The sequence below is a fragment of the Aliivibrio wodanis genome, assembly GCF_052920805.1.
The window spans coordinates 2,133,839-2,249,181 of record NZ_JBREXA010000002.1; the positions used below are offsets into that span (position 1 = coordinate 2,133,839).

Sequence of the window (115,343 nt, forward strand, 5' to 3'; positions counted from 1 at the left end):
ACCGTAAGTATGGTGATAAGCACGAACTAGGTGATCAGATGCCGCTTTAGAAGCTGAATACGGTGAGTTAGGTGCGTAGGCAGTCTCTTCAGTAAAAGCAGGATCAGTCGCTGATAAGGTTCCGTACACTTCATCGGTAGATACATGATGGAAACGATGTTCTAAAGGCGCTTTACCTTCTGCTTTTGGTTCATCAATCCATACTTTCTTAGACGCTTTTAGTAAGCTATATGTACCTAAGATATTGGTTTCAATAAAAGCGTCAGGGCCTGTGATTGAACGGTCAACGTGAGATTCAGCAGCAAAATGAACAATGGTATCTAACTTATGTTCTTTTAGCAGTTTCTCGATTAATGCGGTATCACAAATATCGCCATGCACGAAAGTAAAGTTAGGGTTCTGAGCCACAGAGTCTAAGTTTGCTTTGTTGCCTGCGTAGGTTAATGCGTCTAGCACTACTACGTTATCTTGTGGATTTGCTTCTAGCCAATAAAGTACGTAGTTTGCACCGATGAAGCCTGCGCCTCCGGTTACTAGGATGTTACGTTGAGTCATGTAATTGCCTTAAATATTAGTTTTTAATTTGGGGTTCAAGGTTCAAGATAAAAGATAAAAGATAAAAGATAAAAAGTGAAAGCTAGGAGCTAAAGCTTTTTCTTGCTGTCATTAAGCCTGAGATCATCTTTGAAATATGTTCGGCTTCAATAATCCAAAGCATACCTTTTTCTTTATCAATGTAGTCAATTTCAATACCAATATAGATTTGAGTTCTTAACTCACCGCAAGAACCTTTTGCGTAAGAAAGAAAGTTAATAAATTCTTTATTACTCTTTCGTTCAAAGCCCTCTGCTATATTTGAAGGGACAGATAAAGATGAACGAGTTATTTGATCTTTAAAACCAAAATCTTTAGACAATTTGAAATATTTATACACCTCTGCAGATAATCTAGCTGACCGCTTCCAAACTTCTAAATCTTCAAATCTCATATAGTATATCCTTTACTCATTCAAATTTTATCTTATCCCTGCTTTAACCTTTGCTCTTAAACCTGCTCTTATCTTTTACCTTTTACCTTTTACCTTTTACCTTTAGCCTTTTACCTTAAACCTACTCTTATCTTTAGCCTTTCAGCTCGTCTAGCATGTTTGATAGTTGTTTACGCCAATGCGTTGTCTCAACACCGCTTGCTTGCTCTGCTGTGGTTTTGTCTATTACGCTGAAGCTTGGGCGTGCTGCTGGTGTTGGGTAAGCGCTTGCAGGAATTGGACGTACAGGAATGGCTTTGTCTAGCATGCCTTTTTCTACTGCTAATTCTTGAATGGCTACAGCAAAATCATACCAAGAGGCTACGCCTGCGTCTGTCCAGTGTAGTAGCTTAGCTGAAGAAGAGCTTAGATTCCGGATATCTCGTTCCTCGATTCCGGAATGACGGTAAGTGACCTCACCTAAAGTAGCAAGTTCATCGTCACTTTTAACTTTTAACTTTTCTCTTTCTACTAAGCTCCATATCATTTCTGCTAGGCCTTTTGCCCATGTAGGGGTGCCTACTTGATCGTACACTATGCCAAGTTGTTCTTTCTCTGCCATTAGGCGTAGCATGGTTTTTACGAAGTTATTTCCGTTAGCAGAATAGACCCAAGCGGTACGAATGATGGTTGCTTGGTTACCTAAAATGTCGCTTACTTTGATATCACCTTGTAGCTTTGAGTCACCGTATACATTAATTGGGTTTGGTGTATCGTCAGTTTGGTATGGTGTTGTTTTGGTGCCATCGAAAACGAAATCGGTTGATACGTGAATTAACTTAGCATTAATTTCTTTGCAGATTAATGCTAAATACTCACTGCCTTTTTCATTGACGGCATAGGCGGTTTCTTTGTCTGTTTCTGCTTTGTCGACTGCAGTGTAAGCGGCGGCGTTAATGATGATGTCTGGTGAATGGCTAATAACGACTTCATTTACTTGCGCTTGATTGGTAATGTCTAGATCATTGGCACTTAAGCTAATTATTTCATAGCTAGTAGGAACGGTTTGCTCTAGTTCCCAGGCCAATTGGCCGCCTTTGCCTGTTACTAATATTTTCATGGTTTTCTCTTTTAATTTATTAGATTCAAATGACAAGAAGAGGCTTCTTTATCTTTAACCTTTTAACTTTAACCCTTTATCTTTCTTTTTCTTCATAAGCAACAAGCTCAACACTAGGGCTATTTTCCCTGCACGATTACTTCGAGTTATTAGCCCTTGCTTGTATGCAATAAGGCGCTCTAGGCGAGTCATTGTTGGTAAATTCGATAGAGCAGATATAGTGTCGTTTGACATTAACCTATGCTGTTTTTCAAATTGTTGAAAAGCTTGGGCTTGCATAATAACTTGGTTAAGTGAGCGTTGAAATGCTTTCAGTTGAGACGGAAATTGAAGTACTAGATCCATCTTGCTTCTTTGTTTAGCCCCAATGGTATTGTTTTGATGTTGGCGATATTGAATAAGTGGTTTATCTATCAAGCTAATCACACCACAACGAGAGGCGATTAGTGCTAACCACCAATCATGCATATAAGCATTGCTTGGTATTGGCATTGCTCGTTCAAGTAGGGCGCGGTTAAACAGCATGGTGCAACCCGATGCGACATTTTGCTGAATAAGCTGTTCAAAGCGCTTATGCCACTGTTTGCTTATCTGTTTCAGTACAAAATAGCTGTCACAAATCAGGTTAAGTTGCTCATCGACAATCTGTTTATCACTAAACACTAAAATCGGTATCGTTGTATTACTGTGCTTTTCTGCCTGTTTTGCTTTATGTAATGAGCTTTCTAATTTTTCTGGCAACCAAACATCATCTTGATCGCATAACATTATATAGGGAGCTGAAGTAAGAGTTAATCCAAACTGAAAGTTCTGACTCGCCCCTTTATTTACAACTACATTGGGATCTAAGCTTGGAGCATGTAATTCTATTTTCGAATCTTGTTCTGCTAGGTGCTGTAGGATTGCTATTGTGTTATCTGTTGAACCATCATCAACAACAATAATCTTTCGTACCAGTGTTTGATAACCAGAACACGCTTGAATCGATTCAATTTGTTCAATAATGAACTTATCACCATTATAGCTAGCTAAAACAATATCAATGTCGTTCACATCCACCACCTAAGTTATACTTTCGCTCTTATCTTTAGCTCTTACCTTTAACCTTTTATCTTTAACCCTTATCTTCAACCTTCAAGCATGACTTCATTTTTCGCCAACCTTTGGCTGATAAAATATAAAGAAACACACTCTGTACATGCCAGAAAAAGTACTTAGTTAAAAAGCGCTTGCTGTCTCGACGGCGGAAATGAACGGCTTTTAGGTTAGGTAGATATTGAGGTAACACACCTACTTTTGCTGCTCTATAACAAAAATCAATATCTTCACAATACATATGGTAGCGCTCATCAAAACCATTGAGCTCTTGATATAGGCTACTTTTAATGCATAAAAAAGATCCACTCCCCCAATATTCCGCTTTCTCTGGCAATGCTTGATTACGTTTAATAACAGTAGAGCGGTCATTAAATAAGTAGTTCTTAAAGAAATTACTTAATTTAGGGTAGTAGCGTAGATTATCGTCTTGTGCTATTTCTTGTCGGTCTAAAAATAAATTAGCAACACACAGTTCCGCACTGCAATTGAACACTTCGTGCATAAATGTAGGTATATTGTGTTGAGTGATTAAGATGTCTGGATTCATTAAAATAAAATAATCCGTTGGTTTCATGCCTAACTCTTCAACACAATATAGGTAGTTAAGATTATTATTTTCTGAAAAACCTCTCTCTTGTTCATTAGGTAGATAATGGATCTTATGCTCTAAACAAAAAGTATTTAGCTTAGATACCGGTAAGTTATCTCGAACAACGACTTCAATCTGACCAATCTTAGCAATACGATTTAACGAATTAAGATTAATAATGACATCATGATGATGGTGAGAAATTACAGAAATAAAAATCTTCAAAAAATACTACTTAAATTTTACTGCGTCTTTAAAACAAATACCGGCTTCATCTTTTTCTGAAAGTAAAGGCGCAGCACCATTAACTAAAGGCCACTCAACATTAACGCTAGGGTCATTCCATTTTAGTGATGCTTCTGCAGCAGGGTTGTAGTAATCAGTACACTTATATACGAACTCTGCTTCTTCTGACATAACATAAAAACCGTGAGCAAAACCTTCTGGCACCCAAAGTTGACGTTTGTTGTCTTCAGATAAAACGACACCAACCCATTGACCAAAAGTCTCAGAGCTTTCTCGCATATCAACAGCAACGTCAAACACCTCCCCCTTGGTCACTCTTACTAATTTGCCTTGTGTATTTTCAGTTTGGTAATGCAAACCTCGTAAAATACCATGACCTGATTTACTGTGGTTTTCTTGAACAAACTCACGCTCACCACAATGTTCGTTAAATAAAGTAGTTCGAAAGGTTTCCATAAAGAAGCCACGTTCGTCGCCAAATACTTGTGGTTCGATAATTTTTACATCTGGGATGTTGGTTTCAATAAATTTCATACAATGCTCGAAGGAGAAGAGAAAGGTTAAAGGTTAAAGGTTAAAGGTTAAAGGTTAAAGGCTAAAGGCTAAAGGCTAAAGGCTAAAGGCTAAAGGCTAAAGGCTAAAGGCTAAAGGCTAAAGGCTAAAGGCTAAAGGCTAAAGGCTAAAGGCTAAAGGCTAAAGGCTAAAGGCTAAAGGCTAAAGGCTAAAGGCTAAAGGCTAAAGGCTAAAGGCTAAAGGCTAAAGGCTAAAGGCTAAAGGCTAAAGGCTAAAGGCTAAAGGCTAAAGGCTAAAAGTAAGAACAGAAGTAAGAGCAAAGTCAAGAGGAGCTTCTGCTTTAGCCTTTACTCTGCTACTTTTTACTTTTTACTTTTTACTTTTAGACTATTTGTTCAAAATACTTTGTTATTTAATAAACCTAATAAATATTTACCATAGCCAGATTTAACCAATGGTTCTGCTAGTGTTTTTAGTTGCTCGGCATCAATGTAACCCATGCGATAAGCGATCTCTTCTGGGCAACTGATCTTTAAGGCTTGACGCTTTTCTATTGCACGAATAAAGATAGCTGCATCTAATAAATCATCTAATGTGCCAGTGTCTAACCATGCTGTACCGCGACCCATGATCTCTACTTTAAGCGTTTGAGTTGCTAAGTACTGCTCAATTACATCGGTAATTTCTAACTCACCACGAGGCGAAGGTTGCACGTTTTTAGCAAATTCAACCACTTTATTATCAAAGAAGTACAAACCCGGTACCGCATAATTTGATTTTGGTTGCTCTGGTTTCTCTTCAATAGAGATAGCAGTGCCACTCTCATCAAACTCTACTACGCCATAAGATTGTGGGTTTGATACATGGTAACCAAATACCGTGGCGCCAGTTTCTTGTCGGTTAGCATTTTTTAGTGATGCTGCAAAATCATGACCGTAGAATAAATTATCACCCAAAACTAATGCTGCAGGTGAGCCTGCTAAAAACTCTTCAGCTAAAATAAAGGCTTGTGCTAGACCATCTGGTGAAGGCTGAACTACGTATTCAAAGTTTACACCCCATGATGAACCATCACCTAAAAGGCGCTCAAAACGGTGGATCTCTTCAGGGGTAGAAATGATCAGAATCTCCGTGATTCCTGCCATCATTAAGTTAGATATAGGATAAAAGATCATTGGTTTATCATAAACGGGCATTAGTTGTTTGCTCACCACTTTAGTTAGCGGGTGTAAACGAGAGCCTGTACCACCAGCCAAGATGATCCCTTTTCTATTTAATGGGTTACTATTCATAACTTAAATCCTGATTTATTTTAATTCTTTAATAGTCACAACAATGATCTTGCCTATGCCATAAGTGATGCAAAGTAATAGCAAGAACAAACTAATATTATAAAATGCTGTTGGGTATTTGTTATCTTCAGGCAAGGTTGCCGACTCAACCACAATCAAGTATTTGATTTGGCGATAGGCTTCTATCCGTGATTTCTCTAGTGAGACTTGTGAAGAGGTATATGATTTTAGTGCCAATTCCATTCTAATTTGGTAATCAGTAAATCGAGATAAGAGCTCACTAACAGGAAGCTCTTCATCACTGTTCTGTGCTAGTTTATTTCGCTCTGTTTTTAACTGAGATATCAGCGCAGTTAATTCATGTTCTAATTGTTTTACTTGAGGGGCTTTATTGCTCATTACGGACTTTAATATTTTGAATTCCGTTTGCTTTGCTGCTATTTGCCCTTCTAATGAGTAAGCAATTTGCTGCATCGCTAAACCTTCAGCTTGAGGATCAAGTAAGTTATATTTCTGCTGAAACCTAAGCAACTTAGTTTGTGCGTCTTGTAGCTTATCTTCAACGAGTTGGTGTTCGCCTTTGATAAAGGTTAACTGCGCTTCTGCAAGTTGATGTCCTATCGAGTTAATGTACCACTCTGCTCGATTAACAATATTTTTAGTCAGTAAATGTGCAAAGTCTGCATCAAACGCTTGGCTAAATACCGTTATAACGCCAGATTTTTCATTAATATTAACTTTAATATGCTTCTTATAAAACTCAAGATAGCTTTCTTTACTGTCATCAGAATGAACTCGGCTAAAATAGTCAATATCATCACTGCCATAATGAGCTCGTAGATCTAGCTCTTCATTTAGGTACATCAGCATATCGTTAGAATATATGTACGCTTTTACTAACTCAGTATCCGAACTCCCAGTCGATACGCCCATTCCCGAAAGTAGAGCCATACTTGGATCCATAGTAGACAAACTATCAGGTTGCTGAATAATAATTTGAGCTTGGCTCTCATATCGTTCACTCGCCCATAAGCATTGATAAAAGGCAAACAACAACGTTGGTATTAATACGCAAAATACAAACGGTGATTTTACAAACCATGCTTTCGCGTTATTTAAGATTGAGCTCGGTGTTTTATCGCTTTCTTTTAAAGGGGTTTTAATTTCATTCTTTTCAACCGATGTATTTAAGGCTTGTTCTTTAGCTACTTTAGATTGATTCTCAAGTTGATTTACTCGCACAAGAATACGATTTGATAATCCCTTTTCTTTCTTCTCTAGCTCTTTAGCCTTTGCCTTAAGAAATCGAACATCACTAAATTGCTGCGGTGTGATGGACTCTTTAAACTTCTGAAATTTTTTTTCGATCATGTGAATAAGCTACTTAATGTTATAAAAAGAGGAGGTCTATCGGCTAATAGCTTGTTTCCAGCTGATGTGATAGCAAGCCAGTGAAAAAAATACACACCCTAATGTCACCATATCTAAAAAGAAATAGCTCACCCCTGCGTCACCATAAGTTGGGTAGGCGGCAAAGCGAGTTAGCTCGACAGCATGAAGCAGTGGGTTCCACGTAAGATATCGCCAATACTCTTGAGGGATATCTTGTAAACTAAAGAAAATCCCCGAAATAAAGAATATTGGACGCATAATTAAGCTCTCTATTTTTTTTATTTCAGGTACATAACAGGTTGCTAATCCAAACATAAGCCCTACGCTGCTAGCGATTAGCCATACTCGTCCAAAATTAAAAATAACTTCTATTGGATCATCTATTTCAATGTCCATTCTTAAAAAAAGACAAATAATAGCCAATGAAAGTACGATGCCAATTTTAACCAGTAACTCAAAACCTGTAACGGCAATCACAGAGCTGATAGGTTGTACCTGACGGAATGCGTATAAGGGTTTGTTTTTCCTTATTGCTCCACTTGCCGCACTTAATGTCCCCATGAAGAACTGAACTAATAAAATGCCATATACCATAAAGAAAAAAGTAGGCATACCATGAGTTTCCCCTCCATCGAAACGCCCTCTCATTAATGACATCATCATAATGAAGCTAAGAGGAGAAATTACCGACCAAGCGATACCAAATTTATCATCAAATTTACTTTTTATTTCACGCAAAAAGATCGCGAAGATAACATCTCCCCATATCTTAAGTGTTGAGCGTTGTTTTACTACAGCCATAGCACGCCCCCTACTTTAAAATTCGAGGGCATTTTTTTAGCTTTACTTAACAATAACATTAGCGGCAACTGCAATCTGATAGACAATTTGAGTGATATCTTTGACCGCTTGCATGGTTTTAGTATCAACTTTTGGTAACACAAGTACCTGGTCACCTGGCTGAATGGCACGACTGCCTTCAAACTCGACTAAACCATTTGCTCTGACTATTGCAATACGCTCATCTTCTGCTCTGTCTGTAAAACCACCAGCCCAAGCAACATAATCATCTAGGCTCGCATTTTGGTTATAAACCACCGCCTGAGGCATTAATACTTCACCACCGATATGAATTAGATCTGTATATTGAGGAATAACGATTGTATCGCCTTGCTCTAATAATACGTTGGCCACTTTGCCATTATCAGAGACAATCACTTTACCTAGTGGCTGTACTTGTCGTGCTTTTTCAGCAAACTTCATTACCATTTCGGCTTCTTTTGCACGAATAGCAGCCTCACCATCAGAAGAGGCAGGGGCTGTAAATACACTACGCTCTAACCGATTAAGCGACTCGTTTATCATCTTTTTCTGATTTTCTGCAACACTTTTTCTAAGTAAATAAATTGCATTGATGTTACTTAACTCTTTATCTACTTCGATATAATTTAATAAGTCGTGCAAACGTGTTTGTTTGTTAACTGCATAATATGATGGGCCTAAATAACTGCCTGATATTTTAACGTCATACACTTGAGCATGAAGATCATCATTAAAGAAGACTTTATCTCCATCCGTTAAGATATAATCGCGAAATCTCTCATAAGGCAAGTAAATCGAAAACGGTCCATCAATTCGATTACCAACGATCCCAACATGGCTAATTTTAGCTAATGGTAATGCGTATTTTGATAACTCACTCCCTGAGGTTTCTTCAGTTTCAAACTCAAATCGAAATGGGTTTTTTACGCCACCAGAAACGGTAATAGTAGGCCCTTGCTGCTTAACTAAAATAACATCTTTGTCTTTAAAATTAATGCTTGGCATTATGCCTGTCTGCATAAAGTCATAAAGATCAATATCTGCTATTTCTTCTCCATCTCTAAGTACTTTAATATGGCGATAACTTCCTCGAACTGAATCTATACCACCCGCTCTTTTCAGATAATATAATACTGAGTCTGCGGCCATGCCGGCATATTGACCCGGACGGATCACTGACCCACTGATATAAATACTGACAGGTGTTGCTGTGAGTAGGTTAACGTAAACACTCACGTTGTTATTATAGATCCGTCTAATTTTAGAGGTCACCAGTTGATTAATTCCACTTGCTGGTGTGTCTACAACGCTCACCGGCCCAATGTTTGGAATGAAAATATTACCTTGGTTATCTACGGTAACAACTTCAGCATGGCTGACTGCTCCCCATAACCAAATAGATATTTTATCTCCTGGAGCAATAAGGTAATTATCATTTAAACCATCGGCACGTTCTGTTTCATAACCTCCAGCAAAAAGGTTTGCTCCATATGGTGGCGGAGCCCCAGCTTCAGCCTGAGGTAATAATTGACGTACATCGACCTCACCGGGAAGTAACACACCTTGTCTGCTCGACGTATTATACGTTCCCATACTTAATGCTTGATTTGGTAAACTCTGCTGTGAACTGCTTTCTTTCAGCTTGTTCAGTCATGTTTGAGATATCAAACGAATTAGCATTAACACATAATGGGGCGAATAACGCAGCTAAGGCTAAAACTCTAGATTTATGTGCTCTCATTGACTAAACACCTCTGTTTCATCTTTATCTATTATTGCGGGAGTTAAATACCAAGATGCTTGTTCTTTATCATAACAAGCGACTCTATTTTGCTCTGTTTTTGTCGCAACTTCTTTGATATGAAGAAGACGACATGAGTTGCCTAAGCCAGAAATAAAAGAACGACCTAAACGAACGGTAGCATTATTATGCTCTATCTCTTTTTCTTCTTTGCTAGCCAACACTGACCAATACTTTTGAGGGATCACTTGAAAATCAGACGGGAGTACGTTTTCTACTAATGGTCGAGAAGCTATCACCTGTTTTGGTTGACTTGCACAGCCGGACAACAACAAAGTACAGAGAGAAATAAGAAGGTATTTTTGCATTATTTAAACCAATTCCATGAATTTTTGATACGCTACCGCCCATTGGTATGCCACATTCCCAGTCAGCGATTCTACAGTGAGGTTTGAATTTTTTTTTGCTATAGTGGTCAATACTATCATATTGGAAATAGAGATGAAAACTTCTCTTTATTTACTCTGCAAAACTATTCTATTAATCACACAAATAAAGGATCTTCTGTGAAAAAATTTGCCTTGTCAGCTTTGGCTGCTGTTCTGCTTTCTGGTTGCGCTTCTACTGCTGAGCAGACTCAAATCAAAGAATTAACGCAACGTATTACCGATTTAGAAACAACACAGCGCTTATTAGCAAGTAATGTACAAATGCCTCATCTTGTAACCATGCCTACTAACATTGCCTTTTCAGATGGCGTAAGTTTAGGTGACCCTAAAGCACCACTCGCTCTTGTGGAGTTTACTGATTTACAATGTCCTTACTGTGCTAAGTTCCAATCAGACACTTTCCCAAGCTTTAAAGAGAAATACATTGATACTGGAATCGTGTATTACGTTGCTCGTGAATTGCCTTTAGTTTCAATGCACCCACAAGCAGCTCCTGCAGCGGTTGCACTACGTTGTGCAGCAGAGCAAGGAATGAATAATTATGAGCCAATGAAAAGCGCTCTATTTGAGATGGGTTCTAAATTAACATCAGAGTCATACACTCAAGAAGCGGAAAAACTAAACCTTGATGCTGATATGTTTAGTACTTGCATGACAAATGGTAAATACGCTAAATCAGTAAACCAATCTTATAAATATGCGTCAAGCCTTGGTCTTTCAAGCACGCCATCATTTATTATGGGCAGAAACACAGGATTAGAAGTGACTGATTTTCAAGTACTGAAAGGCGCTGTAAGTATTGAAACTTTAGACAAAGCGGTTGCAGACTTTTCAGAAAAATAAGTCTGACAAGTAACGCCAACAAAAAAATAGCGACCACACCGGTCGCTATTTTTATTTAGTTTGAAGGTTATTTAAAATAACAATTAATGAGATTGTTCTTGCTGCTCTTTTTCTTGTTCACTTATCGCTTCTTCTTTTAGCGTTTCTGCTTCTTTATCTTGAGCTTGTTTTAACTCATGCTCTTCAATACTTAATCCTACAGGTAAGCTAAATAACCCTTGAACCGAAGTAGTAAAGTCATCTAGATCTGTTGAGTTTTTCAAGATTTTAGGCGTGATCATAATAACTAATTCAGAGCGGCTAAACGTATCTGCCTTACTCTTAAATAAACTTCCAATTAATGGTAAATCACCAAAAAATGGAACGCTATTACCACGATTACCTTCGTTATTCTGAATTAGTCCACCCAAAATAGCCGTTTGACCATTACCAACTAATACTGCGGTGTTTAAACTACGATCAGTAATGATTGGATTTAAATTCCCACCTGGCCCTGGCTCTGAGTTACTTACAGACTGAGAAATCGTTAGCGAGACTAAACCATCCGCGTTAATTGTTGGGGTGACATTTAAGCTAACACCTGTACTTCTATATTGGATAATCGTTGTCGTGTTACCACCATCCGTCGTTTCCGATCCTGTTTGAATCGGTATTTGTGAGCCCGCAGTAATAGAAGCACTCTCTCCATCTTGCACCACTAAGTATGGACGAGACAATACGCGTGATTTAGATTTTTCAGCAATAAGACTTAACTCTATTTCACCAACACCTGAGATACCTGAAAAAATAAAACCACCACCAAATGGGTCAAATGAGATTTTCCCTTGTTCATTTTTATTTTGGGTACTATCAATTAATAGCTTAGAAATACCTGCGGTAAAATTATCACTAATATCAAACTCAGCAATGGTTACGTCTAACGCTACTTGCGGTGGTAGCTGGTCAAGTTGGCTTAATAATGTTAATAGCTCATGATACTGTTGAGGAGTTCCCTGAATAAGCAATGAGTTTTGAACTTTATCAACTGCAATTTTAAAATCATCATTTTGAACGATAGAGTTTTCTGACTTCTTATTGGCTCCTGTCGTTCCTGTTAGCCCTAGTGAACCCTCTGAGCTTACCCCGCCAGAGATAAATTGTGATAATGCTTCATGAATATCCTCTGCTTTAGAGTACTTTGGACGATATATGTAAAAACGAGACTTCGCCCCTTCTTCTGGTTTATCTAGCTTTCTAGCCCACATAGAGACTCTAGCACCCGCTTTAGAGCTTGATGAATAAACAATCATCGAGTTCTGGCGTGTAATAGGCACAATCGCTACATCACCATTTGAGCCAACATCTATTCCTTCATTTTTTAATACATCGGTAATCAACTCGATCATTTCATCTGGTGATGTATAAACCATGGTTAGATAACGAATATCACGGCCTTTCGCTGAAGGAACATCAAGCATATTTACTATTTGTAAAGCTCTAATTACCTCTTCTCTCGTACCTTCAATTAATAACAATTTCTGCTCTGGAATATCAGAAACATTCACATTAGAAAGTTGTCCAACGATTCGACGAATCGTTGAGCTTGAGTTATACACATAAGGTACTAATTGAACCAATGTCCCTGGGCTATTTGGTATATCTGATATATTTCGTCCTATACCTACCGCTTTATTTGATTTATCTTTTCGATTTTCTTTTTGAAAATATAAAATATTATCCTTACTAACGATAGTTACTTGATTTTCCTTCAATAAAGTACCTGATAATTGATACAGTTCTAGTGAAGAAACCGTATTTTTTAAACGTAAAACAACTTTTTCACGCATCTGCTCTACTTGTGGAGCAATGGCGTAATCTAAATCTAATAAGTCACCATATATATGATGAATAAATTCTGAAATAGCCATTTCATCTACCGATACGCTTATTTGCTTGGCATTGTCAGCAAAACTTGGGGCAGATTGCAGTAACTCAACACCCTGTCCTGAAATTTGAGGCAAACTAGGCCACTTCTGCTCTGTAAACTCTAACGTTTGTGGGATTACATCCTCAGAGGTTTCTGCTTTTTGAGCATGAGGTGTCTCATTTTTACTGACTTTTAATGATGACGGAGCAAGATTAAAATGATCATAATCCTCTGCGTTGACATCTTCAGTACCGGTTGTAACACAACCAGATAGCGCCAAGGTTAAGACGGTATATGCTATACCTTTAGTTAACTGAATCATTTTATTTCTGTTTCCCTTCATCATTTTTCTTTGTTTTAAAAATTGTAAAATTAAGTACTTCGTCATCACGTTCAAAAGTCAGTACACCATTAGTAACGTTACTTAATTGATAACCAAATAATTCATCATTCATTGCTACTTTATCTTTACGCTCTTCTCCATCTTGCTGATAAAGAACATATACAATCGATATATCGCCTTTTTTAGAAATTGCGCGAATAGTAACCGGAACATCATTTAACAAAATTTGAGGTTTATTATTACCTTCTGCTTCTAATGCAACTTTATCCACTTGAATGAATTTTGAATAATCCATGCCAAAGAGATCACTTAATGATTCTCCCGTAAATGTTCGAGTATAAAGCAGCTCCCCTTCCTCTTTATTAGAGTAAGCGCCTTTACCTGCATCATGTTGTTTTGAGGTATATACCATTGAGAAAAAATGTATCGCAGAAATGCTAAACATTAAGGCAATAACAATCAAATACGGTTTAAATTTGCTCACTTTGCCTCCTGAATTGCAACATACATAGTTAAATTAGCAGTTAATATATTTGGTTTTCTCGTCATGCTCGTAATATTAGCTTCAGCCATGACCATAATATATGGGCCTGTTTCTAATTCTTTAATAAATAGAGCCAGCGAAACAGGGTTACCTTCAACAAACATCTCCAACGGTATATAGGCTAATGTTCCATTCTGAATTTCCCCCAACCGCTGATGCACGACTTTGATATCACTACGCTCACCAAGCATTTTGATATAATCTAACGTTATTGTCGTACTCTTCGCTCTTGAAGCGGGTAACTTTCTGCTATCAAACGGAGCTAATTCAACTTGTAGCCTTTCGATTTCTTTTAAAGCAAACTCTTGTTTTTGATCCAATGCACTTAATTTTAAATACGATTTTTCTTTTTGGCTCACTTCTGAGCTTGTTAGCTCCACCCATTCAAACCAAGGTTGAACCAAAAATTTTAATCCGACTAATATCAAAATCAACGCAATACTCAGCTTATTATTCACTTAGTGCTCCTCTTTTGAACTCAAAACTGATCACAAAGATTTCTTTACTGGTTAATTTATCTTTTCTTATAGAGCTATCAAAGTCTACATTCGTTATCAATGGATTTGCATCTAACTCAGAAAACACTTTTGTTGCTGAGTCTGCATTTCCTCGTATCACTGCACTATAACCATTGAGCTGTATTTGTTGCAGTTGAGCGCCTTGTTCTCGAATAGGAACAATCAATGCGATTAAGTTAGAAATACTTGGATACTGATTCCCTAAAAGCTGATAAGCCTCTTGTTTTTCAACTAATTGACGTAATTCAGTTTCGGTCTTTAAAAGAAGAGACATGTCTTTACGTTTTTCGCCTAATTGCGCATCTAATGTCGCTTCTTTACTTTGCAAATAAGAAGTCACACTTGCGGTATAGATCAATAACACGGCTCCACCAATAATTAATGGCTTTTTCCATATCTCAGCATTAAAGCTTGCTGCTTTTTTAGTGGATGAAATCCATAACCCTACCAAAAGATAAGGTGGAATTTTGCTAAATTGCTCAGCTAGATGTTGTTGATAATCACTATCTGATACCGTAATCACGCTATTATTTTGATCTGAAGAATCCAGTAAAGAACAAAAACGATCGACAGAATTAATCAGTGAATCTTTTATCATACATACAAAAGTATTGTCTTTTTTATGTAGAAATAATCCTCGTTTTTTACCGATATCATAAACACCGTTATCACTAAAAGATCGTGCTAATAAGTACGACTCTGGAAGTAACACTTTAAATTGCTTACGTAAAATATCAACCACATGTTTCTGGATTGACCAATAAGTCACTTGCCACTGGCCAGGCTTAAATTGAGTAATTGCCCAAAATGTTTCAGATTCAAAAGGGGCTATATTCTGTTTTTCTGCTTGAATGATTTTAAGCAAGTGATAAAAATTAGTAATCGGATACGTTCTTTGTTCTTCAACATAGTGCTCTCGAGCGACAATACAGGCGGCCGACTTCCAATTTTTGATGTCAAAACAAGTAAGATCACTCACTTCCCAATCGCTATTTTTTAGCTGATATAGACCATTGGTATACATGTATACATTTAGCGGCCATTTAATTGATATTGATTTAATTCCCATACGTTCCAACGATATTATCCGTGATGATATAAGGTTCTGTGTCACCAATCCCTTTTGCGATAACAAATGATTCCTGATAGACCTGCTCTCCATAAGTAATCGCTACGTTTATAAATAAGCGATTTCCCGGGTACCTTGCCTCGTCACCATATAGAGAAGATAAGGGATCTTCCCCTGACTCTCTCAATTTCTTCCTTGTTTCTATTATTTTTTTTGTATCAAAATTCGAATGAGTTAATGGTAATAATTCATCAGATGTAAATCGAGCACTTAGGCTTCCATAACCAAATAAGATCAGATGTGGTCTTAGAGCTTGCCATAATTCATCGGTCATTCCTCTCACCATAAGTAGCTCATCAAAAGACTGAATCACTCCGTTTCGAGGTAAACTTCTATCACCATAAAAGCGCCATTCAGCACCATTAAGTCGAGAAAAATTATCAGGATCAATCCAATCTTTAAGGGAGTCAATAAGGATCGACTGCTCTTTGAGATCAACTCCTAAATTAATCAGTAAAGCAGTAAATCCTTTTTCATCAAAAGGCTCTAGTGAAACTAATCCATTGGAAGCTTGAATGGTTATTTCTGATTCCAAATAATCAAAAGGATAACCATGAAAGTTAAATTGAGATGGTAATTCGTATTTTTTAGTTAATTCACTATTTGCACCCATTAAGAATAAAGGTGTTGTCATTATTTGATAGATCAACTCAGCTTTAACTGTTTTAAGCTTAATACGTGCATTGCTATAGTTTTGCTGTAGCTCCGCTTCCTTTAATAACAAACGGTTTTTATAAACAGTAGAAGTGACTACTACCGTCATAATGGCCACAATCATTAAGACCATAATTAACGCCGCACCATTTTGCTGTCGTCTTTGTCGAAAAATCATACTTCATTTCGCCCATTCAACAAACGATAGCGTAATGGATCTTGATATTTGATTAAAAACATCCATCTGTCTTTCGAGCTATCACTATAAGTAATATCTAGGGCTATCCATTCTGGTAATAATTCAGCCTCTATGCTGTCATAACGTTTAAACCACGTTTTTTTAGCGCTAAAATTATTGAAATATTTAGCATTCATTCCTTCCATTTTTTGAAAGGCATCTTTCCAGCCAAAATAGCTAAATTGAACACTTTCAAGGTTGGATAAAATTGATAATGAATAATCGCACAAGCCTTCTGGTTCTTTACCTATTTGTGGTAACCAGGAATCTATCACTTTTTCGCAATAAATAAGCTCACCTTCATTTTGATACAATTTAAAAACAGCGGCTTTATTCGGGTTTTGTAGGCTTATTTTGGTTACAGATAAAAGGCTATTTTTATACCCTTGCCAATAAATAGATTGTGTTGAGTTACCAAATAAATCTCTTTTATTTGCTATGTATAAAATCGTTTGATCTAGCCTTTCAAATACCAGCTCTCGTTTTTGAGTGTCAGCTAATACTGAACGGTATTTCGTAGAAAAACGCTCAGAGTTAACAATGAATTGCTTATAAGCTTGAGTCGCAATAACAATTACGCTGCTTAAAATAACCATCGATACTAACATTTCAACTAGGGTAAAACCGTTATGCTTTGTTATTTTGACCATAATGATTCTTTATACTCTACCGTCCAATCAGGCCAGTTGTCTGAGGTCAATGTAATTAAATATACGGTGACTTTACCGCGTCCGCTGTAAGAGAGATCCGTATCTGAATTATAATTCTCTACAAATGAGCTACTTTTTTCATTTTTAGTTTGCCAGTTTACTGTTATGCCTTGGCTCTCTTCCTGACCAGAAAAATTGCCTTGATCTAATTGAAAAAAAATACGACGCGTCATTATTTGTTGGAATTGCGCTTGCTCTAGCTTATCTAATACTTTTCGTTGTAATAATAAATTTTGTTGAAATACGCTTGCGGCTAATCCAATCGCCATAAATAAAATAACCGATGCGATGAGAACCTCAATCAGCGTCAATCCCTTCTGCTTCAAGTATTTGTGGTACTTTAACCTCATATTTCTTTTCATTTACTGTCACATCAATTTGATTAATTTTGGTATTACCGTCTCGATTAAATTCGATGCTAGACGGTTCAAAGAAAAGCCCCTCATAACTCCACTTTTTTATTATCTTTGTCGAAGACTGATAACGCACAGAGGAAGACTTCCCATCTAAAATTAATACGATAGGAGTACGAGAATAAAAGGCTTGCTGCCCAATAAAACGCAACTGCTGCTTAAAACCAACCAGTTCTTGCTGCTGTTGCATCTTGGTGTATTGCTGAAACAAGGAAGGCCCAACCAAGGCTGAGCTTATTCCTAATATCACCATCACAATTAAGAGTTCAATTAAGGTAAATCCCTTATGATTCGCTTTATTATGATGGCGATGCGGTGACAGCCTGCGATTAAAAACTGACATCATTAACCGAGACAATACTAAGCAGCATTACGACAACCACAGACCCAACAATGCCACCCATGATCACAATCATTAATGGCTCTAACATGGCGGTTAATTTCATCATCCAAGATTCAAAGTGGCTACGTGAACGGCGGTTAATTTCGCCAAATACCAAGTCGACTTGTCCGGTTTCTTCACCGACTTTCAGTAGCGATAACGAAATATTATCAAACATAGGTAAGCCTGTAAGAGAATCTACTAAAGCATGACCTTGACTCACTTCTTGCTGCGCTTGTGTAAGTTGGCTTTTTAACGCTGGTGTATTCACAGTAGACGCTGCCATTGACATTGCTTTGGCTAAATCAACACCACTAGAGAGCATTAACTCCATAGAGGCACTATAACGAACGCGCTCAACCACTAAGGTGGCACCTTTAGTTAACCAAAATGAAGCTAAAAAGCGATCGATGGCCATTTTAACTTTAGGGTTAGACTTAGATTGTGAGATAACAGCCACACCAACAACAACCAGAAATACGACATAAAATTGATAGTTTTGAACCCATTTACTGGTGTCTATCAAGAATTGTGTATAACTTGGGATCTCAGCCAAAGACTCAAAGAGACCAGACATGCTCGGCACAACAAAGTTAAAAATAGCGGCAAGAGAGACCAAACACACCAACATGATAAATATTGGGTATACCATAGCCTGAGTGATCTTCTTATTTAGCTCTCGCTGAAACTTCAAGCTTTCTGCTAATTTATCAAACACTTGAGGAAGTCGACCGCTGTTTTCACCAATGCGTACCATTTCAATATAGAGCGTATCAAAAACATCAGTATGCTCTGATAAGGCACGCCATAGCTCTCGACCTTGTTTTACCTCTTGGCACACTGCGGACATGACAACTTGCAACTTGGCATTGGCAGCGTTATCTGCCAATACCTGCAATGCTTTGTCTATTTTTAGCCCACTTTTTAATAGTAACGCGAGTTGAGACGTGACTTCTTCAATATGTGCTGAGCCGAGTCTACCACTGCCTTTTTTAATGTTGACTTTGCTCACACTAACAGGCGTCAGTTGCTGCTTACGAAGCTTTTCAATGATGACTTGCTCGTTAAGCCCTCGCTCCATCCCTTGAACTAGATTTCCTTTACTGTCATATGCTTTGTATTGATAGGACTCTACAGCAGCTTCTGTATTCATTAGCCTGCAACCCTTAATACTTCATCTAACGAGGTATGTCCTTTTAACACTTTTAATAATCCATCTTGTTTTAAGTTTCTAAAATTACGTTGGAACATTAATTTACGTGCGTTATTCAAGAAATGGGCGTCTTTAGCAATTAACTGTATGTCTTCATCACACGGTAGATACTCAAGAATAGACATTCGCCCTGCATAACCTGATTGATTGCATTTATCACAACCTGTGGCTTTTTTCGGTGTAGCAGTGACAGGCAGCCATTTCTCAACAACTTCTTGAATATCTGTTCGAGCTAATATCTGTTCACTCTCTTCTTTTGACATCTCTGTCGCACAGTGTGGGCATAATGTTCTCACTAAACGCTGAGCCATTATAGAAACTAGTGAAGCATTCAATAAGTAATCTTCAATACCAAGATCAAGCAAACGAGTATAGCTACTTGGTGCGTCATTGGTGTGCACGGTACTAAATACTAAGTGGCCTGTTAATGCTGATTGCATTGCGATACGAGCTGTTTCTTGATCTCGAATTTCACCCACCATGATGATATCTGGATCTTGACGAACGATGCTTCGTAAACCCGCACTAAAATCAAAACCAATATCCGTTCTTACTTGAACTTGGTTTACCCCTTCAAGTTGATATTCGATAGGATCTTCTAGGGTGATAATTTTCACATCAGGTTGATTCAATTGGTTTAAGAATGAATACAAGCTTGTGGTTTTACCTGAACCTGTTGGACCTGTCATTAAAATAACACCTGACGTTCGCTTCAGATCTTGCTCAATCGCTTCAATTAGATCCGGTTCATAGCCAAGATGCTCTAAGTCAAATTTGGTTGCCCCTTTCAATAAGAAACGCATAACCATGCTTTCACCACTGCCTAATGGGAGTGATGAACAACGAATATCCAGCTCTTTACCTGCAACTCGGGTTTCTATTTTTCCATCTTGAGGGCGACGTTTTTCAGCAATATCCATCCCTGATAAGATCTTAATTCGAGACAATACCGCTTGTTGCAGTTGAGGTGGAATCGACTCCGCTTCATGCAAAATACCATCAACACGAAAGCGAGCACGTTGGCGATTACCGTTTGGTTCGATATGTAGATCCGAAGCCCCTAATTTAATGCCTTTTACAATTAAATTATTCACTAAGTTAACGGTTGGCGCACCAAAAGCGAGTTCTCTTAATCGTGCAAGCTCGTCACCGCCTTGTTCAAACAGTTGAGATTGTTGTTCGGCTTCAATTTGCGCTTTTAAATCTTCTAAACTACGTGGCGAAGTAATGTATAAAGCTATCGCTTGAGTATGTGTCTGCCAATATTGCAGCATTTTCATCGACATTGGATCGGAACAGGCTACCGATAGTTGACCATCAATATTTTGAAAAGGTAAGCAGCCTAACTCAAACAATTTATCAATATTGAAGCCTTGTACTTGCTCTAGGCTTAATGAGTAATCGTGCTGTAGCGGATCATACACAGGCATTGATAAATACTGCTGATAAAACTCGACCAACTGTTCTTGCTCTAGTACTCCCATGTTTACCATGATCTTTTCTAATCGATCAGGTAAATCTTGTTGGTAGTTAAGCGCTTGCTCTAATTGATAGTCAGAAACCCCAAGGTTAAGTAATGGCGTCGCTATTTTTGGATCTATTTGGTTAAAAATAGCTGACATCAGCTGCTTCTCCCTCACCACCGACACTGCCATCTAAGCCGTAACTCATTAGGTCATATTCATTTTCAGAACTTGGGTATTTATAGATGTATGGGTTACCCCATGGGTCCATAGGAACGTCTTTTGGTAAATATGGGCCATCCCAACGTGGTTTATCTGAACGACGTAACTCTTCTAGTGAACTTGGGTACATACCAATATCTAAGCGATAAGCATCTAATGATGTCGCTAACATCTGCATTTGAGTTTCTGCCGTCTTAATTTTTGATGAGGCAACTTTGCTGAACATGGATGGGGCAACTAAAGAGGCTAATAACCCTAAAATAACCATAACAATTAGGAGCTCGATCAGTGTAAAGCCTTTATTTATATTTTTTTTCATTTTTTACTCACAAAATACCAATATTGTTGCCTTCGACTCGTATAAATCGAAAAAGTGCCGTATTTTCCCTCAAACTGAGTTGTAATGTCAAAAAAATAGACAGTTATTGCACAACGCTCAAAAAAATCATAAACATCACTAAAAAATGTGATTTAAATCACGCTATCATGACATAAAGACATGTACAACATAGAATAAAAAGTATATTTTACTGATAAAATGGTCATTTATTGTGTTAAATCACTTTTTTTGTGGCACAGACCCCTTTTTTTTAAATAAAAGCCCCTAAGTTTAATTGACTTTCATCTGACAATAGTATGAAATTCACACTGCTATCACTACTTGAATAACATTGTTCTGACATAGCGTTTATGGCATGAAATGTTGGACGGTGGTTAAGTTTGTTTTGTTATATGTTAAGGTTTCTTACATAGACAGACTACGTGAAGTTGGCTACAAGTCGATTTGTATAAAAGATTTTATAAATATATATATTTGGAGATAAAAATAATGAGTAAGCAAATGAAGTTTGGACTTCTTCCAGCAGCGATCGCTGGTGCATTACTGAGCGGCAACGCATTCGCTGGTACAGAAGCATGTATCGAAGTATTTAAGTCAGCGGCTAACGATTACCAAGAGCACAATGTACTATACACTGCTGCTTCTTGTACATTCAACGCTGAATCAGTTTCGAATCCTGACGGATCTCCTGAAACACCTGCTCAATATGCAGCTAGGTCTCTTCGTGCTAACGATTCTGCGGACATCGCATACGAATTAACAAAAAACCTAGATTTAGATTTTGAAGCTGTTGACCAAGATAATGCTGCTGAAACGCTAAACATCGTTTACGTTCCAACGAGTGACATTCCTGCTGCAAGTCGTCTAAAATTCCGTTTGAATGGCGCGACTTTTGCTAACAACAGCAACATCATTTACCTAGTTAAAGCAGAAGCTAATTCAGCGACTGGTATCACAACTAAATACTCTGCAGTTGCTTCTACAGATGGCGCGGTTGACGGTGAAAACGAAATTACATTTATCGTAACTGACTTAATCGGTGCTGGTACTCGTCTAGTTCTTAGCCTAGAAAACCAACCAACACTTGATCTTACTGGTGCTGTAGAGAATCGTGTAACGTTCGAATCTCCTGCAATCAACATCGCTAACCCTGAAGTATGTACTCCTAATGATAAAGTTACATTAGAAGTTATCGAAGCGAAATCAGATTTCGGTCAAGACATCAAAGGTGCGGTTACAAACCCTGCTGCAAACAAGCTAGCTGACCTTGTTGACATCCAGAAGCAGTTCACTCTACTTCATGATGCGCAACTAACAACTGAAGCTTTAGTTGATGCTGAATCTCCATCTTACCGTGGTCAATTCGTATTCTCTAAAACAGATACTGGTCTTTGGGTAAACCAAACAACAGAGCAAGGTTTATTCTGGGAATCAACTATTCAGAACAAGATCTCTTCTCTAGACCAATACGTTGAAATTGATGCAGAAGACCGTTTACGTGTTCGTTTGAACCCTGAAGGTTCTCTAGGCGGCGTAATGAACTTCGCTATGCTTTACAACGATACTACACGTGCAAATACACCTCTTGATGCAAGTGAAGATTCTCATATCTCTACTGAAGCTCAATACATGTACAACTACAACACAACGGGTAACCGTTGGACTAATGTTAAAGATACTGCTCAAGAGTACTCTTACAACATCTATGACGTAGTTAATGGTGAAGACTCAGCTCGAATTGCAATGCAATTAGAAGGTAACGGTCAACCGATGTCATTTAACTACCTACTAAATGCATCTCTTGGTCTAGAGTTTAAAGATGTTAAACTTCAAGATGACACGTACTGTCAAACTAAAACACCATTTGAAGTTGGTGTAAACGGTGCAACTCTTAAAGTACCTCACACAACTAATAACCCAGCTAACTTCGTTCGTATTACTAATGAACATGTAACTGGTGCTGAAGTTTCTGTAACAGTATTCGATGAAAACTCAACAACAGCTGCTAACGAAATCACTTTCGTTCTTAATGCTGAAAACGGTTTCTCTGAAGAGCTAGGTCCTAAAGATTCTATCGTTTATAAATCTGATAAAATCATCAAGAAATATGCTGAGCTTCTAAAAGCTAAAACAGGTCTTGACGCACTGAAAACTTCTGACCGTGTATCTATGACTTTCGTTGTAACTGCACCTAAAGATACAGTTCACGCAACTTCTGTTATCAAAGGTCCTGGTAACACAGACCGCGTAATGGCTGTTCTTGACAACAACAAATGGTCTCAATAATAACTAACGATTTTCGTTAATTTATTAATTTGACTTAAAACCCCTCCTTGCGAGGGGTTTTTTTATGCCTCATCTAAAATATCTTCTTTTATACCAATGGTTATTAATACCAATTCCACTAATTAGGCGCCTATTATGTATGATGAGCTCTATTTTTTACCGTGAGAGAAATGATTGGCTTTGATATACTTATATCAATTCGTATTTTAAAGAGATAAATAATGAAATTCTCATGGTGGAAACATAAAAATTATCATAATTTAGGTGATGAACTTGCCCAAATAATGATTAAAAAAATTACAGGGCAAACCGTTACTCACTCTCCATCATTATATGAAGCTGATGGCATTGGGGTTGGTTCTATTCTTGATGCCGCCTTAAATAGCCCAAAAAGACAGAAGCCTCTGCATGTTTTTGGTTGTGGATTAATGAAACCAATTTTCGTCAAACAAAGAGACGACATCATCATTCACTCTGTACGTGGGGAATTAACCCGCAGTATTTTAAAATGTGCCGGATATGATGTTGCTCGTATTGGTGATATCGGCTTAATCGTTGATCAATTCCTAACAAGTAAACCCGCTATTATTCCAAATAAAATCAGCTTTATTCCTCATCATCATTTCATTGATCGCTACCAAGATAAATTAACGACTCTGGGCTATAACGTAATTGATCTAAGAACAGATAATTTAGAGCTTGTTTTAAATGAAATAGCCTCATCTAGCTTGGTTATTAGTCAATCTCTTCATGGGTTAATCATGTCTGATTCACTAAATATCCCAAATACATGGCTTGACGCTGAATCTCTTCACCCTGGTGATGGGTTTAAGTTTTTAGATTATTTCTCTAGCGTTGCTCGCCCTTCTCATCTGAAAATAGCCGATATTTCAACAGATTTAGAAACTATAAAACGCAACGCTCACTCTTACTTTGACCATGTTAATCATGCAAAAAAAGAAGTTCTTACTTGGGTGCAAGAGTCCCCAGAATTAATAAAATTAGACAAGCAACCGCAATTAAAAATTGACAGTAAATGGCAAAGTGAATCACTACAAGCAATATGGGATGAAGCCCTCTTACAAGAGAATATAAATATTGATTTTGCTTTTCAATTAATGACGATTGCCCACAGTAAGCACCCAAATGGCCCGGCAATAAAAGCAAAATTAGCTAATTATGCAGTCTTACTTGGCAATAAATAAGTAAATAATCGCTTGCAACCATACTCCTGATTAATTTTTAAATTGTATAAATAAATATCACCATGGTATATTTGCGTATATGCCAAATTTATATGGCATATACATCGATGTGTAATATTTTACGTTAAGGAAATTTCCATGAAAAAGACTGCTATCGCACTTATGCTAGCTATGACTGCTGGTTCTGCATTTGCAGCTGCTGAAGTAACTACTGCTGCTTCTACTGCAGGTACAACTACAGCTTCTACTGCTGCTGTTGGCGCTGCTTCAACTACAGCTATCGCTGTAGGTGCTGTTGCTGCTGTTGCTGTTGTTGCTGTTGCTGACTCAGGTTCAGACACTGCAACTTCAAACTCTACATCTGTTACTACTAAATAAGTTGTAACTATATGTATATAAGGCCATCAACCTATGTTGATGGCTTTTTTTATACCCATAAAAAATATTAAAGGGTACTCATGAAAACCATTACGTTATATATACTCGCGCTCAGCAGCCTTTTATTAAGTGGTTGTTCGCAAAAAATTCAAGATGTCAGTGCAACATTTAATGAAACGGCCTTTGGCATTGACGATGTTGAATTAAGCGCTGAACACATTAACTCACTCCCCTACGCCAGTGCCTTTGTCAAAATAAATGATGGCGCGACTATTTTTATGGTATTAGCCTTAGCTGAGCCTAATCCAGTCACAGGTGTTATCCAACTAAAGTGGATGTCTTCAGATAATGCCATGATAGTGACTGAAAATGGACGCATCGTAAAAACATTGGCTTTACCTCATCACAATTTAGCTCAGTTACAAAACACCACTCAATTAACGCCATCAGTTCAACCTGATTTTGCAACCTTATTAGCGAAACAAGCTTCTTGGCAAGCGACCTATGATTGGATGCCAAATTATCATTATGGCTATCAGGCAACAGTTACCCCTCTTATTGGACAAAAAAGTGTATTAACCTCGCCTATTTGGGAAAAAGAAGTGACATCACTTAATGAATACATCTTTTTTCCTGCATTAGATGCTCAATTTACCAATCAATACTGGATTGATGACAAGGGTCGAGTTGCTAAAAGTATTCAATTTCTAGGCCCTGAAATGGGTACGATTGAAATGCTTATTCTTAAACCATTTCAATCTTAACTGGAGGCTCTGATGCGTATTTTTATTTTTCTCTGCTTTTCTCTTTTTTCATTAAGTTCTTTGGCAAATAGTTCTTTGGTTGTAAATAGTTCTTTAGAAAACAACAGTAATGAACTTTCTGTTACTCTTACTCAAGAAAAACTATTGTTAACCTTTGAGCAACCTGCTCGCTTGGAAGCGGTATTACAACAAACACAATTACACACAAAAATAGGACTGTACTCTGTAGGTTCTATTTTAAGTAGTGATGACCATCAAGATGACATAAATAAAGTTAAGCAAGCAACGTTAGAACAGCTTAATCAATTTTCATTGTCGTCTCCTCTGTTTTCTAAGCAAGAAACACCCTATAAAAAAGAGGCTGATACTCTTTCTCATCAATTAAATAGCTTTTCTTTTGTTTCAAGATTATTTATTCCTTTAGATTATGATTTGATCCGAATAAAAAAAGAAAGCAATCCAAAATTAACAGGTAATTACTCTCTTTTCATCGCCCAACGTCCAAAGACTATTACCGTGTTAGGTGCCATTGAGAGCTCATTGCCAGTAACTCTTGATTACCAACAACGTGCGAAAGTAGAGGATTATTTAACACAAATAAATACCACATCTAACGCTAATACCTCTCAGATTTATGTAATTCAACCTGATGGCGAAGTTAAGATCGCGACTAATAATTATTGGCAACATAACACAACGTCAATTGCACCAGGTGCTACGGTATTCATCGGATTTGCTGATCTTCCTACTCAATTTTCAACTCTAAACGATGATATTGTTGAATTACTTCGTAACAAGGTAAATTAATCATGCTTTCTTCTAAATTTACTTTATCACTTGTCGCTACCGCAATTGCCTCTAGCTTTTCTACGCCATTACTTGCTAGTGAAAGCTCTGTTTTTGAGAGTTCTACTTTTGGAAATGCGGTCTTCACCCCTTCTCAAACAGATTTTGGTGGCGTTGGCCTAATGCAAATGCCCTCTGGCCGTATGGCTGAGGAAGGTGCTTTTAGCTTAGGCGGTACACTTAATAATGAATACCACCACTACATGGTCTCTTTACAGGTGATGCCATGGCTAGAAACGACGATTCGATATACCTTGGTACAAGATCTTCTTTATAGTGATGATCCAAGTTTCAGTGGCTCAACCAAATACACAGATAAAGGCATTGATTTTAAATTACGCTTATTAGAAGAGAGTGATTGGTTACCAGAGACTTCTGTTGGTGTGCGTGACTTTGGTGGCACTGGCTTATTTGATGGAGAGTTTGTCGCAGCAACTAAACGCTTTGGTAATCTCGATGTGACGTTAGGGATGGGCTGGGGATACATTGGTCAAAGTGGCAACTCAACCAATCCATTCTGTAAAGTGTCTGACAAATTCTGTGACCGTCAAGGTGACTTCAAAGGCAAAGGAGGCAGCGTTGACTTTGAACGTTGGTTTAAAGGCCCTGCTTCTATCTATGGTGGTTTCGAGTACCAAACACCTTACCAACCACTTCGCCTAAAAGTAGAGTATGACGCGAACGATTATAGCCAAGATTTCCCTGTGACCGATGGTGACGTTGATATGACTCAACACTCTCCGTGGAATTTCGGAGTGTTATATGGCTTAGGTGATTGGGGTGATATTAGATTGAGCTATGAGCGAGGAGATACCTTAACACTTGGTTTCACCTTGATGACTAACTTCAATACTATGAAAGCGGTCTGGCGCGATACTCCAGAGACGCCTTATCAACCAACGTCAGTAGAAAACGTAGATAAGGTTAACTGGGATCAAGTAGAACAAGATCTCGCTAATAATGCAGGCTATTCTGACAGTAAGATTTATGCCACAGAGAGTGAAGTAACGGTTATTGGTTCTCAGAAAAAATATCGAGACCGTGATGTTGCCCATAAAGAAGCAGCAACAATTTTAGCCAACCATACGCCTGAATACATACAAACTTACCGTATTGTTGAAGAAAATAACTCACTCACTGCAACTGAAACTGTTATTGATGCAGAGCAGTTTAAAGAAGTGGTGCAATACAATTATGTTAACGCTCATATCAGTGATGCGGCAGTAACTCAAGAGGTCTCAAAACTAGACTCAATCAGCGATGAAAATCTTAAGAAAAATGGGTTTGAGCGATGGGATGTTAATATATCACCTTCGCTTAGCCAATCCATTGGTGGGGCTGAAGATTTCTATCTGTATGCTATTGGTGTCAATACCGGTGCATCATATTGGTTGACTGATAATCTAAAAGCGTCAGGTTCACTCTATTTTAATATTGCTGATAACTACGACAAGTTTAACTATATTGCTCCGCCAGATGGCACTTCTGTTCCTAGAGTTCGTACCATGTTCCGTGCTTATGTCGATGATAACCCTGTAAGGATGAATCGCTTACAACTGACTTGGTTTAATGAATACTCAGAGGGACTTTATGGCCAAGTTTACGGTGGTTATTTAGAGAGTATGTTTGGTGGTATTGGTAGTGAGATATTGTACCGACCAATGAATAGCCGCTGGGCTGTTGGTTTAGATTATAGCTTTATCAAGCAGCGCTCTCCTGAAGATTGGTTTGGTTTTTATGAAGATGAACTACAGTACAGCGCGGCTGATGACCGTTACTACAATGTACTACCAGAGGGAACGACTGGACACTTAACTGGTTATTATCAACCTGAATGGTCTTTCTTAAAAAATACCTTACTTAAAGCCAGCGTTGGTGAGTTTTTAGCTGGTGATAAGGGTTACCGTTTAGATTTTTCTAAGCAGTTTGATTCAGGTGTTGTTGTCGGGGCTTATGCGAGTTTCTCTGATTTATCAGCTGAAGAGTTTGGTGAAGGCAGCTATACCAAGGGATTTTATATCTCGATCCCTTACGACATCATGACGGTGAAACCAAGTACAAGCAGAGCTTTCTTTGGTTGGCAGCCACTAACTCGTGATGGTGGTCAAATGTTATCGAAGGAACATAGTTTGTTTGATTTAACTGATGCAAGACAGCCTTGGTATACGAAGAAAGGACTTTAAGACTATATGCTTCGCTAACTAGAAACTAGACCGCTTCGCTCCTATAAAACCAAAAGCAAGCGCAGTACCCGCTTTTGCTCTTATAGTCTCTAGTCAGCGCAGCGTATAGTTTCTAGTCTCGCAGCGAAGCGGTCTAGTCTCTTTGCGCTTGCCAAACCAAATCACCAATTCCATCTACAGGGGTAAACCCTGTAGGTGCATCAAGAAGTAACTGGCGAACAAGTTGATGATCTAATTGATGACAAGCATGATCTAGCTTACGTAGTAACTCACTGTAATCATCAAGCGATAAAAAATTCTCATTAGCTGTCATGATGCGCTCATGAGCAGTTTGCGTAACATTATCGCCAATCAATAGTTCTTCATACAGTTTCTCACCAGGTCGCAGGCCTATACATTGTATTTCTATATCACCTTCTGAGTTATCTACACTTTTCACTTCTAATCCAGATAAATGAATTAAATTACGTGCAAGATCGGCAATTTTTACTGACTCCCCCATATCTAATACAAATACATCTCCACCTTTACCCATAGCACCAGCCTGAATAACTAACTGAGCCGCTTCGGGAATAGTCATAAAATAACGAGTAATATCTTGATGGGTTAGAGTTATTGGACCGCCTTGAGCTATTTGTTTTTTAAACAGTGGGATCACTGAACCAGAAGAACCTAATACATTACCAAAACGTACCATGCAGAAACGAGTCCCGTTCGGTTTTTCATTTTCTTGCTCAGCTAAAGCTTGTAAACCTAATTCAGCCATTCGCTTAGTTGTGCCCATTACATTGGTTGGGCGCACCGCTTTATCGGTTGAAATCAAAACAAGAGATTCGACTTTCGCTTCAATGGCAGCACGAGCGGCATAGTTAGTGCCAAAGACATTATTTCTAATCCCTTCAATCACATTGTATTCAACTAAAGGTACATGCTTATAAGCTGCGGCATGATAAACCGTTTGAACCTTAAAGGTTGTCATGGCTGTAGCTAAGTTATGTAAACGCTGAACTGAACCTAGTAAAGGCACTAACTCTACTGTTAGGTTTTCTTCTTTTATCTGTTGAGTTAACTCTCGTTCTATTTGATACAGAGCAAATTCAGAGATCTCAAACAACACTAAGGTTTTGGGTTTATTTTGAACAATCTGACGACACAATTCTGATCCGATTGAGCCACCACTTCCTGTCACCATAACCACTTTATTTTTAATGTTGGCTTCCATTAAAGACGCTTGGGGTGCAACAGCATCTCGGCCAAGTAAGTCGTCGATTGAAACTTCTTTAAGTTGCCCAATAGATAATTTCCCATTCACTAAATTATCTAGATTAGGAATAGTTAACACTTCAATTTTATATGAAGCAAGACGTTCGATAATTTGTTTTTTTTGCTGTTGAGTCGCTGATGGTACGGCAAGTAATACTGTGTTTATGTTTTGTTTTTTTATTAGCGATTCAAGATGTTTTGAATGCGTAATTGTAATACCTTGCATGCTGCTTCTATGTTTAGTTTTATCATCATCAATAAAACCAACGGGATGATACTCTTTACCCTGACGTAGCATATTTGCCAGTTGCAACCCTGCTGAGCCTGCACCATAAATTAATACTTTTGCTTTTTGTACTCCTAAAACATCAGATAGAAGTACACGTATTATCAACCGAGATGCACCACAGAAAAATATCAAATAGGTCGCATAAATTATCGGCACTGAGCGAGGCATATATAGATAATTAAAGTAGGCGAAGAACACGATAAAAGATGAAGACGCAATCGCAGATAAACAAATACTTAAAACGGCATGTAAACTTAAATAACGAAGAATGGCACGATACAAGCCACTCCTCATAAAAACGAGTAAAGTACATGGGACTAAAAGTGCTATCAACTTCCAGTAGTTACTGTCATAAATAAACTCATCTACCTCACCTAAACGTGTAATGAGAGCAGCCCAAAAAGACAAAATAATAAATAACGCATCAATAAAAACACTAAAAAGGCGTTTCATTGGCCTTGGCATTGACCAAATAGGTTGTAAGAATTGCATGCGAGATCTCTTTGTTATTATTTTACTGCATCGCCAGAACCACTGCCTGTTGCTGTCATTAAGATATATTTAAAATAATCAGCAATAGTAAGGGTATCAATCATCTGCTTGTCTGTTTTTGCTAGCAGCTTTGGCGTAGACATATCTATATTTTGTACTTGCGCTAAACCAGTGACTCCCGGCAATACACTGTATACCCCGAGAGTATCGCGCTCTTTAATTAACTCTTCTTGATTAAATAAATTAGGGCGAGGGCCGACTAAACTCATCTCCCCTTTTAGCACATTAATTAGTTGTGGTAGCTCATCTATTTTCGTTTTACGTAAAAAAGCACCAAGCTTAGTGATAGAAGCGTTACTGACTAAATGACTCGCAACCGATTCTGTTTCAATCGACATGGTACGAAACTTTATCAACTTAAATGGTTTTTGATTACGCCCAACACGCTCTTGAATAAAGATGGGAGAACCTGTATCAAATATCCCAATAACAAAGACAATCAAGAAAAATGGGAATAAAAGTAATAACCCTAATAAAGCCACAGAAAAGTCTAAAAGGCGGATCATTGTTTATTCTCAGAAAGAGATCTCATAGCTTGCTCCATTGTGTATATTGGCTTCCATCCAAGTACCTCCTGAATATGAGAAGAATCAACTTCAAGATCACCAACTAATTGCTCTATCATTACTGATTTTCCACATATTCTAGCAACTAATCGCATTAAATTTACAGGAATAGGTAATTGAATAATGCTTGCTCCTGCCCCCTTAGCTATGGCATTAGTAAACGCCTTTATCGACACCGCCTCTCCATCTGAGACTAGAAAAGTATGTCCCGCAGCATCAGGATGTTTAGCACACTTTATCAATAAATCTGCTAAATTCTGCACCGCAATAACATCACGTTTATTATTAGACAGCCCAAATGGTAGGCATGGTGCATAACTCACCAAGCGAGTTAATAACCCAAAATTACCTGGTGCGTTCGGCCCATAAACTAATGGAGGACGTACAATAACTACTTCTAACCCTGTCTCTTGCGCTATTTTTTGTAACCCAGCCTCTGCACTATACTTAGATTCTGCATACCAGTTTTGTGGATTTGGCTCTGATCCAATAGAGAATGGGACACCAAGCGTTGAGCTTCCATTGACACCAATAGAACTAACAAATACAAATCGTTTTACTCCTGCTTTTACTGCCTCATGAGCAAGGTGCAGCGTACCTTCAAGGTTAACAGATTGGTACTCCTGCTCTGTAAATGAATGGGAATGAGCAAGGCCTGCAAGATGAATAACTGCATTAATATCGGTGAATGCCCCTTCCCAATTGGTGGTTGCATCTAAAGAATCAATACAAAAAGTGTTTTTCTTATTTCTATTACGAGAGACACTTTTTGAATTCGGACTGATTTGTAATAAATGATGACCTATAAAGCCTGTTGCCCCTGTAAACAAGATCACTCTTATTCTTCCTTATAAAGATCTAGCAATTTATAGTACATTTTCTCAAAGCTATATGTAGAATCAAAATGCAGTTTCGAATTAGCCCCATATTGCTCAATAATTTCAGGTGAATTGATGATTGCCGTAATACACATTGATAAGTAATGACTATCATCTCTGGGAATTAGAAAGCCATTCCATTCAGGGATTATGAGTTCATCAATACCACCGACATCTGATGCAATCAATAATTTAGAGCAAGACATCCCTTCTAATAGGGACATAGGTAAGCCTTCTGAGTGTGAAATAAGAACAACAGCATCTGCGTTTTGATAGTACTCATCAACGCTTTCTTTAAAGCCTAATAATCTCACTTTATTTGCTAATCCCAAGTGATTGATCTTCTGACGCACTTTAGCGATATCAGTACCATCACCTAATATATCTAACTCCCACGCCTTATCCTTGATTTGATATAAAGAATCCAACAAAGTATCGAAATCTTTTGGGACCTGAAATCGCACAATGGATACTAATTTAACCGTGCCTGGCGCTCGTTTTTTATTTTTTATTTCTTTGACGCCATTTTGTATCAAACATAAGCGATCTTTTTTTATCCCAATAACTTGTTCAGCAAAAGCCATATCATTTTTAGATACACAAATAACTTTGCGGCACAATTTACTTAAATATCGTTCTATTTGCAGATACAGCTTTCTTTTGTACCCTTTACTTTGACGAATATGCGACCATCCATGAGCGGTAAAATAGACAGTTGAGGGAGTTAAACTACAAGCGAGCCTGCCAAGTAAACCCGCTTTTATCGAATGTAGAGAAACAATATCAGGTCTTTTTTTAAGTAGGAATCCAAATAAAATCATCAAGGTTTTCAAATCATCAAAAAAAGAGAGCTCTCTCTTTAAGGAATCAATACCATAAAAATCAATACCTTCATTGCAGGCTTTTTCTTTAAAAACACCGTTGCTACCTGAAATTATTGTAATATTATGCGAGTCTTTTTTTAATTCTTTAGAGACGTCCAATACATATTTTTGAGCGCCCCCAATCGTATCTGATCGTGTAATGACTTGAACTATCTTCACAGGCTATATTATTTCCCTATACACTGACGTATTATTTTTTCAAATTGGCAATGTTCCAAAATAGCATCCCATGTCAATGCTCTCGCACTATTCAAGGAAATACGGTATTTAGGCTGAAAACTATTTTTTGGTAAAGAAATCGAGTTACTCTGGGGTAATTCTATGTAGCTATACCCTAACTGTTGTGAGTGCTGAGTTATCCAAGGATATGTATTTGATAATATCGGCAAACCTGCGACAAGGTACTCAATCACTTTAGTTGATGTTTGTTGAGTTAATGGGTATTCATTTGGCATATAGTTTAAACCAAATCGTGATTGAGAGAGGTAATAATAAACCTTTTCACGCTCGCACTCTCCAAGAAAAGTAATTCGTTCATTTTGTTGAAGGCGTAATTTGTCAGATCTGGTTGCAACGCCTCCAACAACAAGCGAGAAGCCTTGCTCAGCAAGAGATAAGAGAGTATCTACAAGCTTATTCCGTGTTGAGAGTGAACCAAAATAACAAATATCAAACTGTTTATCTTGCTGTAATTCGCGTTGTTTTAATAGCTGACTAGTCGCTCCCATATCTCGATAGAAGCGCGGAATATGACGACTAAAACTGTATTTACTTTCAACAAAAGGAGTGAGAAACGAGAGATAATCCGGTTTAACACACAATACTGATTTCATTAAGTTCTTCATCATACTAAAACGCCCAATACTGACAGTATGATACTCGTGGATCTCAGGTTTATTTTTCCTGATTTTCTTAGTTAAGAGCCCCCCGACTCTGTAATAGAGACTAGCATTTATTTTTTTAGCTTCTGCCTCACTTTCTACGATAACTGTAGAGAGCCCTTTGCGAGAAAGGTAATCACTATAAGCATATATTTCTGGTAGATACGCTTTTCCAGTCTTAATGAAGCACACGTCCATCGCTAACACTCATTAGGTTTAATAACATTTTTATCTCGTTGCAAACCACATTCTTTGCATGCCTTTTAATTATACCAATCACAAATTTCAACGCAGCTATCGAGTATTTTAACCCGCTAGGATGACCCGTTATTTACTACGATTGGTCTTACATTATCCACGTTTTAATTTTTGTTGTTTTCCACACATCAATTGCCATCAGAACCTTACTAACAATCATACCTAAAGAAACAGATATCGCTGCACCTAGGCTACCAAATTGGGGAATAAGTAAAAATAGGAATAGAACATTAATTGATAACGTTATAAGTAAAACTTTCAATGACTTGCTCTCATTCCCTGTCATATTAAGTACTAAATCTACCGAGCCCATGATGACATTAACAAGTTGACCGATACAAAGAACAATTAATATTGAATATGATTCTAAATACTCATCACCAAATAAAAATGAAATTAAATCATCACCAAAAAATATTAGTATTAATATAATAGGTAATGATATTAACGTACTCAATCGAACACTTTTTGTGAGTAACTCTTGTGTTTTATGTAAATTTCCAACTTTATAAAAACGAACAATGTTGGGCATAATAACAACATTTATCGACGATAAACCTAGTGAAATCAAGATAACACTATGCATCGCAATTCTAAAATATGCTACCGATTCTATACTGTCTAGCCAGCCTAGAAGGATAAACGCTAATTCTACATTCAACGTGCTAATAAATGTAATAAGAGAAAAAGGAATTAACGACCGAGTCCAGTATTTAACTTGATAAGTTGGTTTTGTTTTTTTTGACAATTTATTAATTACTTTATTTAATAAATACAAGCTTAATAAAAATGAAATAAATGATGAGAATACAGAGATAAAAGCCAACTGTGTAGCATTTATCGTTAAATTTAAAACAAAATAAAAACACAATACAATTAAAGTAATAACGGGTATTACTATTTTTTCTGGTAACTGAGAGGATATATAATATCTAAATCCATTTAATATAGATCCTTGGTGCATTAAAAGAGCTCGAAGTGGTATTAACCAAAAAAATATAATTAATAAGTTCGTTACATCAGATTGAAAAAAATCAGCGTCTAAAAAAAAACATAGACCTAATATGACTATAAATGAGGATATTAATATATACCAACGTGACCAACTAATCACACCGAGCAATGAACCCCACTTACTCCCGAGATGATACTTAGCCACTTCTCGCACTAATAAGTCAGGGAATCCAGCCATTACAGGTAGCGATACTAAGGCAATAATAGATAAGGTATAACTATAGACCCCATATTGCTCCGCACCTAAATATCGAGCAAATATAACCCCTGAAATAACAGCTAAGCCTTTACTTGTGAATTGTAGTCCTGCTGAGCCAATAAATTTTTTAAGCAATGAACTCACTAACTCGCCCTCCTACATTCGTATTACTTAGAATATGAAACATACAAAATTATAATGAAGCAAAAAAAAGGTGACATAACATTACGCTATATCACCCTTTTATTGTTGTTTATCTTAACGACTAATGTAAGTGTACTGATTGGTTGTTAAGGTTTCATTATGCTTAATGTCTAGTGCTGGCGGAAGGATCATCTCAACGTATTCTGCTGATGGCTGATAGTTCTTGGTATTATCTAATACATAAAACGCTTGAGTTAACTCTGTATTATTTTCACTTGCCAATAAAAATGAGGTTTCCAACGAAGTGCTTTGAGTTGGATAATCGACACCACTGATCTTAGGGATCGTGATGTCTGAACCAGAAGCAAATACCGTGTATCTTGCATTACCTTGGCTAAAGTTTACTTCCGATACAGAAACAGATTGTGCAGTAACATCTGACATATCTAATGAACAAATTGAACCAGAGCAATCAAGCGCTAGTGCTGTTGTGTTCATATCTAGTGTTGATAGATCAATGCTCGTATAGCCTTCAGAGATTGGTTGGTTGATAACAACATTCCAGCCATTAAATTCACCTTGATAAAAGGCAGAATAGCTATAAGCAGGCTCTAATGGTGCCCATGCATCAAATGAAGATGAATACTGTGACCATGTAAACCACTCAAAGATATTACCTTTATACGTAGAATTAATGCTTAGCTCGTCAAAGTCCGCAGATACGCTACCAACAAGATCAACATTTGCCTTATCAAAAATAGGTTCTACGCTTACTGTATTTGGCGTAACTGTTGCCATATTTGAAAGTTGGTTTTTATCGACATATGCAAATGCGTTAATGTCACCATCAGCATCATAACCTGATAATAAAACAGATTCAGTCGTACTTAAAACGGTTAGGTTCTCTTTAAGTGTACCGTTGTCTTTTGGAAGCTTTCCATCAAAGTAGGTTTCAACATTGGTTGTTGCTACACCCGAAAATGTCGCTATATTGATTTTTTTCTTATTTAGATCTGCTTTTAATGCATTACTGCTATAGCACTGTTGCTGACCTTGGTTATAGTTAACTTTGATCATACCATCAACAAGCGCTTCTTTTTGTACAACTAAAACATTATCAATACCATTTTCAGTATCTACAACAGTGATATAACCACCATCCGGGATGTCATTCTCGGTAAACTCTAATGTCCCTTCTGTTTGGTGAACATTATGCTTTGTTAGGCTACCTTCGGTGTAAAGAGTGCCGTTTGAGTTATAAACCAAAATATCACTGATCGTTGGTGCTTTAACTGCAAACGTATATAACCAGTTTGCACTATCTGCATCAGTCTCGTCGACACTAAATGTTGTTGCCGTTGAGTTACCACAAAACTGTGTCATTCCTGTTTTGGTCAATTCTTTCATCTGAACAAATTGCCATTTGTACTTTTGAAGGAGCCGGCGCTGAACCGCCACCACCGCTATCAGATCCACCACAGCCGGTTAGTAACATAGAGGTGATAACACCTAACGGGAGCAACTTGTTCATAGGATACCTTTAAGAGTCAAAAATGGTTTATAGGGTTTTACATGCAATATATGAGCCAGAGATGTGTAAAAAACACACAAGAACAGATGAAATAATAAAGGAAGAGGAGCTCAGAGTATCCCCCTGAACTCAGTAAGAAAACTTACCATCATTATGAATTCTATAACAATTTATTCTGATAATGCTCTTCTAACGCTAATATCTGCACTCGACCTTGTTCTGTTGCCATTGGTCTTACAACATTGAGCATCTGTAACATGCCTTGGTAGATAATATCTTCTGTAATTTCTTTATCTGATAGCAACGCGGTTTGATAATTTATCCAGCAAGAAGCGACTAAATGCAGTGTTTTAGTTAAGGCTTGTAGCTCATCATCTTCAAGCGCAATAATGCCTGTCTCTCGGAAGCTTTGCATAATAGATAATAAATTATCGTTCAATGACTTTTGTGCTTTGGTGTACTTCTGTTTTAACTTTGCATCTCGGTTTAAAATGTCTGGCAAGTTGGCGTAAAAAAAACGGTAGTTCCACATTAATACAAAGATGGAGTCCAGGTAAGTAAGCATAATCTGCACACCTGGTATACTTGACTGTTCTTCTTCTGCCATTGGTTGAAATCGTATTTTTAGCTCTTGAGCATAATTATCAAAAATACCATTGATGATCTCTTCTTTATTACGAAAATGGTAATAAAGGTTACCTGGGCTAATCTCAAGATGAGCGGCGATGTGGTTAGTGGTTATACTGCGTTCACCGTTTTGGTTGAAGAGTTCTAAGGCACCGAGGATTATTCTGTCTTTTGTTTTCATGCTCTTTCCGCGCCAATTAAATTCAAATATTGCTAAATTGTAACCGAAAAAAGTATGTGAAACTAGAAACTATACGCTGCGCTAACTAGAGACTATAAGATCAAAAGCCCACACTTCACTTTTTTCTCTTATCTTTTTCAATGATTGTTGCGATAACTTTTGCGATTTCTCGTGTTTCTTTAACTAAAAGGAGCGCAGATTCTTTTGGCACACTTGAGGTTTCAATTGCTATTAATAACTGCGTAAGTAATTCGCCACATGAACCTTTAGCATAATAGTAAAATCGAATTTTCTCCTTAATCGTTTCTCTTTCTTCACCTTCTGATATGTTTGAAGGCACAGATAATGATGAACGTAATATTTGATCTTTTAGTGCAAAGTTTCTATTCCCTTCAAATAACTCAATAACATCACAAGCCAAACGAGCAGAACGTTGCCATACTTTTAACTTTTCAAATAACACTTCTTATCCTTATTTTGTATAAATGATTAAATAACTCTCGCCGATAGACATACTCGCACTTATAGCCTCTAGTCAGCGCAGCGTATAGTCTCTAGTTGCTCTAAATATCACTTCTTTAATTTGATACTTGGGAAATATAGAACCCCCTCACCAATACACACCCGCACTTATAATCTCTAGTTAGCGCAGCGTATAGTTTCTAGTCTCCAGCACCCTCTCAAACTCCTCGCGCACGCAGTCCTCCCCATGCACCACAACCACTTCCTTTCTCCCCTCCTCAATCCCTTCAACAAACCTAATTAAATCAGCTTTATCCGCATGAGCTGAGTAGCCTGACATGGTATGAATTTGTGCTTTAACTTCTACTGACTGACTATCAATCCATACGGTTGATTTTTGGTTTTGCAGATCTCGCCCTAAAGTGCCATGAGCTTGATATCCTGCAAGAATAATGTCGGTGCGCTTGTCAGGAAGTAACGCTTCTAAATAATTCATCACTCGACCTCCGGCGCACATTCCACTCGCGGCAACGATGATGCAGGGCTCAGCGGTGGTTTTTAATCGGTTAACTAAGCTCATGTGCTCTTTGTGGCTTTCAATGGTGATGCATTGTTCAAAGTTAAGTGGGTGACGTTGATTGTTGAGCTTAGTTTTGGCTTCTTTGCTCCACAGTTTTTTAAATCGGCGGTATTGTTTGGTGACTTTGTTGGCTAATGGGGAATCTAAGATGATTGGGATTTTTGAATCAATTTTATGATGATGAATTAGGTGTTCTATATCAAACAGCAGCTCTTGGGTTCGACCTACTGAAAATGCGGGGATGATGATTGCACCGCCATCTTGCAATGAGCGTTCTATTATTTGTTGTAATCGCTTGGCTCTGGTTTCTACGCTGTCGTGAATTTTGTTGCCGTAGGTGCTTTCTATTACTAGTAAATCTGCACGTTTTGGTGGGATAGGATCGGGTAATAGTGGGGTATTTGATGGGCCGAGATCACCTGAGAATACGACGATTTCATTGTTTGGGAGTTTAATTTCGACATACGCAGAGCCGAGGATGTGGCCTGCGGGTTGGAATCTTAAGAGCAGGTTTAAGGGCTCAGGACGCTTCGCTTTCAAGGCAGAGCGAGAAGATTTAGAGCAAGAGCGGGAAGAAAGCTCGATTCGGTGCCATTGATTATATGGGATGGGTTTTATTTGTTTCTTTATTAACTCTAATACTCTTGCTCTTTGGCCTTTGTTTAATCCGAGTTGTAGCTTTAAGCCATCATCTAGCATTAATGGAACTAGCTCGGCGGTGGCGGGTGTGCAGTATATGGGTTGCTTAAAGCCTTTTGCTAATAACCAAGGTAAGCGGCCGATATGATCGATGTGGGTATGAGTAAGAATTAGAGCTTTGAGATGTGAAATAGGGAATTCGATGTCGAGTTTTTTATCATTGCCATTTTTGTCTTTGGCATCTTTTCCTTGAAATAAACCGCAGTCGATTAATATGCCGTGGTTGTTGCCGTTGTGGTTAATGCAGAGTTCATGGCAAGAGCCGGTGACGCCGAGTTTTCCACCGTGGTGTTTGAGGGTGATTTCGAGGTTGGTGGCTTGGGTTGAGTTTTTTTGGGGTGTTGGCATGGGTACTCCATTTTAAATAAACTATACGCTTCGCTAACTATGCTCACTACGTGACTAGAGACTATAAAAGCCAGTAATACTGATTAATCAAGCACATCACTAACTCGTACATTCCTTTCCTTAACTTTTATAGCTCAATTTGTATTCATTACGTATTCGATTCGTAATCAATCCGCATCATTCATCAACTTACAACTTGCTTTTCGGTTCATATCTCATGAATAACTCACAGCATATGATCTTATAGTTTCTAGTTAGCGTAGCGTATAGTCTCTAGTAAAACACGCCCTAAAGCTTTAGTTATTGTAGCTTCCGCGATCGCCTCTGAATTCTGCTCTTTCGCCCTTCCTGAAACCTGAGCCCTGAAACCTCGATTTTTGCCTTTCCTCGATTCTCGACCCTGCTTTTCAAGCGTAGCGCCTGCTTTTCTTCTCTGCTACAATCGAATCAATTATTTTAATAAATCGTGGTATCAAAATGATCATTGTAACTGGCGGCGCTGGCATGATTGGCAGCAACATTGTTAAGTCTTTAAACGACAACGGCTTTAACGATATCTTAGTGGTTGATAACCTAAAAGATGGTAAGAAATTCAAGAACCTAGTAGATCTTGATATCACTGATTACATGGATAAAGAAGACTTCATTACGCAAATTATGGCGGGTGATGACTTTGGTACGATTGATGCTATTTTCCACGAAGGCGCGTGCTCTGCAACGACCGAGTGGGATGGTAAATACATGATGATGAACAACTATGAATACTCTAAAGAAGTGCTTCATTTTTGTATCGAACGTGAAATTCCATTCTTATATGCATCGTCTGCTGCTACCTATGGCGATACTGATACCTTCATTGAAGAACGTGAATACGAAGGCGCATTAAACGTCTACGGCTATTCTAAACAGCAGTTTGATAACTACGTTCGTCGCCTATGGGCTGATGCTGAAGCTCACGGTGAAACGGTTTCTCAAATTACCGGTTTCCGTTACTTCAATGTATATGGCCCTCGTGAGCAACATAAAGGCTCTATGGCTTCGGTTGCGTTCCATTTAAACAACCAAATGAATGCGGGTGAAGATCCTAAGTTATTTGAAGGCAGTGATCAGTTTAAGCGTGATTTCGTTTACGTGGGTGATGTAGCTGCGGTTAATCTTTGGTTCTTAGAAAATGGCGTATCTGGTATCTATAACTGTGGTACTGGCCGTGCTGAACCGTTCCGCGCTGTTGCTGATGCAGTAATTAAGCACCACGGTAAAGGCGAAGTTCAAAGCATTCCGTTCCCTGAGCATTTGAAAGGCGCTTACCAAGAGTTTACGCAAGCGGATTTAACTAAGCTTCGTGCTGCGGGTTGTGATGTTGAGTTTAAGTCGGTAGCTGATGGTGTTGCTGAGTATATGGCGATTGTTAATAAGTAAAGCTCTAAGAAATAAAAGCTATACGCTTCGCTAACTAGAGACTAGACCGCTTTGCTTCTATAAGAGCAGAAGCACTGGTGTGAGAGACTTTGCTACCACATCAGTTATACACGCTCTTATAGTCTCTAGTCTCTAGTCTCTAGTCTCTAGTCTCTAGCAAGATCTTCGCTGATGGATATTATTGGTATTACATGAAAATTTTAATTATTGGCCCATCATGGGTTGGCGACATGGTGATGTCTCAATCACTGTATATCACGCTTAAACAACAACACCCTGATGCTATTATTGATGTGATGGCTCCTGCGTGGTGTAAACCTATTCTGGATCGTATGCCAGAGGTGAACCAAGCAATTGAAATGCCGCTTGGCCACGGTGATATTGACCTATTGGGTCGCCGCCGTTTAGGTAAGCAACTTAAAGCCAATAATTATACCCATGCTTATATCTGCCCGAACTCGTCTAAATCTGCTTTGATCCCTTGGTTTGCTGATATTCCAAAACGCATCGGTTGGAAAGGCGAAATGCGCTATGGCCTACTAAACGATTTACGTCCAAACAAAAAGTCTTTCCAGTATATGGTTGAGCGCTATGTCGCTTTAGCACATCCTAAATCTGAGATGATTGATTCAAGCTCGTTAGGTGGGTTAGATACCTTACCACGCCCAAAACTTGCTATCGATACTGAAGTTCAACAAGCAACGCTGACTAAGTTTTCGCTATCTACTGATAAATCGGTACTTGGCTTATGCCCTGGTGCGGAATTTGGCCCAGCAAAACAGTGGCCTGTTGAGCACTATGCAGCTGTTGCTAATGAGATGATTAATCAAGGCCACCAAGTCTGGTTATTTGGCTCAGCTAAAGATAAAGAAACCACTGAAACCATTAAGTCCTTGGTTGATTCTGATAATCAAAAATCCGTATTTAACCTTGCAGGCGATACCAGTTTAATTGAAGCTGTTGATTTATTAGCAGCTTGTAAAACGGTGGTAAGTAATGACTCTGGCTTAATGCACGTAGCTGCTGCTGTTGGTTGTCATGTAGTTGGTGTTTATGGCTCAACCTCACCAAAGTACACGCCACCATTGGCAGAGAAGGTCGATATTGTAAGTACTGATATTAAATGTCGCCCTTGCTTTAAGCGCGAGTGTGAATTTAAGCATTTGAAGTGTTTAACCGAACTTAACCCACAGTTAGTACTTGACAAAATTAGTCCTAAAAATATTTCGAATGAATCTGTAATTCAGGTTACTTCATGTTAATCCGACTAGTTTACACTCTACTGTTAACGCTTCTTTCCCCTGTTCTATTGTTTGGTTTATATAAAAAAAAACCAAACAAACCTCAGTTTGGTGAACGCTGGAAAGAGCATTTTGGCTTTACACCTGCATTAAAAAAAAATGAGCAGCCACTTTGGATCCATGCCGTTTCTGTTGGGGAAGCCATTGCTGCAACGCCATTAATCAAAGCATTAAAAAAGCAAAATCCAGAGCAACCGATCCTAGTAACCACCACCACAAGCACAGGTGCAGAGCAGATTGCTAAACTGGGTGATTTAGTTGAACACCGTTATATGCCAATTGATTTTTCATTTGCTGTAAACGGTTTCTTAAAAGCGGTTAAACCAACTAAGTTACTCATCATTGAAACAGAGTTATGGCCAAATACCTTACATTCTGTAGGTAAAACTAATATTCCTATTTATGTGGTTAACGCACGTTTATCTGAGAAATCTTGCCAAGGCTACGCCAAAATTCAGCCTGTTTTTACCGAGCTAAGTAAGCACTTAACAAAAGTACTGTGCCAAACCCAAGCGGATGCAGATCGCTTTGCACGTTTAGGTATCAATAAAGAAAGATTATGCGTTACTGGCTCTATCAAGTTTGATATTCAGATCTCTGATGAGATAAAACAGCAAGGCCAAGAGTTACGTCGGCTATTAGGCAATGACCGCCCTATTTGGATTGCAGCTAGTACCCATAAAGGCGAAGATGAACAAGTTCTTGATGCTCATAAAGAAGTATTGAAAGAGCACCCTAACGCCTTGTTAATTTTGGTACCTCGCCACCCTGAACGCTTTGATGATATGTTTGATTTAAGTAAAGAGTCAGGATTTGAGAGCGTAAGACGCACCTCCAATGAAAGTGTCACAGCTGAAACTCAAGTCTACCTTGGTGATACCATGGGTGAAATGCTTGTGCTGATGGGCGCTGCTGATGTCTGCTTTATGGGCGGAAGTCTATTAGGTGATAAGGTTGGTGGGCATAATGTGTTAGAGCCTGCTGCGCTTGGTGTACCTGTGATTACAGGGCCGAGCTATTTTAATTTTAAAGAGATTGTGGATACGTTACGAGCAGAAAAAGGGATTATTGTCTGTGAACCAGTACAGATTGGAAATAGCATCATTAAGTTGATTGAGAGTAACGCGGAATATAAATCACTTCAAAGTGCGGCTTCTAGTGTTGTTCAGAATAATCAAGGTGCTTTAAATCGTTCGGTCTCTATCTCAAGTATATAATTACTGTATTAATAATAATACCTAAATCAAATAAGGTTAATTTTCATGAACGTTTTTCTTGTGACATCTCCCTTTCAGTATATTTGTGCTAATGAAGCAAGACTTCACTATAAAACTAAAAACAATACTTTAGTCATTGTGGAGCAAGATGTGGAACGCGGTAAAAAAAACATGGAGTACATATTAGATAAAACTGTTTGGGATGAAATAATAAGCATTCCTCGTAGTCAAAGAACCCTTAGAATACCTAGAGTAATTAATAAAATAAAAAATAAGAATGAAAAAATAGAACGACTTATTCTTAGTGAATATCATGGATGGAGAAGCAACCTATTTATGGCAAATTTCCCATCAGCAAAATTGATATATATTGATGATGGCTCTGCAACTCTAATTGAGTACGAAGAACTAATTGTAACTAAGAAACCATACCAAAGAAAACGTCTACTTAATGACTTATTAATTAGATTTCAAAAGATAAAACCAGCTACTTATATTCCGTTTAATAAAAATTTAGAAATATTCACTATCTTCAATCTAAAAAAAAATCACTGTAGAATAACAAAAAACAATATGGAAGGACTAAGAAAAAACTTACTTACAGAAAACAGCTTTAATATTAAATCACCAATAGGGTTTATAGGTGAGGCCAATGTTGATGCTGGAAAAGATTGTATTAAACTAAGTGACTATTTGAAAGAAATAAATAAAATATTAGACAATACAACTAAAGATATAGTTTATTTCCCTCATAGAATGGAAACAAAAAAAATAAGAGATAAAATTGAATCCATAAATCGCATTAAATACCACAACTCAACAATGCCTTTAGAATTAGAGATTTCAAAATCTAATTTATCGCTTTCAAAATTAATTGGGTATTCATCAACTGCACTTTATACATTATCTATTATATATAATGAAATCCCTTTAGAGATAATAACATCAAACAATTTATCTCAATTCTCCACCCCAAATTTAACAAATAACCATATGGCTAAACAACTTAAATAATCGTAGCAGCTTGGAGTTGACTGCTACTTATCTCTTAAAGTTTTTTTATTACTTTTGCAGGGCAGCCAACTGCAACAGAATGATCCGGTATAGACCTGGTCACTATACTACCAGCACCAATCACCGAGTTTATTCCAATAGTAACCCCTGGAAGAATTATACTATTAGCACCAATCCAAGCTCCATTATTAATATGAATACTTTCTGATGGATAGTAGCCTTGCTCTATTAATGGAATGTCTCGTCTTTCAAATTTATGATTATTCACATAAAAATGAACTCCAGCCCCTACCATTACATTATTGTCAATTTTAACTTCAGCATCTTTATCTGCAAAAATCATCGTACCAGGCCGTATAACAACATTTTCACCTAAAGATATATTAGAGCACTGGACAGCATAAGCTCCAGCTCGAAAATCAGCCCCAGAAGAAAATAATTTAAATTTACTCTTACATAGTTTCTTCATCTCACTTTGAAAATATAATTTCCAATGAGAAAATGGCATATCTGGACCAATCCGATCTGCCACTTTACAAAACTGATATTTTTTATAAATATCATTTATCAACATCAATCCACCTTGCAAGATTTATAGATTGATTGATTAGATATTCTCTAGCCTTTGGCAAACCATTACCTATAAAATTAAATAGATTAGCAGTAGCTACGGCTGAAACATTATCCAATTCAATACCATCCTTTAAGTGATTTTCATTACCCGCTCCTCCCATTATAATAAGTGGAACATTAAGCAATGAAGAAATCTGAGATATAGTGTCAATATCATAACCAAAGCCGGTACCATCTTGATCTATTGAATTTAATATAATTTCACCTACACCACATAACTGAATTTTTTTCAAATATTCAGATATACTTAGGTCTAATTTTTTGGTTCCGTCATTAATAAATATAGTCGGTACTGTATCAATTAATTTATAGTCCACACAAGCTACTAAACTTTGTGAGCCATACTTTTTAATAATATCTTCAGCTAATTCAGGTAATTCATATAACGGTGAATTCAGTATTACTTTATCGGCACCATTTAAAAAAAGTAGATCTGCATCTGCTAGACTTCGAATACCACCACCAGCAGCAACAGGAATGAAAACATCATTAACTAATCGATTAACAACCTTAGAGAAATCAACTATATCTTTACTTTTTCTCGAAGCATTTAAAACAACAAGCTCATCTAATGAAAATGAAATTTTTTGAAATTTATAATTACGCTCTAACCAATTAATATCACCTACCCGTTGCAGCCTAAAATTTCGACTTTGCATAAATGCACCATCACTATAAATTAGGCTGAAAATCAATCTATCTCTTAACATCAAAAACGCTCTACAAAGTTTTGTAACAATTTCAAACCATTTGTTTGACTTAGCTCTGGGTGGAATTGCACTCCTGCAATGTTACCGACTTCGAAGCTCGCGATAAAGCTATTACCATAACAAGTCATAGATTCTCCAATATCTGATTCAGACATCATCTTAAAACTATGTGTAAAATAAAAATCAGGGCTATTTGATAATCCATCGTAAAGTCGACTACTTTGATTTGGAGACACTTGATTATAACCAACATGTGGAATTTTTAGATTACAACCTTCAAATTTATCAACACATCCGTCAACAAAACCTAACCCTTGATTGAGCCCACTTTCAGTACTTGATAAACCAAGGATTTGCATACCTAAACAAATACCTAGTATTGGTTTTTTTTCTACAACAACGAGTTTATGAAGTATTTCTTTTAAGTTTAGATTTACAACTTTTTTAGCTGCATTAGCATAGTTTCCAACTCCAGGAAGAATTAACTTATCTGCACCCGCTAATTCTTCTGGATTATTTGAAATAATTATATCGTCTACACCAATATATCGTAATGCACTGACTATAGAAGATATATTTCCCATCCCATAGTCAACAATAGCTATTCTCATATTTTGAAGTCTTCACTAACTGTAAATTTAGGTTCCCAGATACCATCAATCTTTTCAAATAAATCTTTATTTGCATATTTATCCAGCACTTCATCAAATTCACCTTTCGACATTTGATAGTATTCAAGATAAAGATCAATAAATTCATATGGGTACTGATTATCATATGCCATTACTAAATTTAAAGCCTGATCTCTAGTCATTGCACCACGTCGAATTTCGATACCGGCATCTTGAGTCGCTCTACCAAAACCAAACTTCAGATACATCAAATATGCATGTAACGAATATAATGCTTGATCATTTTGAGAGAAATTAGTGAATGTGCCTGCGGTACCTTCTTCTTTCTCTTTTAAGCCACAATGTTCTTTTGCAACAACGTAGTTACGGTATGAATCCCATGCTTCAAAATAAGACCAATGAGTAAAGGCAAGTTTAGATTCAGCAACTTGTTCATCTGTTGGGAAATTCCAAAATGCTAAATTACCTTCCTGAACATCTTCTTGTTTTAGAATTTCTTCAAAAACTTTATCGTATCCGCCCTCAAAGTAAACACGCTTCATATACTCTATATCATAAAGTGGATTATATTTACTCTCAGTTGAACCACCGTATTCAACTTCACCATCTTCACCATAAAAGATAAGAGGTATGCCAAAGTTCATAGCCGTCTGAATAACTGCAGTTTTGATTGCAATTAACCAACCATAGTATGGAAAACCTTTTTCAATAAAGCCTAACTTATTAAGCTTCTGCATGATTTTTGCGTCAGGTGAAATATGAATATGGTTATAACCGGAATCAATAAAGTTAGATAAATTTTCATCGCCCAACTCCAAACTTAAAGCAGGACGAATGGTTACTGCTAGTGGGTTCATACCATATTTATGCTTCAGAGTATAAGCTACATATGAGCCATCTTTACCACCGCTAACAGGAACAATACAATCGAACCCTTTACCATTAGATGAACGATATTTATCTAATAACTGACCCAATTCAACCTTTCTTGCATCCCAATCAAGGTTTTTTTTCTCATCTTTCCAATTACACGCGTTACAACTACCATTATCATCAAATGATATACGTGGTCTTGTTGACATGTTGAGGCAAGTTTTACACCAAAAGATCTTCTTCATAATTAACCTTATTAAATTTATAAACTAAAGCCATCATCAACAATAATATTCTGTCCCGTCACATAACGAGATTGTTCTGATAGTAAAAATAAAATTGAGCCTATAACTTCTTCTACATCAAGCATACCCGCACCATGAGTTTTAGTTTTGTATGCCTCTAGAAATGCATCTGGTTGATAGTCAAAAATACCCCCAGGACTCACACTGTTAATGCGGAAACGGCTATCATTAACATAAGCAACCGTATATTTATTAAGATGCTGAATTGCAGATTTTATCGCTGCATATTCTACAGGCATAGTCATTGCAGTATTATCATATATTTCAAATTTAGGTGCAACAACACCATAGATTGATGAAATATTAACTAAAGAAAGAGGATTCTCATGCTTTTTAAAGTAACTCGCACATTGCTGAGTAAATAAGAATGCACTTCCTAAATGCAACGATAAGTTTTCATTAAAACTCTCTAATGAAACATCAAAAAAATGCGCACCATAAGTTTTATTTCGAGGATAAGTTGAATTGACTGCACCATCAATGGTGCTATGGTTGCTAAATAACTGACTCACACTCTCTTCATTTGTCACATCTAACGTAGTCAACGTTAAATTGTCATTATCAATATCGACACCTAAAGATACTAAACGCTCTGTCATTACTTCTATATTAATATCAGCAGCAATCACCTGTCCACCTTGTGCAGTGATTGCAGGTACTAAACGTGTTCCTAATAGGCCACCCGCACCGGCAATTAAAATGGTTTTATTTTCTAATAGTTTTTCCATTACTTCGCATCCTGTAAAATAGCTTCTGCCATTCTAAAATCATAAATATCATCAATATCGACAGCTCGCACTTTAGGCACTTCAATACTGGTTACTTTACCGGTGAACAACCCATAATTATTTAATACAAAGTATGGAGTCGTTGCATATACAACGGTTGTGATATCAAATACTTCAGGGGCATCTTGACGACGAGTAACATCTGATTTTGGTTTATTTACTAACTCAACAAAACCATCTTGCGTCTCTTTTACCATATTAAAGAAAGGACTACGGCTTGCTGGTGTCACTGAAATACAAATATCGGCATCTACTTTGCTACGCTTTTCTATTGCAGCTTCTACGTCTTCAACTCCACGTAAAGGGCTTGTCGCAGGTAAACTTACAAAACCATCAAATTTACCGTAATGTACTTCAGCCCACTCAATAGCATGACGCCAAGAGAGCCATTCAGGGCTTGTATCTGTAGCGAGTTCAGCAGGTCTTTCAATTAAAATAGCGCCTGATTCAACCGCAACCTTTGCTATGTCACTGTCATCCGTTGAAACAAATACTTTATCAATTGATGGAGAGGCAATCGCTGTATCAACAGAATATTGTAATAACGGCTTGCCTGCTAGCGGCTTAATATTTTTCCCTGGTAGACCTTTTGATCCTCCGCGAGCAAAAATGAACGCAAAATTTTTCATTTAATTTCTCTACTATTAACAAGCTTTCTGTTTAATTTGACTAATCAAATCGACGATTAATGAAGCGTCATTCACTGTAATACAATTATGAGGTTGTTGCTGAATCATTTGAATGAAATCAGTCACCATTGCCAAATACATTTGGTTTTTATCCCACTCTGATTCACTATAAAGAACCTTTGTTTCTGCTGCTGTTGTAAGAGTTAGTTGATTCAAAATAAGATCCCAATCAATACGCCCTTCACTACCAACAAAGCTGCATTGGCGATGCGCTTTGCGCTGTAGAAAATCAAGATGAATGCTTGCTACGGCACCTGACTCTGTTAACGTTAAAATATCAGCCATATCTTCGACTTGAAGAGCTAATTCATCAGATGAGCGTAAAATAGCATGCTGGAGATCTAATGGACCTAGCAGCCATTGAGCATAATCAAGCTCATGACTAAGCTCGAATAAAGCACCACCGCCAAGCTTTTCATTTGCAGAAACACACTCTCGGTAGTCTTTACTTGGACGCCAATCAGGAAGGTATTGCCCTATCTCAATATGCGCATTATATAAAGTACCAATCGCCTTATTATCTAATAATATTTTCAGCTTTTGAGCCGAAGGAAGATAACGTAAACAATAACCAACAGCTACAGACGTCCCATGTTCATCTATCGCTTTTTTAATTGCATTCGCATCTTCACAAGTGGTTGTTACTGGCTTTTCAATTAAAGTAGGAATACCCGCCTCTATTAAGGGTATGGAATGCTGAGCATGAAAAGGCGCTGGTGATGCAACAATAACTAACTCAACATTAGCTTCAATTAAAGCCTCAATACTAGTTACAATACCATCGCTATCACTGATTTCTTCTGTCGGTATACGTCCACTTGCCGACATCACCAATAATTCAACATTCGGAAATAGGCTCTTCAAATTACGACGATGGCGAGTCGCTATATTTCCTAATCCAATAACGGCAACTTTACTCATGGTGTGATGCATAATAATTAATCCAACCCCAAAGTATGAATATCCGCTTGAGCACGATTAAAATCATCCATACGACCGATATCTAACCAGTACTCATGAATAGGGAACATAAGAATGTTATCGCGCTCATTCATATGCTGTTCTAGTAATGTTGGCATATCAATATGGTGGTTTTCAGGAACCGACTGGATCACGCGTGGCGATACAACATAAATACCTGCATTAACAAAGAAACGTTGAATTGGCTTCTCTACCATACTGGTGATCTTGTTCCCTTCTCCATTAATTACCCCATAAGGGATCTGGTAATCGTATTCGCGAACACACATGGTTGCATCAGCTTGGTTTTCTGTATGGAAATCTAATAGACGCTCAAAATCGACCTTGGTTAGTACATCACCATTCATCATTATTAACGGTAAATCTTGTGGTAAGTCATCAGGAAGTAGACCCAAAGCCCCACCTGTGCCTAAAGGAGAATCTTCATGAACATAGCTGATCTTTACACCTAAATCAGATCCATCACCAAAATGGTTCTGAATTTGTTCTGGCATGTAGTGTGTAGATATGTAGAAATTCACGAAACCAGCTTTAATAAAGCTACGAATAACGGTTTCTAAAATTGGCTTATTACCAATTTTAAGCATAGGTTTAGGACAAGTATCTGTTAGGGGGCGTAAGCGTGTACCAAAACCACCAGCCATGATGAATACAGGGTTGTGATAGGTTTTTTCTTCAAATAAATGATGAAGAGTTTCTAACCCTACAACTTTATTTCCTTCCATTAATGGGATAGCAAGAATTCCTTTGCTTTCCATTAATTTGACTAACTGCTCTTTTGCTGTATTCACTGAGGCCGTAATAGGTGAACCGCTCATGATATCTACTACAGGAGTATTTAAAGGTAAGTTATTTAAGATACCTCTACGAATATCACCATCTGCTACAACACCTAAAAGCTGTTGTTCATCATTCACAACTAACGCAATTCTTAATGCTTCGTTATCAATAACTCTTAGTGCATCAACAATGGTAGATTCTGGTTTAATTAATACTTTTTTCCAAGAATAACTCATGACTTACCTTATTACTTATTTCAATACCGAACGGCTTGGATAGCAGATTTGTTCAGAAGATATATTTTTAGTCACTATAGCACCCGCACCAACAATTGAACCTTGCTCAAGCGTAATATTTTGAATAACCGTCGCGCTAGCACCAATATAAACACCATTATGGGTTGTTACTTGACCACATAATGTTGCTTTAGGTGCGATATGGTTATATTTACCAATATGGCAATCATGCTCAATAATTACACCACTATTAATAATAGTGTGAGCACCAATTACAACACCGGCTTGAATGATAGTCCCTGAAAATATTTGAGCACCTTGCTCTATTTCAGCAAATGAGGATACTTGAGCGCTATCAGAAATCACGGTTTCAAATGAATATCCAAGAGAGAGAAAATATTCATTAATTTTTCGCTTTAACCCTGACTTTAGGAAGCATACCTACGCCATTAACTAAATGTACTTCGTTAGGTGCAAAACCAAGTACATCGTCATCATTTTTAAGATGTATTAGACCAGAAAAAACACGACGCTGACTAATATCCTCAGGGCTAACAATAGCAAGAACTTCACGCTGTTGTGAACGAAGGATATCGACTAATACACTTGCATGACCTCCTCCTCCAATCACAACCAGAGGCTTTAACTCTGTCTTACTCAACAATTAAATCTCCTGCTTTATAATCTTGATTTGCAGGTTGATTCAATAGCGCCCAGTAGTGGTATGGCGACATGCCCGACCCTGGACGTTTAATTGTGAGGTTATCTGCTGTAATAAGATCACCTTGTTGAATCGCTTTCGCTGCCACTAAACTTTTACGTGCAACGGCTTTGTTTTTTACTTCTGATACCGTTGGACTTTTTACTCCGACACCCAAAGCAACTTCAACTTGGCGTATTGCGCTTACCATAGCTGTTAATTCTTGAGGCTCTAAAGAGGCTTTATGATCTGGGCCTTCCATGTTTTTATCTAACGTAAAGTGCTTTTCAATTAAAACCGCACCACGAGCAACAGCAGCAATTGGAATGGTGATCCCTGCACTGTGATCTGAATAGCCTGCAGGTAACTCAAATGCACGACCTAATGTATCCATTGCTTTGAGATTGATTTCAGCCATTGGAGCCGGGTATTCTGTTGTGCAATGTAAGATCGTTACTTTTTGTTTTAGTTCTTTCTGACCTTGCTCTGAAGCATAAGCTTGCTGAAAAGCTAACTCACTTGGCTCTGCTACTTTATCTGCTACATAACCAAAAGCAATGACGCCTAATACAGCTTCAATTTCTGACAAGGTTGCCATGCCAGTAGAGACAATTAAATCACATCCAGTACGAGCGTGCTCCAGAACCAATGGCGCATTCGTGATTTCGCCAGATGGAATTTTTAAACGTGTTAATCCTAAATCATTCACTAAAAAATCTAAGCTTTCAGAGTCAAAAGCAGTAGATAGAAACTCAATACCTAACGATTCACAATGCTTAACTAGCTGATGGTGAACTTCATAAGAAAGCTCTAATCGACTTAACATTGCTAATTGTGATTCTTGTTTTTGAGTATTAGTAACTTGGTATTCAGCTTGAACTGCATCTTCTGTTACTAGATTCTTCGCTTTAAACGTTTGAAATTTAACAATGTCAGCACCTGCGTGATAAGCCGCATCAACAAGTTGAAAGGCAAGATTTTCATCCCCATTATGGTTAACGCCAGCTTCTGCAATAATTAATGTCATGACTCTCTCACTCTACATCGTTAAAAGTTATATCGTAAAACGTTTTACTTGGTGTGAATTGCAACGATTTAATCATTTCAATCACTTTACCGCTAGTATCACCTTGACCATATGGATTATGGATCTCCTCATCAACAAGTTTATAAGTTCGGTCTATAGCAACTTGTATAGCGTCTGAAATTGATTGCTGATCTGGTTCCACATTCAATACACTCTTAGCGGCTAAGCGCCCTTTTTGTCTTGAACCAATATTAACAGTTGGAACATCAAAAGCAGGAACTTCAATAATTCCGCTTGATGAATTACCAATAACAGCAGTAGCGTGCATAACTGAACTAAGGTAACGAACTTGCCCTAAAGAAGGGATTGCTAATACTCGCGTTGGGTTATTACGCGCGTACTCTTCAAGGATTGGGATTATACGTCGCCCACCATCATCAGCATTTGGATAGGTTAAAATAACTTGATGATCTGGATACTCATTTAACGTATTTAATAAAGCACGAAAACTCTCTTCAGGCGCTTCATTACCTAAGGTTACTGGATGATAAGTCACTAAAAAAAAAGGCTTATCTAGAGTGAAATCCAATGATTTAGATAACTCAGGTACGCTCATAAAGGTTGCACGTTTTAAATGATCTAACCCAATCGCCCCAACATTCTGTACTCGACTCGGATCTTCACCTAATTGTATAACACGTTGGCGATAATCTTCCGTTGATGTTCCGTGCAAGTAACTAAGTTTAGTGATCGCATGACGAATAGCATCATCATAAGCGCCTTCAGTGATCTCACCACCATGTAGATGGACAATAGGAATACGCATGATCATTGCGGTTTGTGCCGCAGCTAACGCTTCAAAACGGTCACCAAGGATAACTAGAACATCAGGTTGCAAGCGTGCAAGAGAATCTGCAAAACCTAATACACCAAGTCCCATACTTTTGGCTGTGCCAACTGCTGAATCAGATGAAAGAAGAATCTCTATCTTGTCATCAATCACAAACCCATCGGCTTCTATTTGCTGGTAGGTTTCTCCGAACTCTGGAGATAAGTGCATGCCAGAGACCAAAAGTTGTAATTGAAGCTCTGGATCATTTTGGATATCTTTTAAAAGCCAAAAGAGCAGACCATATTCTGCTCTTGTTCCTGTAAAAACCGCTACTTTCTTATTCATCATGACTTACTCATAATAATATTCTGTTTTAAATTAACCATTACAGAGCAATTGGTGTACTCGGTAAATTAATCAAGTGTGCTTCAATATATTCTGACTGAGTTAAATCACCACGAGGAGCCTCTTTAAACATTGGCAAACGATGCATTAATTGCCAGATTGGGCGAGTCATTACACCTGATTCATTGGTTTGTTTTAAAATATCATTACGAGCGTCTACTGACGGACAAATCACTGCATTTAACCAGTAATTAGATTGTGCATATTCAGGCTCAACCACAAATTGGAAATCACTTTCAGCAAAGAATGCTTGATAGCGTTCTGCCAATACTCTCTTCTGAGCTAAGTATGGTTCTAATACTTCCATCTGAGCACAACCTAACGCCGCGTTTAGATTTGGCATTCGATAATTAAAACCGGCTTCATCATGATAAAACTCATAAGGGTGTGGCACTTTTGCGGTAGTCGTCACATGCTTTGTTTTAGCACCAAGCTCTGCTGTTTTACATAGCACCATGCCGCCGCCGCCAGTCGTAATGATCTTATTGCCATTAAAACTAACCGCACCAAAATCGCCTAAAGTACCCGTGTGCTTACCTTTGTAGAAAGACCCTAAACTTTCAGCTGCATCTTCAACTAAAGTAATATTCCATTTATGACAAACGGCAATCAACTCATCTAACTCAACAGGATGACCAAAGGTATGCATTGGCACAACCGCACGAATTGGACGTTTGGTTTGCTTATGAATACAACCATTATCCGTTACTTGCGCGTGTTGAGTTAAATACTCATCCATCGCTTTAGGACAAAGCCCTAAACTCACAGGAGAGACATCGACAAAGATTGGTTCAGCACCCATATGATGCAAAGCATTACAGGTTGCTACAAAAGTAAGCGCTTGAGTAATGACAAAATCACCATGTTGAACGCCTGCCATATACAAGGCAGCATGAAGTGCGGCAGTTCCATTAACCGTCGCAACTGCTTTTGCTGTGCCTGTATACGCTTCTATTTTCTGTTCCAAATTCATCAACAAATTTACCGACACTAGATACGAAGGTGCTTTGAATAGTCTCTAGAACATATTTTTGCTCGTTGCCATCAAACGTTGGGGCATGCAATGGAATAAAGTCATTGGTTTGATAAATATCTCGCACAAACTCGACTAGTGGTGTTTTGTTCATTAGTTTGATCTCCACTTTCTTAATTACATTTTGCTATCGAGGTATTTGCCTGTTTCTTTGTGCCCAAAATCAGGGATCATTGTAAAGAATAATTGTACAATTTCTTCTTTAGTCCACTGACGATCAGACTTCATTTGACCTATTTTTTGTTCAAATAATTCAAGTAACTCTTGTTGATAAAGTGGGTCATTTTTAATGATGCCTAAATTATCAAATCGCGCCATATCCAGTGTTTCTTTATCAGTGAAAAACTCTTCAAAGTCTTTTTCACCAGTTGTATCACTCGAAGTAAATAAACATGGCCATTTACCTTGAGCGGGTAATGTTTTAGCTAATTCACGAGCTTCATCTTCGCTTTCACATAAATGAGGTTCATAACCAATTTGCTTCAGGTATTTTACTGCAATATCTGCGAACGAAATTAGATGCAGAGCTTCACTCAGCTTAGGGAAAAATATGTCTCGGTTTTCACCAAAAATACACGACATTAAACACAGCTCACCAGACTCTTGTGGAGTAACAAAATAACGTTTGATGTCATTTGGTGCCACGATCGGTTGATTCTTTTGAATTCGCTGATTAAAACCATGAAGCAAAGAGCCGTCAGAAAAAGCAACGTTAGCAAAACGAGCGGTAGAGATAGCTATTTCTTCACTCTTACGCATTAAGAACATTTCCATAATGCGCTTTGAAGCGCCCATCATATTGACAGGGTTTGCCGCTTTATCGGTAGATACGCAGAAGTATTTTTTAGCCCCTGCATCAATCGATTGTTGAATGGTTTTATCAGTATTAAACACGTTCACGTCGATCATACGCATCAAGGTGAATGGGTCTTTTTCACTGCGTACATGCTTAAGTGCTGATAGGTTCAATACATAATCATATTGGCCATCTGCTTTAATAAACGCATCATATTCAATAGAGCCAATGTCTAAGGCAAACGTTTGGAAGTCACCGTTGATGTAACCAAATGAGCTACGAATATCACGAACTAGCTCAACCATGTTGTTTTCACTGATATCAACAACATGCAGTTTTTGAGGGTTACGTTTGAAGATTTCTTTGGTAACCGCTTGGCCGATTGAGCCTGCACCGCCAAGAACTAGGAAGCGAGATTGAGAGACGATACGAGATAACTCAGCTTCATGGCTAATAATATCTTGTGTAAATAAGGCATCGGTACGACCGATCAGGGATAGAATTGGGTTCATTAAGCTAACAACTGAGTAAGTGAGCGATTAGTAGATTCTAAACTATACAGAATAACTGTTAAAGATAGTCTTAAAAAAAGCTTCTAAAAATCTACAATTTAACATATATTTTTATAATTAAATTATAGATTCTATTAGGTATATATAATATGCGCTTTATCTTCCATACTACATCACTAGCTTCATCTGGTGGAAGTCGAGTAATCACCAACCTTGCTGGTTATTTATGTAAACAGGGGCACTCAGTCACAATTATTTTAGATAAAAATAGAATAGCTTACCCAATGGATGAAAGAATCAAAGTACTGCTTTTAACATCATTTCAACTGAAAGATATCACTCCTATATCAAAAGGTGATACTGAAAATTTCAAAGAACATATTCATAAAAAATCAATAAAAAAACCAAAAACTAAGCTAAGGCATAAATATAAAAAAATTGATTCAATTAATGAATGGAAAAAATATCTTCTAAAATTATTTACTTTCCCAGGAAAATACTTGGTGATGAAGAAGTTTCTTTCCAAGAGCAAACCTGATCTAGCTGTAAGCCATAATATGTATTATTTTTTAGAGCACTTTTACTTTTATTCAAGTGAAAATTTAAGCATCGTACTACATAATTCACCGAAACAAGTATTTATAGATCGTACTGTCAAAAGTATAATCCCAATGCGAACACTATTTAGTAATAAAAAATGTATTGGAGTCTCTAGCGGTGTTTCTGAAGAAATGAAAGAGCTAATGCCATATATATCAGGAGAATCTCAAACTATATATAATCCTTTAGACTTTAAAGAAATAAAAGAATCGTCAAAACAGCTTATACCTCAGTTTTATTTAGAAAATAAATATATTATATCCGTGTCATCACTCGCCCCAGGGAAATGTATTCATAGAACTATAAAAGCTTTTCACAAACTCAATAACTCAGAACTATTCTTAGTTATCGTAGGAATGGGCGAAGAAGAAGAACACTTAAAAAAATTATGCCAAACTTTGGGTCTAGAAAATAAAGTCATATTCACTGGTTATATAGAAAATCCACTCCCTTATATGAAAAATGCAGAACTGCTTTCATTTACCTCTGATTTTGAAGGGCTAGGATTGGTTTTAGTTGAATCTTTAGCTTGTGGGACACCTGTGGTAAGTACTGATTGCCCACATGGCCCTAGTGAAATTTTAACTGAATCTCTTAAACCATACTTGGTTCCCATCAAGAATAGAGCCGAAGAAGACATCTGTGAAGACTTAGCTTCCTGTATGAAACAACTCCTTTTACACAAAATAAATATAGATGACTCGATGATTCATAAGTTTGACCGAGAATATATTGTAAATCAATGGGTAGACTTAGCTAATAATAACTAAATATACGGGGTAAGAATATGAGTTTTATTTTAGTCAAAAACATTCACGTTCTTACCCTCACATATTATCTATGGTGAATTAGTAAGTAATATTTCCACCTTGAATAGTACATTTCTTATTTTTCAAACTCCAATAATCAGTATAAAATGCCGACATTGTTTTATTTAAATTACTTTCAATAAATTTATCTTCACTAGAAGAATAAGCTAACGATATAATACCACAGTTCATTAGGTTAATTGCATTCTCATAAGAGCGACAATGATTATTTACTTCTCTAGCACTAAATGAAACTGCTTTAATATTATTCTTCAAGACCCAGTCAACTATTTTTCTTTTTCTAATATCAATATTAAAAACAACATTATTAATTCCGAGACTATATGATAGTTCATACGATTTTTTATCAAAAACTTCAACAATGACTCTTTCAAGATAATTAAAGCTATTTACTAATAATGATATTTCTCTAATTTTATCTGTTACTAAAATAAGATCTTTATTTTCTGAAAAAATCTCATTAATTTCATTAATACAAAGTGGTATCGCACCATTGCCCAAATCTATATTTTTCACTTCAGAATAAGTTAAAGGTTCTTCATTATGCAAAACTTGCCTATCTATACCATTATATCCAATTATTGCTTTAATCTCTGACCAGCTATGAACTGCAACAATATGGCCATCTGATGTTACAGCCAAATCTAATTCAATTAGTTTTTTACCATCTGATATCGAATCTAAAATAGCAGACTTAGAGTTAGTATAAAGGCTTGCTACTGTATTGGAATTTAATGTACCGCCACCACCATGAGCAATAACAGAATAAGCTTCACCATATTTTGACTCACCTATTTTATATAGAATATCACCAAGAGGAATATCAGTCATCACTCTATTAAATTCAATTATTTTATTCCATCTTTTTAATATTGAATTAAAAAATTTACTCATTTTTAATTACCTCGATTAATTACTTTCAAGCTATCATTAATTATATATTCTTCTTGCTTGTTTCGTTCTGAATTAAATAATGACATGCTATTATTAACTTCATCAGCATTAATATTTAGCCAATCTGAAAGAGTATGAACAAAATCTCTTAAATAGTAAGTTTCTTCAAGTATATCTCCAGGTTCTTCATGATCATTAATAAAAAATAATGGTACTTCAGCAGCTGAATATGAAAATAGCTTACCTACCCCATGTGTTAAATATGGAAAATTATTAATTTTTGCTAATCCATGATCTGAAAAATAAGTCATTTTGTAACTTATATCATTATTTTTTAATAAGGTTCGTATGTCCTCTAACAGCATATAAGTATTAAATATAGTATCATCATAACAATCAGATTCATTCTCTATATTATCTAATTTATAACGCCCTAATTCTGAACGTTCACGAAAATTCCAATGGGATCCCATTGTATGCAAAAATATCAATTTTGGTGATTCATTTTTATTTTTAACTATTTCTTCAACTTCATTAATTAAATCGAAATCACTACCCGCATGAGTATATTCTGATTGTAAAAATTTTGAATGCTTTGCTCTATTCGCAATAATAGTGACCGCTGTATCAGCAACACCTAACTCACCTTGATTTGAGATCCAATAGGTATCAAACCCAGCATCATTTGCTAAATCGACTATATTTAAATTGAAATCAACGCCATCTTCTAAATTATTTATTGAGAAAATTCTTGGTATCGATGTCATCGTCTGTGTTGATGGAGAAATTGCATCACTAATAACCTTATAACCTTTCATGTCTTCTATTTCTGGTGTGTTAATACCTTCATAACCATAGACATGAAATCTATCTCTACATGCTGACTCTCCAATAACAACAATATATACCTCTTTTTGAGGAAACGTAGATTCAACATTTGTCCAAGAAGATTCTATTTTTATTTTATTGGTTAAACGCTTATATTTATAATATTCAGATACATGAGAAAATATATTAAATATTGCATTATATTTTAATATTTTAACAGGTAATCCTGATTTGTTCTCATCATTATTATATATATATATAATTGAAAAAATTGAAGCTAAAAATAAAGTAAATGCTATAAAACCTATAAATTCCAAATGTACGCTACTATGACTCACTATCATAAAATGAGAGGATATATATAATATTGACATTATCATTGTTTTAATGATAACTTTATTTTCTATTAATGAAAAATATTCTTTAATTTCAGAAGAGTTACTCTCTACGATAGATGCAACACTGCCATAGCTCAATTCTCCATAAGTTTCAGAATAATAATACCCTATAATAAATAAAAAGGTTAATACTAATAAAGTTACTATTGGTAGTACATTAAAAAAAACAGTTAGCCCTACAGAGAAGATAGTACTTACTGTTGCTTTAACTAATACGCTAAATATTTTTGACCTATTAAAAATATTTGAGAGTAAAGTATAGTTAAGATAAAGAATAATCAACATTGCTACATACATATAAATTCCTATTTTTATGTCTTAAACTATTAAAGGTAATATTATAGGGCAACCGCATGAGTTAATTTTATGTTGACTAAATTTATATACTGTAGTCACTAGCCGAAATTACGCTATAACGGAAAACGAAATCTAGAAACAACGCTTAAAAATCAAACGATCGTATTCTGATTTTCGAACTGTACTTATTGGTAATTTGTTAGCTATAACAATTTTTTAACTCATGTGTTGCCCTGGGTAATATTAACGCTGAAGGACATTATGATACAGATAAACTTTCTATCCCATTTTCTGCCCAATACCTCTCATGTTTTATGGTATCTCTAAAGATATCCTTATTCTCAGAGACTCTATCTAACCAAGTGTGATAAAGATGGATCTGCACCGCAAGTCCATTTAAAGATTTATTTGTTACACCAATCAAGTTTAACCTGTAATCAACATCACTGTCTTCACCTACTGCAGGCGCTTCATATCTCATATCAAAGCCGTTTATTTTTAATAAATCTTCTTTAAATAATGAGAAATTACACCCTAAAATCGCTTTAGATGTCTTGCCTTTCAACAATAATTGTTGCCATGGCTTTGCAAATCTAAAGCCTTTTTCTATGTGGCGACCTTTTGTCTGTTTGTCACCGTTAGAGAAAATATAACGAATAGTAATCTCTAATTTATTCTCATTAAAAAATGTTCCTGGGGATGAACTATCTATCACTCTTTGAGTATATTGCTCTGGTAACTCCACTCGGCGACCACTTAAACTCCGACCTTTCTCAGCTTGACTCAAGTGATCCTCAATAAAGTGTTTTTCAGGAATACAGTCACCATCAATAATGATTAAATAATTACTACTGGATTTGATCACTGCATGATTAAGAATACGGTTTTTTCTAAAGCCTTTATCTTCATGCCACACATGTTTAACGGAAAAAGGTAAGGACTCTCTGTGGGTATAAATGAAATCAATAGCTTCTTGCTTTGAACCATCATCCGCGATAATCACTTCAAAATTGGATTCCGTTTGGATAGATAAGGCTTTAAATATTAACTCTAAACATACTGTATTGTTATAAAATGCAATAATTAAAGAGGCTTTTGGTTTTAGCATTCAATCTCCCTGATTAATAAACTCAATTACTAGGCTTATGCTGTCTTAAAAATAAAGATGGTGCTCATTGCTAAGTCTAATTTAAGCACCAATCTAAATAGTTTTATATTTTATATCTACTTACTAAATCGACTAATCTGCTCTAACGCTTCTTGAAGATGTTGAAAATTCAATTCTGCATCTTTCATTGGTCGGTTAGTCTTATCTAATAATTGATATTGACCTGTTGCACCGATTTCTAAAATTGATTCTTTATCAATAATTGCATAACCACTATAGTTTGAGGTCATGATCCAATTACGATCAACATGCTTGCCTAATAGATCTTCACCTACTGAGTAATCTTTAATGTTGTTTGTTACGCCTAAGTAATTTTTCATCAAGGTTGGCACGACATCTTGGTGACTGGTTAAATCATTCGTAGTCCAATCTAACGTTTTACCATTCACCTTTGGCCCAAACACGGCAAATGGAACCTTCACTTGAGCGTCAGTAAAGTTACTATTATGGCCCCAGAAATTCATGCGGTTATCATTCATTTCTTGACCGTGGTCACCAGTAATAATCACTAGAGTATTTTCTAAGTCACCGGTTTCTTTTAGTTTATCTAATACTTGTTTAGCGACACTATCAACAAAGTGTACACTCGTTTTATAGCGATTAAAGAAAGGGGTTGGGTCACTCTCATTATTCAATTCTAAATAATTGATATTATCTAGCATTGGCTCATAACGATGTGGGTAATCTTTCGGGAAATCATAACCATGTGGCGCATCATAAAATAAGAATGAAAACACAGGTTTAGAAGTATCACGCTTGCTGTACCACTCTAACCAATCTTTGGTTAAATCTTTATCTAACTCTGATGGCGAGCTACCTTCTGATTTAATGCGTAGGTTAGGGATATTTTTAAATACAGTCTGGTTAAATTCAGGTTTTTCTAGCTGTGCTGCTGTGAATATTCCCATGTCATAGCCAAGTTCTTGCAGACGATCAACTAAAACTGGAGATTTTTGATTAGCTAAGAAGCCATGCCAGTACGTGCCTGGAATACCATAAAATAAACCAAAGATACCAGTACGTGTCGCGTTACCTGTTGCGATGTGATTATTAAAGATCGCACCTGATTGAGCGTATTCCCACATGTTTGGCGTATTTTCTGCGTTAAAAGTATCTGCACGCCATGAATCAACAGCCAAAATCATAATGTTAATTGGCTTTTCAACCGCTTCTTTTTGTAATGGTGCAAGCGGATAATTTAAATCACTTTTACGATTTAGCTTCATCGCTTTCTGTTGAGCAATGGCTTCTTCATTTACCCAGCCATATTTTTTCATCATGCTTGTTGATGTTGCAGGGTAAAAAGCAGGTAAATAACGTTTTACTGTTGTCACGGGTTGGTAGGCGTTCGCTGCAGCCCAAATATGAATACCGTGGGTAGCCAATAACGCAAAGAAAGTGATTACGGCAAATTTACGACCTAATTTGTGCTGAGTTATTGCGGCTGGTTTTTCTAACCAAGAGATCAAAAGGTATTGACCAACAACCAGAGCGATCACTCCACCAATCACGGTTATCCAAGTAATTAATGGAAAACTAACCACTTGGCCAGATAGTACTAACTCTAATACAACGGCATTAATATGGAATCGATACTGAGCAAATACCAAGGTATCTATAAACAGAGTTGCAATACCCAATGACGCAATTAAGGCTTGCAGCCCATTACGTAATTTTGCAGGACGAAGCACTGTAGCAGGTAAAGCAACCAGACCAATTAATCCTGCCAGCAATACCATTTGGCTAAAGGTGCCTGAAGTAATAAAACTAAAGCCAAGTATGTCCGTTGGGATTTCTGGTAAAAAAGCAAAATAACGTGTTGCAATGGCCATAGCGATAAGGCTATTGATTAAAATAAACCAACCGTGGCTATGAAGTTTCTGTTTAAATGTCAATGTATTCAAAATCATGAATCCAGCTGTAATGGGTGAATAAAAATAACTTAAATGGTGTTGTAGCCTTCGAGTAAATAGTGCCACTCATCTTCTGACCAATGAATGTGCCTTTTATTTACTTCTTTATGAAAAGAGCGAGTTAAACGTGAAAGATTATTTTCTTTCCACTCGTCTCCTTTTTGTTGATAGCATTTATCAAAATCAATAATCCAAACATTCTCTATATCATCAATTAAAATATTATGAATGTTTAAATCAGTATGATTCACTTGTGCGGTATGCATCTTACCAATCTCAGCTCCTATTTTTTGATATATTTCTTTAGAGAGTGATTCTTCTTGTAAAATAGCCACTAAATCTCGTGCATGAGGGATCTTCTCACTTAGTAAATCGGCTTGGTAGCAAAAAGTACGTTTAACCGAACGAGCTGCAATGGGCTTTGGAACATTAACACCCGCCTCTATTAGAGTATTGAGCAATTGAAACTCTTGGTAACTACGTGTTTTTTCCCAACCTGTGAATATGTAATGATCTTTTACTAACTTTCCAAATAATCCACCACGACGATAATGACGCAGTGCAGCATCCATGGTGTCTAATGCCACAAACCATGTCGTTCCTCTACCTTGAGCTGAACCGATTACTTTATTTTTCTGTTGCCAATATTCAGGGTTACAGCACTGCTCTGGCGAGTCGATTAAGATTGAGTCGTCATACCAAATGGTTTGCTTTTTTGTTTGGATTTTTTGCATGTTACAGGTACTCCAATATTAAACATTAGAGACTATACGCTGCGCTAACTAGACCGCTTCGCTTCTAGAAACTATAAGTGCAAAAGCTAAATGCCTCTAAACTCTGCAAGCGCAGCGATCTAAATTCTGATCTTATAGTCTCTAGTTAGCGCAGCGTATAGTTTCTCGTTATGCCATTTTACATTTATGACCGTTAATAGCATAATTCTAACTCATTCTTTCTGGGTAAACATCTCTATGGCTTTATTCACTTCAGCCCCTGATTCTTTATGTATTCTGCGCTTATCTGCCATTGGTGATGTTTGTCATGCTGTTGCAGCAGTTCAAGCGATTCAAAAAGAGTGGCCAACGACCAAGATCACTTGGATTGTGGGAAAAATAGAAGCGCAATTAATTCATGATTTACCCAATATAACCGTAATCCCATTTGATAAAAAATTGGGGTTAAAAGGCATGAAAGCAATTTGGGCACAGCTGAGCAATCAACGTTTTGATGCACTGGTTCATATGCAATTAGCTTTACGTGCTAGCGTATTAACTGTTGGAATTAAAGCTAAATATAAAGTGGGTTTTAACCGTAAACGAGCGAAAGAAGGCCAATGGCTTTTTACTAATCGTAAAATTGAAGATACTGCCTCAGCACATGTTCTCGACAGCTTTTATTCTTTTATCGAGTATTTAGGTGTACCAAAAAATAAACCAACTTGGAATATTCCACTATCTGAAGCTGATTTATCTTTTGTTGATTCCAATATTTCAAACGATAAGCCCTATGTGGTTATTTCCCCAGCCGCAAGTAAAGATGAGCGTAATTGGCTCACCGAGCGATACGCTCAATTAGCAGATTGGTTAAATGAACATAATTACCAAGTGGTACTGTGTGGTTCGCCAAGTGAAAGAGAAAAAAAATTGGGCTCGAATATTGAATCACTTGCCCAATCTCCGCTTATCAACTTAATCGGAAAGACTTCATTAAAACAATTAACTGCAACATTAAACCAAGCACGGGTTGTGATTGCTCCTGATTCTGGGCCTGCACATATTGCTACAACACAAGGCACACCAGTTATTGGCTTATATGGCCACAGTAACCCAAAACGAACAGGGCCTTATAACAGCTTATCTTATGTCGTCAGTGTCTATGAACAGCATGTGACTCAACAACAAAACAAGTCCATTGATGAACTAAAATGGAGTACTCGTGTGAAAGGCGATCATATAATGCAGGATATTACGCTTGATATGGTTACCCACTCATTTCAGGAACTAGCAACCACTTTCAATAATACTGAAAAAGGGAATAAATAATGACAACATCATCTCCAACCTTAGCGGTTGCGCTTATTGTTAAGAATGAAGCAAAACATTTAAAAGCCTGTCTTGATACCGTTGCTGATTGGGTTGATGAAATTGTGATAATGGACTCTGGAAGCACTGATTCAACTGAAAAAATTGCACGTGAGTTTACTAATAAATTTATTGTAAATGAAGAATGGCCTGGTTTTGGCAAACAACGTCAATTAGCACAACAGCATATAACCTCTGATTATGTATTATGGCTTGATGCCGATGAGCGAGTAACACCAGAACTAAAATCTGAAATTCTATCTGCTGTCGAAGAAAATAAAACAAACACAGCATATAAAATAAACCGTTCAAGCTCTGCATTTGGAAAGTTGATTAAATACTCTGGTTGGTCTCCTGATTGGGTCGTTCGTTTATATAAAACTAGTGATACTCAATATAGTGACTCCCTCGTACACGAAAGCGTCGTTATTCCAAACCATATCCAAGTTAATGCATTAAATGGCCGTTTACTGCATTTCACATACGATGCATTGCAGCAGTATAATGCAAAAAATGTCATGTACATTAAATCTTGGGTCGATCAACGCGAAGGGAAAAAGAAAGGCTCACTCAGTAGCGCTTTTCTTCATGGCTTTTTCTGCTTTATTCGTATGTATATTTTAAAGCGCGGCTTTTTAGATGGTCGCCACGGATTACTACTTGCAACATTAAGTGCTAGTGTGACATTTAATCGTTATGCCGACCTATGGCTACGAGATTACAATAAATCAAACAAGGAATGAGTGATGAAAATTTATCATGTTAACCTTGCTCGTGGCTTTAGTGGCGGGGAACAACAAACTTTAGCATTAATTAAACAACATCAAAAAGAAAAGCAAGATTTTGCTGTTATTGCATTGGCCAATAGCCCTTTCAGTGATGCTGTTTCTAATTTAGGTTGTGAAGTCATTACTGTTCGCCATTATGTATTGGGTCATACTATCTCTTTACCTAAAAAAGCGGTTTTACACGTTCATGAAGGCCATGCTATCTATTGGGCAGCAATCCAACATAGAATAACTCAAACCCCTTATATCATTACTCGACGTTTAGATAATCCAATCAAAAATAAGTGGCTCACTATTTATGCTTATTCACAAGCTAAGACTGTTGTTGGGATCAGTACCCGGGTTTCAGAAGTCATTAAAGAGCGTCTTTCTACACAGCATATAGTAACAATACCGGATTCTCCTGTTACTTACCCTGTAGACCCAGATAGAGTGGCTACAATTAAAGAGCAATTTAACGATAAGTTTTTAGTAATTCAAGCCGGTAACATGATCCCACATAAGGGCTTTGATGTAACACTTAACGCAGCAAATAAATTGAAAGATTCTCGTATTCATATCTGCCTATTAGGAGATGGTAAGCTGCGAGCTGAATTAGAAGAAAAAGCAAAAGAGCTAACCAATATCTCTTTTATGGGCAGACAACATAATATGGGTGATTGGTTTGCTGCTGCGGATTTATTGGTCCATCCCTCTTATACTGAGGGATTAGGGTCTGTCATTTTAGAGGCAATAAACTCAGGCCTTCCTGCTATTGGCTCTCGCGCCGGTGGCATACCTGATATTATAGAACACGAAAAATCAGGGTTACTTATTGAACCAGGCAGTTCGACTGAGCTGGCATTAAGAATTGAACAAGTGGCTAATGATGACTCTTTGAGAAGCCAATTGATTGAAGGTGGGGGTAACAAATTATCTTCTTTTATGATTGAGCATACTGCAAGTCTTTATTTAAATGTCTATCAAAGAGCCTTACCTCATGACTAAACTAACGCTTTATCCTGGCACGTTTGATCCAATTACTAATGGACACTTGGACTTAATTAAACGTACTTCAACTATGTTTAATCACATCATTGTCGCTGTGGCTGCAAGTCCAAGTAAGAAAACATTGTTTACTCTTGAAGAGCGCGTTGAATTAGTTAAGCAATCAGTCTCCTCACTGGATAATGTCTCTGTCGAAGGTTTCTCTGGCTTGATGGTTGATTTTGCTAAACAAAAACAAGCGAATCTATTAGTTCGAGGATTAAGAACAACGATGGATTTTGAGTATGAATTTGGCTTAACTAGCATGTATCGAAAATTGATGCCTGAACTAGAAAGTGTTTTCCTTACCCCCTCAGAAGAGTACGCTTTTTTATCTTCAACAATAGTAAGAGAAGTTGCCCTACATGGTGGTAGTGTAAAAGAGTTTGTACCGACTGTTGTTCATGATGCATTAAAAAATAAATTACACGCTTAAGCTCTCATAAAAAAGGCCATTCTGATATGAATGGCCTTAGATAGTAAACAAAGTATTAATGTGTGCCTTGAACTTGGCCATTAATATACAGAGTCTGTAGCTTTTTATAGTCAGCCCCTAAGAGCTCCCCATCATTTTTAATTGGTTGATGATTAATCTCTAATTCTTCAGCCCATTCATATAGTTTTTCTGGCTTGGCATTTAGATAGATACCTTTTTCAGTCAGTGTCATTTCAGGGTTATAGCCAAATCTTGTTACCTGGTCGGTTCCCAATAAATTATGTCCACCTAAGCTGTAATAGTTAGCTTCTGAAAGACTAAACGCATACAAGGTTGGGAAGATATCTTTATGTGAGCCAACTCGACTCTTGTCATACTCATTTGGTACTTGCTGTTGAATTTTTGTCGGTACATATAAATAAAATGGCACGGCATGAATAATAGGAAGATCATTAGGATAAGCCATAGTAAATCCTCTTAATCGATGATCACCTGTTGCCGCTATTAAGGTTGAATCACCCAGTGAAGATTGCTTAATATCTGACACAAACTCACCTAACGCATTGTTGGCATATTGATAGGTTTCAGATAAGCGAGTTGCTTCTTCTTCACCTGCTCTCATTCTCTCTAACAAACGCGCACTTACCTTAATTGGTTTTACATCGTAATTTTTTGGCACTTCGTAAGGCGTATGGTTAGTGATAGTTAAGATGTAGATCATTAGGGGCTGAGTTGCTTCTTTTAGCTCTTTTTCTGCTAATTTAAAGGCGTATTCGTCCGATAGCCCCCACTCTCCACGAAACTCTTCAGCCTCTGGAAACGTTTTTAAAATCGAGTTTTCATCTAAGACTTCATCAAAACCTTGTGATGGCAAGTAATTCGCAACATTGCGCCACATCCCGTTGGTTGCAGTAATAAATATGGTTTTATAACCCGCTTCTTTATATGGACGCGCTGCTGCGGCTGCTACTTCAATTTTCTGAGCAGAAGAATGGCTAATAGTCGGAACATTACTTTGCCCTAACATATTTACCAGTGAGTTAATCGTTGCAGAGGTTTCAGCTAAGAATCGATTAAATACAAAATCCGACTCAAAAGCTGGGCGTAATGCACCTAGAAGATCATTTTCAGGGTAGTTATCTTCAACTAGAACATTGGTGCCCATACCTTCCATCAGTGCCATCACGACATGAGGTTTGTTCTCGGCTAAATAAGCATTGTAAGGGGTTTTGAACTCTCCAGTTGAATTACCCATAACCTTAGTAAACTGAGCTTCTAAATCCACTTTGCTTACTGAGTGAAATTTATTTTGCTTTTTGTAATCACTTTTTGCCCACTCAAGCGCGATAAGTCCATTAGGTGTGATGCTATTTAAAACTTTATAATCAGATACTTGAGCGTGATAACGTTTTAATGGGTGAGATCCTAGTGTACCTCGTGCAAAAAAAGCGACGATTACAATCATAACTACAGTTGATAACGTCGTAATCCCTTTATGCTGTGGCTTCCATTCCCATTGCTGCATTTTCTTTACTGCAACTCGTACAATCATGGCAGAGCAAAAAGCGACTATCACACTGCTAATAAACGATAAGAAAATAGGATAATCAGCCCAGGCATTAGCTAATACGGCTTTGGTGTCGTCGTCGGCTAAACCAAAGATAAAAACATCTATATGATTACCATAGGTTAGGTAGTAGTAGTAATTACCTATAGAGAAACCAGTAACAAGGAAGAAGATAAGCCCTGCATACCAAGGAATAACTTTTGAAAAGAGACGATAAGCTTTTGGGAAAACAGCAAGAACGAGACCAATGAGCAGTAATGGTGCAAAACCAATAACCACTATTTTTAAATCAAAGCGTAGGCCCGTAAATAGAGCACGCCATAAATCACTTCCTCGATGTGTAAGCTCTGCCATGTCGCCAATATTGGCAAGAAAAACTAATCGACCTACAGACATTATGACTGCGGCAATAAAAACAGATAACCAAATGGTTCTACTGAGTTGTTTATAATTTTGTTGAAAATTCATGTGGTTCTCTAATTCTATTGTAATGATAGTGACGATTATAAGTGTTTATTTATAGGGTTGGCAGGTTTCACACCAAAAGGTATTTCTTTGCCCTATTTTCTCTTCTTGGATCAGTGACTGACAAATTAAACACGCTTTTCCGGCTCGTCCGTAAACATGCAATTCTTGTGCAAAATAACCAGGCTTTCCATCTACTTGATTAAAATCTTTTAACGTCGTTCCACCTTGCTTAATTGCCGTTGCTAACACACTTTTTATTTCGCTCACTAATCGTAATATTTGTGGTTGCGTTAACTCGCCAACTGGAGTTTTAGGATGTATTTTAGCCATAAATAAAGATTCACTAGCATAGATATTCCCAACGCCTACCACTACAGCATTATTCATAACAAACTGCTTTACGACGGTTTTCTTATTTTTGGCTTTTTCTGAAAAATATTCGGCATTAAAAGTATCAGTTAGGGGTTCTGGTCCTAGCTTTGCTAATACATCATGATCAACACCGACTGCTGCATATAACCAAGATCCAAACTTACGAGGATCGTTATAACGTAAAACTTTACCATTATCTAAAATCAGATCGACGTGATCATGTTTAGCGACAGAAATACTTTCATCCAGTACTCGTAGGCTTCCCGACATACCAAGATGAATAATAGCGCTACCTGTTGGGGTATCAATCAGTAAATATTTAGCACGACGACGAATAGATTGGATTCTTTGTCCAACTAATAATTGCAGCTCTTGAGGGATGGGCCAGCGCAACTTCTCAACTCTTACAATAATGGCTTTGATAGTTTGTCCTTGTAGGTGCGGTGTTATTCCTAGGCGACTAGTTTCGACTTCTGGCAATTCTGGCATTTTTGATCCTTTTTAAAATAATTTCTAGAAACTATACGCTGCACTAACTAGACCGCTTCGCTCCTATAAAAGTAAAAGCGAAGGTTTCAGGTTTCAGGTTTCAGGTTTCAGGTTTCAGGTTTCAGGAGGATCAAAGTAAATACCCCTGAAATATAAAGCATTAATACACCAGTCATACATGCTCTTATAGTTTCTAGTTAGCGAAGCGTATAGCCTCTAGTTTTTAAACAAATAGCCTGCTTCCGCACTCACTGCTATCCATTCACCTTGCCAATTCTGCATCATCCAAAAGTTCGGCGCTCGATAAATAGTCACACGCTGCGGCTCTTCTTGGTTCTCTAACCATACTTCTACCGTGCTTGGTGCCGGTAACTTAGTTTTAAGGACTTTCACTGATCCTTCATTAAGTACTGTTCCCTCAAGAGTAAACCAACGATCAATAAGTTTGGTGTCTTGCTCTGATGTATTGGAAGTAACATCATGATCAACAAAGTGCATTTTTTGGATAAGGTTCGTGCCCTCAAAAAGAGATTGAACACCTGTTGCCATTTCTACTTGTTGTTTTGGTTCAAGTAAGTAGGTTTTGATCAGCTGCGGGGCTTGTAGTACGCCAATGAAGAGTAATACAAAGATGATCAGCATGTTGTTGTATTTGCGGCGTGATGGTTTTTTCATTTTAAATCCTTTAAAGCAGAGTTCAGAGGTGAACGTTGCGATTTCAGCATATGATATTTGAAACTAGAGACTATACGCTTCGCTAACTAGAAACTATAAGAGAAAAAGCAAGTGCCTCTCAACTCTGCAAGCGAAGCGGTCTAGTTAGCATCACGTATAGTTTCTAGTTTCTTTCACGTAAAAAAAAACCCAGCAACAAGGCTGGGTTTTAATATTATTAAGTTAGAACCAGTAATCGAATTACTTGATTTTAGCTTCTTTGTAAAGAACGTGCTGACGTACAACAGGATCAAACTTTTTGATCTCCATTTTACCAGGCATGTTACGTTTGTTCTTATCAGTTGTGTAGAAGTGACCAGTGTTAGCAGTTGATACTAACTTGATTTTCTCACGTGCGCCTTTAGCCATTTTCTAGATCCTCTTAAACGTTCTCGCCACGAGCACGCATATCAGAAAGAACGGCATCGATGCCTTTCTTATCAATGATACGCATACCTTTAGCGGTAAGACGAAGTTTAACGAAGCGTTTTTCGCTTTCTACCCAGAAACGATGAGTTTGTAGGTTCGGCAGAAAACGACGCTTGGTGGCATTTTTTGCGTGTGAGCGGTTGTTACCAACTGCAGGACGCTTACCAGTTACTTGGCATACTCGGGACATTGCTGTCTTCTCCAAATCGTTTCAGCTCGATATCACCTTGGTGGCAAAAAACCACTAGATATTTCTTAACGAAAAATCTAATTCAAGGCTATCAAAGGTCGCGCATTATACTAACTGAATGCGCATTGCTCAAGACCCAAAGGGATCCTTTTTGCTATTTTTTGTGTTTTTTTTATTCAATCGGTCAAAAAAACACTCAAATCCAACCCCTTTCGGCAAAAGAGACTATTTCTCCATCACCAATCACAAAGTGATCAAGGACTCGGATATCTACCAATTCCACTGCATCTGAGATACGTTTTGTTATCCTTCTGTCAGCTTGACTTGGTTCGGCAACGCCGGAAGGGTGATTATGCGCTAAAATGATGGCCGCTGCATTATAATCTATCGATCTTTTTACAACTTCTCTTGGATAGACTGCAGCAGCGTCGATAGTTCCTTCGAACAATACCTCCCCTTTTAACACTCTATGCTGGTTATCAAGAAAGAGAACATAGAAAGCTTCACGGTGACGATCTCTCAACATTCGAGTTAAATAACGTTTTGTATGTTCAGGGCTAGTCAGTGCATCTTCTTTTTCAATCTTTTCCAATAAATAACGCTCAGTCATCTCAACCACAGCTTGTAACTGAGCAAACTTTGCTGTTCCTAATCCTTTATGGCTGCAAAACTCATTCTCATTCGAACCCAATAAGCTTCTTAACGATCCGAACTCTTTTAATAACTTATCCGCTAACTCAATAGCATTCATTCCCTTAATACCTGTGCGAAGAAAAATAGCCAGTAACTCTGCATCAGTTAAGGATTTTGGCCCTAGGGCGAGTAATTTTTCTCTTGGACGTGATTCTTCCGGTAAATTCATTAAAGACATAAAACGCGCCATCTAGTGTTTATTATTTATACAGGCTACGATCAATTTTATTCTCACGCCTTTTTTATTCATTAGCCTTCGGCTAGGTTCAAAGCTTGATTGCAATTATGTTTTTGCTTATTTACTTACCCTAAGAGATTGAAGTACATCACTCTGAAAAAAAATTATGATATGGTTAGCGCACTTTACGATGAATCACTTAAAGGTAATTAGTGTCATGACATCTCTTGCAGGGAAACATATTCTTCTTGGCATCAGCGGCGGTATTGCTGCATATAAATGCGCTGAACTGACTCGTAGGCTTAGTGAACGAGGCGCTGAAGTTCGTGTTGTCATGACAACCGCAGCAAAAGAATTTATTACGCCATTAACTATGCAAGCCGTTTCAGGTCATCCTGTTGCTGACAGTTTATTAGATCCTGCAGCAGAAGCCTCAATGGGACATATTGAGCTCGCTAAATGGGCTGATATTGTTTTATTAGCTCCTGCAACGGCAGACTTAATTGCACGAATAGCAGCTGGCATGGGTAATGATTTACTAAGCACCCTAGTTCTTGCAACCGATTCTCCTATTGCAGTTTCTCCTGCGATGAATCAGCAAATGTATATGAATCAAGCTACTCAAGAGAATATTGCGACTCTTAAGCGTCGTGGCCTGCATATTTGGGGACCAGCAGCAGGTCAACAAGCTTGTGGCGATGTTGGTATGGGTAGAATGCTTGAGCCAATGGATCTCGTTCATTTATGTGAACGCTTTTTTCAAGCAGACCTTCATGAACAAAAACCGTTGGAAGGTACATCATTATTAATTACCGCAGGTCCAACGCGTGAAGCCATTGACCCAGTTCGTTATATCTCGAACCATAGCTCAGGAAAAATGGGATTTTCGATTGCAGAAGCAGCGGCACAACTAGGAGCAAAAGTAACCTTAGTCAGTGGCCCTGTTAATCTAGCTACTCCTGAAAATGTTGAGCGCATTAATGTAGAGAGCGCAGAACAAATGCATAGTGCAGTAATGAAGCATGCACCGTCTCACGCGATCTTCATTGCATGCGCAGCAGTCGCTGATTTTAAACCAAATCAAATATCAGAGCAGAAGTTGAAGAAAACCGCTGATGAAGATGGCATGACAATCCAAATGGTAAAAAATCCTGATATTGTTGCTTCTGTTGCTGCAATGACAGAGCAACGTCCATTCACTATTGGGTTTGCCGCTGAAACTCAAGAAGTTGAAAAATACGCTCGTGACAAATTAGAACGAAAGAACTTGGATATGATCTGTGCGAACGATGTCTCAGTTCAAGGACAAGGCTTTAATAGCGATAATAATGCCCTTCATTTATATTGGAAAAATGGAGATAAAGCATTACCGTTGGCCGCTAAATCTGAATTAGGTAAGGCGATTATGTTGGAAGTAGTTGCGAGACTAGAGACTATACGCTGCGCTGACTAGAGACTATAAAAGCAAGAGCAAGTACCCCTGAAAACTGAAACCTGCTTTGCTCTTATAGGAGCGAAGCGGTCTAGTTTCTAGTTTCTAGTTTCTAGTTTCTAGTTTCTAGTTTCTAGTTTCTAGTTTCTAGTTTCTAGTAAAAATAATCTAGAACCATTAAATAAAAAAGACAAAGGAACCACAATGACGACAACAAAAAAAACAAATCGTCGTGATGAGATACTACAAGCACTTGCCGAAATGCTGGAATCTAATGAAGGCGCTTCTCGTATAACCACTGCGAAATTAGCGAAACAAGTCGGAGTCTCTGAAGCCGCGTTATATCGCCACTTTCCAAGCAAAGCAAAAATGTTTGAAGGCTTAATTGAATTTATTGAAGAATCTCTCTTTTCTCGTATCAATCGTATTATTGAAGATGAAAAAGACACGTTAAAGCGAATAGAGCTACTCTTAAAACTATTGTTAGCTTTTGCTGAACGTAACCCAGGGCTAACTCGTATTATGACAGGCCATGCTTTGATGTTTGAAAATGAGCGTCTGCGTGGACGTATGAATCAATTATTTGAGCGTATAGAGCTGCAATTTAAACAGATACTACGTGAACGTATGCTGCGTGAAGGTAAAGCTTTCCCCGTTGATGAAGCGATTCTTGCTGCACAACTCATTGGTCAAATAGAAGGTAGCTTCTGCCGCTTTGTTCGTTCTGATTTTAAATATCAACCAACAGAAAATTTTAATGAGTATTGGGCGCTATTGAATGCCCAAATTCAATAATCGCTAAAAATAAAACAGGTTTATAATGTCAAATTATCAAGCACCTCAATTTTCGACTGCACTTCTTCATCCTAAATATTGGGGTGTATGGCTTGGCTTTGGTCTTATTTTTACTCTCGTAACGCTTTTACCTTATAAAGCCAGTTACAAATTAGGACGAAGCCTAGGTAAATTAGGCTTAAAGTTGGGCAGTTCACGCGCTCATGTTGCACGCCGTAATTTAGAATTAGCTTTTCCTGAAATGGACTCAGTAGAACGTGAAACTATCATTGTCGAAAACTTCAAGAACTCTGGATTAGCGGCTCTTGAAACGGCAATGGCATGGGTTTGGCCTAATTGGCGTATTGAAAAACATTTTAGCTTTGAGAACAAACAACAACTGTTGGATTTAGAAGCTCAAGGTCGTGGTGTATTAGTGGTGTGTGTTCATTCATTAAATCTTGAATTAACCGCTCGTGCGTTCTCTCTATTTGCTCCTGGTTATGGGGTTTATCGTCCACACACAAACCCTGCTTATGATTTTATTCAATATTGGGGACGAACTCGTTTCGGTCATCAAATGGTGGATAGAAAAGACGTAAAAGGCATGCTAAAAATACTGCGTAAAGGTGGTCGCTTATGGTATTTACCAGATCACGATTACAATCGTAAGCATTCTGTTTTTGTTCCTTTCTTTGCCGTAAAAGACGCCTGTACTACCGCAGGAACTGGGGTTTTAGTTGATGCGAGTAAATGTGCAGTAATTACGGCTTCAAGCTTTAGAACCTATAATAATTATCATCTTCAAATTGATAATGATATTAGTGCTGACTTCCCAAGAAAAGATGCTATCGGTGCTGCTACGGTGATGAATAAAGCGATTGAAAAAGTCATTTTACGAGGTCTTCCTCAATGGATGTGGCTACATAAACGTTTTAAAACCATGGAAGATCCAAATATCAGAAAAAGCAGTCGCTACGACTAGGTTTATCAGGGTAGATAATGAAAACCAATTTAATTACACGTGAGGGATTCAATAAATTACAAGATGAACTCACGTTTCTATGGAAGGAAGAGCGGCCCGAAGTCACCAAGAAAGTGACTTGGGCGGCAAGCTTAGGTGATCGTAGCGAAAATGCCGATTACCAATACAATAAGAAACGCCTACGTGAAATTGACCGCCGTGTACGCTATTTGCGTAAGCGTTTGGATCAAGTAAAAGTCGTTGATTACTCCCCTCAGCAAGATGGCAAAATCTTTTTCGGTGCGTTCGTTGAGATTGAAAACGAACAAGGTGATACCCTCTCTTTTCGCATTGTAGGCCCAGATGAAATTTTTGGCCGCCATGATTACATTTCTATTGATTCCCCTATGGCGCGAGCTCTCATCAAGAAAGAAATCGATGAAGAAGCGGTAGTGAAAACGCCTGAGGGGGATAAAGAATGGTTTGTAAATTCGATAAAATACTAAGAACTATACGCTGCGCTAACTAGAACGCTTCGCTCTAGAAACTATAAAAGAAAAAGCATGAACCGATTAAAACGGTACTTTCCAAATCAGTCATACATGCTCTTATAGTTTCTAGTTAGTGAAACGTATAGTCTCTAGTTAAAACAAATAGCCTAATCACACGCTTTTAATTAATTAAAAAAGAATCAAAATGATAATAAATATAATTGCCCAAGAACTTAACGTTCGCCCTCAACAAGTTGCCGCAGCTGTTCAATTAATTGACGAAGGCAGCACTATTCCATTTATTGCTCGTTACCGTAAAGAAGTAACAGAAGGTTTGGACGATACTCAACTTCGCACCCTTGATACGCGTTTAACTTACTTACGAGAATTGGATGACCGCCGTAAAACCATTCTAAAATCGATCAATGAACAAGAAAAACTGACGCCTGAATTAGAGCGTGAGATTTTAGGTGCCGACAGCAAAACTCGTCTTGAAGATTTGTATTTACCATTCAAACGTAAACGTCGCACTAAAGGCCAAATTGCAATTGAAGCAGGTATTGAACCACTGGCTGATTTACTGTGGACCCAACCTGAAAATAACCCTGAAGATGCCGCTCAATCGTATGTTGATGCCGATAAAGGGTTTGCTGATACCAAAGCCGTGCTTGATGGTGCTCGTGCAATTTTGATGGAGCGTATGGCTGAAGACGCTAACTTATTAGAGAAAGTGCGTAACTATTTAACTACGAATGCCGAACTAAGCTCTAAAATGGTCGATGGCCAAGAACACGCAGGCGAGAAATTTAAAGATTACTTTGAGCATAATGAAAAGCTAACACGTATCCCTTCTCACCGTGCTCTTGCGATGCTTCGTGGTCGCAATGAAGGTTTTTTACAGCTTTCTCTTAATGCCGATCCAAATCAAGAAGAAGGCGTTCGTGGCTCTTACTGTGAAATCATCATCGCTAATCATTACGGCATTACCTTAGGCTCTCAACCTGCTGATTTATGGCGCAAGCAAGTGATCAGTTGGACATGGCGCATTAAGATTTTAATGCACATGGAAACCGAGTTAATGGGTGGCTTAAAAGAGCGGTCTGAAAACGAAGCGATTGATGTATTTGCGACTAACTTGAAAGACCTATTAATGGCCGCTCCTGCTGGCCTGAAAACAACATTAGGCTTAGATCCTGGTTTACGTACAGGTACTAAAGTCGCGGTGGTTGATGCTACTGGTAAAGTATTGGCTACAGATACTATTTATCAAAACCAACCTCACAATAAAGTAGCGCAATCAGCACAGATTATTGAAACCTTAATCAAGCGTCATAATGTCGATTTGATTGCGATTGGTAATGGTACTGCCTCACGTGAAACCGATGCCTTTGTGGGTGATTTACTTAAAAAATCAGGTTTATCGGCAACCAAGATTATCGTAAGTGAAGCTGGGGCTTCTGTCTATTCAGCGTCTGAGTTAGCGGCAAAAGAGTTCCCAGATTTAGATGTATCAATCCGTGGTGCGGTTTCTATCGCTCGTCGTCTACAAGATCCACTGGCTGAGTTAGTTAAAATTGACCCTAAAGCGATCGGTGTCGGTCAATATCAACACGATGTTAGCCAAAGCCAATTAGCGAAGAAGCTAGATGCTGTAATTGAAGACTGTGTAAATGCCGTCGGTGTTGATGTAAATACAGCATCTTCTGCACTATTAACGCGAGTTGCTGGCTTATCAATGACGATCGCGCAAAATATCGTGGATTACCGTGACGAAAATGGTCGCTTTGAAAATCGTATCACCTTGAAAAAAGTCGCTCGTTTAGGGCCAAAGGCGTTTGAACAATGTGCTGGTTTCTTACGTGTGATGAATGGTAAAAACCCATTAGATGCCTCTGCTGTTCACCCTGAAGCTTACCCTGTGGTTAAAGCGATGGCAGAGAAAAACAACAAAGCGATTGATGCGATCATTGGTAATAGCGAGTTCTTGCGCTCAGTAGCTGCGAACGATTACATCAGTGCTGATTTTGGTTTACCAACCGTCACTGACATTATTTCAGAACTTGATAAACCGGGCCGAGATCCGCGTCCTGAGTTTAAAACAGCGACCTTTGCAGATGGCGTAAACACGGTATCTGATCTTGAATTAGGCATGATATTGGAAGGCGTGGTATCTAACGTGGCGAACTTTGGTGCGTTTGTTGATATCGGTGTTCACCAAGATGGTTTGGTTCATATCTCTGCGCTGAGTGATACGTTTGTCTCTGACCCACGTGAGGTGGTTAAAGCTGGCGATATCGTGAAAGTGAAAGTGATGGAAGTGGATGCTCAACGTAAGCGTATCGCTCTGACTATGCGTTTGAATGATACACCGGGGGAAGATAACCGTCCTCAACGTCAATCAAACAAACCACAGCAACGTAATGAGCGAGCTCAAGCGCCGAGACCTTCTTCTACAAGACAACAGCGCAGTAATAACGATACTGGTAATGCGGCAATGGGTGGCGCGTTTGCTGCGGCATTTGCGAAGGCGAAGAAGTAGAAATGTGGAAAGCGAAGCTAGAAACTATACGCTTCGCTAACTAGAAACTATAAGAGCATGTATGGCTGGCGTGGTGATAACTTAGGTTTCAGGACGCTACGCTTGCAGGTTTCAGGTGTACTCGCTTTTGAACTTCCTGAAACCTGAGACCTGAACCCTTCGCTTTTGCTCTTATAGAAGCGAAGCGGTCTAGTTAGCGCTAGCGTATAGTCTCTAGTTTCAAAGCACCGCCAATATATCTGACGGATTATTCGGCACTACCGCTTTATCATAATGAAAACTGATCACACTTCTACGACGAACCATTCTTCCCATTTCAGCTAATCTTTCTAATAGCTCTTTCGGAAGATTAAAGCGCATCGTATAACCTGTCTCTTGACCTTGCGAATACGTATCAATCGATAATAAACGAGCTAACTTCGCCAAATCATCATCAATGTCATATAACGTACCAATGTGAGGCTTCGTATCTTCTTTTTCTTCTGCTACATCATAGCCTGGATGATCTGAGGGCTCCCATGAATCTCGTTTATGCTGTTTATCATCCTCTTTAATTGCTTTTTCTGAGGTCGCTTTACTCATCTTTGTCGTTGGCACAACAGGCTTTTTAACACGATTTTCTCGTGCTACTTGTTCTGTCGGCAAATTAACAGAAGGTGCTATCAGAGGCACACTAATACTGTTAGTTGAAAAGTTCATAAAACGTTTCCTTATCTTTGTAAATCAACACTATTTATTATGCAGATTTAAAAAAGAGCGTAATTCAGCAATAAACTCAGTGCTGTGTGAAATAAATGGAGCATGAGATGCACTATCAAAAATAATTTTAGCTGAGTTTGGTATGACATCATCCATATCATGAGCGACTTTAATCGGAACTAACCCATCCAACCGGCCGTACATTCGACATACCGGCATCGATAACTGAGAAATAGTATCCCGTAGATCTATATCGGCAAGTATAGACAAACCTGTAGCTAATGCTTCTTGATTTGGTATCGGTCTTGAAAACACAGCATTTTTTACTTGTTTAATATCTTGTTTTGCATTCGGACTACCCATCGCTTGCAGTGCCATGAAGCGCTCAACGGTTAGCCTAAAGTCTTGTTTTAATTGCTCTGTAAATTGAGACAATACAATAGATTTAATGCCTCGCCACCCTTTATCAGCAGAAAACCTAGGGGAACTAGCTACCGTTATCAATTGAGTAATACGATCAGGTGCAACTAATGCCGCTTGCGTTGCAATCAATCCACCAAGTGACCAACCTAACCAAGCCGCTTTTTCAGGAGCTTGCGCTAAAACTTGTGTCACCATCTGATCAAAATCAGCACTCCCGAGCTCTGCACTATGCCCGTATCCTGATAAATCAACCGTATGAACTTTATAATCGGCACTGAGTTGTTCAACAATCGGTTGCCACACTGCACCGTTCATTCCCCATCCATGAATGAGAACCAGATCGGAACCTTCGCCTTCCGTTTGCCAATAAAGAGGGGTTGTCATTTACACTACCTATTCATATTTAAATTGATTAATGAGGTTTAAGTGTTCATCAGGTTCAACTGCGAAGGTCAATGCAAAAATTTGCTAATTGCTATTGTGATTACTGCCGTCTTAGCATGCCTCCTTCTGATACTATCTGGTGCTCAAAATGCCTTAATTTAATGCCTAATAAACCACGCTGTCAGCAATGTGGCCTACAAACTGAGCATGCTACTGATTGTTGTGGAGAGTGTTTAACCCATCCACCACAATGGGATCGTTTATTTTGTATCAGTGATTATTCTGAACCATTAAGTGAATACGTACATAGACTCAAGTATTCACAACATTTCTGGCTAGCCTATGATATCGGAATATTACTCAGTCAACGTATCTCCGATCCTGCCCCTTTAATTATTCCTGTTCCTTTGCACTGGAAACGATTTTGGTGGCGTTCTTATAATCAAAGCGATCTCTTAGCTTGGGCGATAGAGAAGCAATTAAATCATAAAAATAATATCACTCGTTGCGATACCAAAATAATCAAACGTATTAAAGCAACTCGTCCTCAGAAAGGTTTGTCCCGAGCCTTCCGCCAAACCAATTTGCTTGGAGCATTTAAGGTGGTAAAGCCGATTAAAGAAAAACACGTAGCGATAGTAGATGATGTGGTGACTACTGGGGCGACTATTAATTTACTGTGTGCGGAGTTGAGGGCTGCTGGTGTTGAAAAAATTGATGTGTATGCGGTTTGTCGAACGGGGCGGAACTAGAGGCTATACGCTGCGCTGACTAGAGACTATAAAAGCCTGTATGACTGATGTGGTGATATTTTAGGTTTCAGAACGCTTCGCTGGCAGAGTTCAGAGGTACTGGCTTTTGATCTTCCTGAAACCTGAGACCTGAACCCTACTCTTCCCCTCCCCTTAAAAAACCCTTAGCAAACGATTGCTTTCTGTTTTTTTATCCGTAGAATACCGTCCCAATTGATTAAACACTCATTTAATCAATCAACCCCAATCGAGACAGGTTCTGATTAACAGCAATCACAGATTGATACCTTCTCACTTCATGCTCCCATTCAGCGAACCATGAAGACAACGTTAAACAATTAGGAATATCGGCCATGACCGTTAAAAACAGCACTACAAAACCATCTGAACTTATTTATCAGTTAGATGAGCGTCCACCGCTACCGCAAACTTTATTTGCTGCCCTTCAGCATTTATTGGCGATGTTTGTCGCTATTATTACGCCTTCTCTGATCATTTGTCAGACGCTTGGTGTTCCTGCTGCTGAAACTAATACCATCATTAGTATGTCTTTATTCGCTTCTGGTATTTCTTCTTTTATCCAAATCAGAACCTTTGGCCCTATTGGTTCAGGTCTTCTTTCTGTTCAAGGCACAAGTTTCAATTTCTTAGGCCCAATCATTGGTGCAGGTCTCGCACTTAAAGCGGGCGGTGCTGATGTTCCAACCATGATGGCGGCGATTTTCGGTACTATCTTAGTGGCTTCAACGGCTGAAATCTTCTTATCTCGTGTTCTTGAATACGCTCAAAAAATCATTACTCCACTGGTTTCTGGTATTGTTGTTACGCTAATTGGTTTAACGCTTATCCAAGTTGGCCTAGTGTCAATGGGTGGCGGTTATGCTGCTATGGGTGATGGCACATTTGGTAGTCTAGATAAACTGGCGCTAGCTGGTACAGTTCTACTTATTATTGTGGTACTTAACCGCGCAACTAACCCTTACTTACGTATGGCATCAATCGTTATCGCGATGGGTGTAGGAACACTTGCAGCATGGGCAATGGGTATGCTTAATACCAATATGGCTCATGAAGCTGATTTAATCGCTCTGCCTATTCCAATGCAATATGGCTTAAGCTTTGATTGGTCTCTGTTTATTCCTCTGGTTCTGATTTTCTTAATCACAGCTTTAGAAGCAATTGGCGATATTACCGCAACGTCTGAAGTATCAGGTCAGCCAGTGAAAGGCCCGGTTTACATGAAGCGCATTAAAGGTGGTGTATTGGCTGACGGCCTTAACTCAGCTATTGCCGCGGCGTTCAACAGCTTCCCTAATTCAACGTTTAGCCAAAACAACGGCGTGATCTTGCTAACGGGTGTTGCTAGCCGTTACGTTGGTTACTTCATCGCAGGTATGTTGGTTATTCTTGGTTTATTTCCAGGTGTTGCAAGCATGGTTCAAGTGATTCCTGAGCCTGTTCTTGGTGGTGCAACGATTGTGATGTTCGGTACGATTGCGGCGGCGGGTGTGCGTATTATCTCTCGTGTTGAACTAGACCGTCGTGCAATCCTTATCATGGCAATGTCTTTCTCTATGGGCCTTGGCTTAGCACAGAAACCTGAAATCCTTCAGTTCATGCCTGAGATGATTAAAAATATCTTCTCATCAGGTGTAACAGCAGGTGGTGTGACGGCGATTCTTCTAAATATCATTCTTCCAAGCAGTGAAACGTTTGAAGAAGAGAAAGAAGAAGCGAAGATCTAAGAGCAGAGGCGAGAAAAGAACTAGAGGCTATACGCTGCGCTAACTAGAGACTATAAAAGCATGTATGACTGATGTGGTGATATTTTAGGTTTCAGGTGTCCTCGCTTTTGCTCTTATAGGAGCGAAGCGGTCTAGTTAGCGCTAGCGTATAGTATCTAGTTTACAACCCCTCCTAACCTCCCCTTATATTAACAATTACTATCAAGTAAGACTGGCACTCAAGGGGAGGAACTGTATTGTGCACGCTGTAATCAAAGCGAACTAAATTCTAGCTCTTTTGCTCTTCCTCGCACCTCGAGCGAAGCGTCCTCGTATCTCGCCCCTGCTCTTCCCCTTTATCTCCCAAGCGGAAACATCACTTGAACCTTCAAGCCACCTTCTCGACGATTCTCTAAACTCACTTCACCTTGATGCTGGCCGACAATACGTTTTACTATCGCCAAGCCTAAGCCAGTACCTTCACTTCCACGAGCAGTATCACCACGAGTAAAGGGTTCAAATACCGATTCTAATTGCGCTTCATCAATACCTGGACCATTATCTTCAATAATCACCCATGCCGTTTTATGATCAGCGGACACACGAGTAGACACTGAAATCCAATCACCACCATAACGAATGGCATTAACGACCAAATTGGTGATCACACGCTTAATTCCTACGCCATTACCATGAATAGATTTAGGTATATCAACCAAGTTAGTTTTGATTTCACGCTCATAACCACCTTCCGCCAAAATCACTTCATTAACGATAGTATTTAAATCAACATCAATAAAATCTTGTTTGGCTACAGGTTTAAGGTAATCCATAAACTGACCGATAATCTCATTACACTCTTCAGTGTCTTTAATCATACTTTCGGCTAAATAATCATCTGCTGGTGACATCATTTCCGTCGCTAAACGAATACGAGTTAATGGCGTTCGTATATCATGGCTGACACCTGCCATTAATAATGCTCTGTCTTGCTCTAATTGCTGGATCCCTTTCGACATCTGATTAAAAGCACGAGTTACTGCTTGAATTTCTGAGGCTCCCTTTTCAGGTAGCGGCTCTGGGATCTCTCCTTTCCCCACTTTCCGAGCAGCGGTCTGCAGAGCCATCAATGGCCGATTTTGAATCCGTATAAATGCCCAGCCACCAAGGATCACTAACAAGGCGATAAATAGACTGTTCCTAAATAATGGGGCAAAATCTTCTTCTTGTAGCTCTGAGAGTGGGATCCGCATATAAAATTCAGGCATAGCCTCACTCTTCATCCATAATACGTAGCTATCAGAACCAAGTATCAAGCGCACTTCTGTTGGTGAGTTAAGCTCTTGCGACATCTCTTCACTTAAAAATTCAACCGGACTTGCTTGGTAATACTCTTTCATTTCAGGATCATGTTCATCATGAAGACTGACCCCAAGTTGCTCTAATAATTGACGGCGTAATGGTTGGCCTAAATGCACATTTTTGCCATCTTCAAGCGTGACATCTTCTGCTAGCATTAAGCGTACTTCATAAGCGAGAATGCGATTGAACTGCTGCAAGCTTGGTAATAAAGCGTAATTGAATACGGCAAGATAAGAGAATATTTGGCTAGCGATAAGAAGCGATGCGAGGAGTAAAAGAGTTCTGGCGAAGGTACTTTTCATGGGCTTTCTCTGTTTGGCGGTAAATTTGAAGAGAGCTAGAGACTATACGCTACGCTAGCTAGAAACTATAAGAGCAAGAGTTACAACCCCCTCTAACTCCCCCTTATATAAACCATATCAATCTCAATAGCCTATCATTCAAGGGGGAGAACCTTCTTTGGCGCTGCAATATCCACGATCACATCTGAACTCTGCCAGCGAAGCGATCTGAATTCTGCTCTTTCTTTTATAGAAGCGGAGCGGTCTAGTTAGCGAAGCGTATCGTTTCTAGCACAAAATAATAGCCTATCCCTCAGCCCCATCCGGTACAAACACATAACCCAATCCCCAAACCGTTTGAATATAACGAGGGCGACTTGGATCAACTTCAATCATGCGACGAAGACGAGAAATTTGAACATCAATAGAACGCTCCATTGCTGAATACTCACGGCCACGTGCCATGTTCATCAACTTATCACGCGACATTGGTTCACGCATATTAGTCACAAGTGATTTAAGTACCGCAAATTCACCAGAGGTTAATGGCATTGGTTCTTCATTGCGGAACATTTCACGTGTTCCTAAATTCAAGCGGAACTCACCAAATTCAACCATTTTATCTTCAGCACTTGGAGCGCCTGGTGCTTCAATCACTTGGCGGCGTAAAACTGCACGGATACGAGCCAGTAATTCACGAGGATTAAATGGTTTCGGTAGGTAATCGTCTGCACCAACCTCTAAACCAACAATACGGTCAATCTCATCACCTTTCGCAGTTAACATTAAAATCGGTAACATGTTATTACTACTACGCAAGCGACGACAAATAGATAGACCATCCTCACCCGGCAACATTAAGTCCAATACCATTAAATGAAAGGTTTCTCGGGCTAATAGGCGATCCATTTGTTCGCTATTTGCAACGCTACGAACTTGAAAGCCTTGCTCTGATAAATAACGCTCTAATAGAGAACGAAGGCGTGCATCATCATCAACAACTAAAATCTTATGGTTTTCTTGCATGGGCTTAACCTCAATATATAACTTATTTCAGTTTACTCGTAACTTTGAACAAAAGAAGCGCTATTTAATAAAAAATGGTAGATGAAATTGTTACTTTTTATGTAATAGTTCATACTTTAAAAAATAAAATATTTTATCAACCACATTGCATGGCATATTGGTTGCTTAATAATCCGTATTAATTGAATACAAAGAGTCTGTGGCCATGCTAGTCGGATATAAACGAGCACAATGTAAAAAGGTTCTTGTCATTAATCGTAAAGGTGGGGCAGGAAAATCAACCTTTGCTATCGCAATTGCCTCTTTTTATGCTCATCAAAACGTAAAAACAGAGATTATCGATCTCGACCCTCAAGGTACCAGTTACTTCTGGGGCAGCAAAAATGAGAACGTAAGAACCACCAAATTTTTACCCTCTTCTAATGTGCCTTTCTCATTAGCACTGCGCTTAGAAGCCGATACTAAAATTACAGTTATCGATTCTCCTTCTAATTTCAGTCAATTTGAAATGGAAAAGTATGTTTCTATGGTTGATAAGATCGTATTTCCCGTTCAACCATCACCTATAGATGTGCATTCGATGTTGGGCTTTATTAAGGATTTAATTAAATCCCCAGCTTTTAAGAAAAATAAAGTTGAACTGGCTTTTGTTATCACTCGCTGTAAGAAGAATAAGCAAGGCACGGAATTTGTTCATAAGGTATTGCAGCACATGAAATACCCTCTATTGGGAAGCATGTCTGAGGATAAGGCATATCAAGATATGTTCTCTGAAAGAAACAGTTTCTTAATCAGTAATCCAGAATTAGATACTGTTTTATGGCAAAAGATGAAAGACTGGTTAGATGTAGATATGACGCCACCAAATATAGGTCCAGATCCTAAAAAAGCGGCTGAACCAAAGCCAACCGCTTACCGATCATTACTTAAAAGGTGTTATTAAATACCAAATTGAGCACGGTACGCTTTTACTGATTCAAGTTGCTCAGTATTGCCACCTTTCTCTTCTAAGAAAGAGATAAGGTCAGTTAAGCTTACGATTGAAATAATAGAACAACCAAAGTCGCGTTCTACTTCTTGAATCGCAGATAATTCGCCTTTGCCTTTCTCTTGACGGTCAATCGCAACAAGAACACCAGTAAGATCAGCACCGTTTGCCTGAATAATTTCCATTGATTCGCGAATCGCTGTACCTGCTGTAATCACGTCATCAACTAACATGATTCGACCTTCAAGTGCGCTACCGACTAGGTTACCACCTTCACCGTGATTCTTTGCTTCTTTACGATTAAAACAATATGGCTTGTCTGTATCGTGGTGATCTGCCAATGCAACCGCTGTCGTTGTTGCGATTGGAATGCCTTTGTACGCAGGGCCAAATAGCACATCGTAATCAATACCTGATTCAACTAATGCCGCTGCATAAAAGCGACCTAAACGCGCTAGATCACGACCGGTATTGAATAGACCAGCGTTAAAAAAATATGGGCTTGTACGGCCAGACTTTAAAGTAAACTCACCAAACTTTAATACTTCTTTCTCAAGTGCAAATTCAATAAACTCACGCTGGTATGCTTTCATTTTCATTCTCTCTTTTTGGTATTGTGATATTTAAAATAAAAAACTATACGCTACGCCAACTATATTTCTTCGCCTAGAGACTATAAGAGCACACATCGATATCTTAAGCATTAGCACTCATATAATCAGTGCTTTTGCTTTTATAGTTTCTAGCTAGCGTAGCGTATAGTTTCTAGCTCTTTCTTTTTTACACATAAAAAAATAGCCCCTGAATCAGGAGCTATCAAAATCAATTATTCGGCCAACGCCGCTTTCTGCTGCTCAATGATATCATTGATGCCCTGTTGCGCCAGAGCCAGCATATCTAACAATTCTTGGTGAGAGAACGGAGCTACTTCTGCCGTGCCCTGCACTTCAATCATCTTGCCGTCTTCCATCATTACAACGTTCATGTCGGTATCAGCGGCTGAATCTTCTAAGTACTCAAGGTCACAAATCGCTTCGCCTTTATAGATACCTACAGAAACAGCAGCAACGTGCCCTTTCATTGGGTTTGTTTTTAACTTACCCGATGCAATCATGTGGTTGATAGCGTCTGCTAGTGCAACACTTGCGCCAGTGATAGAAGCAGTACGTGTACCGCCATCCGCTTGGATAACATCACAATCGACAGTGATCATTTGCTCACCTAATGCTTCTAGGTCAACCGCAGCACGTAGGCTACGAGCGATCAGACGTTGGATTTCCATCGTACGACCACCTTGCTTACCACTTGCCGCTTCACGACGGTTACGTGTGTGAGTAGCACGAGGTAACATGCCGTATTCAGCCGTTACCCAACCTTTACCTTTGCCTTTTAACCAGCGAGGAACATTTTCTTCAACACTTGCAGTACAAATTACTTTTGTATTACCAAATTCAACTAATACAGACCCTTCTGCGTGTGCAGTAAAGTTACGAGTAATAGTAATTGGACGGACTTGCTGAGCTGTTCTTCCGCTAGGACGCATGGCAGATACCTTGATTATGACAAATTGTCGGCGATTATACCCAAGTACAAGAATAAAGCATAGCGTCTGTCTGTTTCTTTCTATGTGCTGAAGCGACTCAGATTGCTATTACTTCCTAAAGCGCTTATCTGCTATAGTATGCCCAATATTTTTATTCATCATCCTTCCTATTGATGATTTGAGGACGCTTACATGATCTACAGTATGACAGCTTACGCACGCCGCGAAGTAAAAGGCGATTGGGGAACTGCTGTGTGGGAAATCCGCTCAGTAAACCAACGTTATTTAGAAACGTATTTCCGCATGCCGGAACAATTCCGTGGTTTAGAACCTGTATTACGTGAGCGTTTTCGTAAGCGTCTTGCTCGCGGTAAAGTGGAATGTCACCTGCGTTTTGAAGCTAATAATGCGGCAAGCAGTGAACTAAGAATCAATGAAGACCTAGCTCGTCAAGTAATTAAAGCAGCGCAATGGGTAAAAACAGAATCTGGAGAAGGCAATATTAACCCTTTCCAAGTTCTGCAATGGCAAGGTGTGATGGAAGCGCCTGAGCAAGATTTTGATTCTATCAATAAAGAACTATTGGCTGAGTTTGAACTGGCTGTAAATGATTTCGTTGAAGCGCGTGCAAGCGAAGGCGAAAACATGAAAGCACTGATCGTTCAGCGTTTAGATGCGATCACTACAGAAGCCGCAAAAGTTCGCGCTCGTATGCCTGAGATTTTAGAGTGGCAACGTAATCGTCTGCTAACTAAATTTGAAGATGCGAAAATTGAATTAGATTCTTCTCGTGTTGAACAAGAGCTTATTCTTCTTGCTCAAAAATCTGACGTAGCTGAAGAGCTTGACCGTTTAGATTCACATGTAAAAGAAACCACTAATGTAATGAAGAAAGGCGGTGCTTGTGGCCGTAAACTTGATTTCATGATGCAAGAGTTTAACCGTGAAGCGAATACGCTAGCGTCTAAATCTATCAGCACCGATGTAACCGCATCTGGCGTTGAGCTTAAAGTGCTTATCGAACAAATGCGTGAGCAAATTCAGAATATTGAGTAATTATTACTACAATATCCATAATATAAACATCAAAAAGCTTCTGTTTTCAGAAGCTTTTTATTTGATTTCTTTATATTTAATTCTATTTTCCAAAACTAAAAAATAATATAGAAAACTTATTTTAGAAATAATCTATTATTTTAAGATTTATCACGAAAGAGTTTCATTATATATGCTAAAAATCGACCAATGTTAAAACCACCTTTAATCAATTAAATAATAATAAATATTTCCAAGAGGGATAAAATGAAAAAGGCTTTATTAATAACGTCAATAGCTATAATTATTTCAGGCTGTAATGGTAATTCCACTGACGCACCAGGATCAACAGAGCTTCGGAATGTATCAGTTAATTACCAAACCATTGAACTAGGGGAGCAGCCTCTTATGGATGTAGAGGGTAATCTCTATGTTATGTCAGAGGATTCAAATGGTTATTATCATTGGCTCATTAATTCAGGATACAAACTATGCATAGATGATAATCTTGGTCATCGTTGTATCGATCATATAACGATAGACAATGCACCTATAGCAATTGAAGTGGCAGGGGAAGCAACTATCTCAGTTACACATGACCAAACTGAGAAATCATTAGGGCTTTCAAAATCTTATACTCTGACCGGTAATGCTCACCTTACTACCAACGAAACCAATCTAACCATTGAGATGAAGAACACTGAGTGGGCTTATGTGACGATGCTTTATGCTCCATCAATTATTGCTGAAACTCCTGAAATGTTAAATTCAAATAATGAATGGCGCCAAATGTCTTACCCAGCCTATGGTGGAGGGTATTGGTATGAGTATGTAAACACGAGCACAAGAAATAAAGGCTTTAACTCGTGAGTGGAATTATTTAAATATTGATTTAAAAGACCCTCAACCAAATAAACATTACGCTTACTATATATCTGAATCACCAAAAGAAAGTCAGGTTGGTTTTGTTATTAAAAATCAATGGGAAGAACCGACCTTAATTGAAATAAAATAAAAACTAACTTTAACTAAAAAGGAGGAGAAAACCTCCTTTACTTAGTTAGTTATTCCTAATGCATATAACTTTAAATAACACTACAATTTAAAACTCCCAACCAAAGACGTCATTTGTTCACCTGATTCTGATAACGTTGAGCTGATCACTTCAGATTGCTGTAAATTACCACTTAATTCATTCACAATATGCTGAATAGCCACTAAGTTTTGATTGATATCTTCTGCTACTACACTTTGCTGCTCTGCCGCTGAAGCCGTTTGTATCCCCATATCTTGGATCGTACTCACCGCTTGTTGAATACCAAGCAAACTTTCTCGAATTTGTACTGACTCAGCAACCGTTTGATTTCCTCGCTCTTGGCTAGTGTTCATAGTACTAACCGCTAAGCCAACTCCTGCATGTAATGACTGTAACATATCACCAATTTCTTGAGTGCTATTTTGGGTTCTACTTGCTAGTGAACGGACCTCATCAGCCACAACGGCAAAACCACGGCCCTGTTCTCCAGCTCTCGCCGCTTCAATCGCTGCATTAAGAGCCAATAAATTTGTTTGGCTTGCAATTTCACCGATCACTTGTAGCACATTCGTAATCTTCTCTGTTTGCTGACTGAGTTCTTGAATCGCCTCTGAAGTTGTATTCACTTCGCTCACTAAAGTTTCAATGCCATTAATCGCTAGATCTACTTCCTCTTGAGCTTCTGAGATTTGAACATTTGCCGATTCGATCGCATGAGATGTCGCATTGGTATTATTAGCAACTTCTCTAGAGGTTGCGCTCATTTCAGTAACGGCAGTAACGACTTTATCGGTCTCTAAACAATGCGTTTGCATCTTAATATTTGCACCACATGTTTGATTATCTAGATCATTTGCTGCTTGCTTAACGGCTTGTGCTGACGAGCGTATCTCTTTAATTAAAGGATGGAGTTTATCCATAAATTCATTGAATGCTTGTGCAACCTCTCCGATTTCATCTTGGCTTTCTATTTTTAATCTCGCGGTTAAATCACCGTCACCCGCAGCAACATCCTTTAATGAATCGGCTATATGCTGCAGTGGTGCAATGCCCTTTGCGACAATAAAACTCACCATAACAATAGTTAATATCAACCCGATAGATGATAATCCAATAGCCGAAAGCGTATGATCTCTAAGTTGATTCTCTCTATCTGTTCGGTACATAGATACTTGTTGGTCAATATCATCAATATAAATACCAGTTCCTAACACCCAATCCCATTTTGGCATATATTCCGCATAACCTAGCTTCGGAGCTTGTTTATCAATAGAAGGTTTATGCCAAGAGAAATAGAGAAAACCATCTCCGCTTTTAGAGGCATCAATCAAACCCGCAATCACGGGAACACCATTTTCATCTTTTAAACTATAAAGATTTTTCCCTTCTAATTGCGGTTTAATTGCATGGAGCGTGTTCACTCCTTGAGAGTCATAAGCAAAGAAATAACCATCACTTTCAAAACGCATAGCTTTTAATATCGCTTTCGCTTGAGCCTTATTCTCACCATTAATATCAGACTCATAGAGTTCACTAACAGCAGTAATTCCCATCATTAAATATGCTTGTAATTCGCTTTTTTTTGTTTCGACTAACTCTGAACGATACTCTTCGGCTTCTATGTCGACACTCTTTATTCCACTCCAGTAATAGACCAAAGTAACTAAAGCTGTGATCGTGATAAGAGGTATCACTGTTAGAAGCTGTAATTTGGTTCTACTTTTAAATGCGATTGACATTAATGTACCTACTTATGATTACTTTTTGTAAATAACATCATGCCTTGAGAGTAGGGAATATCTGTGAGTAAGCCGACTTTTCTATAAGTTTGAACGCATCATCTCTAATAATTTTGATTTAGCGCTCTGTTTTATTCATCGTACTGCTTGCTTTTCTGGTGTGCTTCATACGGCCAATAGTGATGACCAACTCGGATCAATAGTGTCGCCGCGGCTAAAATAAAGGCAGCTAATGCTAACCATACGACCAATACCGCGTCTAATTCCTTCATACCTAAAGTGATGTAGCGAGCGATTGCCATCATTGCGATATAGATAGGATAACGAACTGGGATTTTACCGTTCATCACAAATTGCTGCACCATTGCCAAGACTTCAAGATAGATAAACATCAATAAGATATCGGTCAATTGGATCTGCCTTACTGAAAATACATGGATAAATTCATTTACCATGGCAAAGAGAGTCGCTAAGGTAATTGCGACTAACAGTATCGCTTCCAATATATGGAAAACTTTCAGAAATGGTTTACTAAACGATTTAGGTAAATGAGAAGGCATAAAGGGCTATCCACTATAATAAAAAGATGGGAATTGATTTGGTAAGCTCTAATGATAGTGCCAAGCTGAATTAACACAAAATTATTATTTCAATAAGCGTATTTATTTCATTCAAATTAACTGTAGATTGTGCTATTCTTCGCCACCCAATTTTCTATGCTTCGCATTCATCTTTATTTTGTCTTTTAAGAGTAATTTAAAGAGCAATGCCATAACTCCCAAGAGAATCTATCATGAGTAAAGGTACACTTTATATTGTGTCAGCGCCAAGTGGTGCTGGTAAGTCGAGTTTGATCTCGGCACTGTTAGAAAGCAACCCAACTTATGCTATGAAGGTCTCGGTGTCTCATACTACTCGCGGTATGCGTCCAGGAGAATCTGATGGGGTGCATTATCACTTTATTCAGAAAGAGCATTTTGAAGAGCTAATTGAAAAAAATGAATTTTTAGAATACGCAGAAGTATTTGGTAATTATTACGGAACTTCTCGTGTTTGGATCGAAGATACTCTTGATAAAGGCATTGATGTGTTCTTAGATATTGATTGGCAAGGTGCCCGTCAAATTCGTGAACAAATGCCTTTAGCAAAAAGCGTATTTATTCTTCCTCCATCAAATGGGGAATTAGAACGACGCTTAAATGCACGTGGTCAAGACAGCGATGCTGTTATTGCTAAGCGCATGAGTGAAGCAAAATCAGAAATATCTCACTATAGTGAATACGACTATGTGATCATTAATGATGATTTTGATACTGCACAAATGGACTTTCGTTCAATTATTCGTGCAGAGCGCTTAAAGCAAGATAAACAAACTATGAAATACAAAGGCATGTTAGAAGCTCTATTAGCTGACTAATTTCTTTTATTTCTATGAGTATCTTATAACCCTATCTAGAAACTTATACGGGTTACTTGTATACTTTCTCATCATATAACTATTTTTGTTAATAAATTGGAGTCCTCATGGCACGTGTAACCGTTCAAGACGCAGTTGAGAAAATCGGCAACCGTTTCGACCTTGTTTTAGTATCATCTCGTCGCGCACGTCAAATGCAAACTGGTGGTAAAGATGCGCTAGTGCCTGAAGAGAACGATAAAACAACTGTTATCGCTCTTCGTGAAATTGAAGAAGGCCTGATCACAAAAGATCTACTTGATGCTCGTGAACGTCAAGAGCAACAAGAGCAAGATGCCGCAGAACTAGCAGCAGTTAGCTCAATCACACACAATCGTTAATCTTTATAATCCATTATAGATTGTAAATTACAGCATACCTGACGGGGCGAAGTTTGGATTTATTCGATAGCCTGAAAGATGTTGCCAAAGATTACCTGCCAGAGCCTCACATTGAGGCTCTTCGTCGATCTTATCTGGTAGCAAAAGAAGCCCATGAAGGGCAAACTCGCTCAAGTGGCGAACCTTATATCATTCATCCAGTAGCGGTGGCTCGAATTCTTGCAGAAATGCGACTCGACCATAAAACGCTAATGGCTGCACTGCTTCACGATGTTATTGAAGACACTGAAGTTAGCAAGGAAGAGCTAGCAGAGCAATTTGGCGAAACTGTTGCCGAATTAGTGGATGGTGTTTCTAAGCTGGACAAACTTAAGTTCCGCGATAAAAAAGAAGCACAGGCTGAAAACTTCCGAAAAATGGTCATGGCGATGGTGCAAGACATCCGCGTTATTTTGATCAAACTTGCTGACCGTACTCATAATATGCGTACATTGGGTGCTCTACGCCCCGATAAACGCCGCCGTATTGCCCGTGAAACCTTAGAAATTTTCTCTCCTTTGGCTCATCGCCTTGGTATCCACAATATTAAAACTGAACTTGAAGAGTTAGGTTTTGAAGCCCTTTACCCAAATCGCTATCGTGTATTGAAGAAAGTAGTAAAGTCGGCTCGTGGTAACCGTAAAGAGATGATCCAAAAAATCCATTCCGAAATTGAAGGCCGCCTTGCAGAAGCTGGTATTAAAGGACGAGTATTGGGCCGAGAGAAAAACCTGTTCTCTATTTATCATAAGATGAAAAACAAAGAACAGCGTTTCCATACCATTATGGATATCTATGCGTTCCGAGTCATTACTGACAATGTCGATACTTGTTATCGTGCATTAGGTCAGGTTCATAGTATCTATAAACCTCGCCCTGGTCGTATTAAAGATTACATTGCTGTACCAAAAGCCAATGGTTACCAATCTATTCATACCTCAATGGTTGGCCCTCACGGTGTCCCTGTTGAAGTTCAGATCCGCACTGAAGATATGGAACAAATGGCGAATAAAGGTGTAGCTGCACACTGGTCGTACAAAGAGGGTGATAACTCAAGTACTACGGCACAGATCCGCGCTCAGCGTTGGATGCAAAGCTTACTTGAACTGCAACAAAGTGCAGGTAGCTCATTTGAATTTATTGAAAACGTAAAATCGGATTTATTCCCGAATGAAATTTACGTATTCACACCAAAAGGCCGTATTTTTGAATTGCCTGTGGGTGCAACAGCGGTTGATTTCGCGTACGCGGTTCACTCTGATGTTGGCAATAGTTGTGTTGGCTCTCGTGTTAACCGTCAGCCTTACCCTCTAAGTAAACCACTTAAGAGCGGTCAAACAGTTGAGATCATTAGTGCTCCAGGTGCTCGTCCAAATGCGGCTTGGCTAAACTATGTGGTGACCTCAAAAGCACGAACTAAGATCCGCCAAGTCCTAAAAACCATGCGTAAAGAAGATTCTGTGATTTTAGGTCGCCGTCTACTTAATCACGCATTAGGTCATAATGTCTCTTTAGATGATATTACTGAAGAGAACATGATTCATGTTTTATCAGATCTAAAATTAGCGACACAAGACGATTTGTTAGCAGCTATTGGTTTAGGCGAGTTAATGAGTATTGTCGTTGCACGCCGATTACTTGGTGATGCCGATGAGCTGACAGAACAAAACTCATCGAATATTGAGACATCGACGGGTAAGAAATTACCTATCCGTGGCGCTGATGGTATCTTACTGACATTTGCAAACTGTTGTCGCCCTATTCCTGGTGATCATATTATTGCTCACGTGAGTCCTGGCCGTGGTCTTGTGGTTCATATGGAAGACTGTGCGAACGTTCGTGGTTATCAGAAAGAATTAGATAAGTACATGGGCGTTGAATGGGCTGATGAATTCGATCAAGAATTTGCAACAGCTCTGGATATTGACATTCAAAATCACCAAGGTGCATTAGCAGATTTAGCTAATGTGATTGCTGGTACGGGGTCTAATATCCGTGGTATCACAACCGAAGAAAAAGACGGTCGCTTATATACGGTGACCGTTGAATTAACGACAAAAGATCGCACGCACTTAGCGGAAATCATGCGTCGTATTCGTGTTATGCCACATGCACTTAAAGTTCGTAGACATAAGAACTAGAAACTATACGCTACGCTAACTAGAGACTATAAGTGCCGATATAGTTAGCGTGGTGAGTTATTAGGTTTCAGGACGCTACGCTTGCAGGTTTCAAAGAAAAGCAAAAGCAGACCTCGGTTTGCTTTTGCTCTTATAGGAGCGAAGCGGTCTAGTTTCTAGTCAGCGCAGCGTATAGCTCGCTTACCCTTACTTATTCCTAGCCCCTCTCACCAATCTCAAGAAATTAAAATCATGAACCTAGAACGCTATCAACGAATTACTTCTGTATTAAAATCTCGTCAAACTGACCTTACACTTTGCTTAGAAGAAGTGCATAAACCCAATAACGTCTCAGCGATTATTCGTACTGCTGACGCCACTGGTGTACACAAAGTCCATGCGGTTTGGCCAACTGAACAAATGAAAACCTTGTCTCATACCTCTGCGGGCGCTCGTAATTGGGTGGAAGTAGAAACACATAAAAACATTGATGATGCTTTTGCGGTTTTAAAGGGCCAAGGCATGCAGATCCTTGCGACTAACTTGTCTGATACTGCGGTTGATTTTCGTGAAATCGATTACACCAAACCAACAGCTATCATCCTGGGTAGTGAAAAAACGGGCATCAGCAAGAAAGCATTAGCAATGGCAGACCATGACATTATCATTCCTATGGTCGGTATGGTTCAGTCTTTAAATGTATCTGTTGCCAGTGCCTTGATTTTATATGAAGCACAGCGTCAGCGTGATTTAGCGGGGATGTATGACCGTGAAGAGAGTGCGTTGCCAGCAGAGTATATTAATAATGTCTTGTTTGAACGTGGCCACCCTGTACTTGCTCGTGTCGCAAAGCGTAAGAAACTGCCTTACCCTCAATTAGATGGCACAGGACAGATTGTTGCGGATGAAGCGTGGTGGGCAGCGATGCAGGCGAAATAAGAGTAAACATCTAGACTCTATACGCTGCGCTAACTAGAAACTATAAAAGCAAGAGAGGTCCCTCTGAACTCTGCAAGCGTAGCGTTCTGAATTCAGCTCTTGCTGTTGCTCTTATAGAAGCGAAGCGGTCTAGTTAGTAACACGTATAGTTTCTAGTTTCTCATCAACATAAACGTTCCTGAAAACTCAGCCGCAGGCGTGTCACCATTACACAAAGCAACCGTCACTTTGACTCTCGCTCGCTTACCTGATTTCAAGCGATCAAAATCCCCTTGCAAGCAATTCAACGAGGTAATTCCTTTCGGATTTTCAATAATCGGCTGACGATAACGAATATGACTATCAACTAACATAATGCTAGCCGAATCCAAACCACGCTCTTTGAGAAGTAACCACACCATTCCCCATGCAGTGAGCGTTCCCATGGTAAATATGCTGCCTGCAAACATGGTGTTGTGAGGATTAAGGTTGGCATTTAAAACGGCACTGACTTCAAATCGATAGCCTGTATATTGGGTAATTTTAATGCCCATTTTGTCACTGATTGGAATTTCATTTTCCCAACGATTTTGCAGTTCTGCACACCAATCTGGGCGACGTAAAACATCAGCAAGAGGATCAAGCTGTTTAAGCATTTGTTGATGGCGGATCGGACCACGCTCATCACTAAGTTCACCTTGATTTTCAAATCTATTACGAATATAAAAGGGAATTGCCTCTTCTCGTGCATTACATACTAATCGCTTTGCACCTTCCTGGCGCGCATAAGACTCTAAAGCGACCATTATCAGTGCGCCTATGCCTTTCCCTCGATAATGAGAAGAAACCGCCATATAACGAATTTGACCGTCATTATCGGGAGTTAAATATAATCGACCTACGGCTATCGGTTGACCTCGACCATCTAAGATCATTCGATGCTGACTCATATCATCATAGGCATCACGCTCTGAACCGACGGGCTGACGCCAAGGTTCACGTAATACTTGCCAACGGAAATGGTAGTAGGCTTTTAGTTCAGCCTCTGTGGTTGGGGTGATCAGTCGAAACATATAAATCCTTTTATAAAAATTAGAGCAGAGTTCAGATCGGTCGCAAGCTCCCTTTCAGAGTTCAGGGGGTAATCGTGGTGAGACTAGATACTATACGCTGCGCTAACTAGAGACTATAAGAGCAAAAAGCGAGAGTTCAGGCGTCAGGAAGAGCAAAAGCAATCACTCTGCAAGCAAAGCAAACTAAATTCTGTTCTTTCGTTTTTGCTCTTATAGAAGCGAAGCGATCTAGTTAGTAAAACGTATAGTTTCTAGTTCTTCTCCTGAAACCTAAAAAACTAACCACATCAACACACTCGCTCTTATAGTCTCTAGTCAGCGAAGCGTATAGCCTCGCTTTTCATCATCCCTACTCTTAAACCTGCAACCAAAACGTCACAGGCCCATCATTCACTAACGACACCTTCATGTCCGCCGCAAAACGGCCTCTTTGTGTATTTATTTGCCCTTCACATAAATCTGAAAAGTAATCATACAAGCGCTCAGCTTCTGCTGGATGCGCGCCTTTAGAGAAGCCTGGACGAGTACCCTTCTTTGTATCTGCTGGTAACGTAAATTGCGAAACTACCAACACACTACCATTCACTTGTTGCACATTTAAGTTCATCTTACCGCCATCGTCTTCAAAAATTCGATACGTTAAAACTCGTTCCATTAAGCGTTTTGCTTTGGCTTCATCATCTTCTCTCTCTACACCAAGTAAAATTAATAACCCTTGATTAATCTCACCGGTGATCTCACCGTCAACTTTTACTGCGGCTTCACTTACTCTCTGGATCAGTGCTATCACTTTTAATAAATCCTTGCTGCTCTGTTAATACGTCAATGTCTGATTCAAGTATATCTATGCTCATATCTCCTGCTAACCATCCATCAAACTCGCCTAAGCTGGCGGTAATCTCTGCACCTAGAAGCACAATAATCCAGCATAAATAAACCCACACGAATAAGATAGGTACCGCGGCAAGCGCTCCATAAATGACTTGGTAAGACGGGAATTGCGTAATGTAGTGAGCAAAACCGACTTTACTCACTTCAAATAAACAGCCCGCTGACATCGCCCCAATCAAGGCATGACTCACGCGTACTTTTTTATTGGGGACTAATAAATACAATCCAACAAATGCAGAGAATGACAATATGATAGGCAACCAACCTAATAAAGTCCGATAAAAACTAGAGACAATTTCATCATCCATGATTTTTAAAGACGTTAGGTAAGATGTAGTTGCAATACTCGCCCCTACCAACAAAGGTCCTAACGTAATTATCATCCAATAGAGAGAAAAAGAATATATGGTGCGACGCCCTTGCTTTACTCGCCAAATATAATTGAGGTTCTTATCTATGGAAGATATCAACATGACTGCTGCCACAAATAAAAATCCAGAACCAACCGCTGTCATCTTACCCGTGTTTGCTATGAATTCATTTAAGCTGGATTCAACAGCATCACTAGCAGCAGGAACAAAATTTTGAATCACAAATGCTTGGACTGTCTCTCCTGCTCCTGAAAAAATAGGAAATTGAGAAAGCACTGAAAGTAATACGGTAATCAAAGGCACTAATGATAGCAACGTAATGTAAGCCATATAACCAGCACTAACAGTCAGCCTGTCATGAATAATCCGTTGCTTTAAAAATAAAAAGTATGACCAGCTAATCCTTAGCTTGTGTTTTATTTTTTCTTCCATTTATCCACTCTTTAAAAATATCTATCTGCTGTTAATCATAACAGATAAAAAAAATCCCTTTGTAGTTGCCTACAAAGGGATTTAAATTTTTTATCTGATTTGCGATTTAACTGCGTTAAATCAACACTTCATCTAATTACTTAGGAGCACGACCTGCACGCTTACGATCGTTCTCTGTAAGTAGTTTCTTACGGATACGAATGCTTACTGGTGTCACTTCTACTAGCTCATCAACGTCGATGAATTCAAGAGCTTGCTCAAGAGTCAAATCGATGAAAGGAGAAAGCGTTTGCGCTTCATCAGTACCAGAAGAACGAACGTTAGTAAGTTGCTTACCACGGATACAGTTAACTGTAAGGTCATTTGCACGGTTATGAATACCGATGATTTGACCTTCGTATACTTCTGTAGCGTGACCTAAGAATAAACGGCCACGATCTTGTAGGAAGAATAGTGAATAAGTAACAGCTTTACCAGCTTGGTTACAAATTAGTACACCATTTTTACGTTGACCAATTGTGCCGCCTTTGTGAGGACCGTAGTGATCAAATGCGTGGTAGATAAGACCAGAACCAGAAGTCATTGTCATGAATTCAGTTTGGAAACCGATAAGACCACGTGAAGGCATCATAAAGTCCATACGAACACGGCCTTTACCATCTGGTGCCATATCAGTTAATTCGCCTTTACGAACACCGATACTTTCCATTACCGCGCCTTGGTTCTCTTCAACTACATCGATTGTTACCGTTTCAAACGGTTCCATTAGTTGACCATCTACCATACGTTCGATAACTTCAGGACGAGATACTGCTAGCTCGAAACCTTCACGACGCATGTTTTCAATTAAGATACCTAGGTGAAGTTCACCACGACCAGATACTTTAAATTTATCCGGATCACCAGTTTCTTCAACTTTAAGTGCAACGTTGTGTACTAGTTCTTTTTGTAAACGCTCAAGGATGTTACGTGAAGTAACGAATTTACCTTCTTTACCACAGAATGGTGAGTTGTTTACTTGGAAAGTCATTGTCACTGTTGGTTCATCAACAGTTAGTGGCGGCAATGCTTCAACATTGTTTTGCGCACAAACAGTATCAGAAATTTTAAGCTCGCCTAAACCACTGATTGCAACAATGTTACCCGCTTCAGCAACTTCAACATCATGACGCTCAAGACCTAAGTAACCTAGTACTTGACCAATTTTGCCTTTACGTTCTTTACCGTCAGCACCGATAATTGTAACCGCTTGGTTAACTTTAACGCTACCACGTGTAATACGACCAACACCGATAACACCAACATATGCGTTGTGATCAAGTTGAGAAATTTGCATTTGGAAGTCACCTTCACGATCTGCAACTGGTGCATCAACACCGTCAACGATCGCTTGGAATAAAGATTCCATGTTTTCAGTTTCTTCTTCTGATTCAGCGTTAGCCCAACCATTTAGTGCAGAAGCGTAAACAACTTTAAAGTCTAGTTGTTCATCAGTTGCGCCTAGGTTATCGAATAAATCAAATACTTGATCCATAACCCACTCAGGACGTGCGCCTGGACGGTCAACCTTGTTGATTACAACGATTGGTTTAAGACCGTGTGCGAATGCTTTTTGCGTTACGAAACGCGTTTGAGGCATTGGACCGTCAACAGCATCTACGATAAGTAGAACTGAATCAACCATAGACATAATACGCTCAACTTCACCACCGAAATCGGCGTGTCCAGGAGTATCTACGATGTTGATGTTGTAATCGTTCCAAGTAATTGCTGTGTTTTTAGCAAGGATCGTGATACCACGTTCTTTTTCGATATCGTTCGAGTCCATGACGCGCTCTTCAGCTTCACCACGAGATTCAAGCGTACCTGATTGCTGGAGTAATTTATCAACCAAAGTTGTTTTACCGTGGTCAACGTGCGCAATAATTGCGATATTTCTTAGTTTATCAAGTTGTGGAGTAGACATGGATTCAAATTCACTCAGAACGTGTAGAGCCACCATTGGCGCTACTTTGGTTTAAAAACGGTCAATAATTTAACAGATTTTAGAGCAAAACCCACGAAATATGTGATTGAAGACACAATTATTTTTGATTTTTTTTAATTTAGTCCACAAAAGCGACGTAAAAACAACCAAACTAGTAAAAAATTGAACCGTTATTCTTTCTACTTTATTTTTTTGGCTAAAAAACAAAAGAATAAATTTATCAATATCTTATAAGTTATGTCTTTATTATTAAATGAATTTCATGTTGAAATTTTATTGACAAACTTTCCATTTCACTGCTGAATAGCAGTTAGAAGTAATTAATGGCGATTTATTTTTTATCTGCTCTACCTTGCCTTTGTGCACCAAAATAGTGCAAAGAGAGATCAAGTTGGTGCAAAATCACTAGCCACAGATAAAAATAAAGAAGTAAGCTGTTAATATTAAAGGATTATTACTTTTGGCATAGTTCTAGCTATATAGTAAATAACAGCTTAGCTGGCCAATATTAAATTATAACACCGGAGGTTATCCTACATGTCAGTAGAAAACGTATTAGCTCTAATCCAAGAGAACGAAGTAAAATTTATTGATTTACGCTTTACCGATACAAAAGGTAAAGAACAACATATCTCAATTCCTTCTCACCAAGTTGACGCCGACTTTTTTGAAGAAGGTAAAATGTTTGATGGTTCTTCAGTCGCTGGCTGGAAAGGCATTAACGAATCTGACATGGTAATGATGCCAGATGCAGCAAGTGCTGTACTTGACCCATTCACAGCTGACCCAACCCTAAACATTCGTTGTGACATTCTTGAGCCTGCAACATTGCAAGGTTACGATCGTGACCCACGCTCAATCGCAAAACGTTCTGAAGAGTACCTACGTGCAACGGGTATTGCTGATACTGTTTTGATCGGTCCTGAACCAGAGTTCTTCCTATTTGATGATGTTCGCTTTAACACTGATATGTCAGGTTCTTTCTTTAAGATTGATGATATCGAAGCTGCATGGAACTCAGGCACTGAATACGAAGGCGGCAACAAAGGTCACCGTCCTGGCGTTAAAGGCGGTTACTTCCCAGTAGCTCCTGTTGATTCATCTCAAGATATCCGTTCTGCTATGTGTTTAATCATGGAAGAAATGGGTCTTGTAGTTGAAGCGCATCACCACGAAGTAGCAACTGCGGGTCAAAATGAGATCGCAACTCGCTTCAATACGCTAACAACAAAAGCTGATGAGACTCAAATCTATAAGTATGTTGTTCATAACGTAGCTCACGCTTACGGTAAAACAGCGACTTTCATGCCAAAACCATTGGTTGGCGATAACGGTTCAGGCATGCACGTTCACATGTCACTGAATAAAGATGGTCAGAATTTATTTGCTGGCGATAAGTACGGCGGCCTATCTGAAATGGCTATCTACTACATCGGTGGCATTCATCAAACACGCTCGTGCAATCAACGCATTTGCTAACCCATCAACTAACTCATACAAACGTCTTGTTCCTGGTTTTGAAGCACCTGTTATGCTGGCATACTCTGCGCGTAACCGTTCTGCTTCTATCCGTATCCCTGTGGTACCAAGCCCGAAAGCACGTCGTATCGAAGTTCGTTTTGGTGACCCAGCGGCTAACCCATACTTATGTTACTCAGCAATGCTGATGGCTGGCCTTGACGGTATTAAGAACAAAATTCACCCAGGTGAAGCAATGGATAAAGATCTGTATGACCTTCCAGCGGAAGAAGCAGCAGAAATCCCAACAGTTGCGGAATCTCTAGATATCGCCCTAAAAGCACTTGATGAAGATCGCGAGTTCTTAACCGCTGGTGGTGTATTCTCTAGTGACTTTATTGATTCTTATATCGCTCTTAAAGCTCAAGATGTTGAAGCTATCAACACTGCTGTTCACCCACTTGAGTTTGAAATGTACTACTCAGTATAATTTCATATCTCCCTACTAGTACTCATTATTAGCTGAGTGCTAGTAAGATATTATTTTTTAGGCTCGCTTCACAGGCGAGCCTTTTTTATATTGGCAAAAAGTCATTTACAAGCAACACTCTCTTCTGTTTTCTTTCCTTTATGTTTTCAATTAGATTTCATTTCTGCGGTATCGTTATGAGATCATAAAATCAAATCTATGGTAGCGCTATGCCTTATAAATTATTGATACCTCTTATTTTACTTTCAGCATCAAGCCTTGCAAATACCGTTTACACTTGGGAAGACAGTGATGGAACAAGGCACTTCAGTGATTCAGCACCTCCAAGTCATATTTCATCAAAGGCTCTTTCATTAGAATCTGAATCGATAGAAGAGATCCCTGTAAATAAACCAAGCAGCGCGAAAAAATCAAATACCAAGAAGAAGACAAAGGCATCAAGTGAAGCAAAAAAAACCAAGCTGGAGGTGACAATAAGTAATTTAGTGCAAGAGGAAACAATCCGTAGTTCTCGTGGCCACATAATGGTTCTAACTGAGTTAACTCGAAAACTTGCCATAGATGAAAAATTACAACTTATGCTCGACGGATCTCCTTATGGTTTACCTCAAACAACGACTGAATGGAAACTTACAAATATAGATAGAGGTACTCACCTTATTACCGTTGTCGCGAAAAAAGACGGCAAGAGAATTGCATCATCTCCTATTATTACCATATATCTACATCGACCTTCTTCGAATTAAAGGAATTATCATAGTTCCCATCTAAAAAGCAGGGTATGATGCACCATTATGGTGCAGTTGATATTTTGCTATAAGGATGATGGCATTGACGATGGATTTTTCAACACAGTTACTTGAACACCAAGTTACTGCGATAGTACTACTGGATGACTTGCGTCAGATTCATTACGCAAATCCTGCTGCTGAGCAACTATTTTCTCAAAGTGCTCAACGCATGGCTCAACACTCCTTTGATACTCTATTCCACCACTCACACTTTGACCTCTCTACGCTAATGCTGCCACTCAATACAGGACAAAGTGTCACTGATAGTGATGTTCGTATTATGATAGAGAGTCGCTCTCTCTATGTAGAAGTTACCTCTAGCCCTATTGTCATCGACAAGACACTCTATTTACTAATAGAAATTCGTCAAATAGAGCAGCAGCGTCGCTTATCACAAGAGATCAATCAACATGCTCAACAACAAGCAGCAAAAGTATTGGTTCGTAGTCTCGCTCATGAAATTAAAAATCCTCTTGGGGGCTTACGCGGTGCAGCGCAACTACTAGAGCGTATGCTGTCAAACCCTGATCTTCATGAATATACTCAGATTATTATTGAGCAAGCGGATCGATTACGTAACCTAGTAGACCGCCTACTCGGTCCACAAAAGTTGGGGCAAAAAAAGCCTGAAAATTTGCACGCGATAATTGAAAAAGTTCGTCAATTAATTGAGTTAAATCCTAGCTATCACATAAAGATACAACGTGATTACGACCCTAGTTTGCCTGATTTTAATATGGACGCAGAACAGATAGAGCAATCGATTTTGAATATCGTAAGTAATGCCGCTGAAGTTTTAAAAGATCAACCTGACGGAATTATAACTCTACGAACTCGTACTGATTACCAAACCAATATCTATGGTCAACGCCATCGACTCGCCGCTAAAATAGAAATTATCGATAATGGGCCTGGTATTCCAAGTCATATCCAAGATACTTTATTTTACCCCATGGTCAGCGCACGCGAGGGAGGTACTGGTCTGGGGCTCTCAATTTCACAAAACTTGATAGACCAACACAACGGTAAGATTGATGTCACCAGCTGGCCAGGAAAAACAGTATTTACGGTTTACCTTCCACTTAAATAATAAAAATAATCACCACAATAAATACGCTTTATAAGTGGATTACGGAGTAATATTTTATGAGTAAAGGATTTATTTGGGTTGTTGATGATGACAGCTCTATTCGCTGGGTATTAGAAAAAACACTAACCAGTACCAATATGATGTGTGAAAGCTTTGGTGATGCTGAAAGTGTGATTCAAGCATTAGAGCGTAATGTGCCAGATGTAATTATATCGGACATTCGTATGCCAGGGATGGATGGTTTATCACTATTGAATCATGTCCAAGAAAACTACCCAGAATTACCCGTGATCATCATGACGGCACATTCCGATTTAGACGCTGCAGTCAGTGCGTATCAAAAAGGGGCATTTGAATATTTACCAAAACCCTTTGATATTGATGAAGCTCTCACATTAGTTGAACGCGCTCTCGCTCATAGCCAAGAGCAAAAAAAACAAAGTAACACCAAACCAACAAAAGAGCATCATGTTCCCGAAATCATTGGTGAAGCACCTGCTATGCAAGAGGTATTTCGCGCCATTGGTCGCTTGTCTCGCTCATCGATCTCAGTACTTATTAATGGTGAATCAGGAACCGGTAAAGAATTGGTTGCTCACGCACTGCATCGCCACAGTCCACGAGCAAACAATGAGTTCATAGCCCTGAATATGGCTGCGATCCCTAAAGATTTAATTGAATCCGAGCTGTTTGGTCATGAAAAAGGGGCATTTACGGGAGCAAATTCCGTCCGTAAAGGTCGATTTGAACAAGCCAATGGCGGAACCTTATTTCTAGATGAAATCGGTGATATGCCACTAGATATTCAAACCCGCTTGCTCCGTGTTTTAGCTGATGGGCAATTTTATCGCGTTGGGGGTCACTCGCCTGTTCAAGTTGATGTACGAATTATTGCGGCAACTCATCAAAACCTCGAACAACTGGTGGATAATGGTCGATTTCGTGAAGATCTATTTCATCGTCTAAATGTAATTCGAGTCCATATTCCAGCCCTTCGAGAGCGCCAAGAAGACATTGCCAAACTAGCCGAACATTTCTTGCATTTAGCGTCAAAAGATTTGGGGGTTGAATGTAAAGCACTCAGTAAAGAAGCGAGTAAAACACTAAGCCTGTGCGAATGGCCCGGCAATGTAAGACAACTCGAAAATACCTGCCGCTGGCTAACGGTAATGGCCAGTAGTCAAGAAGTTCTGCCTGCTGATCTCCCTCCAGAGCTGTTTTCCTCAGCGAGTACATCAATTCAACGTAATGATGACGATTGGCAAACCCAATTCAGTCACTGGGTTGAAGCACAATTGAGCCAAGGAGAAGCCAATATATTGAATAAAGTAATTCCAAATGTAGAACGCATTTTATTAGAAAAAGCACTGCATCATACCCACGGCCATAAACAGGACGCAGCAAAATTACTAGGCTGGGGCCGTAATACACTAACTCGTAAGTTAAAGGAATTAGAATAGGCTATTTACTACACCAACGTTTACTTAAAGCTTTTAACTTGATTGCCGATAAGTATTGGAAGATATAAATACATAAAATGGAAATAATTACAGCTAAGCACAAATAATCGTCTATAATCCCAAACAGAACGATATAGTATAAATAGAGCTTTATGAATAATACGCCCACTAAAACACAGTTTTCTTTAAGAACCGCAGTGATATTGCCCCAGGGCAACCGCATGAGTGGTTAAATTTTAACCTCTGAGAAAAAACCTGCCGTTAAAACAGATTCAAGCATTGAAGTATTCATCATGCATCGCTTTTGTTTACCCACGATACTCAGTTTTGTGGGCTCAGCTCTGAGCATGTTCAAGCTCATGTGTCGTAAGCAGGAAAGGTTTTCGGCACCATTATCTTTGAATATAGAGCAAGCATCTTCATTCATGCTGACATCGAGTACCCAGTGCATTGATTCGATCCCCCAATGCTCTCTGACCGCCACTGCTGCTTGCTCTGCACTTAATTCTTTTGAGCTAATGTAATAACGATATTCTAGACTGGGCTGTTTTCCTTTAATGGCACGAAAGCTTTCAATCATGATGATACTTTTTAAGCCTTTCCAACGAGAAAAGTTACCTTCTAGAGCTGTACTTGGTAATACATAACTTTGACGTGATTCAATACGGCCATGACCTTGCTCAAGGTTAATGAGTTTGTTTACTGTAGAGCGTTGATTTGAAAATGCTTTTTCAACAGATTTGCGTAGCGAGCCTTGATTGTTTTTTACTGCTAATAAGTAGTCTGCGCCCTTATCTATTATGACTTTGGCTATTGCCGTTTGGCATGCCATGGCATCAATAGTCACTAATGCGCCTTTAATATCAAGCATCTTAATAAGCTCTGGAATAGCTGTTATTTCATTACTTTTTTGCTCTGTTTTTAACTGCCCTAAAACCAATTTGTTTGAAGAGGCGTAAGCACTCACCATATGGATAGTACTTGAGCGGTCGTCTCGATCATAAGAGCCACGAAGTGTCTTGCCATCAATAGCAACGACTTGGCCTTGAGTTAAAGAATGCACTGAAGACATCCAAGAGACGAAGCATTGATGAAATTGCTCTGGTTCAATATTTGAAACAATCCTAGCAATCGTATCATCGACAGGAATGTCATTTAAAAACATACCATTACGTTCAAACCAAGCGTGATGACCAAGAATGTATTCTCTAATATCAAACCAGCCTTTTGCTCCTGCAATAACAGCACACATTGAGCCGAATAGAACTTCAAAAAGGCAATAGGTTACTTTTGCACCTTGTCTTTGGTCTGTTATTTCATGAAAGTGTTCTTTAAAATGGTCAATGTGCATCGAATTCTCCTCGTTAAAGGAGGTATATGATCACAGGTAAATCTGATCGTCAAATCGATCGTTTAATTGATTAAAAAACATTCGTGATCTTGCCCTGGATATTGCCCTTTATTACTGTTTTGCTGTTAACACTAAGCGTAGTTTTCTACACCCAAAATAATAGCTATGAGAAACTGGTTGATGATGTCAGCGGTAAAATATTAACGTCATATACTCAAAACACTCACGCTGATCTTAATTTTTTCCTAGAAGAGCCCTTGGTTGCCGTAAAAAATATGGTTGACCAAATTCAGCGTTACCAAATGTATCAACCTAATAATACAAAAGAAATACAAGCCTACCTAGAGCATAGCTTTTCTGGTTTATACCAAAATTTAAAACAGATGGATGTTCTCTCATTTGGTGGGGAGCAAAAAGAGTACATTGGCTTTCGTCGAGAGAGTAATAGTGGACTCTCTCTTATGGTGCAAGATAAAAGAACTGGCGATGATTTAATTATTTATCGCGGCAATAAAATATCCGATGACATACGCTCTATCATAAGAGATTATGATCCTCGCCAACGTCCTTGGTACACTCCTGCGGCAGATACCCTTCAACCTTCTTGGTCTAAAATTTACACCAATGCAGATGAACGAAAAGACATTACCATGTCTACAATACATCCTGTTTTTTATGATACTGATTTTATCGGTGTGTTTGCTGCAGATATTAAATTAGATTCTTTCAATCAATTTTTACATCAAGAAACAAAACAAACCAAAGGAGCAATCTATCTAATCGACAATCAGGAACGTCTGATAGCTCACTCCAATGTTGGAAGCATTATTTCCCTCGGAACCCCAAGAACCGCTGTAGGATCTCGCTTATTCGCAACAGAAAGCTCAGATATTGCGATTCAAAAAAGTGCTGAATACATCAATAAAAACCAGCTAAGTAAAACAAACAAAATCGAAACCTTTTGCTTTTCATACAATGAAGAGCGTTATTTTAGTCAAGTTACCCCTTATCGCGGTAGTAATGGTTTAGATTGGTATATTGTCATCACAATTTCTGAAAGTGATTTACTAGGACAACTTAAGCAAGAGCAGCGTAAAGGGCTATTTTTTGGTGTATTACTTTCCCTCTCTGGATTAGTAGTAGGGATTTACTTTATTACACAAGTGACAAAACCTATTTTTACGACAGCAAATGCAGCCCGAAATATTGCAAGTGGTAACTGGGGAAGTAACGTTGAAGACAATGGCAGTATTTACGAAACTACATTGTTGATTAACGCGTTTAATGATATGACCAAAAAGCTACAATCAACTTTTGATATCATGCGAAAACAAATTACCTTAGACCCTCTGACTCAAGCATTAAGTCGACAAGGCCTTATTGAAGAAAGTCGCATCATGGTTAAAGATCAAGCAGATAAAGAGCAAGGAGTATTATTGGTCGGTATTAATAATTTCCGAGACATTAATGATAGTCAAGGGATCTTAAAAGGCGATCAATTACTTCAACGAATTACAGAACGATTACAGTCTAGCTTTAACCATCCCAATATTGCCATTGCACGCGTTGGCGGCGATGAGTTTACGATTTTCTTCTCTGAATTAGACGAGATTGAGCAACTAAAACAACACGCTGTTGATGTCCAAGCCTGCTTTATGACCCCTTTTCACATCACGTCAAACCCGACTTTTATTTCAATATCTATCGGTTTGGTTTACGGTGATTTAAGCTGTGATTCAATGACCATGTGGTTAAGAAATGCAAGCATTGCTCTTGGCCAAGCGAAAAAGAATAGCTTACAACACTCTCTGTATACTCCAGAAATGGCCGAAGCTTCACGACATAAAGCTCATATTACGGCAGAGCTTTCATCGGCAATTAAGAACAAGGAAATGGTGCCATTTTATCAACCGATTATTGATGTAAAAACTGGCAATATTATTGGTGCAGAAGCTCTTGTTCGCTGGATAAATCCACAGCGTGGGATGGTCTCACCTTTAGATTTTATTCCTCTTGCTGAAGAAAATGGCATGATCATCCCTATTGGGGCACAAATCCTTACTCAAGCATGTGTAGATACCGTTAGTCGCATTAATAGCGGCCTATGGTCTAAAGATTTTCACATGCATGTGAATCTATCTGTTTGCCAATTAACACAAGATAACTTTTTACAAGAATTAGAATCGATTCTTGAAGAAACACACATGCCCGCAAATAATTTAACGTTAGAGCTAACAGAATCACGCTTAGTAAATCACGATAACTGCACACTTAACACGATGCAAAAAATTCGAGATTTAGGCATCCAAATAGCAATTGATGATTTTGGCACAGGCTACTCTTCATTAGCTTATATTCATAAATTACCTTTTGATGTACTTAAAGTAGATCGATCTTTCATTAAAGATCTCACTGCTGATAACATCAATTCTTCTATTGCTGCTGCGGTTTATAATATGACAAGAGGTTTTGACATCACTCTTGTAGCTGAAGGGATTGAAACTCAAGAACAAGCCGAACTCTTAGCTGGATTAAAGTATGATCACGCTCAAGGATTTCTTTACAGTAGGCCTCTTCCACTAAGTGAATGGCCAACAGAATAAGTAAACATTGTAACGCAATCGCTAAAATTGCGCGGTTTTCACCTGTTTTATTACTGACATAACTACTACTACTCTCTATACTCATTTGTAATATTTATGCGCATTCAGTCTTCTTTGTAGGAATCGTTCACTATGATAACTAAAACACTCCCTCTTACGGATCTTCACCGTCACCTTGATGGCAATATTCGTATTGAAACTATTCTAGACTTAGGCCAAAAGTTTGGCCTTGAGTTACCTGCTTACGATCTTGAGGCTCTACGCCCACATGTTCAAATCGTTGAAGCAGAACCGAGTCTAGTTGCCTTCCTATCAAAATTAGATTGGGGTGTTGCGGTTCTTGGTGATCTTGATGCGTGTCGTCGTGTTGCCTATGAAAATGTACAAGATGCAATGAATGCACAAATTGACTATGCAGAATTACGTTTCTCTCCATACTACATGGCGATGAAACACAACTTACCTATTGCAGGCGTTGTTGAGGCAATCGTTGATGGTGTTGAGGCTGGTAGTAAAGACTTCGGTGTAAAAACTAATCTTATCGGTATTATGAGCCGTACTTTTGGTCAAGATGCTTGTCAGCAAGAACTTGATGGCCTTCTAACCCAAAAGAATAAATTAGTTGCAATCGATTTAGCCGGTGATGAACTGGGTCAGCCTGGTGATCGCTTTGTTACTCACTTCAAACAAGTTCGTGACGCTGGTCTTCGTGTAACGGTACACGCTGGGGAAGCTGCTGGTGCAGAAAGTATGTGGCAAGCAATCAATGAGCTTGGTGCAGTACGTATCGGTCACGGTGTTAAAGCCATTGAAGACCCTAAATTGATGGAATTCTTAGCGAAGAACAATATCGGCATTGAGTCTTGCTTAACATCAAATATCCAAACAAGTACGGTTGCTTCGTTTGAATCTCACCCTATCAAAACCTTCCTTGCTCACGGTGTTAAGGTTTGTCTGAATACGGATGATCCTGCTGTTGAAGGGATTGAACTTCCTTATGAATATGAAGTGGCGGCACCGAAGGTTGGCCTAACTCAAGAGCAGCTTCGCCAAATTCAAATTAATGGTTTGGATCTGGCTTTCTTGTCTGATGCAGAGAAGCAAGCATTGCGTGAAATAGCAGCTAAGCGCTAAAACTAGAAACTAGAAACTAGAAACTAGAAACTAGAACGCTTCGCTTCTATAAGGGCAAAAGCAATATTCTTTTGCTCTTATAGTATCTAGTTAGCGAAGCGTATAGCTTCTAGTCTCTCAATTCTTACTTAATCAACTCAACCGCTTCTTTCGCAAGTCTTGTCACTTCAGCCCAATCTTTCGCGACAATCGCCTCTTTAGGTAACATCCAAGAACCACCTACCGTAGCAACACACTCTAACGCCGTATAGTCATTAACATTCTGTGGGTTAATGCCACCTGTTGGGCAAAACTGAACTTGTGGCAATGGTGCAGCCATCGCTTTCAATACTGATGGACCACCAAAAGCACTGGCAGGAAAAAACTTAAGATGAGTATAACCTAACTCAATCGCACGGATTACTTCTGATGGCGTAGCAACACCTGGAATCAGTGGAATATCTGCTGTTTTTGCATGCGCTAATAAACTTGGTGTAAACCCTGGAGAGATAACAAATTTAGCTCCAGCTTCTACTGCCTGATCATATTGTTGAGCACTGATCACTGTTCCTGCCCCAACAAGAGCCTGTGGCATCGCTTTACGAATAGCCGTAATCGCCTCTAAAGCAACAGCGGTTCGTAGTGTCACTTCAAATACATGAATGCCACCAGCAGCTAAAGCTTGAGCCATTGGTACTGCATCTTCTAATTGTTCAATAACCATAACAGGAACAACGGGTGATGCGCTAAATACGTCTGAAGGCGAAAGGTTCCAACTCATATTCTTCTTAGCTCTCTTTGCTTATTAAAATAACCCTACTATTTTACGCTAATTTATTGCCAATAGCTCTGATAAAGGTGAATTCCAATTTATTTTTACTGTCCTATGGCATACTAACTTTTACGTAAATAATGCAGGAAAATAGAATGAAAAGGTCATTACTGGCAGTAACTACATTGTTATTTTTTTCGGGATGTAGTCAACAATCATCAAATACAGCAAGCAATAATTCATCTGAAGATAACCAGAATCAATCAACAACGCCTCATACTTTTACACTGCGTGGTACCGTTGTTATAGGTCATGAATCTCAAAGTATTCAACCTTGTAACAGTGAGCAACAATATTGGATAAACTTAAAGCCGGAACAATGGAAAGTCAGTAATGAGATTCAGTCATCTCCTTACCAACCGATGTATGGAGAGTTAATTGGTCATTTTGAAGCGCCACCAAAAGGCGGTTTCGCTAATGATTACCCAGCACGCTTTGTTGTCTCTCAAATCAACACATTAGTAGCAGGTGAAGGCCCTTCTTGTCGACAACCGATTAAGCCAACTAAAGCGTTTGGCAATGAACCATTTTGGACAATACAAGTAATTAATAATGAGCTCGTTTTCTCTGAAATGGGAAAATCAAAACAAGCTCAATCAATTGTAGGTCGTTCTTTTAAAGTAGATAAACGTCATTATCAAACTGATGATTTTTCACTAACCATGACAAAAGCCATCTGCAAAGACAGTATGGTTGAATCTATCTATGGTTGGCGTTCAGAAGTCGATATTAAAGGAAAAAAATATCAAGGCTGCTGCGACATTATCAGCTCAAGACTCTACATTAAGTTGGGCTAATTACTACCAAGGTACGAGTACTATTGGAGGTTCTGGACTTCGTATTGGTTTAACCCTAAACCCAGATCACTCAGCGATAACGACATATGATTATAATACCAATGAACCTCAATTGGTTGAGACTGGGGTCTGGCAAGCAACAAACACTAATGGTGTACATGTGTTAATGAGTCGTCATCAGCGTCAATATATGATCTCAGAACGTACTTTTTCAAAACAAGGTAACCAAATCACCACTGAAAAAGAAATTGTCAATGGTGTTACGTTTCCGATCCAAGCAGGACTAACACTGTATTCAACAACAGATTCGAGTAAACAATAATGAAAACAGTGGACTCTTGCTTCACCTGTGGGTTTACCCATAACTGTATCTGTGACCACCAACCCACCTTACATTCTCAGGTTGAATTTGCACTGCTATATCATGAAAATGAACTCAATAAACTGACCAATACAGGTAAACTCTTATTAAATAGTTTACCTAACTCTCAACATTATGTATGGCAGCGAAAAGAACAGCCAGAGGCATTAATAAATAAAATTATCCAAGAAGATACAGAGACTTGGTTATTGTTTCCAAGTAACTCTCCGACCTTGAGTTCAGAGTATGAGGTACATAGAGATTCAAGTAAAAAGCAGCTATTTATTCTGTTAGATGCTACTTGGCAAGAAGCAAAGAAGATGGTGAATAAAAGCCCTTGGCTAAAAGCTCTTCCTTGTTTAGAAATTCAAGCTTCCACCGACTCTTGCTACCATTTACGACGTAATCAAAGTCAAGGAAACCTATGTACTTGTGAAGCAGGAATTGAAGTATTAGAAATGGTTAAAGAACCTGAAAATGCTCAGGCTCTTTCTTATTATTATGACCAATTTTTAACTGTTTTTCAGGCTGAGCGCAGCGGGCACTCTTATGTAAAAAATAAATATGTGAAAAAATAACGAGATCGATTCATTAAGGCAATAATGATTTTGGAGCACCTAAAAAGTAGCCTTGCAGATAATCTACACCCATATCTTCAACAATGTCACATACCTCTTTGTTATGCACAAATTCAGCAACAACCTTAGCGTCTAGTGCATGACAAAGCTGCACCATTTGTTGAGAGATAAGACGTTGGCGTCGATCTTGAT

109 protein-coding genes and 3 pseudogenes (2 of these 112 running past the window's edge) are annotated in these 115,343 nt (G+C 38.5%); 39 read left to right on the forward strand and 73 right to left on the reverse strand.

Going from position 1 to position 115,343, the window contains the following annotated elements:
• From rfbB to ACU5DF_RS17845, 12 genes are all read right to left on the reverse strand, one after another.
• Positions 1-555, reverse strand: the beginning of a protein-coding gene (rfbB, locus tag ACU5DF_RS17790) for a dTDP-glucose 4,6-dehydratase (protein ID WP_446713718.1). 564 nt of this gene lie to the left of the window's left edge; the window shows 555 of its 1,119 coding nt (coding positions 1-555); its start codon is at positions 553-555; its stop codon lies off the left edge, out of view.
• A gap of 82 nt (positions 556-637) precedes the next feature.
• Positions 638-988 carry a four helix bundle protein gene (locus ACU5DF_RS17795; RefSeq protein ID WP_446713719.1) on the reverse strand — a complete coding sequence of 117 codons (351 nt, stop codon included), beginning with the start codon at positions 986-988 and terminating at the stop codon, positions 638-640.
• A gap of 133 nt (positions 989-1,121) precedes the next feature.
• Positions 1,122-2,087: a dTDP-4-dehydrorhamnose reductase gene (gene rfbD, locus ACU5DF_RS17800; protein WP_446713720.1), complete on the reverse strand. Its 966-nt coding sequence runs from the start codon at positions 2,085-2,087 to the stop codon at positions 1,122-1,124.
• Positions 2,088-2,141: 54 nt separating this feature from the next.
• On the reverse strand, positions 2,142-3,140 hold the full coding sequence (locus tag ACU5DF_RS17805) for a glycosyltransferase family 2 protein (RefSeq protein WP_446713721.1): 999 nt from the start codon (positions 3,138-3,140) through the stop codon (positions 2,142-2,144).
• 61 nt (positions 3,141-3,201) lie between these two features.
• Positions 3,202-3,999, reverse strand: coding sequence for a glycosyltransferase family 2 protein (locus ACU5DF_RS17810; protein ID WP_446713722.1), 798 nt, complete (start codon positions 3,997-3,999; stop codon positions 3,202-3,204).
• Between the two features lie 6 nt (positions 4,000-4,005).
• Positions 4,006-4,554, reverse strand: coding sequence for a dTDP-4-dehydrorhamnose 3,5-epimerase (rfbC, locus tag ACU5DF_RS17815; protein ID WP_446713723.1), 549 nt, complete (start codon positions 4,552-4,554; stop codon positions 4,006-4,008).
• 374 nt (positions 4,555-4,928) lie between these two features.
• Positions 4,929-5,825 (reverse strand): glucose-1-phosphate thymidylyltransferase RfbA, encoded by an 897-nt coding sequence (rfbA, locus tag ACU5DF_RS17820; protein ID WP_446713724.1) that lies wholly within the window; start codon positions 5,823-5,825, stop codon positions 4,929-4,931.
• Positions 5,826-5,840: 15 nt separating this feature from the next.
• A complete protein-coding gene (locus ACU5DF_RS17825) occupies positions 5,841-7,196 on the reverse strand; it encodes a KpsE/RkpR family capsule polysaccharide export protein (protein ID WP_446713725.1) in 1,356 nt (451 codons plus the stop codon).
• 36 nt (positions 7,197-7,232) lie between these two features.
• Positions 7,233-8,018 carry an ABC transporter permease gene (locus ACU5DF_RS17830; protein WP_446713726.1) on the reverse strand — a complete coding sequence of 262 codons (786 nt, stop codon included), beginning with the start codon at positions 8,016-8,018 and terminating at the stop codon, positions 7,233-7,235.
• 42 nt (positions 8,019-8,060) lie between these two features.
• Positions 8,061-9,632: a polysaccharide biosynthesis/export family protein gene (locus ACU5DF_RS17835; RefSeq protein ID WP_446713727.1), complete on the reverse strand. Its 1,572-nt coding sequence runs from the start codon at positions 9,630-9,632 to the stop codon at positions 8,061-8,063.
• A complete protein-coding gene (locus tag ACU5DF_RS17840; RefSeq protein WP_446713728.1) occupies positions 9,619-9,780 on the reverse strand; it encodes a hypothetical protein in 162 nt (53 codons plus the stop codon). The genes ACU5DF_RS17835 and ACU5DF_RS17840 overlap by 14 nt, the downstream gene beginning before the upstream one ends.
• Positions 9,777-10,148, reverse strand: coding sequence for a hypothetical protein (locus ACU5DF_RS17845; protein ID WP_446713729.1), 372 nt, complete (start codon positions 10,146-10,148; stop codon positions 9,777-9,779). Before ACU5DF_RS17845 ends, ACU5DF_RS17840 begins: the two co-directional genes overlap by 4 nt.
• Before the next feature lie 198 nt (positions 10,149-10,346).
• Here ACU5DF_RS17845 and ACU5DF_RS17850 point away from each other — a divergent pair, with 198 nt between their 5' ends.
• Positions 10,347-11,072: a DsbA family protein gene (locus ACU5DF_RS17850; protein ID WP_446713730.1), complete on the forward strand. Its 726-nt coding sequence runs from the start codon at positions 10,347-10,349 to the stop codon at positions 11,070-11,072.
• Between the two features lie 83 nt (positions 11,073-11,155).
• Here ACU5DF_RS17850 and ACU5DF_RS17855 read toward each other — a convergent pair whose 3' ends face one another.
• From ACU5DF_RS17855 to gspG, 11 genes are read right to left on the reverse strand one after another with little or no spacing between them, the layout of a single operon-like run.
• Positions 11,156-13,300, reverse strand: a complete 2,145-nt coding sequence (locus tag ACU5DF_RS17855; protein WP_446713731.1) for a secretin GspD/PilQ domain-containing protein — start codon at positions 13,298-13,300, stop codon at positions 11,156-11,158.
• Between the two features lies 1 nt (position 13,301).
• Positions 13,302-13,805, reverse strand: coding sequence for a hypothetical protein (locus ACU5DF_RS17860; protein ID WP_446713732.1), 504 nt, complete (start codon positions 13,803-13,805; stop codon positions 13,302-13,304).
• Positions 13,802-14,323 carry a hypothetical protein gene (locus ACU5DF_RS17865; RefSeq protein ID WP_446713733.1) on the reverse strand — a complete coding sequence of 174 codons (522 nt, stop codon included), beginning with the start codon at positions 14,321-14,323 and terminating at the stop codon, positions 13,802-13,804. The genes ACU5DF_RS17860 and ACU5DF_RS17865 overlap by 4 nt, the downstream gene beginning before the upstream one ends.
• Positions 14,316-15,452, reverse strand: a complete 1,137-nt coding sequence (locus ACU5DF_RS17870) for a hypothetical protein (RefSeq protein ID WP_446713734.1) — start codon at positions 15,450-15,452, stop codon at positions 14,316-14,318. Before ACU5DF_RS17870 ends, ACU5DF_RS17865 begins: the two co-directional genes overlap by 8 nt.
• A complete protein-coding gene (locus ACU5DF_RS17875; RefSeq protein ID WP_446713735.1) occupies positions 15,442-16,344 on the reverse strand; it encodes a type II secretion system minor pseudopilin in 903 nt (300 codons plus the stop codon). Before ACU5DF_RS17875 ends, ACU5DF_RS17870 begins: the two co-directional genes overlap by 11 nt.
• Positions 16,341-17,054, reverse strand: coding sequence for a PulJ/GspJ family protein (locus tag ACU5DF_RS17880; protein WP_446713736.1), 714 nt, complete (start codon positions 17,052-17,054; stop codon positions 16,341-16,343). The genes ACU5DF_RS17875 and ACU5DF_RS17880 overlap by 4 nt, the downstream gene beginning before the upstream one ends.
• Positions 17,042-17,425 carry a type II secretion system protein gene (locus ACU5DF_RS17885; protein ID WP_446713737.1) on the reverse strand — a complete coding sequence of 128 codons (384 nt, stop codon included), beginning with the start codon at positions 17,423-17,425 and terminating at the stop codon, positions 17,042-17,044. Before ACU5DF_RS17885 ends, ACU5DF_RS17880 begins: the two co-directional genes overlap by 13 nt.
• Positions 17,412-17,873, reverse strand: coding sequence for a prepilin-type N-terminal cleavage/methylation domain-containing protein (locus tag ACU5DF_RS17890; RefSeq protein ID WP_446713738.1), 462 nt, complete (start codon positions 17,871-17,873; stop codon positions 17,412-17,414). Before ACU5DF_RS17890 ends, ACU5DF_RS17885 begins: the two co-directional genes overlap by 14 nt.
• On the reverse strand, positions 17,857-19,062 hold the full coding sequence (locus tag ACU5DF_RS17895) for a type II secretion system F family protein (protein ID WP_446713739.1): 1,206 nt from the start codon (positions 19,060-19,062) through the stop codon (positions 17,857-17,859). The genes ACU5DF_RS17890 and ACU5DF_RS17895 overlap by 17 nt, the downstream gene beginning before the upstream one ends.
• Complete coding sequence (locus ACU5DF_RS17900; RefSeq protein ID WP_446713740.1) at positions 19,062-20,744, reverse strand: GspE/PulE family protein; 1,683 nt, start codon at positions 20,742-20,744, stop codon at positions 19,062-19,064. The genes ACU5DF_RS17895 and ACU5DF_RS17900 overlap by 1 nt, the downstream gene beginning before the upstream one ends.
• Positions 20,728-21,126 carry a type II secretion system major pseudopilin GspG gene (gene gspG / locus ACU5DF_RS17905; protein WP_045100990.1) on the reverse strand — a complete coding sequence of 133 codons (399 nt, stop codon included), beginning with the start codon at positions 21,124-21,126 and terminating at the stop codon, positions 20,728-20,730. The genes ACU5DF_RS17900 and gspG overlap by 17 nt, the downstream gene beginning before the upstream one ends.
• Before the next feature lie 510 nt (positions 21,127-21,636).
• On the opposite strand from gspG, the gene ACU5DF_RS17910 reads away from it, so the two are divergent.
• The 6 genes from ACU5DF_RS17910 (at position 21,637) to ACU5DF_RS17935 (ending at position 28,809) form a co-directional block, all read left to right on the forward strand.
• Positions 21,637-23,433 (forward strand): hypothetical protein, encoded by a 1,797-nt coding sequence (locus ACU5DF_RS17910; protein WP_446713741.1) that lies wholly within the window; start codon positions 21,637-21,639, stop codon positions 23,431-23,433.
• A gap of 221 nt (positions 23,434-23,654) precedes the next feature.
• Positions 23,655-24,638, forward strand: coding sequence for a polysaccharide pyruvyl transferase family protein (locus tag ACU5DF_RS17915; RefSeq protein WP_446713742.1), 984 nt, complete (start codon positions 23,655-23,657; stop codon positions 24,636-24,638).
• 138 nt (positions 24,639-24,776) lie between these two features.
• Positions 24,777-25,016 (forward strand): hypothetical protein, encoded by a 240-nt coding sequence (locus tag ACU5DF_RS17920; protein ID WP_446713743.1) that lies wholly within the window; start codon positions 24,777-24,779, stop codon positions 25,014-25,016.
• A gap of 80 nt (positions 25,017-25,096) precedes the next feature.
• Entirely contained in the window at positions 25,097-25,780 is a 684-nt protein-coding gene (locus ACU5DF_RS17925; RefSeq protein WP_446713744.1) for a YjbF family lipoprotein, read from the forward strand.
• A gap of 12 nt (positions 25,781-25,792) precedes the next feature.
• Positions 25,793-26,587 carry a capsule biosynthesis GfcC family protein gene (locus ACU5DF_RS17930; protein WP_446713745.1) on the forward strand — a complete coding sequence of 265 codons (795 nt, stop codon included), beginning with the start codon at positions 25,793-25,795 and terminating at the stop codon, positions 26,585-26,587.
• A 2-nt stretch (positions 26,588-26,589) separates the two neighbouring features.
• A complete protein-coding gene (locus tag ACU5DF_RS17935; RefSeq protein WP_446713746.1) occupies positions 26,590-28,809 on the forward strand; it encodes a YjbH domain-containing protein in 2,220 nt (739 codons plus the stop codon).
• 133 nt (positions 28,810-28,942) lie between these two features.
• Here the strand turns inward: ACU5DF_RS17935 and ACU5DF_RS17940 are convergent, their stop codons facing one another.
• From ACU5DF_RS17940 to ACU5DF_RS17990, 11 genes are all read right to left on the reverse strand, one after another.
• The gene (locus tag ACU5DF_RS17940; RefSeq protein WP_446713747.1) at positions 28,943-30,853 is read right to left on the reverse strand and encodes a polysaccharide biosynthesis protein; all 1,911 of its coding nucleotides are present in this window, start codon (positions 30,851-30,853) and stop codon (positions 28,943-28,945) included.
• A 17-nt stretch (positions 30,854-30,870) separates the two neighbouring features.
• Entirely contained in the window at positions 30,871-31,419 is a 549-nt protein-coding gene (locus ACU5DF_RS17945; RefSeq protein ID WP_446713748.1) for a sugar transferase, read from the reverse strand.
• The gene (locus ACU5DF_RS17950; protein WP_446713749.1) at positions 31,416-32,315 is read right to left on the reverse strand and encodes an NAD-dependent epimerase/dehydratase family protein; all 900 of its coding nucleotides are present in this window, start codon (positions 32,313-32,315) and stop codon (positions 31,416-31,418) included. Before ACU5DF_RS17950 ends, ACU5DF_RS17945 begins: the two co-directional genes overlap by 4 nt.
• Positions 32,316-32,317: 2 nt before the next feature.
• A complete protein-coding gene (locus tag ACU5DF_RS17955; RefSeq protein WP_446713750.1) occupies positions 32,318-33,400 on the reverse strand; it encodes a glycosyltransferase family 4 protein in 1,083 nt (360 codons plus the stop codon).
• Positions 33,401-33,408: 8 nt separating this feature from the next.
• Positions 33,409-34,320, reverse strand: coding sequence for a glycosyltransferase family protein (locus ACU5DF_RS17960; RefSeq protein WP_446713751.1), 912 nt, complete (start codon positions 34,318-34,320; stop codon positions 33,409-33,411).
• A 148-nt stretch (positions 34,321-34,468) separates the two neighbouring features.
• Positions 34,469-35,737 carry an oligosaccharide flippase family protein gene (locus ACU5DF_RS17965; RefSeq protein ID WP_446713752.1) on the reverse strand — a complete coding sequence of 423 codons (1,269 nt, stop codon included), beginning with the start codon at positions 35,735-35,737 and terminating at the stop codon, positions 34,469-34,471.
• A 114-nt stretch (positions 35,738-35,851) separates the two neighbouring features.
• Positions 35,852-37,144, reverse strand: a complete 1,293-nt coding sequence (locus tag ACU5DF_RS17970) for a hypothetical protein (protein WP_446713753.1) — start codon at positions 37,142-37,144, stop codon at positions 35,852-35,854.
• Positions 37,101-37,268 (reverse strand): hypothetical protein, encoded by a 168-nt coding sequence (locus ACU5DF_RS17975; RefSeq protein ID WP_446713754.1) that lies wholly within the window; start codon positions 37,266-37,268, stop codon positions 37,101-37,103. Before ACU5DF_RS17975 ends, ACU5DF_RS17970 begins: the two co-directional genes overlap by 44 nt.
• Before the next feature lie 160 nt (positions 37,269-37,428).
• Complete coding sequence (locus ACU5DF_RS17980) at positions 37,429-38,076, reverse strand: TetR/AcrR family transcriptional regulator (RefSeq protein WP_446713755.1); 648 nt, start codon at positions 38,074-38,076, stop codon at positions 37,429-37,431.
• Positions 38,077-38,191: 115 nt separating this feature from the next.
• Positions 38,192-38,539 (reverse strand): four helix bundle protein, encoded by a 348-nt coding sequence (locus tag ACU5DF_RS17985; RefSeq protein WP_045100967.1) that lies wholly within the window; start codon positions 38,537-38,539, stop codon positions 38,192-38,194.
• A gap of 180 nt (positions 38,540-38,719) precedes the next feature.
• Complete coding sequence (locus tag ACU5DF_RS17990; RefSeq protein WP_446713756.1) at positions 38,720-40,165, reverse strand: MBL fold metallo-hydrolase RNA specificity domain-containing protein; 1,446 nt, start codon at positions 40,163-40,165, stop codon at positions 38,720-38,722.
• 477 nt (positions 40,166-40,642) lie between these two features.
• On the opposite strand from ACU5DF_RS17990, the gene rfaD reads away from it, so the two are divergent.
• The 4 genes from rfaD (at position 40,643) to ACU5DF_RS18010 (ending at position 45,116) form a co-directional block, all read left to right on the forward strand.
• The gene (gene rfaD, locus ACU5DF_RS17995) at positions 40,643-41,584 is read left to right on the forward strand and encodes an ADP-glyceromanno-heptose 6-epimerase (protein WP_446713757.1); all 942 of its coding nucleotides are present in this window, start codon (positions 40,643-40,645) and stop codon (positions 41,582-41,584) included.
• 191 nt (positions 41,585-41,775) lie between these two features.
• On the forward strand, positions 41,776-42,846 hold the full coding sequence (gene waaF / locus ACU5DF_RS18000) for a lipopolysaccharide heptosyltransferase II (protein ID WP_446713758.1): 1,071 nt from the start codon (positions 41,776-41,778) through the stop codon (positions 42,844-42,846).
• A complete protein-coding gene (gene waaA / locus ACU5DF_RS18005; protein ID WP_446713759.1) occupies positions 42,840-44,102 on the forward strand; it encodes a lipid IV(A) 3-deoxy-D-manno-octulosonic acid transferase in 1,263 nt (420 codons plus the stop codon). The genes waaF and waaA overlap by 7 nt, the downstream gene beginning before the upstream one ends.
• A gap of 45 nt (positions 44,103-44,147) precedes the next feature.
• On the forward strand, positions 44,148-45,116 hold the full coding sequence (locus ACU5DF_RS18010) for a polysialyltransferase family glycosyltransferase (RefSeq protein ID WP_446713760.1): 969 nt from the start codon (positions 44,148-44,150) through the stop codon (positions 45,114-45,116).
• A 34-nt stretch (positions 45,117-45,150) separates the two neighbouring features.
• Here the strand turns inward: ACU5DF_RS18010 and ACU5DF_RS18015 are convergent, their stop codons facing one another.
• From ACU5DF_RS18015 to ACU5DF_RS18075, 13 genes and pseudogenes are all read right to left on the reverse strand, one after another.
• Positions 45,151-45,690, reverse strand: a complete 540-nt coding sequence (locus tag ACU5DF_RS18015; protein ID WP_446713761.1) for an acyltransferase — start codon at positions 45,688-45,690, stop codon at positions 45,151-45,153.
• The gene (locus ACU5DF_RS18020; protein ID WP_446713762.1) at positions 45,677-46,408 is read right to left on the reverse strand and encodes a HisA/HisF-related TIM barrel protein; all 732 of its coding nucleotides are present in this window, start codon (positions 46,406-46,408) and stop codon (positions 45,677-45,679) included. Before ACU5DF_RS18020 ends, ACU5DF_RS18015 begins: the two co-directional genes overlap by 14 nt.
• A gap of 50 nt (positions 46,409-46,458) precedes the next feature.
• Entirely contained in the window at positions 46,459-47,070 is a 612-nt protein-coding gene (gene hisH / locus ACU5DF_RS18025; RefSeq protein ID WP_446713763.1) for an imidazole glycerol phosphate synthase subunit HisH, read from the reverse strand.
• The gene (locus ACU5DF_RS18030; protein ID WP_446713764.1) at positions 47,067-48,209 is read right to left on the reverse strand and encodes an N-acetyl sugar amidotransferase; all 1,143 of its coding nucleotides are present in this window, start codon (positions 48,207-48,209) and stop codon (positions 47,067-47,069) included. The genes hisH and ACU5DF_RS18030 overlap by 4 nt, the downstream gene beginning before the upstream one ends.
• A gap of 17 nt (positions 48,210-48,226) precedes the next feature.
• On the reverse strand, positions 48,227-48,997 hold the full coding sequence (locus ACU5DF_RS18035) for an oxidoreductase (RefSeq protein WP_446713765.1): 771 nt from the start codon (positions 48,995-48,997) through the stop codon (positions 48,227-48,229).
• Complete coding sequence (locus tag ACU5DF_RS18040) at positions 48,997-49,686, reverse strand: acylneuraminate cytidylyltransferase family protein (RefSeq protein WP_446713766.1); 690 nt, start codon at positions 49,684-49,686, stop codon at positions 48,997-48,999. The genes ACU5DF_RS18035 and ACU5DF_RS18040 overlap by 1 nt, the downstream gene beginning before the upstream one ends.
• Before the next feature lie 15 nt (positions 49,687-49,701).
• Positions 49,702-50,679, reverse strand: a complete 978-nt coding sequence (locus ACU5DF_RS18045; protein WP_446713767.1) for a Gfo/Idh/MocA family protein — start codon at positions 50,677-50,679, stop codon at positions 49,702-49,704.
• A gap of 5 nt (positions 50,680-50,684) precedes the next feature.
• Positions 50,685-51,743, reverse strand: a complete 1,059-nt coding sequence (locus tag ACU5DF_RS18050; protein WP_446713768.1) for a nucleotidyltransferase family protein — start codon at positions 51,741-51,743, stop codon at positions 50,685-50,687.
• Positions 51,744-51,758: 15 nt separating this feature from the next.
• A pseudogene (locus ACU5DF_RS18055) lies at positions 51,759-52,404 on the reverse strand (acetyltransferase).
• Positions 52,397-53,470, reverse strand: coding sequence for an N-acetylneuraminate synthase (gene neuB / locus ACU5DF_RS18060; protein WP_446713769.1), 1,074 nt, complete (start codon positions 53,468-53,470; stop codon positions 52,397-52,399). The pseudogene ACU5DF_RS18055 and the gene neuB overlap by 8 nt, the downstream one beginning before the upstream one ends.
• 7 nt (positions 53,471-53,477) lie before the next feature.
• Complete coding sequence (gene neuC, locus ACU5DF_RS18065; RefSeq protein ID WP_446714270.1) at positions 53,478-54,647, reverse strand: UDP-N-acetylglucosamine 2-epimerase; 1,170 nt, start codon at positions 54,645-54,647, stop codon at positions 53,478-53,480.
• Positions 54,648-54,687: 40 nt separating this feature from the next.
• A pseudogene (locus tag ACU5DF_RS18070) lies at positions 54,688-55,834 on the reverse strand (LegC family aminotransferase).
• A gap of 23 nt (positions 55,835-55,857) precedes the next feature.
• On the reverse strand, positions 55,858-57,048 hold the full coding sequence (locus ACU5DF_RS18075) for a UDP-N-acetylglucosamine 4,6-dehydratase (RefSeq protein WP_446713770.1): 1,191 nt from the start codon (positions 57,046-57,048) through the stop codon (positions 55,858-55,860).
• 149 nt (positions 57,049-57,197) lie between these two features.
• Between ACU5DF_RS18075 and ACU5DF_RS18080 the strand changes: the two genes are divergently transcribed.
• Complete coding sequence (locus ACU5DF_RS18080; RefSeq protein WP_446713771.1) at positions 57,198-58,418, forward strand: glycosyltransferase; 1,221 nt, start codon at positions 57,198-57,200, stop codon at positions 58,416-58,418.
• 78 nt (positions 58,419-58,496) lie between these two features.
• On the opposite strand, the gene ACU5DF_RS18085 is transcribed toward ACU5DF_RS18080, so the two are convergent.
• The 5 genes from ACU5DF_RS18085 to ACU5DF_RS18105 all read right to left on the reverse strand — a co-directional run bounded on the left by ACU5DF_RS18085 (position 58,497) and on the right by ACU5DF_RS18105 (position 64,710).
• A complete protein-coding gene (locus ACU5DF_RS18085; protein WP_446713772.1) occupies positions 58,497-59,372 on the reverse strand; it encodes a glycerophosphodiester phosphodiesterase family protein in 876 nt (291 codons plus the stop codon).
• Between the two features lie 2 nt (positions 59,373-59,374).
• Positions 59,375-60,895 (reverse strand): phosphoethanolamine transferase, encoded by a 1,521-nt coding sequence (locus ACU5DF_RS18090; RefSeq protein WP_446713773.1) that lies wholly within the window; start codon positions 60,893-60,895, stop codon positions 59,375-59,377.
• A 259-nt stretch (positions 60,896-61,154) separates the two neighbouring features.
• On the reverse strand, positions 61,155-62,003 hold the full coding sequence (locus tag ACU5DF_RS18095; protein ID WP_446713774.1) for a glycosyltransferase: 849 nt from the start codon (positions 62,001-62,003) through the stop codon (positions 61,155-61,157).
• A gap of 116 nt (positions 62,004-62,119) precedes the next feature.
• Complete coding sequence (locus ACU5DF_RS18100) at positions 62,120-63,958, reverse strand: DUF3413 domain-containing protein (protein ID WP_446714271.1); 1,839 nt, start codon at positions 63,956-63,958, stop codon at positions 62,120-62,122.
• Between the two features lie 47 nt (positions 63,959-64,005).
• The gene (locus tag ACU5DF_RS18105) at positions 64,006-64,710 is read right to left on the reverse strand and encodes a 3-deoxy-D-manno-octulosonic acid kinase (protein WP_446713775.1); all 705 of its coding nucleotides are present in this window, start codon (positions 64,708-64,710) and stop codon (positions 64,006-64,008) included.
• Between the two features lie 237 nt (positions 64,711-64,947).
• On the opposite strand from ACU5DF_RS18105, the gene ACU5DF_RS18110 reads away from it, so the two are divergent.
• Genes ACU5DF_RS18110 through coaD form a run of 4 tightly spaced genes read left to right on the forward strand, consistent with a single transcriptional unit; the run spans position 64,948 to position 68,307 of the window.
• Positions 64,948-66,018, forward strand: a complete 1,071-nt coding sequence (locus ACU5DF_RS18110) for a glycosyltransferase family 9 protein (protein WP_446713776.1) — start codon at positions 64,948-64,950, stop codon at positions 66,016-66,018.
• A complete protein-coding gene (locus ACU5DF_RS18115) occupies positions 66,018-66,800 on the forward strand; it encodes a glycosyltransferase family 2 protein (protein ID WP_446713777.1) in 783 nt (260 codons plus the stop codon). Before ACU5DF_RS18110 ends, ACU5DF_RS18115 begins: the two co-directional genes overlap by 1 nt.
• 3 nt (positions 66,801-66,803) lie before the next feature.
• On the forward strand, positions 66,804-67,832 hold the full coding sequence (locus ACU5DF_RS18120) for a glycosyltransferase family 4 protein (protein ID WP_446713778.1): 1,029 nt from the start codon (positions 66,804-66,806) through the stop codon (positions 67,830-67,832).
• Complete coding sequence (gene coaD / locus ACU5DF_RS18125; RefSeq protein WP_446713779.1) at positions 67,825-68,307, forward strand: pantetheine-phosphate adenylyltransferase; 483 nt, start codon at positions 67,825-67,827, stop codon at positions 68,305-68,307. The genes ACU5DF_RS18120 and coaD overlap by 8 nt, the downstream gene beginning before the upstream one ends.
• Before the next feature lie 55 nt (positions 68,308-68,362).
• On the opposite strand, the gene ACU5DF_RS18130 is transcribed toward coaD, so the two are convergent.
• The 6 genes from ACU5DF_RS18130 to radC form a co-directional block, all read right to left on the reverse strand.
• Complete coding sequence (locus ACU5DF_RS18130) at positions 68,363-70,342, reverse strand: LTA synthase family protein (RefSeq protein ID WP_446713780.1); 1,980 nt, start codon at positions 70,340-70,342, stop codon at positions 68,363-68,365.
• Between the two features lie 45 nt (positions 70,343-70,387).
• Positions 70,388-71,203 carry a bifunctional DNA-formamidopyrimidine glycosylase/DNA-(apurinic or apyrimidinic site) lyase gene (gene mutM, locus ACU5DF_RS18135; RefSeq protein ID WP_446713781.1) on the reverse strand — a complete coding sequence of 272 codons (816 nt, stop codon included), beginning with the start codon at positions 71,201-71,203 and terminating at the stop codon, positions 70,388-70,390.
• A 216-nt stretch (positions 71,204-71,419) separates the two neighbouring features.
• Positions 71,420-71,878, reverse strand: coding sequence for a hypothetical protein (locus ACU5DF_RS18140; protein WP_446713782.1), 459 nt, complete (start codon positions 71,876-71,878; stop codon positions 71,420-71,422).
• Between the two features lie 240 nt (positions 71,879-72,118).
• Positions 72,119-72,286 (reverse strand): 50S ribosomal protein L33, encoded by a 168-nt coding sequence (gene rpmG, locus ACU5DF_RS18145; protein ID WP_012549068.1) that lies wholly within the window; start codon positions 72,284-72,286, stop codon positions 72,119-72,121.
• 13 nt (positions 72,287-72,299) lie between these two features.
• Positions 72,300-72,536, reverse strand: a complete 237-nt coding sequence (gene rpmB, locus ACU5DF_RS18150; RefSeq protein WP_045100943.1) for a 50S ribosomal protein L28 — start codon at positions 72,534-72,536, stop codon at positions 72,300-72,302.
• Positions 72,537-72,732: 196 nt separating this feature from the next.
• The gene (gene radC / locus ACU5DF_RS18155; RefSeq protein WP_045100942.1) at positions 72,733-73,407 is read right to left on the reverse strand and encodes a RadC family protein; all 675 of its coding nucleotides are present in this window, start codon (positions 73,405-73,407) and stop codon (positions 72,733-72,735) included.
• Between the two features lie 217 nt (positions 73,408-73,624).
• Between radC and coaBC the strand changes: the two genes are divergently transcribed.
• From coaBC to ACU5DF_RS18180, 5 genes are all read left to right on the forward strand, one after another.
• Positions 73,625-74,860, forward strand: coding sequence for a bifunctional phosphopantothenoylcysteine decarboxylase/phosphopantothenate--cysteine ligase CoaBC (gene coaBC, locus ACU5DF_RS18160; protein ID WP_446713783.1), 1,236 nt, complete (start codon positions 73,625-73,627; stop codon positions 74,858-74,860).
• Between the two features lie 183 nt (positions 74,861-75,043).
• Positions 75,044-75,634 (forward strand): nucleoid occlusion factor SlmA, encoded by a 591-nt coding sequence (gene slmA / locus ACU5DF_RS18165; protein ID WP_045100940.1) that lies wholly within the window; start codon positions 75,044-75,046, stop codon positions 75,632-75,634.
• Positions 75,635-75,659: 25 nt separating this feature from the next.
• Positions 75,660-76,598 carry a Kdo(2)-lipid IV(A) acyltransferase gene (locus ACU5DF_RS18170; RefSeq protein ID WP_446713784.1) on the forward strand — a complete coding sequence of 313 codons (939 nt, stop codon included), beginning with the start codon at positions 75,660-75,662 and terminating at the stop codon, positions 76,596-76,598.
• A 17-nt stretch (positions 76,599-76,615) separates the two neighbouring features.
• A complete protein-coding gene (gene greB, locus ACU5DF_RS18175; RefSeq protein ID WP_045100938.1) occupies positions 76,616-77,083 on the forward strand; it encodes a transcription elongation factor GreB in 468 nt (155 codons plus the stop codon).
• 190 nt (positions 77,084-77,273) lie between these two features.
• Positions 77,274-79,607, forward strand: a complete 2,334-nt coding sequence (locus ACU5DF_RS18180; RefSeq protein ID WP_446713785.1) for a Tex family protein — start codon at positions 77,274-77,276, stop codon at positions 79,605-79,607.
• Between the two features lie 219 nt (positions 79,608-79,826).
• Here the strand turns inward: ACU5DF_RS18180 and ACU5DF_RS18185 are convergent, their stop codons facing one another.
• Both ACU5DF_RS18185 and bioH read right to left on the reverse strand, forming a co-directional pair.
• On the reverse strand, positions 79,827-80,306 hold the full coding sequence (locus tag ACU5DF_RS18185; RefSeq protein WP_045100936.1) for a hypothetical protein: 480 nt from the start codon (positions 80,304-80,306) through the stop codon (positions 79,827-79,829).
• 30 nt (positions 80,307-80,336) lie between these two features.
• Entirely contained in the window at positions 80,337-81,113 is a 777-nt protein-coding gene (gene bioH / locus ACU5DF_RS18190; RefSeq protein WP_446713786.1) for a pimeloyl-ACP methyl ester esterase BioH, read from the reverse strand.
• Between the two features lie 161 nt (positions 81,114-81,274).
• Between bioH and ACU5DF_RS18195 the strand changes: the two genes are divergently transcribed.
• Together ACU5DF_RS18195 and ACU5DF_RS18200 are read left to right on the forward strand one after the other, a co-directional pair.
• A complete protein-coding gene (locus tag ACU5DF_RS18195) occupies positions 81,275-81,865 on the forward strand; it encodes a ComF family protein (protein ID WP_446713787.1) in 591 nt (196 codons plus the stop codon).
• A gap of 353 nt (positions 81,866-82,218) precedes the next feature.
• A complete protein-coding gene (locus ACU5DF_RS18200) occupies positions 82,219-83,610 on the forward strand; it encodes a uracil-xanthine permease family protein (protein WP_446713788.1) in 1,392 nt (463 codons plus the stop codon).
• Positions 83,611-83,945: 335 nt separating this feature from the next.
• Here the strand turns inward: ACU5DF_RS18200 and envZ are convergent, their stop codons facing one another.
• Positions 83,946-85,253, reverse strand: coding sequence for a two-component system sensor histidine kinase EnvZ (envZ, locus tag ACU5DF_RS18205; RefSeq protein WP_446713789.1), 1,308 nt, complete (start codon positions 85,251-85,253; stop codon positions 83,946-83,948).
• Between the two features lie 285 nt (positions 85,254-85,538).
• Positions 85,539-86,258 (reverse strand): osmolarity response regulator transcription factor OmpR, encoded by a 720-nt coding sequence (gene ompR, locus ACU5DF_RS18210; RefSeq protein WP_446713790.1) that lies wholly within the window; start codon positions 86,256-86,258, stop codon positions 85,539-85,541.
• A 205-nt stretch (positions 86,259-86,463) separates the two neighbouring features.
• On the opposite strand from ompR, the gene ACU5DF_RS18215 reads away from it, so the two are divergent.
• Positions 86,464-87,201: a ParA family protein gene (locus ACU5DF_RS18215; protein WP_045100930.1), complete on the forward strand. Its 738-nt coding sequence runs from the start codon at positions 86,464-86,466 to the stop codon at positions 87,199-87,201.
• On the opposite strand, the gene pyrE is transcribed toward ACU5DF_RS18215, so the two are convergent.
• Both pyrE and rph read right to left on the reverse strand, forming a co-directional pair.
• Positions 87,198-87,839, reverse strand: coding sequence for an orotate phosphoribosyltransferase (gene pyrE / locus ACU5DF_RS18220; RefSeq protein ID WP_446714272.1), 642 nt, complete (start codon positions 87,837-87,839; stop codon positions 87,198-87,200). The genes ACU5DF_RS18215 and pyrE overlap by 4 nt on opposite strands.
• A 233-nt stretch (positions 87,840-88,072) precedes the next feature.
• On the reverse strand, positions 88,073-88,789 hold the full coding sequence (rph, locus tag ACU5DF_RS18225; protein ID WP_446713791.1) for a ribonuclease PH: 717 nt from the start codon (positions 88,787-88,789) through the stop codon (positions 88,073-88,075).
• Positions 88,790-88,981: 192 nt separating this feature from the next.
• Between rph and ACU5DF_RS18230 the strand changes: the two genes are divergently transcribed.
• Positions 88,982-89,845, forward strand: coding sequence for a YicC/YloC family endoribonuclease (locus tag ACU5DF_RS18230; RefSeq protein WP_045100927.1), 864 nt, complete (start codon positions 88,982-88,984; stop codon positions 89,843-89,845).
• Positions 89,846-90,091: 246 nt separating this feature from the next.
• Positions 90,092-90,694, forward strand: a complete 603-nt coding sequence (locus ACU5DF_RS18235; RefSeq protein WP_446713792.1) for a hypothetical protein — start codon at positions 90,092-90,094, stop codon at positions 90,692-90,694.
• 225 nt (positions 90,695-90,919) lie between these two features.
• Here the strand turns inward: ACU5DF_RS18235 and ACU5DF_RS18240 are convergent, their stop codons facing one another.
• Both ACU5DF_RS18240 and ACU5DF_RS18245 read right to left on the reverse strand, forming a co-directional pair.
• Positions 90,920-92,599 (reverse strand): methyl-accepting chemotaxis protein, encoded by a 1,680-nt coding sequence (locus ACU5DF_RS18240; protein ID WP_446713793.1) that lies wholly within the window; start codon positions 92,597-92,599, stop codon positions 90,920-90,922.
• A 131-nt stretch (positions 92,600-92,730) separates the two neighbouring features.
• A complete protein-coding gene (locus tag ACU5DF_RS18245) occupies positions 92,731-93,159 on the reverse strand; it encodes a phosphate-starvation-inducible protein PsiE (RefSeq protein WP_045100925.1) in 429 nt (142 codons plus the stop codon).
• Between the two features lie 233 nt (positions 93,160-93,392).
• On the opposite strand from ACU5DF_RS18245, the gene gmk reads away from it, so the two are divergent.
• The 4 genes from gmk to trmH all read left to right on the forward strand — a co-directional run bounded on the left by gmk (position 93,393) and on the right by trmH (position 97,494).
• Positions 93,393-94,016, forward strand: a complete 624-nt coding sequence (gene gmk, locus ACU5DF_RS18250; RefSeq protein WP_446713794.1) for a guanylate kinase — start codon at positions 93,393-93,395, stop codon at positions 94,014-94,016.
• 107 nt (positions 94,017-94,123) lie between these two features.
• Complete coding sequence (rpoZ, locus tag ACU5DF_RS18255; protein ID WP_045100923.1) at positions 94,124-94,396, forward strand: DNA-directed RNA polymerase subunit omega; 273 nt, start codon at positions 94,124-94,126, stop codon at positions 94,394-94,396.
• 53 nt (positions 94,397-94,449) lie between these two features.
• Entirely contained in the window at positions 94,450-96,576 is a 2,127-nt protein-coding gene (gene spoT, locus ACU5DF_RS18260; protein ID WP_446713795.1) for a bifunctional GTP diphosphokinase/guanosine-3',5'-bis pyrophosphate 3'-pyrophosphohydrolase, read from the forward strand.
• A gap of 231 nt (positions 96,577-96,807) precedes the next feature.
• Positions 96,808-97,494 (forward strand): tRNA (guanosine(18)-2'-O)-methyltransferase TrmH, encoded by a 687-nt coding sequence (gene trmH, locus ACU5DF_RS18265; protein ID WP_446713796.1) that lies wholly within the window; start codon positions 96,808-96,810, stop codon positions 97,492-97,494.
• 152 nt (positions 97,495-97,646) lie between these two features.
• On the opposite strand, the gene ACU5DF_RS18270 is transcribed toward trmH, so the two are convergent.
• The 4 genes from ACU5DF_RS18270 to typA form a co-directional block, all read right to left on the reverse strand.
• Entirely contained in the window at positions 97,647-98,546 is a 900-nt protein-coding gene (locus ACU5DF_RS18270) for a bifunctional GNAT family N-acetyltransferase/hotdog fold thioesterase (protein ID WP_446713797.1), read from the reverse strand.
• A 355-nt stretch (positions 98,547-98,901) separates the two neighbouring features.
• A complete protein-coding gene (gene dtd, locus ACU5DF_RS18275; RefSeq protein ID WP_446713798.1) occupies positions 98,902-99,336 on the reverse strand; it encodes a D-aminoacyl-tRNA deacylase in 435 nt (144 codons plus the stop codon).
• The gene (locus ACU5DF_RS18280; protein WP_446713799.1) at positions 99,308-100,240 is read right to left on the reverse strand and encodes a virulence factor BrkB family protein; all 933 of its coding nucleotides are present in this window, start codon (positions 100,238-100,240) and stop codon (positions 99,308-99,310) included. The genes dtd and ACU5DF_RS18280 overlap by 29 nt, the downstream gene beginning before the upstream one ends.
• Before the next feature lie 136 nt (positions 100,241-100,376).
• Positions 100,377-102,206: a translational GTPase TypA gene (gene typA / locus ACU5DF_RS18285; protein ID WP_446713800.1), complete on the reverse strand. Its 1,830-nt coding sequence runs from the start codon at positions 102,204-102,206 to the stop codon at positions 100,377-100,379.
• A gap of 558 nt (positions 102,207-102,764) precedes the next feature.
• Between typA and glnA the strand changes: the two are divergent.
• The 4 genes and pseudogenes from glnA (at position 102,765) to glnG (ending at position 107,516) form a co-directional block, all read left to right on the forward strand.
• Positions 102,765-104,175: pseudogene (glnA, locus tag ACU5DF_RS18290) on the forward strand (glutamate--ammonia ligase).
• 209 nt (positions 104,176-104,384) lie between these two features.
• Positions 104,385-104,921 carry a DUF4124 domain-containing protein gene (locus tag ACU5DF_RS18295; protein WP_446713801.1) on the forward strand — a complete coding sequence of 179 codons (537 nt, stop codon included), beginning with the start codon at positions 104,385-104,387 and terminating at the stop codon, positions 104,919-104,921.
• A 79-nt stretch (positions 104,922-105,000) separates the two neighbouring features.
• The gene (gene glnL / locus ACU5DF_RS18300) at positions 105,001-106,056 is read left to right on the forward strand and encodes a nitrogen regulation protein NR(II) (protein ID WP_446714273.1); all 1,056 of its coding nucleotides are present in this window, start codon (positions 105,001-105,003) and stop codon (positions 106,054-106,056) included.
• Between the two features lie 56 nt (positions 106,057-106,112).
• Positions 106,113-107,516: a nitrogen regulation protein NR(I) gene (gene glnG, locus ACU5DF_RS18305; protein WP_446713802.1), complete on the forward strand. Its 1,404-nt coding sequence runs from the start codon at positions 106,113-106,115 to the stop codon at positions 107,514-107,516.
• Between the two features lie 229 nt (positions 107,517-107,745).
• On the opposite strand, the gene ACU5DF_RS18310 is transcribed toward glnG, so the two are convergent.
• Entirely contained in the window at positions 107,746-108,867 is a 1,122-nt protein-coding gene (locus ACU5DF_RS18310) for an ISAs1 family transposase (protein ID WP_446711344.1), read from the reverse strand.
• Positions 108,868-108,950: 83 nt separating this feature from the next.
• Here ACU5DF_RS18310 and gepA point away from each other — a divergent pair, with 83 nt between their 5' ends.
• Entirely contained in the window at positions 108,951-111,470 is a 2,520-nt protein-coding gene (gepA, locus tag ACU5DF_RS18315) for a phosphodiesterase GepA (RefSeq protein ID WP_446713803.1), read from the forward strand.
• Positions 111,471-111,602: 132 nt separating this feature from the next.
• Positions 111,603-112,604 (forward strand): adenosine deaminase, encoded by a 1,002-nt coding sequence (add, locus tag ACU5DF_RS18320; protein WP_446713804.1) that lies wholly within the window; start codon positions 111,603-111,605, stop codon positions 112,602-112,604.
• Between the two features lie 124 nt (positions 112,605-112,728).
• Here the strand turns inward: add and ACU5DF_RS18325 are convergent, their stop codons facing one another.
• On the reverse strand, positions 112,729-113,364 hold the full coding sequence (locus ACU5DF_RS18325; RefSeq protein WP_446713805.1) for a bifunctional 4-hydroxy-2-oxoglutarate aldolase/2-dehydro-3-deoxy-phosphogluconate aldolase: 636 nt from the start codon (positions 113,362-113,364) through the stop codon (positions 112,729-112,731).
• 146 nt (positions 113,365-113,510) lie between these two features.
• Between ACU5DF_RS18325 and ACU5DF_RS18330 the strand changes: the two genes are divergently transcribed.
• From ACU5DF_RS18330 to ACU5DF_RS18340, 3 genes are read left to right on the forward strand one after another with little or no spacing between them, the layout of a single operon-like run.
• Entirely contained in the window at positions 113,511-114,212 is a 702-nt protein-coding gene (locus tag ACU5DF_RS18330; RefSeq protein WP_446713806.1) for a COG3650 family protein, read from the forward strand.
• Positions 114,121-114,534, forward strand: coding sequence for a COG3650 family protein (locus ACU5DF_RS18335; RefSeq protein ID WP_446713807.1), 414 nt, complete (start codon positions 114,121-114,123; stop codon positions 114,532-114,534). The genes ACU5DF_RS18330 and ACU5DF_RS18335 overlap by 92 nt, the downstream gene beginning before the upstream one ends.
• Positions 114,534-115,151, forward strand: a complete 618-nt coding sequence (locus ACU5DF_RS18340; protein WP_446713808.1) for a tRNA-uridine aminocarboxypropyltransferase — start codon at positions 114,534-114,536, stop codon at positions 115,149-115,151. The genes ACU5DF_RS18335 and ACU5DF_RS18340 overlap by 1 nt, the downstream gene beginning before the upstream one ends.
• A gap of 13 nt (positions 115,152-115,164) precedes the next feature.
• Here ACU5DF_RS18340 and ACU5DF_RS18345 read toward each other — a convergent pair whose 3' ends face one another.
• Positions 115,165-115,343, reverse strand: the end of a protein-coding gene (locus ACU5DF_RS18345) for a bifunctional diguanylate cyclase/phosphodiesterase (protein WP_446713809.1). The gene runs 2,308 nt beyond the window's last position; only the last 179 of its 2,487 coding nucleotides appear in the window; the start codon falls outside the window, past its right edge; it ends in the stop codon at positions 115,165-115,167.

Bases quoted from the DNA above. Each gene is read 5' to 3' on its own strand.
- ACU5DF_RS17795 (WP_446713719.1), bottom strand. From the start codon at position 988: ATGAGATTTGAAGATTTAGAAGTTTGGAAGCGGTCAGCTAGATTATCT.
- rfbD (WP_446713720.1), bottom strand. From the start codon at position 2,087: ATGAAAATATTAGTAACAGGCAAAGGCGGCCAATTGGCCTGGGAACTA.
- rfbC (WP_446713723.1), bottom strand. From the start codon at position 4,554: ATGAAATTTATTGAAACCAACATCCCAGATGTAAAAATTATCGAACCA.
- rfbA (WP_446713724.1), bottom strand. From the start codon at position 5,825: ATGAATAGTAACCCATTAAATAGAAAAGGGATCATCTTGGCTGGTGGT.
- ACU5DF_RS17825 (WP_446713725.1), bottom strand. From the start codon at position 7,196: ATGATCGAAAAAAAATTTCAGAAGTTTAAAGAGTCCATCACACCGCAG.
- ACU5DF_RS17830 (WP_446713726.1), bottom strand. From the start codon at position 8,018: ATGGCTGTAGTAAAACAACGCTCAACACTTAAGATATGGGGAGATGTT.
- ACU5DF_RS17835 (WP_446713727.1), bottom strand. From the start codon at position 9,632: ATGGGAACGTATAATACGTCGAGCAGACAAGGTGTGTTACTTCCCGGT.
- ACU5DF_RS17840 (WP_446713728.1), bottom strand. From the start codon at position 9,780: ATGAGAGCACATAAATCTAGAGTTTTAGCCTTAGCTGCGTTATTCGCC.
- ACU5DF_RS17845 (WP_446713729.1), bottom strand. From the start codon at position 10,148: ATGCAAAAATACCTTCTTATTTCTCTCTGTACTTTGTTGTTGTCCGGC.
- ACU5DF_RS17855 (WP_446713731.1), bottom strand. From the start codon at position 13,300: ATGATTCAGTTAACTAAAGGTATAGCATATACCGTCTTAACCTTGGCG.
- ACU5DF_RS17870 (WP_446713734.1), bottom strand. From the start codon at position 15,452: ATGGGAATTAAATCAATATCAATTAAATGGCCGCTAAATGTATACATG.
- ACU5DF_RS17875 (WP_446713735.1), bottom strand. From the start codon at position 16,344: ATGATTTTTCGACAAAGACGACAGCAAAATGGTGCGGCGTTAATTATG.
- ACU5DF_RS17880 (WP_446713736.1), bottom strand. From the start codon at position 17,054: ATGGTCAAAATAACAAAGCATAACGGTTTTACCCTAGTTGAAATGTTA.
- ACU5DF_RS17890 (WP_446713738.1), bottom strand. From the start codon at position 17,873: ATGATGTCAGTTTTTAATCGCAGGCTGTCACCGCATCGCCATCATAAT.
- ACU5DF_RS17895 (WP_446713739.1), bottom strand. From the start codon at position 19,062: ATGAATACAGAAGCTGCTGTAGAGTCCTATCAATACAAAGCATATGAC.
- ACU5DF_RS17900 (WP_446713740.1), bottom strand. From the start codon at position 20,744: ATGTCAGCTATTTTTAACCAAATAGATCCAAAAATAGCGACGCCATTA.
- gspG (WP_045100990.1), bottom strand. From the start codon at position 21,126: ATGAAAAAAAATATAAATAAAGGCTTTACACTGATCGAGCTCCTAATT.
- ACU5DF_RS17910 (WP_446713741.1), top strand. From the start codon at position 21,637: ATGAGTAAGCAAATGAAGTTTGGACTTCTTCCAGCAGCGATCGCTGGT.
- ACU5DF_RS17915 (WP_446713742.1), top strand. From the start codon at position 23,655: ATGAAATTCTCATGGTGGAAACATAAAAATTATCATAATTTAGGTGAT.
- ACU5DF_RS17920 (WP_446713743.1), top strand. From the start codon at position 24,777: ATGAAAAAGACTGCTATCGCACTTATGCTAGCTATGACTGCTGGTTCT.
- ACU5DF_RS17925 (WP_446713744.1), top strand. From the start codon at position 25,097: ATGAAAACCATTACGTTATATATACTCGCGCTCAGCAGCCTTTTATTA.
- ACU5DF_RS17930 (WP_446713745.1), top strand. From the start codon at position 25,793: ATGCGTATTTTTATTTTTCTCTGCTTTTCTCTTTTTTCATTAAGTTCT.
- ACU5DF_RS17935 (WP_446713746.1), top strand. From the start codon at position 26,590: ATGCTTTCTTCTAAATTTACTTTATCACTTGTCGCTACCGCAATTGCC.
- ACU5DF_RS17940 (WP_446713747.1), bottom strand. From the start codon at position 30,853: ATGCAATTCTTACAACCTATTTGGTCAATGCCAAGGCCAATGAAACGC.
- ACU5DF_RS17945 (WP_446713748.1), bottom strand. From the start codon at position 31,419: ATGATCCGCCTTTTAGACTTTTCTGTGGCTTTATTAGGGTTATTACTT.
- ACU5DF_RS17960 (WP_446713751.1), bottom strand. From the start codon at position 34,320: ATGGACGTGTGCTTCATTAAGACTGGAAAAGCGTATCTACCAGAAATA.
- ACU5DF_RS17970 (WP_446713753.1), bottom strand. From the start codon at position 37,144: ATGAAAGAATTGACCAAAACAGGAATGACACAGTTTTGTGGTAACTCA.
- ACU5DF_RS17975 (WP_446713754.1), bottom strand. From the start codon at position 37,268: ATGAACAAGTTGCTCCCGTTAGGTGTTATCACCTCTATGTTACTAACC.
- ACU5DF_RS17980 (WP_446713755.1), bottom strand. From the start codon at position 38,076: ATGAAAACAAAAGACAGAATAATCCTCGGTGCCTTAGAACTCTTCAAC.
- ACU5DF_RS17990 (WP_446713756.1), bottom strand. From the start codon at position 40,165: ATGCCAACACCCCAAAAAAACTCAACCCAAGCCACCAACCTCGAAATC.
- rfaD (WP_446713757.1), top strand. From the start codon at position 40,643: ATGATCATTGTAACTGGCGGCGCTGGCATGATTGGCAGCAACATTGTT.
- waaF (WP_446713758.1), top strand. From the start codon at position 41,776: ATGAAAATTTTAATTATTGGCCCATCATGGGTTGGCGACATGGTGATG.
- waaA (WP_446713759.1), top strand. From the start codon at position 42,840: ATGTTAATCCGACTAGTTTACACTCTACTGTTAACGCTTCTTTCCCCT.
- ACU5DF_RS18010 (WP_446713760.1), top strand. From the start codon at position 44,148: ATGAACGTTTTTCTTGTGACATCTCCCTTTCAGTATATTTGTGCTAAT.
- ACU5DF_RS18015 (WP_446713761.1), bottom strand. From the start codon at position 45,690: ATGTTGATAAATGATATTTATAAAAAATATCAGTTTTGTAAAGTGGCA.
- ACU5DF_RS18020 (WP_446713762.1), bottom strand. From the start codon at position 46,408: ATGCAAAGTCGAAATTTTAGGCTGCAACGGGTAGGTGATATTAATTGG.
- hisH (WP_446713763.1), bottom strand. From the start codon at position 47,070: ATGAGAATAGCTATTGTTGACTATGGGATGGGAAATATATCTTCTATA.
- ACU5DF_RS18030 (WP_446713764.1), bottom strand. From the start codon at position 48,209: ATGAAGAAGATCTTTTGGTGTAAAACTTGCCTCAACATGTCAACAAGA.
- ACU5DF_RS18035 (WP_446713765.1), bottom strand. From the start codon at position 48,997: ATGGAAAAACTATTAGAAAATAAAACCATTTTAATTGCCGGTGCGGGT.
- ACU5DF_RS18040 (WP_446713766.1), bottom strand. From the start codon at position 49,686: ATGAAAAATTTTGCGTTCATTTTTGCTCGCGGAGGATCAAAAGGTCTA.
- ACU5DF_RS18045 (WP_446713767.1), bottom strand. From the start codon at position 50,679: ATGCATCACACCATGAGTAAAGTTGCCGTTATTGGATTAGGAAATATA.
- ACU5DF_RS18050 (WP_446713768.1), bottom strand. From the start codon at position 51,743: ATGAGTTATTCTTGGAAAAAAGTATTAATTAAACCAGAATCTACCATT.
- neuB (WP_446713769.1), bottom strand. From the start codon at position 53,470: ATGACATTAATTATTGCAGAAGCTGGCGTTAACCATAATGGGGATGAA.
- neuC (WP_446714270.1), bottom strand. From the start codon at position 54,647: ATGAATAAGAAAGTAGCGGTTTTTACAGGAACAAGAGCAGAATATGGT.
- ACU5DF_RS18075 (WP_446713770.1), bottom strand. From the start codon at position 57,048: ATGAACCCAATTCTATCCCTGATCGGTCGTACCGATGCCTTATTTACA.
- ACU5DF_RS18080 (WP_446713771.1), top strand. From the start codon at position 57,198: ATGCGCTTTATCTTCCATACTACATCACTAGCTTCATCTGGTGGAAGT.
- ACU5DF_RS18085 (WP_446713772.1), bottom strand. From the start codon at position 59,372: ATGAGTAAATTTTTTAATTCAATATTAAAAAGATGGAATAAAATAATT.
- ACU5DF_RS18090 (WP_446713773.1), bottom strand. From the start codon at position 60,895: ATGTATGTAGCAATGTTGATTATTCTTTATCTTAACTATACTTTACTC.
- ACU5DF_RS18095 (WP_446713774.1), bottom strand. From the start codon at position 62,003: ATGCTAAAACCAAAAGCCTCTTTAATTATTGCATTTTATAACAATACA.
- ACU5DF_RS18105 (WP_446713775.1), bottom strand. From the start codon at position 64,710: ATGCAAAAAATCCAAACAAAAAAGCAAACCATTTGGTATGACGACTCA.
- ACU5DF_RS18110 (WP_446713776.1), top strand. From the start codon at position 64,948: ATGGCTTTATTCACTTCAGCCCCTGATTCTTTATGTATTCTGCGCTTA.
- ACU5DF_RS18115 (WP_446713777.1), top strand. From the start codon at position 66,018: ATGACAACATCATCTCCAACCTTAGCGGTTGCGCTTATTGTTAAGAAT.
- ACU5DF_RS18120 (WP_446713778.1), top strand. From the start codon at position 66,804: ATGAAAATTTATCATGTTAACCTTGCTCGTGGCTTTAGTGGCGGGGAA.
- coaD (WP_446713779.1), top strand. From the start codon at position 67,825: ATGACTAAACTAACGCTTTATCCTGGCACGTTTGATCCAATTACTAAT.
- ACU5DF_RS18130 (WP_446713780.1), bottom strand. From the start codon at position 70,342: ATGAATTTTCAACAAAATTATAAACAACTCAGTAGAACCATTTGGTTA.
- mutM (WP_446713781.1), bottom strand. From the start codon at position 71,203: ATGCCAGAATTGCCAGAAGTCGAAACTAGTCGCCTAGGAATAACACCG.
- ACU5DF_RS18140 (WP_446713782.1), bottom strand. From the start codon at position 71,878: ATGAAAAAACCATCACGCCGCAAATACAACAACATGCTGATCATCTTT.
- rpmG (WP_012549068.1), bottom strand. From the start codon at position 72,286: ATGGCTAAAGGCGCACGTGAGAAAATCAAGTTAGTATCAACTGCTAAC.
- rpmB (WP_045100943.1), bottom strand. From the start codon at position 72,536: ATGTCCCGAGTATGCCAAGTAACTGGTAAGCGTCCTGCAGTTGGTAAC.
- radC (WP_045100942.1), bottom strand. From the start codon at position 73,407: ATGTCTTTAATGAATTTACCGGAAGAATCACGTCCAAGAGAAAAATTA.
- coaBC (WP_446713783.1), top strand. From the start codon at position 73,625: ATGACATCTCTTGCAGGGAAACATATTCTTCTTGGCATCAGCGGCGGT.
- slmA (WP_045100940.1), top strand. From the start codon at position 75,044: ATGACGACAACAAAAAAAACAAATCGTCGTGATGAGATACTACAAGCA.
- ACU5DF_RS18170 (WP_446713784.1), top strand. From the start codon at position 75,660: ATGTCAAATTATCAAGCACCTCAATTTTCGACTGCACTTCTTCATCCT.
- greB (WP_045100938.1), top strand. From the start codon at position 76,616: ATGAAAACCAATTTAATTACACGTGAGGGATTCAATAAATTACAAGAT.
- ACU5DF_RS18180 (WP_446713785.1), top strand. From the start codon at position 77,274: ATGATAATAAATATAATTGCCCAAGAACTTAACGTTCGCCCTCAACAA.
- ACU5DF_RS18185 (WP_045100936.1), bottom strand. From the start codon at position 80,306: ATGAACTTTTCAACTAACAGTATTAGTGTGCCTCTGATAGCACCTTCT.
- bioH (WP_446713786.1), bottom strand. From the start codon at position 81,113: ATGACAACCCCTCTTTATTGGCAAACGGAAGGCGAAGGTTCCGATCTG.
- ACU5DF_RS18195 (WP_446713787.1), top strand. From the start codon at position 81,275: ATGCCTAATAAACCACGCTGTCAGCAATGTGGCCTACAAACTGAGCAT.
- ACU5DF_RS18200 (WP_446713788.1), top strand. From the start codon at position 82,219: ATGACCGTTAAAAACAGCACTACAAAACCATCTGAACTTATTTATCAG.
- envZ (WP_446713789.1), bottom strand. From the start codon at position 85,253: ATGAAAAGTACCTTCGCCAGAACTCTTTTACTCCTCGCATCGCTTCTT.
- ompR (WP_446713790.1), bottom strand. From the start codon at position 86,258: ATGCAAGAAAACCATAAGATTTTAGTTGTTGATGATGATGCACGCCTT.
- ACU5DF_RS18215 (WP_045100930.1), top strand. From the start codon at position 86,464: ATGCTAGTCGGATATAAACGAGCACAATGTAAAAAGGTTCTTGTCATT.
- pyrE (WP_446714272.1), bottom strand. From the start codon at position 87,839: ATGAAAGCATACCAGCGTGAGTTTATTGAATTTGCACTTGAGAAAGAA.
- rph (WP_446713791.1), bottom strand. From the start codon at position 88,789: ATGCGTCCTAGCGGAAGAACAGCTCAGCAAGTCCGTCCAATTACTATT.
- ACU5DF_RS18230 (WP_045100927.1), top strand. From the start codon at position 88,982: ATGATCTACAGTATGACAGCTTACGCACGCCGCGAAGTAAAAGGCGAT.
- ACU5DF_RS18235 (WP_446713792.1), top strand. From the start codon at position 90,092: ATGAAAAAGGCTTTATTAATAACGTCAATAGCTATAATTATTTCAGGC.
- ACU5DF_RS18240 (WP_446713793.1), bottom strand. From the start codon at position 92,599: ATGTCAATCGCATTTAAAAGTAGAACCAAATTACAGCTTCTAACAGTG.
- ACU5DF_RS18245 (WP_045100925.1), bottom strand. From the start codon at position 93,159: ATGCCTTCTCATTTACCTAAATCGTTTAGTAAACCATTTCTGAAAGTT.
- gmk (WP_446713794.1), top strand. From the start codon at position 93,393: ATGAGTAAAGGTACACTTTATATTGTGTCAGCGCCAAGTGGTGCTGGT.
- rpoZ (WP_045100923.1), top strand. From the start codon at position 94,124: ATGGCACGTGTAACCGTTCAAGACGCAGTTGAGAAAATCGGCAACCGT.
- trmH (WP_446713796.1), top strand. From the start codon at position 96,808: ATGAACCTAGAACGCTATCAACGAATTACTTCTGTATTAAAATCTCGT.
- ACU5DF_RS18270 (WP_446713797.1), bottom strand. From the start codon at position 98,546: ATGTTTCGACTGATCACCCCAACCACAGAGGCTGAACTAAAAGCCTAC.
- ACU5DF_RS18280 (WP_446713799.1), bottom strand. From the start codon at position 100,240: ATGGAAGAAAAAATAAAACACAAGCTAAGGATTAGCTGGTCATACTTT.
- typA (WP_446713800.1), bottom strand. From the start codon at position 102,206: ATGTCTACTCCACAACTTGATAAACTAAGAAATATCGCAATTATTGCG.
- ACU5DF_RS18295 (WP_446713801.1), top strand. From the start codon at position 104,385: ATGCCTTATAAATTATTGATACCTCTTATTTTACTTTCAGCATCAAGC.
- glnL (WP_446714273.1), top strand. From the start codon at position 105,001: ATGGCATTGACGATGGATTTTTCAACACAGTTACTTGAACACCAAGTT.
- glnG (WP_446713802.1), top strand. From the start codon at position 106,113: ATGAGTAAAGGATTTATTTGGGTTGTTGATGATGACAGCTCTATTCGC.
- ACU5DF_RS18310 (WP_446711344.1), bottom strand. From the start codon at position 108,867: ATGCACATTGACCATTTTAAAGAACACTTTCATGAAATAACAGACCAA.
- add (WP_446713804.1), top strand. From the start codon at position 111,603: ATGATAACTAAAACACTCCCTCTTACGGATCTTCACCGTCACCTTGAT.
- ACU5DF_RS18325 (WP_446713805.1), bottom strand. From the start codon at position 113,364: ATGAGTTGGAACCTTTCGCCTTCAGACGTATTTAGCGCATCACCCGTT.
- ACU5DF_RS18330 (WP_446713806.1), top strand. From the start codon at position 113,511: ATGAAAAGGTCATTACTGGCAGTAACTACATTGTTATTTTTTTCGGGA.
- ACU5DF_RS18335 (WP_446713807.1), top strand. From the start codon at position 114,121: ATGGTTGGCGTTCAGAAGTCGATATTAAAGGAAAAAAATATCAAGGCT.
- ACU5DF_RS18340 (WP_446713808.1), top strand. From the start codon at position 114,534: ATGAAAACAGTGGACTCTTGCTTCACCTGTGGGTTTACCCATAACTGT.